Origin of the sequence: Bacillus mexicanus (genome assembly GCF_050445615.1) — a bacterium.
GTDB lineage: Bacteria > Bacillota > Bacilli > Bacillales > Bacillaceae > Bacillus > Bacillus mexicanus.
Window position 1 is genome coordinate 230,687 of the sequence record NZ_JBCEYV010000002.1, and the last position, 115,343, is coordinate 346,029.

General features: G+C 43.9%; 105 protein-coding genes, 1 other RNA gene, 4 pseudogenes, 1 riboswitch and 1 other annotated feature (2 of these 112 running past the window's edge). Of the genes and pseudogenes, 26 read left to right on the plus strand and 84 right to left on the minus strand.

The window, feature by feature from the left end:
* Nucleotides 1-747, minus strand: partial view of a FecCD family ABC transporter permease gene (locus AAGG74_RS10875; RefSeq protein ID WP_429675409.1) — the 5' portion only. Its footprint begins 264 nt before the window's first position; 747 of the gene's 1,011 nt are visible here — the first part of the coding sequence; the start codon lies at nucleotides 745-747; the stop codon falls past the left edge of the window.
* The gene (locus tag AAGG74_RS10880; protein WP_429675410.1) at nucleotides 747-1,793 is read right to left on the minus strand and encodes a FecCD family ABC transporter permease; all 1,047 of its coding nucleotides are present in this window, start codon (nucleotides 1,791-1,793) and stop codon (nucleotides 747-749) included. Before AAGG74_RS10880 ends, AAGG74_RS10875 begins: the two co-directional genes overlap by 1 nt.
* Before the next feature lie 206 nt (nucleotides 1,794-1,999).
* On the opposite strand from AAGG74_RS10880, the gene AAGG74_RS10885 reads away from it, so the two are divergent.
* On the plus strand, nucleotides 2,000-2,944 hold the full coding sequence (locus tag AAGG74_RS10885; RefSeq protein ID WP_429675411.1) for an iron-hydroxamate ABC transporter substrate-binding protein: 945 nt from the start codon (nucleotides 2,000-2,002) through the stop codon (nucleotides 2,942-2,944).
* Nucleotides 2,945-3,068: 124 nt separating this feature from the next.
* On the opposite strand, the gene AAGG74_RS10890 is transcribed toward AAGG74_RS10885, so the two are convergent.
* Complete coding sequence (locus tag AAGG74_RS10890) at nucleotides 3,069-4,472, minus strand: amino acid permease (RefSeq protein WP_162103545.1); 1,404 nt, start codon at nucleotides 4,470-4,472, stop codon at nucleotides 3,069-3,071.
* 103 nt (nucleotides 4,473-4,575) lie between these two features.
* Nucleotides 4,576-4,755, minus strand: a riboswitch (Lysine riboswitch).
* A 118-nt stretch (nucleotides 4,756-4,873) separates the two neighbouring features.
* A complete protein-coding gene (sspJ, locus tag AAGG74_RS10895; protein WP_162103546.1) occupies nucleotides 4,874-5,014 on the minus strand; it encodes a small acid-soluble spore protein SspJ in 141 nt (46 codons plus the stop codon).
* A 166-nt stretch (nucleotides 5,015-5,180) separates the two neighbouring features.
* On the opposite strand from sspJ, the gene AAGG74_RS10900 reads away from it, so the two are divergent.
* Both AAGG74_RS10900 and AAGG74_RS10905 read left to right on the plus strand, forming a co-directional pair.
* Nucleotides 5,181-5,663 (plus strand): metal-dependent hydrolase, encoded by a 483-nt coding sequence (locus AAGG74_RS10900; protein ID WP_162103547.1) that lies wholly within the window; start codon nucleotides 5,181-5,183, stop codon nucleotides 5,661-5,663.
* Nucleotides 5,664-5,762: 99 nt separating this feature from the next.
* The gene (locus AAGG74_RS10905) at nucleotides 5,763-7,616 is read left to right on the plus strand and encodes an LTA synthase family protein (protein WP_429675412.1); all 1,854 of its coding nucleotides are present in this window, start codon (nucleotides 5,763-5,765) and stop codon (nucleotides 7,614-7,616) included.
* 26 nt (nucleotides 7,617-7,642) lie between these two features.
* Here the strand turns inward: AAGG74_RS10905 and AAGG74_RS10910 are convergent, their stop codons facing one another.
* Nucleotides 7,643-8,569 (minus strand): substrate-binding domain-containing protein, encoded by a 927-nt coding sequence (locus AAGG74_RS10910; RefSeq protein ID WP_162103549.1) that lies wholly within the window; start codon nucleotides 8,567-8,569, stop codon nucleotides 7,643-7,645.
* Nucleotides 8,570-8,678: 109 nt separating this feature from the next.
* On the opposite strand from AAGG74_RS10910, the gene modA reads away from it, so the two are divergent.
* Nucleotides 8,679-9,461, plus strand: coding sequence for a molybdate ABC transporter substrate-binding protein (modA, locus tag AAGG74_RS10915; protein ID WP_429675413.1), 783 nt, complete (start codon nucleotides 8,679-8,681; stop codon nucleotides 9,459-9,461).
* Nucleotides 9,433-10,125, plus strand: coding sequence for a molybdate ABC transporter permease subunit (gene modB, locus AAGG74_RS10920; RefSeq protein ID WP_429675415.1), 693 nt, complete (start codon nucleotides 9,433-9,435; stop codon nucleotides 10,123-10,125). The genes modA and modB overlap by 29 nt, the downstream gene beginning before the upstream one ends.
* A gap of 29 nt (nucleotides 10,126-10,154) precedes the next feature.
* Here modB and pgoN read toward each other — a convergent pair whose 3' ends face one another.
* Entirely contained in the window at nucleotides 10,155-10,985 is an 831-nt protein-coding gene (pgoN, locus tag AAGG74_RS10925) for a glyoxal/methylglyoxal reductase (RefSeq protein WP_429675416.1), read from the minus strand.
* Between the two features lie 222 nt (nucleotides 10,986-11,207).
* Between pgoN and yvgO the strand changes: the two genes are divergently transcribed.
* The gene (yvgO, locus tag AAGG74_RS10930) at nucleotides 11,208-11,693 is read left to right on the plus strand and encodes a stress response protein YvgO (RefSeq protein ID WP_429675417.1); all 486 of its coding nucleotides are present in this window, start codon (nucleotides 11,208-11,210) and stop codon (nucleotides 11,691-11,693) included.
* Between the two features lie 46 nt (nucleotides 11,694-11,739).
* Here yvgO and AAGG74_RS10935 read toward each other — a convergent pair whose 3' ends face one another.
* From AAGG74_RS10935 to csoR, 11 genes are all read right to left on the minus strand, one after another.
* Entirely contained in the window at nucleotides 11,740-13,752 is a 2,013-nt protein-coding gene (locus AAGG74_RS10935; protein ID WP_162103554.1) for a Na+/H+ antiporter, read from the minus strand.
* Nucleotides 13,753-13,989: 237 nt separating this feature from the next.
* The gene (gene cysI, locus AAGG74_RS10940) at nucleotides 13,990-15,702 is read right to left on the minus strand and encodes an assimilatory sulfite reductase (NADPH) hemoprotein subunit (RefSeq protein WP_429675418.1); all 1,713 of its coding nucleotides are present in this window, start codon (nucleotides 15,700-15,702) and stop codon (nucleotides 13,990-13,992) included.
* A 25-nt stretch (nucleotides 15,703-15,727) separates the two neighbouring features.
* Complete coding sequence (locus AAGG74_RS10945) at nucleotides 15,728-17,548, minus strand: assimilatory sulfite reductase (NADPH) flavoprotein subunit (RefSeq protein ID WP_429675905.1); 1,821 nt, start codon at nucleotides 17,546-17,548, stop codon at nucleotides 15,728-15,730.
* A 167-nt stretch (nucleotides 17,549-17,715) separates the two neighbouring features.
* Nucleotides 17,716-20,040, minus strand: coding sequence for an RNA polymerase recycling motor HelD (gene helD, locus AAGG74_RS10950; protein WP_429675419.1), 2,325 nt, complete (start codon nucleotides 20,038-20,040; stop codon nucleotides 17,716-17,718).
* Nucleotides 20,041-20,225: 185 nt separating this feature from the next.
* Nucleotides 20,226-20,834 (minus strand): trimeric intracellular cation channel family protein, encoded by a 609-nt coding sequence (locus AAGG74_RS10955; protein ID WP_162103558.1) that lies wholly within the window; start codon nucleotides 20,832-20,834, stop codon nucleotides 20,226-20,228.
* Between the two features lie 173 nt (nucleotides 20,835-21,007).
* Nucleotides 21,008-21,424: a disulfide oxidoreductase gene (locus tag AAGG74_RS10960; RefSeq protein WP_162103559.1), complete on the minus strand. Its 417-nt coding sequence runs from the start codon at nucleotides 21,422-21,424 to the stop codon at nucleotides 21,008-21,010.
* 4 nt (nucleotides 21,425-21,428) lie between these two features.
* Nucleotides 21,429-22,097 (minus strand): disulfide bond formation protein BdbD, encoded by a 669-nt coding sequence (gene bdbD, locus AAGG74_RS10965; protein WP_162103560.1) that lies wholly within the window; start codon nucleotides 22,095-22,097, stop codon nucleotides 21,429-21,431.
* A gap of 119 nt (nucleotides 22,098-22,216) precedes the next feature.
* The gene (locus tag AAGG74_RS10970) at nucleotides 22,217-24,325 is read right to left on the minus strand and encodes a heavy metal translocating P-type ATPase (RefSeq protein ID WP_429675420.1); all 2,109 of its coding nucleotides are present in this window, start codon (nucleotides 24,323-24,325) and stop codon (nucleotides 22,217-22,219) included.
* Between the two features lie 156 nt (nucleotides 24,326-24,481).
* Nucleotides 24,482-26,893 (minus strand): copper-exporting P-type ATPase CopA, encoded by a 2,412-nt coding sequence (gene copA / locus AAGG74_RS10975; RefSeq protein ID WP_429675421.1) that lies wholly within the window; start codon nucleotides 26,891-26,893, stop codon nucleotides 24,482-24,484.
* Nucleotides 26,894-26,975: 82 nt separating this feature from the next.
* Nucleotides 26,976-27,185, minus strand: a complete 210-nt coding sequence (gene copZ / locus AAGG74_RS10980; protein ID WP_429675422.1) for a copper chaperone CopZ — start codon at nucleotides 27,183-27,185, stop codon at nucleotides 26,976-26,978.
* 73 nt (nucleotides 27,186-27,258) lie between these two features.
* Nucleotides 27,259-27,564: a copper-sensing transcriptional repressor CsoR gene (gene csoR, locus AAGG74_RS10985; protein ID WP_162103564.1), complete on the minus strand. Its 306-nt coding sequence runs from the start codon at nucleotides 27,562-27,564 to the stop codon at nucleotides 27,259-27,261.
* A 117-nt stretch (nucleotides 27,565-27,681) separates the two neighbouring features.
* Here csoR and AAGG74_RS10990 point away from each other — a divergent pair, with 117 nt between their 5' ends.
* The gene (locus AAGG74_RS10990; protein ID WP_429675906.1) at nucleotides 27,682-28,767 is read left to right on the plus strand and encodes an oxidoreductase; all 1,086 of its coding nucleotides are present in this window, start codon (nucleotides 27,682-27,684) and stop codon (nucleotides 28,765-28,767) included.
* A 35-nt stretch (nucleotides 28,768-28,802) separates the two neighbouring features.
* Here AAGG74_RS10990 and azoRB read toward each other — a convergent pair whose 3' ends face one another.
* The 7 genes from azoRB to secG form a co-directional block, all read right to left on the minus strand.
* Nucleotides 28,803-29,438, minus strand: a complete 636-nt coding sequence (azoRB, locus tag AAGG74_RS10995; RefSeq protein WP_162103565.1) for an FMN-dependent NADH-azoreductase AzoRB — start codon at nucleotides 29,436-29,438, stop codon at nucleotides 28,803-28,805.
* Nucleotides 29,439-29,884: 446 nt separating this feature from the next.
* The gene (locus tag AAGG74_RS11000) at nucleotides 29,885-30,679 is read right to left on the minus strand and encodes an SDR family NAD(P)-dependent oxidoreductase (RefSeq protein ID WP_429675423.1); all 795 of its coding nucleotides are present in this window, start codon (nucleotides 30,677-30,679) and stop codon (nucleotides 29,885-29,887) included.
* A gap of 298 nt (nucleotides 30,680-30,977) precedes the next feature.
* Nucleotides 30,978-31,339: a transfer-messenger RNA gene (gene ssrA / locus AAGG74_RS11005) on the minus strand.
* 176 nt (nucleotides 31,340-31,515) lie between these two features.
* The gene (gene smpB / locus AAGG74_RS11010; RefSeq protein ID WP_225493335.1) at nucleotides 31,516-31,986 is read right to left on the minus strand and encodes an SsrA-binding protein; all 471 of its coding nucleotides are present in this window, start codon (nucleotides 31,984-31,986) and stop codon (nucleotides 31,516-31,518) included.
* 142 nt (nucleotides 31,987-32,128) lie between these two features.
* The gene (gene rnr, locus AAGG74_RS11015; RefSeq protein ID WP_162103568.1) at nucleotides 32,129-34,474 is read right to left on the minus strand and encodes a ribonuclease R; all 2,346 of its coding nucleotides are present in this window, start codon (nucleotides 34,472-34,474) and stop codon (nucleotides 32,129-32,131) included.
* Nucleotides 34,475-34,492: 18 nt separating this feature from the next.
* Entirely contained in the window at nucleotides 34,493-35,233 is a 741-nt protein-coding gene (locus AAGG74_RS11020) for an alpha/beta hydrolase (RefSeq protein ID WP_429675424.1), read from the minus strand.
* A 131-nt stretch (nucleotides 35,234-35,364) separates the two neighbouring features.
* Nucleotides 35,365-35,595, minus strand: coding sequence for a preprotein translocase subunit SecG (gene secG, locus AAGG74_RS11025; RefSeq protein ID WP_003220028.1), 231 nt, complete (start codon nucleotides 35,593-35,595; stop codon nucleotides 35,365-35,367).
* A 141-nt stretch (nucleotides 35,596-35,736) separates the two neighbouring features.
* On the opposite strand from secG, the gene AAGG74_RS11030 reads away from it, so the two are divergent.
* A complete protein-coding gene (locus tag AAGG74_RS11030; RefSeq protein WP_429675425.1) occupies nucleotides 35,737-36,513 on the plus strand; it encodes an alpha/beta fold hydrolase in 777 nt (258 codons plus the stop codon).
* Nucleotides 36,514-36,547: 34 nt separating this feature from the next.
* Here AAGG74_RS11030 and AAGG74_RS11035 read toward each other — a convergent pair whose 3' ends face one another.
* Nucleotides 36,548-36,781: a helix-turn-helix domain-containing protein gene (locus AAGG74_RS11035; RefSeq protein ID WP_162103570.1), complete on the minus strand. Its 234-nt coding sequence runs from the start codon at nucleotides 36,779-36,781 to the stop codon at nucleotides 36,548-36,550.
* 152 nt (nucleotides 36,782-36,933) lie between these two features.
* On the opposite strand from AAGG74_RS11035, the gene rghR reads away from it, so the two are divergent.
* The 4 genes from rghR (at nucleotide 36,934) to AAGG74_RS11055 (ending at nucleotide 40,033) form a co-directional block, all read left to right on the plus strand.
* Nucleotides 36,934-37,341: a transcriptional repressor RghR gene (rghR, locus tag AAGG74_RS11040; protein WP_162103571.1), complete on the plus strand. Its 408-nt coding sequence runs from the start codon at nucleotides 36,934-36,936 to the stop codon at nucleotides 37,339-37,341.
* 28 nt (nucleotides 37,342-37,369) lie between these two features.
* Nucleotides 37,370-37,789, plus strand: coding sequence for a helix-turn-helix domain-containing protein (locus tag AAGG74_RS11045; RefSeq protein WP_162103572.1), 420 nt, complete (start codon nucleotides 37,370-37,372; stop codon nucleotides 37,787-37,789).
* Nucleotides 37,790-37,880: 91 nt separating this feature from the next.
* Nucleotides 37,881-38,207 (plus strand): catDE operon transcriptional regulator CatR, encoded by a 327-nt coding sequence (gene catR / locus AAGG74_RS11050; RefSeq protein ID WP_084993400.1) that lies wholly within the window; start codon nucleotides 37,881-37,883, stop codon nucleotides 38,205-38,207.
* A gap of 125 nt (nucleotides 38,208-38,332) precedes the next feature.
* A complete protein-coding gene (locus tag AAGG74_RS11055) occupies nucleotides 38,333-40,033 on the plus strand; it encodes a methyl-accepting chemotaxis protein (RefSeq protein ID WP_429675427.1) in 1,701 nt (566 codons plus the stop codon).
* A gap of 30 nt (nucleotides 40,034-40,063) precedes the next feature.
* Here AAGG74_RS11055 and AAGG74_RS11060 read toward each other — a convergent pair whose 3' ends face one another.
* From AAGG74_RS11060 to opuBA, 14 genes are all read right to left on the minus strand, one after another.
* Nucleotides 40,064-41,443 carry a HAMP domain-containing histidine kinase gene (locus tag AAGG74_RS11060; protein WP_429675428.1) on the minus strand — a complete coding sequence of 460 codons (1,380 nt, stop codon included), beginning with the start codon at nucleotides 41,441-41,443 and terminating at the stop codon, nucleotides 40,064-40,066.
* Entirely contained in the window at nucleotides 41,434-42,096 is a 663-nt protein-coding gene (locus tag AAGG74_RS11065; RefSeq protein WP_225493332.1) for a response regulator transcription factor, read from the minus strand. The genes AAGG74_RS11060 and AAGG74_RS11065 overlap by 10 nt, the downstream gene beginning before the upstream one ends.
* Nucleotides 42,097-42,113: 17 nt before the next feature.
* Nucleotides 42,114-42,884: a lantibiotic immunity ABC transporter MutG family permease subunit gene (locus tag AAGG74_RS11070; RefSeq protein WP_429675429.1), complete on the minus strand. Its 771-nt coding sequence runs from the start codon at nucleotides 42,882-42,884 to the stop codon at nucleotides 42,114-42,116.
* A gap of 1 nt (nucleotide 42,885) precedes the next feature.
* Nucleotides 42,886-43,641 carry a lantibiotic immunity ABC transporter MutE/EpiE family permease subunit gene (locus AAGG74_RS11075; RefSeq protein ID WP_429675431.1) on the minus strand — a complete coding sequence of 252 codons (756 nt, stop codon included), beginning with the start codon at nucleotides 43,639-43,641 and terminating at the stop codon, nucleotides 42,886-42,888.
* The gene (locus AAGG74_RS11080; protein WP_429675432.1) at nucleotides 43,638-44,354 is read right to left on the minus strand and encodes a lantibiotic protection ABC transporter ATP-binding protein; all 717 of its coding nucleotides are present in this window, start codon (nucleotides 44,352-44,354) and stop codon (nucleotides 43,638-43,640) included. Before AAGG74_RS11080 ends, AAGG74_RS11075 begins: the two co-directional genes overlap by 4 nt.
* 13 nt (nucleotides 44,355-44,367) lie before the next feature.
* Nucleotides 44,368-44,865 (minus strand): NisI/SpaI family lantibiotic immunity lipoprotein, encoded by a 498-nt coding sequence (locus AAGG74_RS11085; protein WP_429675433.1) that lies wholly within the window; start codon nucleotides 44,863-44,865, stop codon nucleotides 44,368-44,370.
* A 474-nt stretch (nucleotides 44,866-45,339) separates the two neighbouring features.
* Entirely contained in the window at nucleotides 45,340-45,510 is a 171-nt protein-coding gene (locus AAGG74_RS11090; protein ID WP_003220055.1) for a gallidermin/nisin family lantibiotic, read from the minus strand.
* Between the two features lie 73 nt (nucleotides 45,511-45,583).
* A complete protein-coding gene (locus AAGG74_RS11095; RefSeq protein WP_429675434.1) occupies nucleotides 45,584-46,912 on the minus strand; it encodes a lanthionine synthetase C family protein in 1,329 nt (442 codons plus the stop codon).
* On the minus strand, nucleotides 46,885-48,729 hold the full coding sequence (locus tag AAGG74_RS11100; RefSeq protein WP_429675435.1) for an ABC transporter ATP-binding protein: 1,845 nt from the start codon (nucleotides 48,727-48,729) through the stop codon (nucleotides 46,885-46,887). The genes AAGG74_RS11095 and AAGG74_RS11100 overlap by 28 nt, the downstream gene beginning before the upstream one ends.
* Complete coding sequence (locus tag AAGG74_RS11105) at nucleotides 48,720-51,812, minus strand: lantibiotic dehydratase (RefSeq protein WP_429675436.1); 3,093 nt, start codon at nucleotides 51,810-51,812, stop codon at nucleotides 48,720-48,722. The genes AAGG74_RS11100 and AAGG74_RS11105 overlap by 10 nt, the downstream gene beginning before the upstream one ends.
* Before the next feature lie 230 nt (nucleotides 51,813-52,042).
* A complete protein-coding gene (gene opuBD, locus AAGG74_RS11110) occupies nucleotides 52,043-52,702 on the minus strand; it encodes a choline ABC transporter permease OpuBD (RefSeq protein WP_429675437.1) in 660 nt (219 codons plus the stop codon).
* 16 nt (nucleotides 52,703-52,718) lie between these two features.
* On the minus strand, nucleotides 52,719-53,639 hold the full coding sequence (gene opuBC / locus AAGG74_RS11115) for a choline ABC transporter substrate-binding lipoprotein OpuBC (RefSeq protein ID WP_429675438.1): 921 nt from the start codon (nucleotides 53,637-53,639) through the stop codon (nucleotides 52,719-52,721).
* Nucleotides 53,640-53,650: 11 nt separating this feature from the next.
* Nucleotides 53,651-54,304: a choline ABC transporter permease OpuBB gene (gene opuBB / locus AAGG74_RS11120; protein WP_429675439.1), complete on the minus strand. Its 654-nt coding sequence runs from the start codon at nucleotides 54,302-54,304 to the stop codon at nucleotides 53,651-53,653.
* Nucleotides 54,305-54,318: 14 nt separating this feature from the next.
* On the minus strand, nucleotides 54,319-55,464 hold the full coding sequence (gene opuBA / locus AAGG74_RS11125; protein WP_429675440.1) for a choline ABC transporter ATP-binding protein OpuBA: 1,146 nt from the start codon (nucleotides 55,462-55,464) through the stop codon (nucleotides 54,319-54,321).
* A 285-nt stretch (nucleotides 55,465-55,749) separates the two neighbouring features.
* On the opposite strand from opuBA, the gene AAGG74_RS11130 reads away from it, so the two are divergent.
* Entirely contained in the window at nucleotides 55,750-56,304 is a 555-nt protein-coding gene (locus AAGG74_RS11130; RefSeq protein ID WP_429675441.1) for a GbsR/MarR family transcriptional regulator, read from the plus strand.
* Nucleotides 56,305-56,323: 19 nt separating this feature from the next.
* Here AAGG74_RS11130 and AAGG74_RS11135 read toward each other — a convergent pair whose 3' ends face one another.
* Complete coding sequence (locus tag AAGG74_RS11135; protein WP_429675442.1) at nucleotides 56,324-56,956, minus strand: NAAT family transporter; 633 nt, start codon at nucleotides 56,954-56,956, stop codon at nucleotides 56,324-56,326.
* Nucleotides 56,957-57,297: 341 nt separating this feature from the next.
* On the opposite strand from AAGG74_RS11135, the gene AAGG74_RS11140 reads away from it, so the two are divergent.
* Nucleotides 57,298-57,996, plus strand: coding sequence for a zinc ribbon domain-containing protein (locus tag AAGG74_RS11140; protein WP_429675444.1), 699 nt, complete (start codon nucleotides 57,298-57,300; stop codon nucleotides 57,994-57,996).
* Nucleotides 57,997-58,035: 39 nt separating this feature from the next.
* On the opposite strand, the gene AAGG74_RS11145 is transcribed toward AAGG74_RS11140, so the two are convergent.
* Nucleotides 58,036-59,850, minus strand: a complete 1,815-nt coding sequence (locus AAGG74_RS11145) for a zinc ribbon domain-containing protein (protein ID WP_429675445.1) — start codon at nucleotides 59,848-59,850, stop codon at nucleotides 58,036-58,038.
* A gap of 126 nt (nucleotides 59,851-59,976) precedes the next feature.
* Between AAGG74_RS11145 and AAGG74_RS11150 the strand changes: the two genes are divergently transcribed.
* Nucleotides 59,977-60,444, plus strand: coding sequence for a GNAT family N-acetyltransferase (locus AAGG74_RS11150; RefSeq protein WP_429675446.1), 468 nt, complete (start codon nucleotides 59,977-59,979; stop codon nucleotides 60,442-60,444).
* Between the two features lie 43 nt (nucleotides 60,445-60,487).
* Here the strand turns inward: AAGG74_RS11150 and eno are convergent, their stop codons facing one another.
* The 4 genes from eno to AAGG74_RS11170 are packed head-to-tail and all read right to left on the minus strand — an operon-like array spanning nucleotide 60,488 to nucleotide 65,313.
* Complete coding sequence (gene eno / locus AAGG74_RS11155) at nucleotides 60,488-61,780, minus strand: phosphopyruvate hydratase (protein WP_162103584.1); 1,293 nt, start codon at nucleotides 61,778-61,780, stop codon at nucleotides 60,488-60,490.
* Between the two features lie 28 nt (nucleotides 61,781-61,808).
* Entirely contained in the window at nucleotides 61,809-63,344 is a 1,536-nt protein-coding gene (gpmI, locus tag AAGG74_RS11160) for a 2,3-bisphosphoglycerate-independent phosphoglycerate mutase (protein ID WP_429675447.1), read from the minus strand.
* On the minus strand, nucleotides 63,337-64,098 hold the full coding sequence (gene tpiA / locus AAGG74_RS11165; protein WP_225493311.1) for a triose-phosphate isomerase: 762 nt from the start codon (nucleotides 64,096-64,098) through the stop codon (nucleotides 63,337-63,339). The genes gpmI and tpiA overlap by 8 nt, the downstream gene beginning before the upstream one ends.
* 30 nt (nucleotides 64,099-64,128) lie before the next feature.
* A complete protein-coding gene (locus AAGG74_RS11170; protein ID WP_225493310.1) occupies nucleotides 64,129-65,313 on the minus strand; it encodes a phosphoglycerate kinase in 1,185 nt (394 codons plus the stop codon).
* Between AAGG74_RS11170 and AAGG74_RS11175 the strand changes: the two genes are divergently transcribed.
* Nucleotides 65,312-65,434, plus strand: coding sequence for a hypothetical protein (locus AAGG74_RS11175; RefSeq protein ID WP_258894766.1), 123 nt, complete (start codon nucleotides 65,312-65,314; stop codon nucleotides 65,432-65,434). The two genes, AAGG74_RS11170 and AAGG74_RS11175, sit on opposite strands and share 2 nt — an antisense overlap.
* Nucleotides 65,435-65,628: 194 nt before the next feature.
* Here AAGG74_RS11175 and gap read toward each other — a convergent pair whose 3' ends face one another.
* From gap to araE, 3 genes are all read right to left on the minus strand, one after another.
* Nucleotides 65,629-66,636, minus strand: coding sequence for a type I glyceraldehyde-3-phosphate dehydrogenase (gap, locus tag AAGG74_RS11180; protein WP_162103588.1), 1,008 nt, complete (start codon nucleotides 66,634-66,636; stop codon nucleotides 65,629-65,631).
* A gap of 46 nt (nucleotides 66,637-66,682) precedes the next feature.
* Nucleotides 66,683-67,705 (minus strand): gapA transcriptional regulator CggR, encoded by a 1,023-nt coding sequence (gene cggR, locus AAGG74_RS11185; protein ID WP_429675449.1) that lies wholly within the window; start codon nucleotides 67,703-67,705, stop codon nucleotides 66,683-66,685.
* A 296-nt stretch (nucleotides 67,706-68,001) separates the two neighbouring features.
* The gene (gene araE / locus AAGG74_RS11190; protein WP_429675451.1) at nucleotides 68,002-69,396 is read right to left on the minus strand and encodes an arabinose-proton symporter AraE; all 1,395 of its coding nucleotides are present in this window, start codon (nucleotides 69,394-69,396) and stop codon (nucleotides 68,002-68,004) included.
* A 203-nt stretch (nucleotides 69,397-69,599) separates the two neighbouring features.
* Between araE and araR the strand changes: the two genes are divergently transcribed.
* Entirely contained in the window at nucleotides 69,600-70,688 is a 1,089-nt protein-coding gene (araR, locus tag AAGG74_RS11195; protein ID WP_429675453.1) for an arabinose utilization transcriptional regulator AraR, read from the plus strand.
* A gap of 48 nt (nucleotides 70,689-70,736) precedes the next feature.
* Here the strand turns inward: araR and AAGG74_RS11200 are convergent, their stop codons facing one another.
* Nucleotides 70,737-71,747, minus strand: coding sequence for an LLM class flavin-dependent oxidoreductase (locus AAGG74_RS11200; protein ID WP_162103592.1), 1,011 nt, complete (start codon nucleotides 71,745-71,747; stop codon nucleotides 70,737-70,739).
* Nucleotides 71,748-72,064: 317 nt separating this feature from the next.
* On the opposite strand from AAGG74_RS11200, the gene AAGG74_RS11205 reads away from it, so the two are divergent.
* On the plus strand, nucleotides 72,065-72,475 hold the full coding sequence (locus AAGG74_RS11205) for a hypothetical protein (RefSeq protein ID WP_429675454.1): 411 nt from the start codon (nucleotides 72,065-72,067) through the stop codon (nucleotides 72,473-72,475).
* A 61-nt stretch (nucleotides 72,476-72,536) separates the two neighbouring features.
* Here AAGG74_RS11205 and AAGG74_RS11210 read toward each other — a convergent pair.
* From AAGG74_RS11210 to AAGG74_RS11265, 12 genes and pseudogenes are all read right to left on the minus strand, one after another.
* Nucleotides 72,537-72,878, minus strand: a pseudogene (locus AAGG74_RS11210) (LysR family transcriptional regulator substrate-binding protein); the annotation flags it as partial.
* 113 nt (nucleotides 72,879-72,991) lie between these two features.
* On the minus strand, nucleotides 72,992-74,332 hold the full coding sequence (locus tag AAGG74_RS11215) for an amino acid permease (RefSeq protein WP_429675456.1): 1,341 nt from the start codon (nucleotides 74,330-74,332) through the stop codon (nucleotides 72,992-72,994).
* Nucleotides 74,333-74,401: 69 nt separating this feature from the next.
* Nucleotides 74,402-74,637 (minus strand) — a binding site (T-box leader).
* 99 nt (nucleotides 74,638-74,736) lie between these two features.
* On the minus strand, nucleotides 74,737-75,771 hold the full coding sequence (locus AAGG74_RS11220; RefSeq protein ID WP_429675457.1) for a glycosyl hydrolase family 18 protein: 1,035 nt from the start codon (nucleotides 75,769-75,771) through the stop codon (nucleotides 74,737-74,739).
* Nucleotides 75,772-75,877: 106 nt separating this feature from the next.
* The gene (gene lutC / locus AAGG74_RS11225; RefSeq protein WP_429675459.1) at nucleotides 75,878-76,600 is read right to left on the minus strand and encodes a lactate utilization protein LutC; all 723 of its coding nucleotides are present in this window, start codon (nucleotides 76,598-76,600) and stop codon (nucleotides 75,878-75,880) included.
* A complete protein-coding gene (gene lutB, locus AAGG74_RS11230; RefSeq protein WP_429675461.1) occupies nucleotides 76,600-78,039 on the minus strand; it encodes a lactate utilization iron-sulfur protein LutB in 1,440 nt (479 codons plus the stop codon). The genes lutC and lutB overlap by 1 nt, the downstream gene beginning before the upstream one ends.
* Nucleotides 78,040-78,065: 26 nt before the next feature.
* A complete protein-coding gene (lutA, locus tag AAGG74_RS11235) occupies nucleotides 78,066-78,782 on the minus strand; it encodes a lactate utilization iron-sulfur protein LutA (RefSeq protein WP_162103598.1) in 717 nt (238 codons plus the stop codon).
* A 175-nt stretch (nucleotides 78,783-78,957) separates the two neighbouring features.
* Nucleotides 78,958-79,575, minus strand: a complete 618-nt coding sequence (locus AAGG74_RS11240) for a DUF2812 domain-containing protein (RefSeq protein ID WP_162103599.1) — start codon at nucleotides 79,573-79,575, stop codon at nucleotides 78,958-78,960.
* The gene (locus AAGG74_RS11245) at nucleotides 79,572-79,901 is read right to left on the minus strand and encodes a PadR family transcriptional regulator (protein ID WP_429675463.1); all 330 of its coding nucleotides are present in this window, start codon (nucleotides 79,899-79,901) and stop codon (nucleotides 79,572-79,574) included. The genes AAGG74_RS11240 and AAGG74_RS11245 overlap by 4 nt, the downstream gene beginning before the upstream one ends.
* Nucleotides 79,902-80,023: 122 nt before the next feature.
* Nucleotides 80,024-80,626, minus strand: a complete 603-nt coding sequence (gene yvfU, locus AAGG74_RS11250) for a two-component system response regulator YvfU (RefSeq protein WP_162101797.1) — start codon at nucleotides 80,624-80,626, stop codon at nucleotides 80,024-80,026.
* Nucleotides 80,627-80,639: 13 nt separating this feature from the next.
* Nucleotides 80,640-81,758, minus strand: a complete 1,119-nt coding sequence (locus tag AAGG74_RS11255; RefSeq protein WP_429675465.1) for a sensor histidine kinase — start codon at nucleotides 81,756-81,758, stop codon at nucleotides 80,640-80,642.
* A gap of 3 nt (nucleotides 81,759-81,761) precedes the next feature.
* Nucleotides 81,762-82,499, minus strand: coding sequence for an ABC transporter permease (locus AAGG74_RS11260; RefSeq protein ID WP_429675467.1), 738 nt, complete (start codon nucleotides 82,497-82,499; stop codon nucleotides 81,762-81,764).
* On the minus strand, nucleotides 82,500-83,405 hold the full coding sequence (locus tag AAGG74_RS11265; protein ID WP_429675468.1) for an ABC transporter ATP-binding protein: 906 nt from the start codon (nucleotides 83,403-83,405) through the stop codon (nucleotides 82,500-82,502).
* 205 nt (nucleotides 83,406-83,610) lie between these two features.
* On the opposite strand from AAGG74_RS11265, the gene AAGG74_RS11270 reads away from it, so the two are divergent.
* A complete protein-coding gene (locus tag AAGG74_RS11270) occupies nucleotides 83,611-84,420 on the plus strand; it encodes an alpha/beta fold hydrolase (protein WP_429675470.1) in 810 nt (269 codons plus the stop codon).
* 34 nt (nucleotides 84,421-84,454) lie between these two features.
* The gene (gene rsbP, locus AAGG74_RS11275; protein ID WP_429675471.1) at nucleotides 84,455-85,666 is read left to right on the plus strand and encodes a phosphoserine phosphatase RsbP; all 1,212 of its coding nucleotides are present in this window, start codon (nucleotides 84,455-84,457) and stop codon (nucleotides 85,664-85,666) included.
* On the opposite strand, the gene AAGG74_RS11280 is transcribed toward rsbP, so the two are convergent.
* Together AAGG74_RS11280 and lutR are read right to left on the minus strand one after the other, a co-directional pair.
* A complete protein-coding gene (locus AAGG74_RS11280) occupies nucleotides 85,649-85,861 on the minus strand; it encodes a hypothetical protein (RefSeq protein WP_429675472.1) in 213 nt (70 codons plus the stop codon). The genes rsbP and AAGG74_RS11280 overlap by 18 nt on opposite strands.
* A 108-nt stretch (nucleotides 85,862-85,969) precedes the next feature.
* A complete protein-coding gene (lutR, locus tag AAGG74_RS11285) occupies nucleotides 85,970-86,692 on the minus strand; it encodes an L-lactate utilization/bacilysin biosynthesis transcriptional regulator LutR (RefSeq protein ID WP_162101804.1) in 723 nt (240 codons plus the stop codon).
* Nucleotides 86,693-86,920: 228 nt separating this feature from the next.
* On the opposite strand from lutR, the gene lutP reads away from it, so the two are divergent.
* Nucleotides 86,921-88,612, plus strand: coding sequence for an L-lactate permease LutP (gene lutP, locus AAGG74_RS11290; protein WP_429675473.1), 1,692 nt, complete (start codon nucleotides 86,921-86,923; stop codon nucleotides 88,610-88,612).
* A 41-nt stretch (nucleotides 88,613-88,653) separates the two neighbouring features.
* Here the strand turns inward: lutP and AAGG74_RS11295 are convergent.
* Together AAGG74_RS11295 and rpoN are read right to left on the minus strand one after the other, a co-directional pair.
* A pseudogene (locus AAGG74_RS11295) lies at nucleotides 88,654-89,795 on the minus strand (DUF4885 family protein).
* Between the two features lie 107 nt (nucleotides 89,796-89,902).
* Nucleotides 89,903-91,213, minus strand: coding sequence for an RNA polymerase factor sigma-54 (gene rpoN / locus AAGG74_RS11300; protein WP_429675475.1), 1,311 nt, complete (start codon nucleotides 91,211-91,213; stop codon nucleotides 89,903-89,905).
* 78 nt (nucleotides 91,214-91,291) lie between these two features.
* Here rpoN and yvfG point away from each other — a divergent pair, with 78 nt between their 5' ends.
* Nucleotides 91,292-91,510 (plus strand): protein YvfG, encoded by a 219-nt coding sequence (yvfG, locus tag AAGG74_RS11305; protein ID WP_162101808.1) that lies wholly within the window; start codon nucleotides 91,292-91,294, stop codon nucleotides 91,508-91,510.
* Nucleotides 91,511-91,519: 9 nt separating this feature from the next.
* On the opposite strand, the gene AAGG74_RS11310 is transcribed toward yvfG, so the two are convergent.
* The 15 genes and pseudogenes from AAGG74_RS11310 to AAGG74_RS11380 all read right to left on the minus strand — a co-directional run bounded on the left by AAGG74_RS11310 (nucleotide 91,520) and on the right by AAGG74_RS11380 (nucleotide 107,261).
* Nucleotides 91,520-92,488, minus strand: coding sequence for a polysaccharide pyruvyl transferase family protein (locus AAGG74_RS11310; protein WP_429675476.1), 969 nt, complete (start codon nucleotides 92,486-92,488; stop codon nucleotides 91,520-91,522).
* Entirely contained in the window at nucleotides 92,467-93,633 is a 1,167-nt protein-coding gene (locus tag AAGG74_RS11315) for a DegT/DnrJ/EryC1/StrS family aminotransferase (RefSeq protein WP_429675477.1), read from the minus strand. The genes AAGG74_RS11310 and AAGG74_RS11315 overlap by 22 nt, the downstream gene beginning before the upstream one ends.
* A 17-nt stretch (nucleotides 93,634-93,650) precedes the next feature.
* Nucleotides 93,651-94,289, minus strand: a complete 639-nt coding sequence (locus AAGG74_RS11320; protein WP_429675478.1) for an acetyltransferase — start codon at nucleotides 94,287-94,289, stop codon at nucleotides 93,651-93,653.
* A complete protein-coding gene (locus tag AAGG74_RS11325) occupies nucleotides 94,286-94,894 on the minus strand; it encodes a sugar transferase (RefSeq protein WP_429675479.1) in 609 nt (202 codons plus the stop codon). The genes AAGG74_RS11320 and AAGG74_RS11325 overlap by 4 nt, the downstream gene beginning before the upstream one ends.
* A complete protein-coding gene (locus AAGG74_RS11330) occupies nucleotides 94,891-96,408 on the minus strand; it encodes an MATE family efflux transporter (protein WP_429675480.1) in 1,518 nt (505 codons plus the stop codon). Before AAGG74_RS11330 ends, AAGG74_RS11325 begins: the two co-directional genes overlap by 4 nt.
* Entirely contained in the window at nucleotides 96,405-97,439 is a 1,035-nt protein-coding gene (locus AAGG74_RS11335; RefSeq protein WP_429675481.1) for a glycosyltransferase, read from the minus strand. The genes AAGG74_RS11330 and AAGG74_RS11335 overlap by 4 nt, the downstream gene beginning before the upstream one ends.
* A complete protein-coding gene (locus tag AAGG74_RS11340; RefSeq protein ID WP_429675482.1) occupies nucleotides 97,436-98,512 on the minus strand; it encodes a polysaccharide pyruvyl transferase family protein in 1,077 nt (358 codons plus the stop codon). The genes AAGG74_RS11335 and AAGG74_RS11340 overlap by 4 nt, the downstream gene beginning before the upstream one ends.
* Before the next feature lie 4 nt (nucleotides 98,513-98,516).
* The gene (locus AAGG74_RS11345) at nucleotides 98,517-99,551 is read right to left on the minus strand and encodes a glycosyltransferase family 2 protein (RefSeq protein ID WP_162101816.1); all 1,035 of its coding nucleotides are present in this window, start codon (nucleotides 99,549-99,551) and stop codon (nucleotides 98,517-98,519) included.
* A gap of 24 nt (nucleotides 99,552-99,575) precedes the next feature.
* Nucleotides 99,576-100,679, minus strand: coding sequence for a biofilm exopolysaccharide biosynthesis protein EpsG (epsG, locus tag AAGG74_RS11350; protein ID WP_162101817.1), 1,104 nt, complete (start codon nucleotides 100,677-100,679; stop codon nucleotides 99,576-99,578).
* Nucleotides 100,676-101,831: pseudogene (locus AAGG74_RS11355) on the minus strand (glycosyltransferase family 1 protein). Before AAGG74_RS11355 ends, epsG begins: the two are co-directional and overlap by 4 nt.
* Complete coding sequence (gene epsE, locus AAGG74_RS11360; RefSeq protein ID WP_429675483.1) at nucleotides 101,824-102,660, minus strand: glycosyltransferase EpsE; 837 nt, start codon at nucleotides 102,658-102,660, stop codon at nucleotides 101,824-101,826. Before epsE ends, AAGG74_RS11355 begins: the two are co-directional and overlap by 8 nt.
* The gene (locus AAGG74_RS11365) at nucleotides 102,657-103,802 is read right to left on the minus strand and encodes a glycosyltransferase family 4 protein (RefSeq protein ID WP_429675485.1); all 1,146 of its coding nucleotides are present in this window, start codon (nucleotides 103,800-103,802) and stop codon (nucleotides 102,657-102,659) included. Before AAGG74_RS11365 ends, epsE begins: the two co-directional genes overlap by 4 nt.
* An 11-nt stretch (nucleotides 103,803-103,813) precedes the next feature.
* Complete coding sequence (locus tag AAGG74_RS11370; protein ID WP_429675486.1) at nucleotides 103,814-105,634, minus strand: polysaccharide biosynthesis protein; 1,821 nt, start codon at nucleotides 105,632-105,634, stop codon at nucleotides 103,814-103,816.
* A 233-nt stretch (nucleotides 105,635-105,867) separates the two neighbouring features.
* Nucleotides 105,868-106,551 carry a protein tyrosine kinase EpsB gene (epsB, locus tag AAGG74_RS11375; RefSeq protein WP_429675487.1) on the minus strand — a complete coding sequence of 228 codons (684 nt, stop codon included), beginning with the start codon at nucleotides 106,549-106,551 and terminating at the stop codon, nucleotides 105,868-105,870.
* 5 nt (nucleotides 106,552-106,556) lie between these two features.
* Nucleotides 106,557-107,261: a YveK family protein gene (locus AAGG74_RS11380; protein WP_429675488.1), complete on the minus strand. Its 705-nt coding sequence runs from the start codon at nucleotides 107,259-107,261 to the stop codon at nucleotides 106,557-106,559.
* 231 nt (nucleotides 107,262-107,492) lie between these two features.
* On the opposite strand from AAGG74_RS11380, the gene slrR reads away from it, so the two are divergent.
* Nucleotides 107,493-107,951 (plus strand): HTH-type transcriptional regulator SlrR, encoded by a 459-nt coding sequence (gene slrR / locus AAGG74_RS11385; RefSeq protein WP_429675489.1) that lies wholly within the window; start codon nucleotides 107,493-107,495, stop codon nucleotides 107,949-107,951.
* 74 nt (nucleotides 107,952-108,025) lie between these two features.
* Nucleotides 108,026-109,495 (plus strand): para-nitrobenzyl esterase, encoded by a 1,470-nt coding sequence (pnbA, locus tag AAGG74_RS11390; RefSeq protein WP_429675490.1) that lies wholly within the window; start codon nucleotides 108,026-108,028, stop codon nucleotides 109,493-109,495.
* A gap of 213 nt (nucleotides 109,496-109,708) precedes the next feature.
* On the opposite strand, the gene padC is transcribed toward pnbA, so the two are convergent.
* The 4 genes and pseudogenes from padC to AAGG74_RS11410 all read right to left on the minus strand — a co-directional run bounded on the left by padC (nucleotide 109,709) and on the right by AAGG74_RS11410 (nucleotide 112,750).
* Nucleotides 109,709-110,194 (minus strand): phenolic acid decarboxylase, encoded by a 486-nt coding sequence (gene padC, locus AAGG74_RS11395; RefSeq protein WP_429675491.1) that lies wholly within the window; start codon nucleotides 110,192-110,194, stop codon nucleotides 109,709-109,711.
* A pseudogene (locus tag AAGG74_RS11400) lies at nucleotides 110,154-110,580 on the minus strand (DUF3237 domain-containing protein). The gene padC and the pseudogene AAGG74_RS11400 overlap by 41 nt, the downstream one beginning before the upstream one ends.
* 115 nt (nucleotides 110,581-110,695) lie before the next feature.
* Nucleotides 110,696-111,379: an aspartate/glutamate racemase family protein gene (locus AAGG74_RS11405; protein ID WP_429675492.1), complete on the minus strand. Its 684-nt coding sequence runs from the start codon at nucleotides 111,377-111,379 to the stop codon at nucleotides 110,696-110,698.
* Between the two features lie 15 nt (nucleotides 111,380-111,394).
* Nucleotides 111,395-112,750 carry a serine hydrolase gene (locus tag AAGG74_RS11410; RefSeq protein WP_429675493.1) on the minus strand — a complete coding sequence of 452 codons (1,356 nt, stop codon included), beginning with the start codon at nucleotides 112,748-112,750 and terminating at the stop codon, nucleotides 111,395-111,397.
* Nucleotides 112,751-113,265: 515 nt separating this feature from the next.
* Between AAGG74_RS11410 and AAGG74_RS11415 the strand changes: the two genes are divergently transcribed.
* Together AAGG74_RS11415 and AAGG74_RS11420 are read left to right on the plus strand one after the other, a co-directional pair.
* A complete protein-coding gene (locus AAGG74_RS11415) occupies nucleotides 113,266-114,690 on the plus strand; it encodes a glycoside hydrolase family 68 protein (protein WP_429675494.1) in 1,425 nt (474 codons plus the stop codon).
* 76 nt (nucleotides 114,691-114,766) lie between these two features.
* Nucleotides 114,767-115,343, plus strand: partial view of a glycoside hydrolase family 32 protein gene (locus tag AAGG74_RS11420; protein WP_429675495.1) — the beginning only. 974 nt of this gene lie beyond the right edge of the window; 577 of the gene's 1,551 nt are visible here — the first part of the coding sequence; its start codon is at nucleotides 114,767-114,769; its stop codon lies beyond the right edge, outside the window.

The window sequence follows — 115,343 nt, forward strand, 5'->3', positions numbered from 1 at the left end:
TGCCAGCAGAAGAATCCGTCTTTCCCTTTCAACAGCAGTGCCCAGCCCAGTCGCTAATTGGTCTCCAAGCTGTAAAATATTCAAATAACGCGCTTTATATAAAGTAAACGGAAGCAAGATCACAATCCAAGGGAGTATCGCCCAAATCATATTCCAGTTCGCTCCCCATATGGAGCCGGATATCCAAACCGCGGCTTGCATAAAATCATGGGGATCCATCTTGAGCTGAAAAATCAGCAGCAGAGCATTAAACCCTGCATTCACGCCAATACCGACTAAAATCAGCCGAATCGGGGTCACACCTTTCTTCCAAGCCAGAAGATAAATGAGAAATGCAGCGAGAATTGCTCCCGCCAAAGCACTGAACGGCAGCATAAATGTACCGAAAAAGCTGAGGTCTGAAGCTGACCCTTGAACAAAGTAAATAAAAAGCACAACAGCGAGTGAGCCGCCGGCATTAATACCAAGAATACCGGGCTCAGCCAGATCATTTTGAGATACGCTTTGCAAAATGGCGCCGGCAACTGCGATTCCTGCCCCAACGAGCAAGGAAAGGATAATCCTAGGAATCCTGAATTCAAATAAAACAAGCTCGTCACGAGCCGTTCCTTGGCCCAAAAAGACCTGAAGCGTTTTAAGCGGCGCCATCTTGATGACACCCAAATTCAGACTGATAAAAAAGACCATCACGATAAGCAGAAAGGTCACAGCCATTACTGCAAGCGGTGTTTTTGCTTTTGTTTTCATTACAGCCCTCTCCTTTCACGACGTGCCAAATAAAAGAAAAAGGGAACGCCGATAAGAGAAGTCAGCGCGCCGACAGGTGTTTCAAAGGGCGCGTTTACGAGCCTTGCCGCAATGTCAGCAAACACAAGCAAAACAGCACCGAGAACCGCCGAGCAGGGTATGATCCACCGATAATCCACACCGACTAAAAACCGGGTAATATGCGGAATGATCATCCCGATAAATGCGATGGTGCCGGCGACAGAAACCGCAGCTCCCGTCAAGATTACAACGACAAGCATGCCGGCCGCTTTCACCGCTGATGTATATTGACCAAGACCTTTTGCCAGCTCGTCACCAAGACTTAACAATGTCACCGACCGGGCGATGATGAATGCCAGTGCTAAGCCGACAGCCCCTGCGATCAGCAAAAGCTGGACACCTGACCATTTCACACCCGCTACTCCGCCTGCATACCAAAAACTGATATCCTGTGCGACATCAAAGCGGATTGCAATGGCGGTTGAAATGCCCGTAAAGAAATAAGTAACAGCCGTTCCCGCGAGAGCAAGCTTTACAGGCGAAAGTCCGCCTCTGGAAAACATGCCGATGCCCATTACCGTCGATGCCCCCAGCCCCGCTCCCGCAAAGGACCATAAAACAAGCCCCATTGCAGAAAGTCCGGGAAAAAAGGCAAATGCTATCGAAACGGCAAATGCCGATCCCGAAGTAACCCCCATAATCGAAGGCTCTGCCAAAGGATTTCTCGTCATCCCCTGCATAATGGCACCGGACACTGCTAACAATGCGCCGACAAGTGCGGCTGCAGCCGTTCTCGGCAGCCGAAGATCGTGTATAATTTGATGAGACGTCTCTGCCGGCTGAAAATGAAAGATGGCGTCCCATACAGTGCGTAAATGGATATCTGCTGCACCGAGTGATATGGATAGAAACACGCCAAGACAAAGTGAGCAGATCCCCGCCATAAGAACGATAACCGCACTATATGACCTTGACGTCCATTGGATTTTTTCTGATGCGGTCTGTCTATTTTTATGTTGACTCAACAGTCGTACTTCCTTTCTATTACTGATAATGATTATCAATTATAATTCCAGTATATCACCTTTTTCCGCAGATGTAATAGAGCGTTTTATAGAAAAAATGAGAATATAATTGTTAAAAAAATCGTGTCAGCAGACATTTGTAATGGTATAATCTCATTGATAATGATTCTCTTTTTCACCCATTTTTCTGAAAGAAGGTATGAGATATGCCCCGTATATATAAGAAATTCGGAACCGCATTTATTACATTGCTATTGATCACCGTGCTGGCCGCCTGCGGCAACTCAGAAAACAAAGGTTCCTCTTCTGATTCAAAAAGCGATGAAACCTTTACATACAAAGCTGAAAACGGAAAGATAGACATCCCTAAACATCCTCAACGAGTGGTTGTCATGGCTGACGGCTACTACGGCTACTTCAAAACACTGGGCGTCAACATTGTCGGGGCGCCTGAAAACGTCTTTAAAAACCCTTACTATAAAGGAAAAACCGATGGTGTCACAAACATCGGGGACGGCACATCCGTTGAAAAAGTGATTGATTTGAATCCTGACCTGATTATCGTCTGGACAACACAAGGCGCTGATATTAAAAAGCTTGAAAAAATCGCGCCAACTGTTGCGGTAACATACGATAAGCTCGACAACATTGAACAGTTAAAAGAATTCGCAAAAATGACTGGGACTGAAGATAAAGCGGAAAAGTGGCTGACTGAGTGGGATAAAAAAGTTACGGCGGCTAAAGCAAACATCAAAAAAGCTATCGGTAACAAAACCATTTCCATTATGCAATCCAATGGAAAAGACATTTACGTATTCGGCAAAGATTTCGGACGAGGCGGAAGCATCATTTACAAAGATCTCGACCTGCAAGCTACAAAGCTGACAAAAGAAAAAGCCATTGATCAGGGTCCCGGCTATACGAGCATTTCATTAGAGAAGCTCCCTGACTTCGCCGGGGATTATATTTTCGCGGGGCCATGGCAATCAGGCGGTGACGATGGCGGCGTATTTGATAGTTCCATTTGGAAGAACCTAAGCGCTGTTAAAAATGACCATGTCTTTCAGATCGATCCGATTGGCTTCTATTTCACAGACCCGATTTCGCTAGAGGGCCAGCTGGAGTTTATAACGGAAAGCTTAACAAAATAATAAAAGATAATATTCATATTGAGCTGTACCATCAGCGGATTATTATGCGTTTTCGATATTCTGTTCGGGAAATTGCATTTCATAAAAAAGACACCTGAAAAATCAGGTGTCTTTTGTTTTATGCTTATTTTTCTTTCTGAAACTTTTTGGCCATAAATGGATAAACGATCAAGCCGACAAAGAATAAACCGATACCGAGAATGAATGTCGTTAAATCGGCTGTGCCTGTTATGATGACAAACACCGAGTATACGCACGCTAATATCGCAATCACTCCGTCTTTTACACGGGAGCCTTTTAGCTGGTCATATGTTTCACCTTTGATGACAATCTTCAAGCTGTAAATCGCTGATACCAAATACGGTATTAAATACGCAAGCGTTGCTGCTGTCGTTAAAAATGTAAATGCGTCACTTATTGTCCGGGAAATAACCGAGAAAATGAAGACTTGTGACATCACATTTGTGATAATAAGTGCGATAACCGGGCTTCCTTTTTTATTCGTTTTCGCAAATATTGCCGGAAAATCGCCTGCTTTCGCGGCTTGATATGGTACCTCAGAGCCAAGCAAAATCCAGCCGAGCATTGTTCCGAATAAGCAAAGGATAGCCAAAAGCGCCATAATGACGCTTCCCGCGTTACCAACAATCGTATACAGGACATCGACGAACGGTTTTTCAGAGCCGACAAGTTTATCGTGCGGCAGCACACCCATCGTAATGAAAGTCACAATAATATAAATGCTCAAAGCAATCAGCAAACCGGTGATTGTGGCACGTTTCACATCACGCTGAGAACGCGCACGGCCGGACAGGATGACCGCTGACTCAATTCCGACAAACGCCCACAATGTAGAAATCGCGGCGTTATGCACCTGGCCGCCAATTCCAATGCTTGTGCCGTTTTCTCCTTGAATCGGAAAATAAAAATGATCGAATAATGCCGTTTGAAACACAAACAATCCGGCAACGATAAAGAAAACAAAGCCTAATACTTTTGAAAGTGTTGTGACAAAGTTCAATTTACTTGCACCGTTAATGCTTGTAACAAGAATCGTGTGCGTTCCCCATAACAAGATCGTACAGACAGCAAATGTCAGCAATTGGCCGAGTGTCACCTCTTGCCCGCCGATCGTAAACATTTCACGTTTATCAACCAAGATCGGAAAGAACGAAGTCAAGTAACCGGCGAGACTTGTAATGATCGCCACGTTACTGATCCAGCTCGCCACCCAGTAGCCCCACACCATTGTGAAACCAGCAGCGTTCCCTTTTTTCTTATCAGAGAACAGCGCCCTCGCATAACTTTGCGGTCCCGCTGTCAGCTCAGGCTTGCGAATGGACAAGTGCCCGAAAACAAGCGCGATCATCAGCACACCGGCCCCTGTCAAAAGCCAGGCAGACGTAGCGCCAAACGGACTCGCGATTGAAGCAAGCGAGCTCGGCAAGGAGAAAATTCCTGATCCAACCATATTTCCAACGACAAACGCCGTTAATAACCAAAAACCCCATTTTTTTGTCTGTTCCATTCCAGTACCTCCATGATTCTTTGTACGGACCAGACCCCGAGATCATGTAAACGCAAAAAAAGCCTGAACAAAAGTCCATGCTTAAAGAAACACACACCCTTGATCTCCGGATAGCCCTCCGCGAAAAAGCACGCGGCAGTCCTGCACTTATTCAGATACAGTCCCAGCATAGAGAAGGATCGGCTTTCTCCACACTTCGGCGCTGATGCCTTTTACACATGGTTAACAGCTCCTGTCAGCCTGGCATGTGTGACTTATCATCCGCGCAACCTCTACCTCACTGAGAAAGAGTGAGGATTTGAAAATATTCAGTTACTCCCAGAAGGTTATCAAAGAAAGGATGATCTGTCAAAGGGAACAGATGGAAAATACGGATAGGGCCAAACCCTATCCGCATGTAACTAGCGATTATTTTTCTTTTTTTGCACAGCTTCTTGAAGCGGATCGTCTTTGAGAGCTGAACCGGCATCTTCAAGAGCTCCCTGGATGACGTTTTTTTCTTTTCCAGAGCGTTTTTCTTTATCTTTATTAAAGAAACCCATTCGTATCACCTCTTTATAGAAAATAGGTACATGTTTAAGATGCCTTTTTCTTTGAGAAATTATACAGGACATTTTTTTCACTCAAAGTCCTGTTGATCAAACATACATTCTCTTGATATATTTGTAATTCAGAGATTTTTTGCAAAAGATAAAGGAGAAGCGACAAATGACAGGAAAAACACACATCATGGGAGGCATCGCTTCTTGTACAGCAGCGGCTTATTATTATGGTTTTGATCCAGTGCTTATGGCAGCGTCAGGCGCAATTGGGGCATTAATACCCGATATCTGCCACACGCAAAGCAAAATTGGGAGAAGGTTTCCTTTTATATCGAAAGTGGTCAGTTCCGTTTTTGGCCATCGAACCTTTACGCACAGCCTGCTGTTTCTGCTCATTATGTTTTTTATCACATCCACATATATTCCAGATATAAACATATCGACCGGGCTGATGATCGGAATGGCAAGCCACTTGGTTCTTGACGCTTGGACGGTGAACGGGATCAAATTATTATTCCCTTCAACGATCCGTGTGCGGCTCCCATTATATATGAAGACAGGCAGTTTTTCTGAGCAGCTCGTGTTAGCCGGTCTGACCATTGCTTCATGTTACTACTTTTATATGCTGTTTCATGGCCAAACGATTTAAACGTGAGTGCTGGCACTTGTCTGAACGGGCTGTTTTTAGTAGGTTTTACATAAGAAGGATGTCATGAAAATGATCAAGTAAACGTGAGGGGTCATATTAATGAAAGGAACCTTTTTTCACAATCAGCGGTTTTTATGGATTTCGATCGTATTTGTGTGGATCAAAACATATGCGATCTATAAACTCGGCTTTGACTTACCGATTGATTCTCTGTTGGAAGAGCTCATATTGCTAATCAATCCGCTCAGTTTTATTCTTCCTGTATTCGGAATCAGCCTGTTTCTGAAACGAAACAAGCAGCGGGCCTTTTTGCTGATTGCTAATTTGGTTCTGACTGTCATTTTGATATCCAACACGATTTTTTATGGTTTTTATATTGATTTTATTACCATCCCGGTTTTATTTCAGGCCAGTAACATGAGCGATATGGGCAGCAGTATTAAAGAGCTGTTCAATCCTCTGTTTATCGCCTTGTTTGCGGATTTCGTTTTTCTTTTGCTGCTTTCCAGAAAAGAAAAGCCCCCGCAGACAAAAGCCTCATCCCGTACGATCAAACGGTACTATGCAGCTTCCTTAGGAATGATCTTATGCACGCTGGCACTTGCAGAAATACAGCAGCCAAAGCTTTTGGCGCATTCCTTTGACCGGGAAATGCTCGTCAAAAATATCGGACTGTTTCAGTTTCATATCTATGATACGATTTCTCAGACGGTTCATATAAGCGCAAAAGCGTTTGCAGATGAAGACAGCATGACTGTCATTAAAAATTATACAGAAGCTGATTACAGCAAGCCTGACCAAAGCAAATTCGGTCTGGCAAAAGGGCGCAATGTCATCTTTGTAACGCTTGAATCAACCCAAAGCTTTGTTTTGAATGAAAAGGTAAATGGAAAAGAAATAACCCCGTTTATGAATGACTTCATCAAAAAAAGCTATTTCTTTGATCATTTCTACCAGCAAACCGAACAAGGCAAAACGTCTGATTCAGAATTCATCGTCGCAAACTCGCTGTATCCTTCCCTTAGCGGAGCTGTCTTTTTCACGAAAAGCGACCATCAATTTCATACAATGTACAAATCGCTGAAAAAACATGAATATTATTCAGCCGTCTTTCACGCCAACCATAAAACATTTTGGAACCGAGATGTGATGTACGATACATTTGGGGTTGACCGCTTTTTTGATGTTGATGATTTTCATGTAACGCCCAGAACATCGACAAGCTGGGGTTTAAAGGACAAGGAGTTTTTAGAACAGTCCGCAGGCAAACTGAAAAGCCTGCCGCAGCCGTTTTACAGCAGTCTCATCACGTTAACGAATCATTTTCCGTTTGAAATTGACGAAAAGGATCAGATGATCGATGAGTTCGATTCAAGCAGCGACCTGTTAAACCGCTATGTGACGACAGTGCGATATGAAGATGAGGCATTGAAGCATTTTATCAAAAAGTTGAAAAATGAAGGCTTATACGACAACTCGATGATCGTCTTTATGGGGGATCATTACGGGATTTCAGAAGCCCATAATGAGGCGATGGCTGAGTTTTTAGGGAAAAATGAAATCACACCGTATGACAATGTTCAGCTCCAGAGGGTGCCGTTTCTTATACATATCCCGGGAATCACTGATCAAAAGCCGGAAACCATCTCTGATGCCGGAGGGCAGGTCGACGTCAGGCCGACACTGATGCACCTTCTTGGCATTGAGACAAAAGGCGAAATTCAATTCGGCAATGATTTGCTGTCAGATGACCGTACTCCATTTGCCGTGCTGAGAAACGGCAGCTTTATTACGAATAACTATGTATACACGAAAAACACGTGCTACAGCCAAAAAACAGGTGAAGTGCTGGAAGACCTGGACGCATGTCTCCCTTATAAAGAGAAAGCAAATGAAGAACTGTCTTTCTCTGATAAAATCTTAAACGGTGACCTGCTCCGTTTTTACGAATAAAAAATCCCTCCTTTCCAGAGGGATTTTTATGTTTCCAACATCACTTTGCCGGTCAGCTTCGTCTCATAGCCGTTTAATTGAGCCAGATTTGCTTTGTATTCCTCAGATTGTAAGATCTCCTTCACAGCTTTCAGCAGCTGCTCATGTTTTTTCAAAACGATGATGTCATATTGCTCGTCGATGAGCGGAATAAAATCCACACTGCCCATGTGCGCCGCGTGCTGCGCTCCGATTCCCGCGTCTGCCTGTCCGCTTGAGACTTGGGAAGCGACAGCATAATGATCGGTCACGATCTCCTCGTATCCCTTTACATCAGCCGGATTCACATGAAGCAATCCAAGCTGTTCATCAAGGAGCACCCTTGCGCCAGAACCCTTTTCCCTGTTGATGATCCGGATATCGGCTCTTTTCAAGTCTTCCCAGCCTTGAATGTTTTTCGGATTCCCTTTTTGAACATACAGTCCGGCTTTGCGGAGAACAACATTGATCAAACAAAACGGCTCGCCTGACAAAATCCGTTTTGCATAAGGTGTGTTATATTGGCCTGTTTCTGCATCGTACAAATGCAGGCTGACAATATCACATTTACCTTGATACATATCAATCAGGCTGTTCAAACTTCCTTTGTATTTGCGGAGCGGCGTCTCCTGAATAGCATTTTCCAATTGCTTGCTAAGGAGATCCATCGAAATATCCTGGCCGCTGATCATAACATTCGATCTGCCCTCCACCTCCGTCTCGTGCATCTTTTTCGGCTCTTCGACAGCAGCCAGAGGCTGAGACATTCTCATATTTGACTTATATTGCTTCAAATCTTCTTCGTCTACACGCATCTGCCTGCCAACACGGTAAGCAGAGATCATGCCTTTTTTGATCAAATCATAAACGGTCAGCTTCGATACCTTCAGCAGGCCTGCCACTTCTTCTATCGTATAGGAAGAGGTTTCATTCATTATCATCACTCTCCTATTTTATTATACCTTTTCATCAAATTTAAAAATACCACACAAACGAAACCTAATTAGTTATAATTAGATATATCTAATTATAAGGGGTGCGATCATGCTTAAAAAGTATTCCATTCTAACAGCAGCCTTAGCCGTTTTTCTGCTTGCAGCAGGCTGCTCTTCAAACCAGTCTTCAGCAGACAGCGAGAAAAAGGTGACGCTAACCATCTCAGCTGCCGCCAGCACAAAGGATGCACTTGAAGAAATCCAAAAAAATTACGAAAAAAAACATCAATCTATTACCATCCAAGATAACTATGGCTCATCCGGCGCCTTGCAAAAACAGATTTCTCAAGGAGCAGGAGCAGATCTGTTTTTCTCAGCTGCCGAGGATAAATTTCAAAAGCTGGTGGATGATGGCGATATTGCAAAAAAAGACAGCACTGACTTAGTTGGTAATGAAATTGTGCTGATCGTGCCGAAAAACGGGGATTCGCCTGTGACAAGCTTCAGCAATTTGGCTGATTCAGAAAAAATCGCCCTCGGCACGCCGGAATCGGTTCCCGCAGGCGCTTACGCGAAAGAAGCCCTGACAAAGCTGTCTCTATGGAACAAACTAAAGGGTAAGATCGTTTACGGCAAAGACGTTCGCCAAGTTCTTTCTTATGCAGAAACCGGCAATGTGGACGCCGGCATTGTTTATAAAACAGACGCTCTGATCTCTAAAAAGGTCAGCATCATTGACGAGGCAAAAGCAGATACACACAGCCCAATTGTCTATCCATTAGGGATTGTAAAAGATACAAAACACCGGAAAGAAGCAAAGGCATTTTACGATTACCTGCAATCTGAAGAAGCAATGAAAGTATTTGAGAAATATGGCTTTACTGCCAAATAGCATAAGTGCTTCAGAATTTTTCACACCTGTTTTGCTTTCCTTTCAGGTGGCAGCAATTGCCGGAATCGTTGTGATCATTCTTGGAACACTGGCTGGTGCATGGATGTCACGGGCATCATTTTTCGGAAAAATGGCACTCGAAACCTTTTTTCTGCTTCCGCTCGTTCTTCCGCCTACCGTTGTCGGTTTTATCTTGATTGTTATATTCGGAAAGCACAGTTTCATCGGACAAGCGATTGAGTGGATTTTTCAGCAGCCTGTCATTTTCACTTGGTGGGCCGCTGTGATCGCTTCAGCGGTTGTGGCCTTTCCGCTTATGTATCAATCCGCCAAAACCGGGTTTGCTGACATTGATCCCGATATACAGGGTGCGGCAATGGTAGACGGCGCAAGCAGGTGGCAGGTATTTATCTATATTTCCGTCCCGCTCGCCTATCCTTCATTGCTGACCGGAAGCATCCTCAGCCTCGCGCGGGCGCTCGGAGAATTTGGCGCAACACTGATGTTTGCAGGGAACATCCCCGGTGTTACGCAAACGCTGCCGACGGCCATTTACGTCGCATTGGATTCCGGCAACAACACCCTTGCCTGGGCGTGGGTCGTCTGTATCGTTGTCATATCCTTTTTGATGCTGTTTTTTATTCAACAGAAAAAAACATACTAAAAAACTCCCCTGTGACGGGGAGTTTTTGATTAAAACAAGAGTTCGTCCGGATCTGGACCGACACGCTCATCTTTGTTTAACGCGTCGATTTTGTCCATGTCTTCCTGAGACAATTCGAAATCAAAAATATCAGCGTTTTCGATAATGCGGTGTTCTTTAATAGATTTTGGAATTGTGATCACTTCGTGCTGAAGATCCCAACGCAAGATGACTTGAGCCACAGATTTATTGTGTTTTTCTGCAATCTGTGCAATCACTTCGTTATCCAAAAGCTGCCCCTGCATAAGCGGAGACCATGCTTCCATCTGGATACCGTTCGCTTTGCAGTAATCTCTTACTTCTTTTTGCGTGAGACGAGGGTGAAATTCCACTTGGTTCACCATCGGTTTGATTTCAGCATCCTTCAACAGCTCTTCTAAATGATGAACCTGGAAGTTGCTGACACCGATTGCACGGATTTTGCCGTCTTTGTACAGCTTTTCTAGCGCGCGCCATGTATCTTTATATTTATCCTTGCCAGGCCAGTGGATTAAATAGAGATCTAAGTAATCAAGCTGAAGTCGTTCAAGGCTTTTTTCGAAGGCAGCAAGCGTTTTTTCGTAGCCTTGATCTTCATTCCATACTTTTGATGTAATGAACAGCTCTTCTCTTGCCACACCGGATTCTTTAATCCCGATGCCCACGCCTTCTTCATTTTGGTAGACAGCCGCTGTATCGATGCTGCGGTAACCGTTTTTAATCGCCGCTTTTACAGATTCAGTCGCTTCACTTCCGTTTTCTACTTTAAAAACACCAAGACCGAACCAAGGCATTTCCACTCCGTTATGTAACTTTACAGTATCCTTTAAACTTGTTGGCACTTGAACATACACCCTTTCAAAGAAATAGAAGTGTTTATATTATCTCACACTCCTCTCGGCAGATACCAACAATAAGCTTAAGAGCCTATTTCTGCTTCTTTTTTCACGTCACAGCCAATCTCAATACACTATTTTATTCCTATTTTAGAAAAAATGAGATTATGAAAAACTGAGCAGGGTATTTGAATAGTGCAACCACCAAAAAACAAAGGAGGAAACATTTTGAAACGCATTCGTATCCCAATGACACTTGCGCTTGGTGCCGCTTTGACCATTACCCCTTTGTCTTTTGCTTCCGCTGAAGAAAAACCAACTCCAAAGATCTCGCAGACCAAAACAGCCCGAGCATCTGCGTCTGAGGTCGGTCTCAATGTAAACCTTGATGTGCTTGGCATTGCCAATCAGATTTCCGACGCCATTAAATCCGCACAGAACCGGGATGGATTTGTGAAAAATCTTATGGAGTCTTCCTTCTACGCTTCCGGTCAAAAATACAACGTCATGGTATTTAATTTAAGTAAGGAATATGAAGATCACTTACATGGTGTGCAATTTTACGGCTCAGCCGTTTACGATGGCATTACGTATGGCATATGGGTATTTGAAGACGGAACCTTTACAAACAAAGGAGATGGCGGCTGGATCAACTGGGCCTTCAGAGGCTGGTTCGACCGGGATGGCAGCACCGTCGAATTTCATCGCCCTTAATATATAGAAAAAAGCTGGCGCTCTGGCGCCAGCTTTTTTCCGTTATCTATTCGCCGCCTTCAAGCATGGCGGCTTCCACATCATTAATGTATTGGCGAAGCTCATGGGAGAGGTCCCGAGAAATTTCCCGCTCCTCGAAAAGCGTTTGAATTTCGTTTCTGATCGCCTGAACGGCTTTCAGCTTCACTTCCAGCTTCTGATTTTCAAATTGGGCGCTTGATCTTAGCTCATGATGGCTGTGCTCCAGCCTGAAAATTAACTGTTTATAAAATGAAATGACAGATAAAACCACTTCTTTATGTTCGTCCGCCTTATATTTTTCCAAGTATTCTATCGCTGCTTTTGCTGTTTTTACTCTCGTTGCCCGTATCAATCCCGCTTCATTTAAAATCGACATCTCCGGTTTTTTATGTTCACCGAAGAAAATCCAATACATCAGCCGCTTGAGCCTTGTTTTTGACAATCCGACTTTAAATGGATTGCCATACAAAATCTCTAATTCATTAAACCGTTCTTGCAGCACATTTGCCGTTTCTTCCGGGATGTCTCCCCGCTCCAGCATTTTCATCAGTGCCTCTTGCTCAGCCTTAACCCCTTGGGCACGAACCTTTCGCTCATGTTTTTTGATCCGATTAGACGATGTATACTGCTGAAAACGAAGATTTTTCATTTTCTCATTGTATTCAGCTATCACCGCAAGAGAGGCCGTTTTGTTCGTCTCATTCATGTCCTCTTTAATCGTTTGGAGAGCTGTTTTAATCAATTTACGTCTCGCCGTCAGGAGCTTCTTATTGCGTTCCTCGTCCTCTTCTTCTTTTTCAGTCAGAATCGGCAGGACAACAGTGGCAAGGACAAGCGTACATAAAATGACGCCCGCTGCTAAAAAGAGAATCAGGTTTCTTTCGGGGAACGGTGTGCCATCCTCAAGAAAATACGGAATGGAGAAAGATCCTGCAAGCGTGACAGCTCCGCGCACACCGGAAACCGAAAGTAACAGCGTCGAACGCAGACCCGGTTTATAGATGTTCTGATCTTTATTAAAGAACCACTTGCCATTCCAGAAGAACAGCACCCACAGAAATCTGAGCAGCATCAGCGTAAATGTGATCACAAGGATATAGCTGATCACCTTCAAGTTGCTGATAGCGGTGTCGTTAAAGATGACAGAAATGACGTCTGGAATTTGCGTCCCCAGAATCACGAAAACCAAACCGTTCAAAATAAATAAAATGATGTTCCACGTACTCGAGGATACGATTTGCAGCTTGATCATTGTTGATTCCAAACGGTCCTGTTCAACCGCATGGGTGATTCCTCCCGCCACAACGGCCAAAATGCCGGAAACGCCGATTTCTTCCGCTGCCAAATAAATCACAAACGGCGTCAAAATCTGAATCAGCATATGCATCGTGACATCCTGCATACCGAGCCGGCGAAGAAATAGGCGAAAGCGGATAATCAAGAACGAAATGACTACCCCGCACAGCAAGCCTCCGAGAGAAATAATAACAAAGCTGAAAGCCGCTTGCGCTAATGAAAATGCACCGGTCACTGCTGCCGCAATCGCAAACTTAAAGGCCACCAGACCTGATGCATCATTCATCAGCCCTTCACCTTCAAGGAGGCGGAGAATCCCTTTGGGCATTTTCACTCTTCCTGATAATGCGCTGACAGCGACAACATCAGTCGGTGAAAGAATGGCCGCAAGCCCAAAAGCCGCTGCCAGCGGAATATCAGGAATCATCCAGTGTATCGTGTAGCCTCCTACAATCACAGTCGCAAATACAAGGCCGAGTGCAAGCAATAAAATCGGAGCCCGTAAATTCCAAAGCTCCGCCCGTGGCGTTCTCTTTCCATCATTAAATAGAAGAGGCGCAATAAACAGAACAAAAAACAATTCGGTATTTAATTCAAAATGTAGCCCCTGTGGAAACGAGGCAGCGATAATTCCGAGCGCCACCTGAATCAAAGGCACAGGAATAAACGGAATAAATCGGTTTATGATATTTGATATTGCAATAATCGTTAATAAAACGAGAACGACTAAAAATATGTCCAAATACATGACCTCCTTCGTTTGTTGTGTTCATGCTTGATGTGCTAGCAGAGGCTTTAGGCTTATTTAGATGGCTTTGTATTAATACGTGATTTCTCAGGAGTTCTCTCCGCACTTGTCTTCTTTTATAGTACCCTTTTTAGGGTATTTTTTCTCATGATATGCTCACTGTGAACTTTTTTGCACCAGAGCAAATTCAAAAAAAGAGACAAGGAATGATCCCTGCCTCTCATCTCTTTATCAATGATGAAAATTCGTGCCGTCAGTCGTTGCTTTAATGATTCCTGCGCGGATGACAAAGTCACCGAAGTGTTCGCCTTCTTCACGTTCTTTCGCATAGCGGGAAAGAAGGACGCGCAGCTCGCTTAAAATATCTTCTTCACCGATGTTTTCACGGTACATTTTGCTTAAACGGCTTCCGTCAAATGCAGCGCCAAGATACATATTATATTTGCCCGGCGCCTTTCCGATAAATCCAATCTCACCAAGTGCATGGCGTGCACACCCATTCGGGCATCCTGTCATGCGTATGGTGATTTCCTGATCACGAAGGCCGTTTTCGTCAATAATCTCTTCGACTTTATCTAAAAAGGTCGGTAAATAACGCTCTGCTTCAGCCATTGCCAATCCGCAGGTCGGGAGAGCGACACACGCCATAGAACTGCGGCGGAGCGCTGAATGATGCTTGCCGTCAGTGAGTCCGTATTGCTCGATTAACGCGCTGATTTCAGCTTTTTTCTCACTTGAGACGTTGGCGATAATCAAGTTCTGATTGGCTGTCAGACGGAACTCGCCTGTATGAACTTTAGCGATTTCCCGCAAGCCAGTCATCAGCTTATAATCATCGTAATCCGTTATACGGCCGCCTTCGACAAACAGCGTGAAATGCCATTTATCCTCAATGCCTTCCACCCAGCCATAGCGGTCACTGTTATGGTCGAAATGATACGGCTTCGCTTCTTTCAGGCTCCAGCCGAGGCGGTTTTCCAATTCTTCTTTTACGTTTTCTAAACCAAGGCGGTCAACCGTGTACTTGAACCGTGCATTTTTGCGGACAGAACGGTTTCCGTAGTCACGCTGAATCGTAATCGTTTTTTCAGCAACGTCATACATTTGCTCAGGACGGCAGAACCCAATTATCTTAGCTAATTGCGGATATGTCGCTGTGTCGCCGTGTGTCATTCCCATGCCGCCGCCGATGGCCACGTTAAAACCAATCAGTTTGCCATCTTCAACGATTGCAATGAACCCGAGATCTTGTGAGAAAACGTCAATATCATTAGACGGCGGAACGGCAATACCGATTTTAAACTTCCGGGGCAGATAGAGCGGTCCGTACATCGGCTCGACTTCTTCTGGCGTGCCAGCCACTCTTTCCTCATCAAGCCAAATTTCATGATATGCTCTCGTTCGCGGCAGCAGATCATCACTTAATTTTTTAGACCATTCGTAAACCTCTGAATGGATGTCAGACTGATAAGGATTCGAAGCGCACATAACATTGCGGTTTACGTCTCCGCAGGCTGCGATTGTATCCAAAAGTGCTGAATGGATCGTCTGAATGGTTTTCTTCATATTCCATTTTAAAATTCCGTGCATTTGGAATGTTTCACGGGTTGTCAGCTTTAATGTGCCGTTCCCATATTTCTGAGAAAGGTCATCCATGACAAGCCATTGCTCAGCCGTTGAAACGCCTCCTGGCATGCGCACACGCAGCATGAACTGATAGGCCGGTTCAAGCTTTTGCTTTTGGCGTTCATTGCGGAGGTCGCGGTCATCCTGCAAATAACTGCCGTGGTGTTTCATCAGGCGGTTGTCATCATCCGGAATTCCGGAACTGATCCGATCAAGCATCACTTCTTTCAGTGTGCCGCGCAAATAGTCACTTTCTCTTTTAATGCGTTCAACATCGCTTGGAGAGCCGTCCGGTGCTTTTAAATTTTTGGTCACCATGTTGAAAAACTCCTTTCAAGTCAAATCAGTATACATCACGCTGGTAGCGTTTTTGCTGCTGCAAATCGGCAAGATAAGCTTCCGCTTCATCACGGCCCATATTGCCTTCTTTTTCGATAATATCAAGCAATGTGTGATGGACGTCATGCGCCATATGCTTTTCATCGCCGCAAACGTAAACAGCCGCACCTTCTTGAAGCCATTCGAACAATTCTGCGCTCTGTTCAAGCATGCGATGCTGCACATAGACTTTTTCTTCCGTATCGCGTGAGAACGCCACATCCATTTTTGTCAGCACACCGTCTTTAAGCCAATTCTGCCACTCTGTCTGGTAAAGGAAATCTGTCACAAAGTGCTGATCGCCAAAGAACATCCATGCTTTTCCTTCCGCACCCGTTTCTTCACGCTCCTGCATAAAGGAACGGAACGGCGCAACGCCTGTCCCAGGGCCGACCATGATAATCGGCGTTTCAGGATCTTTCGGAAGCTTAAAGTTTTGATTATGCTGGACATAAACCGGCAGTGTGTCGCCCGGCTGTAGACGCTCTGCACATAAAATCGAGCAGACACCTTTTCGTTCACGGCCGTGCGAATCGTAGCGGACTGCGCCGATCGTTAAATGCACTTCATCCGGATTTGCTGATAAACTGCTCGCAATCGAATAGAGACGGGCCGGCAGTTTCCGAAGAATCGAAACAAACTCCTGCGCTGATACGCTGAATGGGCCATAATCCCGAACGAGATCAAGCAAATCTCGCCCTTCAAGATATGCTTTTACGTTCTCTTCATTCCCCGGAGCTAAAAGCTCTCTAAGCTCATCGCTCCCAGACAGCTGGGCCGCCTGTTCAAGAAGCGGTTTTGTGAGAATGGTAATCTCGTAGTGAGAAATCAGCGCTTCTTTCAGCGGACGAACATCACCTTGCTTATTGATCGTCACAATTTCCTCAGGGTCCCAATTCATTTCTTTAAGCAGCAGATCCACAAGCTCAGGATCGTTTTCCGGATAGACGCCGAGGCTGTCACCAGGCTCGTATGTCAGGCCAGATCCCTCAAGAGACAGCTCCACATGGCGTGTTTCTTTATTCGATCCTCTGCCGTTCAAATTTATATTTTCTAACACTTCAGCCCGAAACGGGTTTGTTCTGGAATATGAAGACTCACCGGTTTGAGGCGCAGCAGTTGCCGGCGCCGGTGCACCACTTCCGCCCCCGGCTTCACTTAATCCCTCAAATACGCTCTCAAGCCATTCTGCTGCCGGCTCATCATAGTCAAGGTCGCAATCAACGCGCGGAGAAATCCGAGTTCCCCCGAGTTCTTCTAAGCGCTGGTCAAACTCTTTCCCTGTCTGGCAGAAAAATTCGTACGAGCTGTCACCAAGCGCCAAAACGGAAAAACGAAGGTCTTCAAGCTTAGGCGCCCGTCTTCCATGCAGAAATTCATGAAACGATAGCGCGTTATCGGGAGGGTCACCTTCACCGTGCGTACTGACAACGATCAAAAGATTGTTTACTTTCTTCAGCTGATTCGGCTTGAAATCGCTCATAGATGAAACGTTCACTTGAAAACCGCGCTGTTCAAGCTGCTTGCCGGCGTTCTCCGCAAGCTCCTGTGCGTTTCCTGTCTGTGAACCGTAAAGAACGGTTACTTCTTTGGAAACAGCCGGTGCCGGCGCTTCTGCAGACACAGCTGCTACTGGCGTCCCCGCCGTTACTTGAACGGAAACAGATTGAGCAGATAAATATCCGCTCAGCCAAATTTTTTGAGATTCGGTTAAGGTTGGCAGAAGGCGGTTAAGGAGCTCTGCCTGCTCCTGATTAAACGGACTGTTCATTACCTGAAGTTGCAACATATCCACCTCACAAAGTTATAAACTGATCGAAAATTGCATCTAATTAAACTTTACCGGAATACTAGGCTTAAGTAAAATATATTTACATGATGATAACTATTAAGAATCCTAATGATAAAACCGCTTTGTTTCATTAAATAAAAAAGAGAAGGATCTCCTTCTCTTCATTCAGCATTCTGATATAAATGAGGCGGCACAGCCGTTACAAACGGACTGGCATTCCCTGTATAAAACACCGAAAGCACATGCATGGCTCGGGTGCAGGCAGTGTATAACAGCCTGCGATCATGCTCAGTTCGGAATTGTTCTTCTGATGCATCGTAAACGAGGACTGCGTCAAACTCAATCCCCTTCGCTAAATAAATCGGAATGATACAAACTCCTTTTTGAAATGTTTGATTTTCTTTATGGATCAATCGAACATCTATATATTCACTCATGTGCGCGTGTGCTTGTATGCTTTGCTGCGCAGTCTTGCAAATGACGGCTATCGTTTCATGACCTTGCGTTTTGAGCCGTTCAATTTCTTTCGTAAGCTTTTGACAAAGGTCCTCACGTTCTTTCGTTTTGAAGACAAGAGGCATTTCCCCGTCTCTGTTAAAAGGCTCAATGTCCGCTCCGTCCTGAAGCATTGTTTTTGTCAGCTCGACAATCTGCCTTGTTGATCTATACGTTCTCTTTAAACGAACATATTCAGCCGGCTCACCTTCAAAGTACGCATCCATTCGTTTTGCGCCATGTATGGCATGGGAATAGATAGACTGGTTGACATCGCCGAGCACCGTCATGCTGGCGGCTGGAAAAATGCTTCTCATGTACGCCATTTGAAACGGCGAATAATCTTGAGCTTCGTCAATAAAAAGGTGTTTGATCTTCGTATTTTTCTTTCGGCCTTCAATGAGATCCTGCATATAAAGAAACGGCGCCGCATCCTCATAAAGCAATTGATTTTCCGCAAATGCCGATCGGGTCAACTCTCCTATTTCTGCCATTTTCTCAAGCTGAGACTTCGTTTCGCAGCTAGAAAACAATTGCAGATACAGCTGTTTTACATCAAGAAACGCGAAGCGTTTGACCGCTTGCTTAAGCGGCTTGAAAGCCTTTCTCACAATGATGGCGGCAAGCAGCTGTTGCTCTCTTTGATAATCGTTAAATGTATTCTCATTAAACTGCTTTCTTTCCTGCAGTTTTTTGTACACGTCCAAGTAATCCTCTTTGTCCAGAAGCTCAGCTGCCTGAACGACCCAATCTTTACGCCGTTCTTTTTTCTCAAGCTTGTTTAGCTCAACCAGCAGCCGCTTCGCCGTTTGCTCCATGCGGTTCGGAATGGACTGGCTTTGGTCAAGTGAGTAAAAATAGGATTGAATCTGTTCCTTTGTGATTAATTTTTGTCCGCGGAAGACGATGTTTTTAAAAATCATTCCTTCAGAGGACAGCCGTTTGACGTATTCATCAATGAATCGCTGAAAAGATAAGCCAGCTTTCCAATTGATTGCCGAAACCCTAAAAGGAAAAGTGCCATCTGTTTTTTCTGTCAGGCAATATTCGAGCTGCTCAAAAGGGCTTTCACATTGAAATTTGCGGCCAAGCCGATGCTCAATATATTCCTGAAACGTCGCCTGCTCCATATTCTCTTCTCCTAACTCAGGCAAAACAGAGGAGACATAGCTGTTAAATAAAAAGTTAGGAGAAAATAAAACGATTTGTCCGGCATCAATAACACCGCGATGTCTGTATAACAAATAAGCAACACGCTGAAGCGCGGCCGATGTTTTTCCGCTTCCAGCCGCTCCCTGCACGATCAGAAATTTGCTTTTTTCATTACGGATAATCTGATTTTGTTCTTTCTGAATCGTTGACACGATGTTTTTCATTTGGGTGTTAGAGTGATGGCTTAATACCTCTTGCAGCATCTCATCGCCAATCGTCATCTCTGTATTAAACATCGCCTTAAGAGCGCCATTTTTGATGATAAACTGGCGTTTCAGCAACATTTCGCCTTCTATCGTTTCACCGGGCACTTCGTACTCCGCTTTTCCTGGGGAATAATTGTAGTACATACTTGATATCGGCGCTCTCCAGTCATAGATCAGAAATTGTTCCTCCTTCTCATCCATAAAAGAAGCCAAACCAATATAAATTCGCTCCGCCATCCCCTCTCCCTTTTCAACAAAATCAATCCGGCCAAAATAAGGCGACGCTTTTAATTGGTGAATTCGTTTGAGCTGCTGATCTATACGCCGATGATTCCGCTCCCGATCAGACAGCAGCTCGGCCTGCTGCTTCATGCTCGCCATCGTTTCAACCGCTTCATGGGCATCATCAAGATTAACCTTAACATCCTCCCAAAAGTTTTTTCTTAACCCGATAATATCTTGCTTTAACCCGCCCGCAGACGTTTCCAGAAACCGCTCTTTTTTGTCCAGCTCCTGCAGCACCTCGTCTATTCTTGACTGTTCTTCCTTCCATTCCTTTTCCTGCTGATTCATGAACGGCACCTCCAGAAAATAGTTGACAAACATAGATGAAATACTGTATAATATAATTGGATACATATATAGATATATATAAATGAGAAAATACAATTTATCTTACCACATCACCCAATATCAATCAAGGTTTGGGTTATTTATATGCAAAAAACCGATTTCAATGCGAAATCGGTTTTTTGATGCTAGTTATCTAAACGAAAAGAACGGTTTGGCAGCTTCCACTTAAACATATAGGAACAAATGCGGCACACAACGAGCACGAAAAACAGAACATACAAGCCGAATGAGTTTCCCAGCCAGCCTAAGCCGACGATTAATCCGCCTAGAGCCGCCCATACTGCATAAATTTCTGCTTTCAGCACAAGCGGCTTGCGTCCGGCAAGAAGATCGCGAATTATACCGCCGCCGCTCCCGGTCAGCACCGCAGCCACAATGACGGCACTGAGCGGATGGCCCATTTTGACGGCATACAGCGCGCCTTGGATGGCGAAAGCTGCGAGGCCGATCGCATCTGATAAATTGCCCCATTTGTTCCAATGCTTCAGCAACAGCTTCGGAAATAGAAACACAATGGTAATAGCCACGAGAGCGATCTGAAAATATGCGCCTTGCTCCCATAATGCTGACACCGGAACTCCGATCAGCAAATTACGGATCGCTCCTCCTCCAAAGGCAGTGACGATTCCTAATATATAAACTCCTAAAATATCATATTCCTCTTCCATCGCAACGATTGCACCACTGACTGCAAACGCAATGATGCCAATTACACTGAGAAGCTCCCAAGCCATTCTGATGACTCCCTTTATGTTTGTTAATTTTTCTGACGACCTCTAGATTTTATAATCGCTCGAGCGTAAAATCAACAACATTTTTACGATAAAAAAGATAAATGTTGAGAGAATATATCAAACGGGTTTTCGAGATTCAAAAAAAGCACCCGGCATACGCGGACGCTTTATCGTTACTCAGATTTTTCACCTTTCAGCAGGCACATAAAAACAATAATCAGGATAAAAGCAATCAGGGCCAGGAATGGAATGGTTATAAAGCCGAACCAGTTTATATATTGGCCTGAGCACGGCACGCCGCTTATACACGGCTTAATACCGGCAAAGCCGGGCACTTTTTGCTCTAAATAGTGCATTGTCGAAACGAATGCTCCGATAATCGCCATCGGAAGCACATATTTTTTCACGCGTGTGTCCCCTTGAAAGGTCGCGATTCCTAAAATCAGCACGAGCGGATACATGAGGATACGCTGGTACCAGCACAGCTCACACGGGACGAATTTTCTGATTTCACTGAAATACAGGCTGCCGAGCATAGCGACAAGAGCGACAACCCAGGAAGCATATAAAAATACGATTCTTTTTTTCATATGACTACTTCCCTTTCAGCTCTTTTTCTATCGTTTCTTTGATTTCCTTATAATCCGCAAAATGTTTGATCACTTTATCATTCACGTAAATCGTCGGTGTTTCTTTTATGTTCATCTTCTGATTAAGGTTAGAATCTTTTTCCACTTGAGAAGCGAATGTTTCCTTATCAAGGTTGTCCTTGAGCGCCTCAGGTTTTATCTTTGTGGTGCTTTTGGCAAGATCACCAAGGACGGCTGGTGTTACCCATTCCTGTTCTGTGTCCGGCTGTTTCTCGAACAGCTTTTCATGGAATGCCCAGAAAGAGTCAGGGTCTTCTTTCCATACTTCCTCTGATGCAAGAGCCGCTAATCTAGAGCCTTTTCCATGAAACATCACATTCACGAATGAAAATTTCACATCGCCCTTATCAATAAAGTCTTTTTGTATCTTTGGGAAGATGTCACTGTTAAACATCTTACAAGACGGACATTTGTAATCTCCGAATTCAACTACAGTTACCGGTGCATCATCCTTGCCGAGCACAGGCTGGCCTTTAATAGACGGCTGTGCGGAAACCGCTTCATTGTCTTGTTCCATTTTGTTATTAATGATAACAATGGCTGCTAATAAGACAACAACCACAACCGTAAGGATAACCGCAAATTTCGCAGAAGACTGCTGTTTCTTTTTCACTCCGACACCTCATCGTTTTAAAATTAAAAAAGAAGCGGATCACATCTGACCCACTTCTTTATTTTAACAAGACAAGCGCCGGTAAGAAAACCCCGAAAAATTGAATTCTCTCCGACAATTTATCTGTTTTTGACACGCATAACGCGCATGGCGTTTGCCACAGCGAGCAGTGTAACGCCGACATCTGAGAAAACCGCTTCCCACATCGTCGCAATTCCAAATGCTCCAAGAATGAGAAAGACCGCTTTTACACCTAAAGCAAAGCCGATGTTTTGCCACACGATTCGCCGCGTCCGTTTCGCAATCCGAATCGCTTCCGCTATTTTGGACGGCTGATCTGTCATCAGCACAACGTCTGCAGCTTCGACCGCGGCGTCTGAACCAAGTCCGCCCATGGCTGCTCCGATATCTGCACGCGCAAGCACCGGCGTATCATTGATACCGTCACCGACAAAAATGAGTTTTTCATTTTGTGAAAGCTCGGCTTCTAACGCTTCGACCCGCGACACTTTATCCTGCGGCAGCAGCTCCGCATACACCTCGTCGATGCCTAGCTGTTTTCCGACAGCTTCTCCTGTTTGTTTCGAATCACCTGTCAGCATAATTGTCTGTTTAATTCCGAATGATTTCAAATCGGCAATCGCCTGTGCTGCATCTTCTTTTACTTCATCCGCTATAATGATGGCTCCGGCATAGCGTTGATCAACAGCAATGTGTACGATCGTCCCGGCATGCTCATCTGAGACGCCCTCAATCTGTTCTCTTTCCATGAGTTTTTTATTCCCGGCAAGAATCTTAGTTCCGTTTACATTTGCAACAATGCCGTGGCCCGCTATTTCCTCATAGGATTCTATCGCGTCAGAGGAAATTGCTTTTCCGTAGGCTTTACGAACAGATTCAGCAATCGGATGCTGTGAATGAAGCTCAGCATATGCGGCCGCTTCAAGCAAACGATCCTTTGTGAATCCTTCTGCAGGTTTGATTTCTGTTACTTCAAAGCTGCCTTTTGTTAGTGTCCCTGTTTTATCAAACACAGCGTATTTGACTTGATTCAAGGCTTCTAAATAATTGCTTCCCTTCACAAGCACTCCAGCCTTTGAGGCTGCGCCAATCCCGCCGAAAAAACCGAGCGGTATAGAAACAACGAGCGCACATGGGCAAGAAATCACTAAGAAAATAAGCGCGCGGTACACCCAATCGGAAAGTGCGGCGTCAGAAAGAACCAGCGGAGGGACAAAGGCCAGCAATGCCGCGATGATCACCACGGCAGGTGTATAATACTTGGCAAATTTCGTGATAAAGTTTTCCGTCCGGGCTTTACGGCTGCTCGCATTCTGAACCAAATCTAATATTTTCGATACTGCAGATTCCTGATAGCCCTTTGTGACTTCAATATGGAGAACGCCGTTTTGGTTGATAAAGCCTGACATGACCTCTTGCCCTTCTGCGGCTTTTCTCGGTACAGATTCACCGGTCAAAGCGGATGTATCAACCATTGCTGATCCCAGCACAACCTTACCGTCAAGCGGGATGCTTTCTCCCGGGTTGACCACAATAATATTACCTGTCTGAACATCTTCCGGAGAAACCTGTTCAATGCCGTTCTCTGTTTTCACATTGGCATAATCAGGCCGTATGTCCATTAGTGCACTGATCGATTTTCTAGACCGGCTGACCGCTGCTCCTTGAAAAAGCTCGCCAATTTGATAAAACAGCATAACGGCGACGCCTTCTGGGTATTGCTGAATCAAAAAAGCGCCGATTGTGGCAAGAGCCATCAAGAAATGCTCATCAAACACCTGACCGCGGCTGATGTTTTTGACTGCCCGAATGATAATGTCACCGCCAATAATCAAATAGGCGGCGAGGAAAAGCAAAAATTCGATTGTTCGGGAATGAACGAAATAAGCCGCTGCTCCAAATATGACAGCCGCTGACATTCTAACCAGCATCTTAATCATTCGATGACGATACCCGTCATCAGCCGGCTTCTTTTTATGCTTTTGACGAACCATTACATGCGGATCGATTGATTTCACCTTTTTCTCCACCTTATCGGTGACCCATCGCTCTTCTTTTCCATCAGCTGAGACAATTAAGGTGCTTGCCGCAAAATTAACCGCACATTCGTCAATGCCATTTATGCCTTTGATGCCATTTTCAATTTTTTGAGCACAGTTGCTGCAATCCAAACCGTCCAGAACATATTCCTGTTTCACTAGTCTCACCTTACCTTCCGATTTAAGGTTCCCTCTTTAAAGCGCATCAATGAGTATTCGTGAATTTATATATATGAACATATACTCATATATTAATTACATCTATTATATGTTCAATTCCCTGAAAGTGTCAATATAAAACAAAAACCGGCATATAGCCGATTTTTATTTTACTCTCTGCAGACGCAACGCATTCAGAACAACAGAAACAGAGCTGAAAGCCATTGCTGCTCCCGCGATCCACGGAGCTAAAAATCCGAGCGCCGCGATTGGGATGCCGAGGCTGTTATAGCCAAGCGCCCAGAATAAGTTTTGTTTAATATTTTTCATTGTCAGTCTGCTCATGCGGATTGCGTCGGCAATGCTGTTCAAGTCGCCGCGAATCAGCGTAATATCTGCTGATTCCATGGCAATGTCCGTCCCTGTTCCAATTGCCATGCCAATATCGGCTGTGGCAAGCGCCGGCGCATCGTTAATTCCGTCGCCCACCATGGCCGTCTGACGACCTTCTTTTTGCAGGCGGGAAATTTCCGCAGCCTTTTGTTCAGGCAGGACTTCCGCAATAACACTCGTAATTCCAGCTTCCTTCGCGATGGCTTCTGCGGTCCTGCGGTTGTCACCTGTCATCATGATGACATCGAGCCCCAACTCTTTCAGACGCGCCACTGCCGCCCGTGACGTGTCTTTTATCGTATCGGCAACAGCTACAAGCCCTGCGGCTTCACCTTCAATGGAAACTAGCATAACCGTTTTTCCTTCCGCTTCAAGTTCTTCCATTTGGGCAAGAAGTGATCTATGCTCAACCTGTTCACTCTCCATTAACTTTCTTGTGCCGACAAGAATGGTTTTGCCTCCGGCTTCAGCCAAAATGCCTGCGCCGATTTTTGCTTCAAAGCGGGTCAGCTTCGGTATCTCAAGCCCTTTGTCTTTCACCCCGGCAACAATTGCTTCACCGAGCGGGTGCTCCGATCCCGTTTCGGCTGCCGCTGCAAATTGAAGCAGGTCGGTTTCTTCAAAGCGGCCGACCGGAATAGCATCTGTCAGTTGCGGCTTCCCGTTTGTGACAGTTCCGGTTTTATCGAGAACAATCGTATCAAGACGATATGTTTTCTCTAAATGCTCGCCGCCTTTAAAAAGAATCCCGAATTCAGCAGCGCGCCCAGATCCAGCCATAATACTCGTCGGAGTGGCAAGGCCGAGGGCGCAAGGACAAGCAATGACAAGAACCGCAATGAACTTGCTGATCGCTTCAGAAAAATCGCCGGGAGCGGCCCAAAGATACCAAATGAGGAACGTGAGAACCGCAATCCCTAATACGATAGGCACAAAAATGCCGGAAATCTGATCAGCGAGACGCTGGATTGGTGCTTTTGATCCTTGTGCTTCCTCGACGATTTTGATGATATGAGAAAGCGCCGTATCCTTTCCGACATTGACTGCTTTGATTTTCAGGAAACCGTTTGAGTTCACGGTTGCGCCTGTCACGCTGTCACCTGGTTTTTTGTCAACAGGAAGACTTTCTCCGGTAATCATCGATTCATCAACTGCCGAGAGGCCTTCAATTACTTCTCCGTCGACAGGAATTCGTTCGCCCGGTTTGACGTAAACAACGTCATCGACAAGCACTTCGTCTATCGGGATGATTTGTTCCTGTCCATCTCTTACGACAGTCGCTGTTTTCGCTTGAAGCTTCATCAGCTTTTTAATGGCATCTGATGAACGGCCCTTTGCTTTTGTTTCAAACAGCTTACCCAATAAGATCAGTGTCAGCAAAATCGCGCTTGTTTCATAGTAAAGACCGTCTGTATGCCCGTGGGAACCGAAGCTTTGAATTGTAAGATAAAGACTGTAAGCGTAAGCAGCCGTCGTCCCGAGCGCGACCAACACATCCATATTGGCGCTTTTATTTTTGAGCGCCTTATACGCACTAACATAAAATGGCCAGCCGATCAGAAACTGCACTGGCGTCGCCAGCGCAAACTGCATCCATGGATTAAGGAATATATCCGGCACCCAAATGAACGATGTGAACGTAAAATGACTCACCATCGCCCAGAGCAATGGAAACGACAGAACTGCTGAAAAGATCAATCTCGCCATTTGTTTCCGTTCATCTTTCTTTTTAGATGCAGCCGCCTCACCGTCCTCGTCGCCCTTTGGTTTAAGCTTATATCCCAGTTTATCAACGATTTCTTTCAAATCGCCGACAGATGCTTCTTTTGGATTGTACTCGACCATAACTGTTTCTAAAGCGAAATTTACGGGAGCGTTTGTGACGCCTTCCATTTTATTGAGCCGCTTTTCAATCCGATTGGCGCAGGCCGCACAGGTCATGCCCTCAATATCGAATTCAGCTTTTTCTGTTACGACATGATAACCCAACTTTTCGATTTTCCCTTGAATCGCTTCAGCCCCTGTTTCAGCAGGATCGTAGGTGACATTTGACGTTTCCATTGCCAGATTGACGTTGGCGTCTGTGACACCCGGCAACCGCTTGAGGCCTTTTTCAATTCTAGTGGCACAGGCCGCACAGGTCATCCCAGATATCTGCATGGCAATTTCCTTTTGTTCACTCAACATACTCACTCCTTTATATACACCCCGGGGGTATATAAGAATTTAAGAAATATCGCGCCCCATAAAGGCGCGATACTTTGCATCACTCAGCTACATCATAGCCCTGATCTTCTATTGCATCTGAAATGTCCTTAACTGATACTTTGTCAGCATCAAACGAAACATCGACTTTTCCCGCTTCCAGATCGACTTGCACAGCATTGACGCCGTTCAATTCTCCTACACTCGTTTCAACTGCTTTGACGCAGTGCTGACAAGACATTCCTTCCACTTGCAATGTTTTTTGTTCCATCTGAATTCCTCCTGTTTATCTTTCTGACTTTATCCTACCATACCCCCGTAGGGTATTACAACTGAAAAAGACTTTATGACTTTGTGAACTTCTTAAATATGTCTAATAGCTCAGAAATCGCCTGTTCTCCGTCTCCGCTTTTGATAGCATCTGCCACACAATGATGGGCATGATCCTCAAGCAAATGAAGCGCCACATTTTTCATTGCCGCCTGAACAGCTGAAATCTGTACAAGTATGTCCACACAATATCGATCGTTTTCTACCATATTTTGAATTCCTCTGACCTGGCCTTCAATCCGCTTCAAGCGGTTTGTGATTTGATCCTTTTCCTTTGAGCTTTTATGATTTAATGCTTTATGTTCGTTATGGTTCTCCATCCGTACACCTCTGTTTCTTATATTAATTCCCATTATACTGATTGTACAAACTGTTGTCTAAGCTTGCCGCAAAAAAGTGCACCAGTTAGGTTTTACCATTTTCACCAGAGGGTATATATCTCATGTGAAAACGCTTTTAAAGGGGAGAAAAAAGTGGATACGATACAGGTTGGGATATTAGGATACGGACTGTCGGGTTCTGTTTTTCACGCGCCGCTGCTTGCCGTTCTCAATGAGTACCACATCAGCAAAGTCATGACATCACGGACAGAAGAAGTAAAACGAGATTTTCCGGATGCTGAAGTTGTGCATGAGCTTAAGGCCATCACAAATGATCCGGGCATTGAGCTTGTTATTGTCACTACCCCGAGCGCCCTTCATTATGAGCACGCTATGGCATGTATTGAGGCCGGTAAACATGTTGTCATTGAAAAACCGATGACTGCGACAGCCGAAGAGGGACAGAAATTAAAGAAGGCTGCCGATGAAAAAGGTGTATTGCTAAGTGTCTATCATAACCGGCGCTGGGATAATGACTTTCTAACGATTAAAAAACTGATTGCTGACGGGTCTCTTGAAGATATCAATACATATCAAGTCTCCTATGACCGCTACAGACCTGAGGTTCAAGCAACGCGCTGGCGGGATAAAGAAGGCGTCGCCACCGGTACGCTGTATGACCTTGGCTCCCATATCATAGACCAAACCCTCCATTTGTTTGGAATGCCTAAAGCCGTCACTGCAAATGTGATGACCCAGCGGGAAAATGCCAAAACCGTTGATTATTTTCATTTGATAATGGATTACGGCAAGCTCCAAGCCATTTTATACGGCGGGTCGGTCGTTCCGGCGAATGGCCCGCGTTATCAAATTCACGGACAGCATTCCAGCTTTATCAAATACGGAATTGATGGACAGGAAGCCGCACTCAGGGCGGGTAAAAAACCGGAGGATGACAGCTGGGGAGCAGATGATCCGACGTTTTACGGAGAGCTGACAACCGTTCACGGCACAGACAAAAAAACAGAAACCATTCCATCGGTAAATGGCTCTTACCTTACTTATTACCGCGAAATAGCCAAAAGCATGCGGAAAGGCGACACGCTGCCTATTACCGCTGAAGAAGGAATCAATGTTATCCGCATCATTGAAGCGGCGATGAAAAGCAGTGAAGAGAAACGAACCATTATGCTTGAAGAATAAACAAAAGCCTCCCCGCGAAAAGGGAGGCTTTTTCATTAAAATGTTTTTCCTGCTTCTTTCGCACGCGCAATCGCGTCTTCTTTGATTTGCTGTGCTTTATCAGGCTCTGCATTTTGCCCTTCTACGAAAATGCCATCGAAGGATGGGACGCCGAAGAAGTTCATCATGATGCCGATATAACGGTGGCCCATTTCCATTTCAGCCGCAGGGCCTTCTGAATAGTAGCCGCCGCGCGCTTGGATATGAATTGCTTTTTTGTCTGTCAACAAGCCGACAGGACCTTGTTCAGTGTATTTGAATGATTTTCCTGCAACTGCAACAGAATCAAGATACGCTTTCATTACTGGCGGGAATGAGAAGTTCCATAAAGGAGTCACGAATACATACTTATCAGCAGAAGCAAATTGATCGCTAAGCTCTCCCAGACGGCTCACTTTCGCTTTTTCGCTTTCAGAAAGCTCGTCAAATCCTGTGCCTGACTGAAGCTTGCCCCAGCCGCTGAAGACATCTGCGTCAATGTGCGGGATGTTTTCAGTGTACAAATCAATATGTACAACCTCATCATTTGGATTCGCTTCTTTGTAAGATTCGATGAATGCTTTACCTGTTGCCATACTGTAAGAAGTTGCTTCATCATGCGGGTGAGCAGTGATATACAATACTTTTGCCATTTTTACCAGCCCTTTCGTTTTTAAAAATCACACATCAATTATTATCATCCAGATGCGCTGTCATTATTCTTTCTCTCTTAGGGTTTATTATAGAGACAATAAAAATTACTTTCAAGCAAAACATCTTGAATTAAAGATTATTTCACTTCTCAATAGTTATTCGCAACTTCGCACACATCGCGCTGAGCTCTTTCATAAGAGACATATAACTTGAAAGTTATGGTTCTTTCATTGTCCTCAGCAATTTTAACTATATGACCTTTAAATGTGTAAATGTGTAAAACCCTTCTCATTTAGTCGCTTTTAAGAAATTCAACACACGATTACTTTGTTGCATGATTTTCCTTTAAGAGAACATAAATATTCATTAAACAGCCATCAAATAAGACCAAATCGAATTTTTGAAAATCCACTGCAAATAAAAAACCTCTCCTTTTGAGAGAGGTTTAAAAGACACTGCGTACCAAACCGCCGTCCGCTCGAAGCGCGGCGCCATTGATCGCAGATGATAGCGGGCTGCTTAAAAATGTCACGAAGTGAGCGATTTCTTCCGGCCGGATCAGTCTTTGAATAATGGATGTCGGCCGGTTTTCTTTCATAAAACGAGCCTCAGCTTCTTGAACAGTCAAGTTTTCACCCGGATACAGCGAATTCAGCATGGTTTCCACACCTTCTGTTAAGGTAGAACCCGGCATAACAGTGTTGACTGTGACATTCGTGCCGGTTGCCAGCTCCGCCAAACTGCGGGAAATGGACAACTGCATCGTTTTTGTCGCACTGTAATGGGCCATTTCCTGAGACGGCATAATCGCCGCTTCACTGGCAATGAAAATGACACGCCCTTCTTTTTTCTCGATCATATTGTGCAAATACTTACGTGTCAGCCTTACTCCGCTCATAATGTTCACTTCAAAAAAACGAAACCATTCATCATCGGGAATATCAAAGTACTCCGCCGGTTCAAAAATCCCTAAATTGTTAACCAAAATATCAACGTGCGGATATGCCTGAAACAGCTCGTTGCAGCCTTCTTCTGTTCCCAAGTCAAACGCAGCCGGATACAGGACCATTTCTGAATGTTGCGTTTTCAATTCTTCTATCGTCTGATTCACTTTCTCTTCTCGGCGCCCATTGATGATCACTGCCGCGCCTTCTTCAGCTAACGAAGAAGCAATGGCTTTGCCAATCCCCGATGTCGAACCTGTCACCAGGGCAGTTTTTCCTTGTAAATTCAGCTTCATGCTTCATCCCTCCGTTTTACGTTCCTCTTATTTATTGACAGAAATGCGTTTAGTGAAACAGCTGCTCTGCAATCAGTATGAAACAGCTGGGATTGAAATAGAAGTACGTACTTTTTAGTGCCTGTGATCCGAAAAAAAATAAAGCAGAACCTCATCAGAGGTTCTGCTTTATTTTCATTAAGTGATGCCATCCTTTGGTCATTGCTCAAAGGATTGGACATAAAAATGTTGCCAAAATGTTACCGCAGTGCTATCGAAGGCTTTGAAAGCCTTGATAACACTGCGGTTTCGGCGTTATGTATGGAGACGGTGGGAGTCGAACCCACGTCCAGAGACACCGATTACTTAAGCGTCTACGAGCGTAGCCTGCATATTAGGGTTTCACTCATCTTCTTGCCTGCGGGCTGGCCTTCCGAGAGCTAGTCTGTTCGTCTCTTCTTACGTTCTCAGACGGGAACGCAAGCGTAGCCTACTTGGATGTGCTCTTCACAGACACATAGGCAATGTCAGGAAGAGCTCGCTGCGCTTATTAGGCAGCTAGTGCTACGTTTGAGTTAAAACTGTTAGTTTTGCCAGTTATATTTAGGTGCGTGTTTACGAGATCGCCTCTCGGCTCGCAGCTCAAGCTCGATCCATCCCTGTCGAATCCGTAACGTCCCCTTGTTATAAGGGAAATACGGGAGAAAATTATCAAGCTTTCACTCAACTGGCTATAGTCTTATTATAACACGATTCTGGCGCTTTTCAATTGTCAAATCCTTCAAATGAATCACGCTGTGATCCGATCGTGAACACAGTATAGCACAGGCCTGATTTTTGGATCAAGCACTATGCCTTTAGAAGCCTTTTTGACTGTCTCTAAACGCTCTCTCGATTTCCCGCTTCGCGTCCTTGCGCTTCAGATCATCTCGTTTGTCATAGTTCTTCTTCCCTTTTCCAAGGCCGAGAAGCACTTTAGCAAAGCCATTTTTTAAATATAGCTTCAGCGGTACGAGAGAATAGCCTTTTTCCTTTGTTAACCCGATCAGCTTGTTAATCTCCTTGCGGTGCATTAATAGCTTTCTCGTCCGGAGCGGATCGTGGTTATAGCGGTTACCTTGCTCATATGGGCTGACGTGCATATTGTGGAGAAACACTTCTCCCCCCTCAATTTTGGCGAAGGAATCCTTTAGGTTTACACGGCCTGCACGAATCGCTTTGATTTCGGTTCCTTGCAAGACGATGCCTGTTTCATAGGTTTCTTCTATAAAATAATCGTGATTGGCTTTTTTATTTTGAGATAATACTTTTCCTGACCCTTTTGGCATGCCAGAACCTCCTCTCTAAGGAAAAACTGTCCACCTTTTGCGATACGCTCTATTTTACCAAATGTCACGTACCGCTACAATGAAAAGCTGTTTCCGAAAGAAAGCAAATAGAGCGCCGCGGCCCTATTTGCTGGTTGTGCTGTTATTTCTTCTTTTTCCGTTTTTGTTTCGGCGCGTTTTGAAAACCGCGTTTTTTCTTTTTCGGCTTCGACTTCGGCTTCGTGAACCATTCCCCTTTTTCCTCAGTCGGTGCTGGTGAAACAGGCGTATTAGTGGTTTGGACGCGCTTTCTGGCAGGCTTTCCGCGTTTTCTGCTCCGATTGCTGTCAAGTTCTCTCGGACGTCGCGGAGAACCCTTCATACCGACGATTTCAAAGTCGATATTGCGCTCGTCTTTATTGACATCGACAACCTTGATTGTGATTTCATCCCCAATGCGGAAGACGTTGCCCGTCCGCTCGCCGATCATCGCAAAATGCTGTTCATCAAAGCGATAGTAGTCATCCGTCATAAAGCTGACGTGAACAAGTCCTTCAATTGTATTCGGCAGCTCGACAAACATTCCGAAGTTTGTTACAGAGCTGATCATGCCGTCAAACTCTTCACCGATTTTATCAAGCATGTATTCCGCTTTTTTCAAATCATCCGTTTCACGCTCGGCGTCAACTGCACGGCGTTCCATCGTTGATGTATGCTCAGCGATATCCGGCAGGCGTTCTGCCCACTTTTCCTGTGTCGCTTCATCGACTTTGCCGTTGATTAAATACGTTCTGATCAAACGGTGGACGATTAAGTCTGGATAACGGCGGATCGGAGATGTAAAATGCGTATAGAATTCCGTCGACAGGCCAAAGTGCCCTAAGCTTTGCGGGTCGTATTTCGCTTGTTTCATCGAACGAAGCATGACAGTAGATATAACAGTCTCTTCAGGCCTGTCACGCACAGCGTCCAGTATGCTTTGTAGCGCACGCGGATGAATATTCCCCGCCGTTCCTTTCACCACATAGCCAAATGTCGTCACGAACTCTAAAAACTTTTGCAGCTTTTCAGCGTTCGGCTCTTCGTGAATCCGATATATAAACGGCACGTTCATCCAATGGAAATGCTCCGCTACCGTTTCGTTCGCCACAAGCATAAATTCTTCAATCAGCTTCTCGGCGACAGAACGTTCTCTGATCACAACGTCTTTCACCGCGCCTTCATCATCAACAAGCACTTTTGCTTCCTTGAAATCAAAATCAACGGCACCGCGGTTCATCCGCTTGTCGCGCAAAATTTGGGCTAAGCGCTCCATATCTTTAAACATCGGGACAAGAGGCTCGTATTTTTGTTTCATCTCTTCGTCATCGTCAACCAAAATTTTATTCACATCTGAATATGTCATTCTTTCCGTTGTTTTGATGACACTTTGGAAGATTTGATGCTCTGTCACCTGTCCCTGACTATTAATCGTCATTTCACAGGAAAGTGTCAGGCGGTCAACCTTTGGATTTAAAGAACAAATGCCGTTTGACAGTCTGTGCGGAATCATCGGGATGACCCGGTCAACCAAATACACACTCGTTCCTCTTTCAAGCGCTTCTTTATCAATCGGAGAGTTTTCGGTTACGTAATGGCTGACATCAGCAATGTGAACGCCAAGCTTGTAGCTTCCGTCATCAAGCTTGGTTACGGTAACCGCATCATCCAAGTCCTTCGCGTCCGCGCCATCAATGGTGACAATCACTTGATCACGAAGATCACGGCGGTCTTTCAAGTCTTTTTCATCAATGGTGTCAGGCGTATTTGATGCCTGTTCCATTGCATCTGCAGGAAATTCGCCCGGCAGGCCGTGCTTATGAATGACCGATAAAATATCAATGCCCGGATCATTTTTATGGCCTAGAATGGTTTCAATCTCGCCCTCGGCGTTCATGCGGCCTTCAGGATAACTCGTCAGCTTGACAACAACCTTATGCCCTTCCGCAGCTCCGTTTTTCCCATTTTTCGGGATGAAGATGTCACTCGTGATTTTTTTGTCGTCCGGAATGACAAAGCCGAAGTTTCTCGTTTCTGTATACGTACCGACAACCTTCTGAATCGCTCTTTCTAAAATGCGGATGACGGTCCCTTCCTGTCTGGAGCCGCTTGACTGTGAATTCAGCCGAACCATGACGATATCGCCATTCATTGCTGTATTCAACTCATTTGGCGGAATAAACACATCGCTTAATGACGTATCCTCAGGCAGCAAAAAGGCAAATCCTTTTGCGTGCGCTGAAATCTTACCTTTTATTAAATTCATCTTCTCTGGAATGCCGTAACGGTCGCTTCTCGTCCGGACGATCTGCCCTTTTTCTTCCAAGGCGACTAACGCTTTGACGAGCTCTTTAAACTCCTCGGCTTCCGTAATATTCAGCATCTCCTCAAGTTCCTGAACGGTTAGAGGTTTGTACGCCTCTTCCTTCATAAACGAGAGAAGCTTTTCCATAAATGCTTCTTTTTCCATTATCCAACCTCCTGTTGATTACCAATCGAGCTTCTCTAAAAATTCATACACATCTTGATGGACGAGATCACGTTCTTTGTCTAACGTAATGACATGGCCTGATTCCTCGTACCATTTCAGCTGCTTATCGTCAGTTTCCACTTCGTTGTAAATGATATTGGCGCTTTCGGTATTAATCATGTGATCATGCCGGGCCTGCACCACAAATGTCGGTGAATAAATCATATCGACATTATTCCGCACATCAGCAATTAAGTCTTGCAGCGCCTTGAGCGTGTTCATCGGCGTTTTTTCGAATTCCTTCATTTCCTCTTCAATCTGCTCCGGGTTTTTCCCCTCGAATTTTTTATAATTGCGAGCGTATGAAAGGACGCCCTGATACATGACCTCTTCACTCTTAATATGCATCGGCGCACACATTGGGACAATTCCCTTTATGGGTACAGTGTAACCCAATTTCAGCGAAAAAACCCCGCCAAGCGACAGTCCGCAGGCGGCAATGTTCTCATAGCCTTCAGATTTTAAGGATTCATAGCCATCCATCACGTTTTTCCACCAGTCTTCAGGCCCTGTATGTACAAGTTCTTCAGGAGGCACGCCATGTCCTTCATATTGAGGCGCGCGGCATGTATAGCCCCGTTCATTCAAGTAACGCCCCAGCATTCTTACATCCGCTGTATTTCCTGTAAAGCCATGCAGCAAAAGCACCGCTTTGTCTCCGCCTTTAAATGTAAATGGTTTTGGTGTCACAACTTTCATGCTCATGTCTCCCTTTCTATCTGCACGGTCAATTTAGTTTTCCACAGTTTGATCAGAAAAAAACGCTCTGAATATCAGCCTGAAACGTGAAAAAGGCCTGACTTCACATCAGACCTTATACAAACATTGCCCTATAAAATATAAGCAAGCGCAATCGTTAACACGAAAAACAAGACTGCCAGCACAACCGTGATGCGGTGCAAAATCAAATCAAGACCTCTTGCTTTTTGTTTCCCGAAGAGCTGCTCCGCTCCGCCTGAAATCGCACCAGATAATCCGGCGCTTTTACTGGATTGAAGCAAAACGACAATAATAAGTGCAATGCTGACGATAACCAATAAGGTAATCAAAACTGCGTGCATCCCTTACACCTCCAGACTCACTGGCCTACATTACTTCTATTTTACATGAAAAGGGATGGCATGTCACGCTGTATCAGACGCGGGATAAGGGCGTTTTATCTTGGTTACCCTATTCATACGAAAATCAAAAGGAGAAAAACAATGCCTCTTATCAGCATGGCCAGCAGAAAACATCTTTATTATGAGGAATATGGACAGGGAATTCCGATCATTTTCATCCATCCGCCGGGCATGGGGCGCAAGGTTTTTTATTATCAGCGCTTTCTTTCCGAGCATTTCAGGGTGATTTTTCCCGATTTAAGCGGCCACGGTGACAGCGATCATGCGGATCAGCCAGCCTCTATTTCTTATTACGCAGACGAAATCGTGAAATTCATGGACGCTCTGCACATTGATAAGGCTGTGCTATTCGGGTATTCCGCCGGCGGCTTAATCGCGCAGCACATCGGCTTCACCCGCCCGGACAAAGTGTCGCATCTTGTTCTGTCCGGCGCTTACCCCGCTGTTCATAACATAATTGGAGAGAAGATTCACAAGTCGGGGATGTATCTGCTTGAGAAAAACGCCTGGCTGCTCATAAAAATCCTTGCTGTCAGCCACACAAATAACAAAGAACTTCGGAACTTATTAACATATCATATGAAAAAAGCAAACCTTGCCCATTGGCATCAGTATTATCAGGATTCACTTAGCTACAACTGCATTGAACAGCTGCCCCACCTAAACATGCCGATGCTGTTCATGTATGGCGGCCTGCGGGACTGGACCTTCCCAGCCTCAAACTATTACCGCAAAGCATGCAGCCATGCCGAATTTTTCAGATTGGAATATCAGGGGCATCAGCTGCCGACAAAACAATGGAAAACATGCAACGAACTGGTGACAGGGTTTGTGCTGACACATCATTCACAGGGATAAAAAACGCTTGGTTTCCTTGCGTTTTTATAGTCCTTTATTGACTTTTGTCAATAAAATCATAGTAAAAAAGGTCCTCAAATTTCAAATTAAAATAGTGAAGCATTTTACCGATTACAAGCTGCCCCGGCCGTCTTTCTCCATTCAGCACACGGCTGAGTGTGGCGGGTGAGACTCCGATTTCCAGCGCAAGCTGATTAAGAGAATAATCATTATTGACCATATACTGCAAGACATAATCACGTTTAATCTGTATCTTTTCTACCGGCACTTTCCTCACCTTCCGTTTCTGGAAAAACTTTTTTCTATACTTTTACATTACGGCTTATGTTAACTTTTGTCAATACATTTCCAACCTACCTATTCCCTTTAGTCAATAAACATACTAGAATATGAGTAACAGCGAGGAACGGGGTGAGACATATGGAAAGCTTTGGCGAACAATTGCGGGCATTACGTGAAGAGAGAAAATTAACAGTCAACCAGCTTGCGACTTATTCAGGTGTAAGCGCAGCCGGCATCTCGAGAATCGAAAACGGCAAACGAGGTGTCCCCAAACCTGCAACCATCAAAAAACTGGCGGCAGCCTTAAAAATTCCTTATGAAGGGCTTATGTATAAGGCTGGTTACATCGAAGAAGTGCATGAAGCCAGGGCCTCTTATGAAACAAAGTGCAAGCTGCTTGAAAAAGCGGAGGTCTACGACTTGAAAAACCTTGCTCTTCTTGAGACCGAAAAGTGGCAATATCTCAATAAAGAAGATTTACTCATGCTGGATCATTATTTTGCGTTTATTTCAGATGAAGCCAAAAAACGGTCTGATGATGACTAACTCTTGATAGAAATGTGAGGCGATCACCATGTCACCGTTCGGACAGCAATTACGGGAGCTGCGCCGCGCCCGCAAGCTGACAGTGAATCAGCTTGCGGTGTATTCAGGCATCAGCTCGGCCACCATTTCAAAGATTGAAAACGGCAAACGAGGCACACCAAAACCTTCCACCATTAAAAAACTGGCGTCTGTACTGAAAGTGCCCTACGAAAACCTGATGGCTGCCGCAGGCCATATTCAGACCTTTCCAGAAGCAATCCGCGAAGCATCAGAAAACTATCAATCCATTTATGACATTTACCAGACGGCTGTCACTCGCGGAGCTGAACACCTCCCGATTTTCAATAGCCAAAAGTGGGAGCACCTTTCAAAGCAGGATATTGAAAATCTCAGCAAATACTTCGATTTTTTAGCTTCTGAAGCGAAAAAACGCGCCTCCTCATCCTAATCCCCTGTTTCTCTTTCTGCATGTGACAAATCACGCCTGCATACCTTCCCTCGTTATTTGCGTTATAATAGTGACAGACGAGGTGAAAAGAATGAACCAATCAGAAATGTGTCCTAGATTTGAAAAAGCAGTCGACATCTTGAGTAAACGCTGGGTCGCCTTGATCGTATTTCAGCTCTTGAATGGGTCGCAGCGATTCAGTGAAATTGAAGCAGCACTTCCAAATCTAAGCGGCAGAGTTCTGTCAGAAAGGCTGAAAGAACTTGAGCTTGAAGGAGTGGTAAAGCGGGATGTCATCCCGGAAACTCCGGTTCGCATCGAATATTCATTAACTGATAAAGGAAAGGCGCTCGCCCCCATTTTAGGAGAGATTTCCAAATGGGCGACCGATTGGATTGACCCTTCCTTTCTTAGCTAATTGCTAAAACGGCTCTGATCTCAGAAATGAGAAAAGGAGCTGTTTTTATTTTCCACATAAAAAAGTGATTTCTCCGCCGATATATAGTGCATCTACACATTACGTTTCTTAAAGGAGAACACTGTATGCGACTGACGATTTCCCGCAAATTCAGTCTGGTATTTTTGACACTGATCCTGATCAATTTACTTATAGGCGGAATAGGCGCTTTTAATATGCAGCATATCATTCAAAAGACAGATGAAATCGACACAAAATGGATTGACGGCATTAAAGATATTACATCGATTAATTATTTAACCGAGCACCTGTCTTCTAAAGAAAAAGATTTTCTAATTCTCACAGATAAAAACAAAATGAATACGCTTGATCAAGAAATGAATCAGGTCATGGAAGACATCAATCAAAAGCTTGATAGCTACCAAAAAACGATTTCAAATGATAAAGAACAGAAATTGTTTGAGCAGCTTCAAACGGAAGTAAGTACCTATACTCATATTCATAAGCAAATTATAGAAAGCGGCCGTACGAATGACATGGACAAAGCAAGGGGTTTATTAGCGCAGACTGAAGCCAGCTTTGAAAATATGAAAAAATCTGTCACTCAGCTCGTTGACCTTAATAAAGAAGGCAGCAGCACAGCGGTAAAAGAAACGAAGAATGTATACCATAAGGGGATTATTTACACGGCTTTGCTTTTGGCAGCTTCGATCATAATCAGCATTTTCATCTGGCTTTATATCACGCGAAATATTGTAAAACCTATTATTCGAATGAAGAAATCCGCCAATCAAATTGCCGAGGGAGATCTATCAAATGACATGGAGCCGCTCAATTCAAAAGACGAACTGGGCGATCTGAATGAAGCGTTGCAAAAAATGGTAGGCAGTCTGAGAGATATTGTCGGATACTCCAAAGAAATATCAAGCCGAGTTCTTTCATCTTCTCAGGTGTTGGCAACCGCAATGAATGAAACAAGCTCTGGCAGCAAATATATTACCGAAACGATGAATGAAATGGCTGAAGGCTCTGAACAGCAGGCCCAAGACGCCGTGACAATTGCCGAATCAATGAATGAATTTACAGAAAGTATTGATAAAGCCTATAATCACGGGATCACCATCAGCGGTACGTCTCAACGCGTTCTCGAACTCGCGGTAAACGGAAACGAAAATATGAATACATCATTACAGCAAATGAAAACCATCCATGACATCGTTCAAGAAGCTGTGCATAAAGTAAGGGCGCTGGAGCAGCATTCTCAGGATATCAACAAGCTCGTTCGAGTTATCAACGGAATTGCCGAGCAAACAAATTTGCTGTCACTTAACGCTGCAATCGAAGCTGCCCGCGCCGGAGAAAGCGGCAAAGGCTTCGCCGTTGTGGCTGAGGAAGTCAGAAAGCTGGCTGACGGTGTTTCTGATTCCGTGCAGGATATTACCCAGATTGTAAGCGGCACACAGCAGGAAATCCACACCGTTATTAAGTACTTGGAAAGCAGTTTTACAGAAGTAGAAAAAGGAACGGATAATCTGACAGACACCGGACAGGCTATGCAGCATATTAAACAATCCGTCACCAATGTGACAGACCGCATTAAGGAAGTAACGGATGGACTGAAGCAGTTAACAAACCAATCGATTACCATCAACCAGTCGATTGAAAACATCGCTTCTGTATCTGAAGAGTCTGCCGCCGGCATTGAAGAAACATTTTCGATTACCGAGCAATCCGCCCACTCGTTGGATCAAGTGCTTGAGAATGCCGAAGAGCTTGAACAGCTGGCGAAAAAGCTGAATGAGAGAATGGATCAGTTTACCATTTAAAAATAACCCACGCCCCGTTAGGGCTTGGGTTTATTCCTTATTTAAGGGGATTTTTACTCGAACCTCTCCTCCACCAGCTTTAGTATTTCCAAGAGCAAGTTCTCCGCTGTGAAGGTTCACTGCATTTTTAGCAAACGTCAATCCCATTCCATAATGTCCTTTAGAATGGCGGCTCTTATCATCCATGTAAAATAGTTCTGTTGCTTTTTTTAGTGCTATTTCCGAAAATCCGCTTCCTGTATCTCTCACAAAAAAATAAAAAGACTTAGAATCACATTTTGCATGTACTGAGACGGTTCCGCCTTCCGGTGTATAGTCAACTGCATTTGTTAAGATATTCAATAATGCCCTATGTAACAATTGCCGGTCTAATTGCGCTTCTTTCAATAGATGTTCTTTTTTGAACACAATGTTTATCTTTTTATTTCCTTTATAGGCGGATATATCTTTCTGTAACGTTTCTGTCAACTTCTCTACAGATGCTTTTTCAAAATGAATCGTTAAGGAATCCTCCGTTCTCGACAGGTGAATGAGCTGATAAATATATTGTTCAATTTGATTTCCTGCTCCAAGAATATATTTTGTATACTCAGCTTGTTCTTCGTTTTGTTTTGACAAGCTGAGTAATTCAGCATTTCCCTTAATAATCGTAATCGGAATCTTGATGTCATGCGCCAAAGCGCCTATTTGTTCTTTTTTGTTTTTTTCCAAACGCCACTGTGCCTCAAGTGAGGACTGAAGTGCATCTCTCATTTCAATCAAAGAGTCAATCACATCATCGAATTCCTTAATATGTGTAAATTCGGGAGTGAATTGTAAATTTTGCTCTTTTATATATCGGGTGATTACGTTCAATGTCTCAAAATGCTTTCTTAACCGATTCGCAAAGTAGGTTGTTATAATAGAGATCACTATAATGAGCAAGATAATCAAAATACAAATACTCGTTAATTCATAATTAGGAAGGTATTTTCTTAGTAAAGGCGAACCGAAATCGGCCCGTAGTGAATATTGCAAAACACAATATTCATTACCTCTATCAATCACCAAATATCCTTTTTGCTTATAATTGACATACGGTTTTTTTTCAATCTTCTTTTTGACCAGCTGCAGATCTTTTTCTTGAATAGTCCCAGCCGTTTTTTGTTTTGTTTCTTTGTTGAGGATGGCATATGACATTGTATCAGGAATCATATCGGCAGTTACTTTTTCGACGGTTTCCAGCTTCGGCGCAAGTTTTTCCGCTTCTCGTTCATTATAATTCGCTGGATGTGAGAAACCTGTGTTCATCGCGATCGTATTCACAAAAATATATAGCAGTGCAAGTACGACTAAACTCACACATAGGGTCACCATATACTTTACCAGTTCCCTAAGAAGCGTTTTCCGGCCCTTCACACCTATTCCCATTTGTACCCAACGCCCCATACCGTTTTGATGGGGTCTGCGTGATGCTCTTTACATTTTTTTCGGATCGTTCTGATAAATTCAGTAATGGTTGAATACAAGGCATTCCCCTCTAATCCATAAATCTCCTCGTAAATTTGTTCTCTCGAAAATGTTCTCCCTTTATGTTGAGCTAAAAATTCACAGATTTTATATTCATTTTTTGTTAGGTTAAGTTTGTTGTTATTGATACATACCTCTTTACTATCAAAATCAAATAAAAAACCGGAGATCACTCTCTTCGATTGATGTTTATCTCTCTGTTCCCTTCTTAAATGAGCATTCACTCGGGCACTAAGCTCTTTAACGCCGAACGGCTTTGTAATATAATCATCTCCGCCGGTCATAAGCCCTTTTACTATCGCTTCCTCTTCCGTTTTAGCCGTGAGGAATAAAATGGGACAATCAACCAAAGGCCGTATCTGTTCACATAACTCAAATCCGTCAATATCCGGCATCATTACATCTAGCAAAATTAAATCATATCCTTGAAATACATCGGGCGGCTGTCCATGAACATGATCTAACATGTCAACTTGATGCTGGTCACGGCGCAGAATATTTTGTATCAGGACAAGAATATCTTTTTCATCATCGACAGCAAGGATTTTTGCCATTTCCCGGCCCCCTCATACTATTCAAATGTTTTTCTGCCTTCCCATTTACTAAACCAAATAAGACTGGCAATAATTGTACATATTATACCAAAAACCATTATCAATACACCTGAATGTATTTCATGCATCAACAAAGGGTGATCCCCTTGATTTACTTCTTTAAAGTGGAGTAACCCATGTAAATCTGACAATCTAACCCCCCAAGCCCACGGGTTATATTTCCATATCGCATCGCCCAGTCCAGTGTTCATTAGAGCTGTCATGAGCAGGCCGGCTCCTCCTATCAGGACAGAAGCTCCCATTCCAAACATACAGCTGATAAAAAAGTAAATACAATACAAGACTACACTGCCCGCAACTAGCCAGGCACCACCCATGATAAAAATATCGTAAGACAAATCCGGCACGTTTAAAATAAACTTTAGCCCTATGAAATAGATCAATAGCGCTAAACCAATAGAGAAAACCTCCATGATAAGCAGCATGAACAATTTACTGACATAAGCAATCACTTTCGGAGCTGTACTCCCTAGTAACACATGAAATTTCCCCGCCTGTTCTTCTAAGGTTGCAGTCATTCCGCACAGCACCCCGATGAGCAGCGGCAATGCTACTCCAATAGCTTCCATAAAAGACTTATACAAGTGAAATTGGCTTTGATCTCTCCCATAAAAATAGAGGATCAATACGCATGAACAAACGATAGGAATAATAAAATGCAACCAAATAAAGGAGGTGTGCTTGGTTTTCTGGAAATCAGCTTGTAAACACCTCAAAAGCAATCTCACCTTACATCGCCCCCTGCTTTTTTGTTCTGTAATCGATGGAAGGAGCAAATGAACGGCTAGTGAAAAATGCCAGTATCAAAAAGAACAGAATAGAAATCACTATAGCAGGAGGGACGACCAGCCAACTCAATAAAGGATCATTATTCTCAAGCAGCAGGCCATTAGGGTGAATACCGATAGTTGGAGACATCATTCGAATTGGCCAGCTCCACGGAATGAACCACCAAAAGGAACGAGAGGCCGGCATAATACCAAGAACGAAGGTTCCTACCAGATTTAACATTACCGCTATTGTCAACCCCCATTTTTTGGCCGCAAATAAACAGAGTGGTATCTGCCAAAGACTTGTTAACCAAAGCAACAAGCTTGCAGCGATTGTAGAAAGCGTAATAATGGCAAAATCAGCGATAACGCATCCCATGAGTAACATAAAAATCAAAAATACAATCTGAGATAATAGTGAATAAATGACAATAATAATAATTTTAGCATACCATACTTTCCCCAGATTTATAGGCAATGAATACGTCCCATTATAATCGGAGGCCTTTTTTTCTTTTTGATGAGATAAAGAACAAAATAAAGCAATCATTACCGGCATAAACAAAATAGACCACCAGTTATAAGTACCTGATACAAAAAACTGAACGTTCATTAAAAAAGAAAAACCTATATTAAGAAGAGGTACAAAGATAATCATTTTTCTAGAAAACGTCCTCTTAAACTTTAGGTTTTCGGCTTTTATATAATTTATCATCTTTTTACACCTTCTTTTTCACGGCTTGCCTTTACCACTTCCATAAATAAGTGTTCCAAATCATCCGCCTCGTTTATTTTTCCCTCATACCCGAGATGACCGCCGACGATAATACCGATATGGTCTGCAATTTGCTCTACTTCTGAAAGAATGTGACTAGATAAAATAACCGTGATTCCCTCCTGAGGAAATGAGCGAATAAGGTCTCTAAGTTCCTGTATTCCTATTGGATCTAACCCGTTCGTAGGTTCATCAAGAATTAATAATGTAGGGTGATTTAATAGGGCGATTGCAATTCCAAGCCGCTGCCTCATTCCCATCGAAAACTGCCCTGCTCTTTTCTTCCCAGCATGCAGCATATCCACAGTCTTTAGCACACTGTGTATGCGATCTTCGGAAAGGCCGAGCAGCGTGGCATGTACTTTCACATTTTCAAATGCTGTTAAATTATCGTAAAGAGGCGGAGATTCTATTAACGATCCGATATTTTGCAGATCAGATCGTTTCCATTTATGTCCGTCAAAGAAAACCTCACCTGACGTTTTCTGTAAAATTCCCGTTAAAATTTTTAGGGTTGTCGATTTTCCAGCTCCATTTGGTCCCAGCAGACCGTAAATGCTGTTTTTTTGAACAGTTAATGAAACATCTGAAACAGCTGTTTCTTTGCCAAACCTTTTTGTAAGACTTTTGGTTTCTAATAAGACTGTACTCATGTCACTCTCTCCCTTATTCCGTTTCATTCTTTATGAAAACCGCTCGATAATACTCACGATTAAACTCAACAATGATTTCCTCGTTGTCATCAGTTTCCTCGTTTGTCCTGTAAACCTTCCCATAGCGTAATGGTTTTTTCTCTCTGATTTCATCCGGATCATTAGTGATATATGGTTCTTTTAGTTCTTCTTCCGACCATCTCTTTCCATCACCATCTACAAAGAAGGTCTGGCCTATAGCCCCAATGACTTTTCCTTTTTTGTCTTCATCAACTTTATCTTTCAGCTGATAAAGTTTATCGTCGTAGACCACTTGATCGAGTTTCCCTTTATCAATCAAGCTCTCCATTGTTTCAGATGTCTCGTTTTCATTATCAACAGAAAAATGCATTGTTTTTTTCGTTTCTTCAACAACCTTATCTTTAAACTTTGTGAATGATTGACACGCTGATAACGTACATAAAACAATGAAACAGCCTAACAGGTTTACACATCTTTTCAAAAACAACATACACCACCTCAATCTTATGAAATTCCCCAAACGCTGTTAATTGTCGATTTTATTTCGCCCTATGAAGATGCCTTTTTACCGGATGCAGACCATTCTAGAATACTTTTATCAAAATTTAATCAAAAAACATTTCAAAGTGGGAACTTTAGTCATTTGGGCGGCCAGATCCACGATCACATGCCAAATAAAAAAAGTGTGATCAAGTCACACTCCTTACTCTAGACGGATATTCATCTCCAGATAATAATGATTGCCTTACAAATATTCTTACCAACAAAACCTGTTAAGAACCCTTGATTCATTCATCTCTTGTCAATGGCCCCTTTATCCCCCATGAAGCTGAATATAAAAAACGGGTGTGAAATATATACTCTTTCACACCCGTTGCTTTTCACATGTCTCAACTCTAAAAAGATAAGTATGTATGACGCTCAGAAGTGCAAGGAGTCGAGGCAAGGTGATTAGTGGTTTTACTTATTTAGAGATTTTGCAGTTACAAGTAAGTGTTTGTAGGAAGCAAGTTTGCAATGCACCCGTTACACATCCTGGTGTACAAAGTGATTCACTTTTCCATTGAGGAGTGATTTTAGAGTCTTGTTTAGAGACTTTTACAACATCCAAATCGAAATCATCGAACTTTGACATATTGGTCACCTCCTTTCAATACCTATATAGTAATAGAAAAATATCAAGATTTTATCATTTTTTCCTTTTTTTATTAAATTAATAATGCTTTTGTCCAATCTGTTTTTGATCCTAATTCCATATTTAACACCCATAACCCTACACCTACAGCGCCATCCAACAGACCAACGTACTGCAAAGGCACCACTTCGTCCCCTTCCATTGATTCATAATTATGGAATCCGAAGATATAATCCTTGTCATAGAAGCTCATAATCTTTTGTTTGATTTCTTGAAGCTCTTCCTTAAAATACTCTTGTCCGGTGAGTTGATTGACGGCAAGCATAATCTGACCGATACCGCTATAACCATGGCATACAGTAGGAGAATAAATTCCCTTTATATCAGATATTGTGTATCTTAAATTCCTTACTCCGATATTTAAAAGTTCAGTATTTTGAAGTGCTTTTCCAGCTTTAACAATTGCTAGACATACACCAGGTCTCCCATAACACCAAGCATCTCTTCTAAAATTGACTGCGTTAGGCGGAGATCCGTTTTGATATTCCTCAAAGCTAATGATTCCCTTCCAAAACAAGCGGTCTTGCTCTTCTTTTTCAGAAAATCGCAGTAGGAAGTCCACCATTTTTTCAATCGCGCTTTCTTGCCCCTTTACCTCAATTCCCTGCATGAGTGCTGAAGACAGAACACAAATAGGACCAGGTATTCCATGTGCTAATCCCATATTAAAATTGCCGTTAGGATAAGCTTTTTTTTCAATATCAGTAAACTGATGTTGAGAAGGAATATGCCACCCAGGAACTGTTTCTCCATCTAAGGTAATGTCTTCGGTTAACTTAACCAGGTAGGTTAAAATATCAAGTAACAAATCTCCCATAGTCTCATCTTCTTGAAATAACAGCAGATAGCTTGCAATTCCGCTAACTCCTTCTATCACATCGTAGTCACTCATATACACTTGCCGCTGTTCAAAATCAGATAGCAATTGAGGTACGGTTTCAGCCAAATACTCGTTAATACTAGAAATCAAACCATTGTAATAGGTGAAATGTTGCGATAAACAGACTGCTGCCAGCCCAATGCCCGCTGCTCCAGAAAACATTGAAGGAGTATGCAGCCCTTTTTCTTTTATTTCATTTACTAAAATCGATAAATATTGATGTCCTAGGTCGTCCCATCCTTCCTCAGGAAAATGGGCGTGCAATTCGGCATATAGCATGCAAATACCAGGTATCCCATGACTCAAAGCAGTTGACTTCCAAGGGATCAGTGGAACTTCACCGATGCTGCGAAAATTATCTTTTTGATTCACGATTTCAAGCACTTTATCGTAATTAGAAATTTGACGAGCCATTTCTTTCACAATTTCAACTTCTATCCTTGATACAGTGTCTCTTTCCATGTGGTGCCTTCCTCCTCTAATGGATTCATATAGTTCTCGGATTCATCCATTTTTTTATATAACGGACATGTTTTTAATAGCTCTTCATGTGATCCTATTCCTACAATTTCTCCTTCATCCATTACAATGATTCGATCTGCAAGTTTGGCAGCAACTAATCGATGGGAAATAAATATACCTATTTTATCCTTTGACAAGCTGAAAAAAGTATCGAAGGTTTCTTTTTCTGCAATTGGATCCAGCGCAGAACTGGGCTCATCCAAAATATACAAAGAAGCCTCCCTAAAATAAGCTCTTGCCAAAGCAATCTTTTGCCATTGTCCACCGGATAACTGTCTTCCTTCATCAAACCATAGTCCGAGCTGTGTATCGAATTGATAGGAAGATTGGCTTTTTAAGAAATCAGCCTTTACAACATCGAGAACTTCATGCATTTTGTTTGTTTGATGTAGTTTATCGATTTGTCCGAACCCTATATTTTCTTTTAATGTCATTTCGTATTTCATAAAGTCTTGAAATAGCGCTGCAATTTGGTTCATATAACTTTCCATATCCAGTTCTTTAATATTTGTTCCATTAATCAAAATGTCGCCCTGCTGAACTTCATATAGGCCGGTAAGGAGCTTAATGAATGTACTTTTCCCTGATCCGTTTGGCCCGACAATGGCTACACGTTCTCCTTTATGCAAGGAAACGTTAATATGTTTCATTGTCTGTTCTCCTTGATTGGGATAGATAAAGCTGACATTTTGAAATACAACAGAATGAATTGGCTCAACAATTGGCTTCTTGTGACCTTTACTTTTCTCTTCTTTTAATTCCAGAAATTCATACAATTGATTCATATAGAGATTGCTGTTATAGATCGAATAAATGCTTGTCATGATAGATTGTGAGTGATTTTGTACCAGCGAAACCGATCTGATATAGCTCATTACATTACCGACCATTATTTTTCCCGCAAAAGCAGACATGATGGCAATAAAAATAATGACAGCTCCAACTAATTGCACTGCAATCTCATATATGAGGTTCAAATACGTTTTCTTTCTTAATATCTTTGTATCTTGTTCTATAAATGATTTTTTGATATCCCAGTACTTATTTAATAAATAATCCTTAAGGTTATATAATTTTAATTCTTTAAAAGAAAAGTCATGTGTGAGTATATAGCTGATATACCAAGACTTTCTTTCCTTTCCCGCTCTTTTCCAGTGTATGAAAAATTCTTCCTGCCCAATTTTCAAGAAATAGAAAAGAGAAATGACCGGAATAACCAACAACAGGAGAGAGACTTTAGGATTCCACGACATCAAAAACGCAATTGATGAGAGCAGCGTCACAAATGATGTAATCATTGTAATGATGGCTTGAATAATCTGATAGGGCTTATAACTGATCTCTTTCGTTACCCTCTCTAACTTGTCGTATATTTCTGGATTTTCAAAATCCTTGAGAGCTAAATTACTGCTCTTTTTCATGACTTTATAGTTGAGCTTATAACCAATATTTAACTGAAATTTACCATTATAAAATTCGGAAACCTGCGAAATGATCTCCGAAAAAAAAGATACCCCTAGATATGTCAAGAAAATGGTGATAACAATTGAAACATCTTTCCGGAGCGTCACAAGGGAATTGATCAGTTCTTGTGAAATATATAGTGAAACAATTGGCAGAATACCGGTAATAATACTGAATACAATCAACTTTAAAAACAGTGATCTTTCTAAGGTGAAAATCAACTTGAACGTCTTAGGCATTTGTTTCATGATAAACAGCAGCTCTTTTAGCTTCAGTTGTTCCTTTACTTCCATGCTAAACTACCATTCATCTTTTGATATCGTTGCGCATATAAAGAATGTCTGCATAGAGTAAGAATTTTATTTTCTAGTTCTCTGTCAGTTCCGAATAAACGATTGCAATGCAGATGGATGACACTTCCTATGCGTGAATAAACCTCATCTTTACTATCAAATGCCTTTTTGATGAAACTTGCATAATGAGCTGTAGCCATTTTTCTTGCTTTCAACGTTTCATATAGTATACTGCCATCACTTGTTTTCTTAAGATGATCCCAATCTCGATCAGAATTGCACATCTCAATATACAGTTCTCTATCCTTTTTAAATTCAGTACGATACTCATTTTGCAAGGAATTTCTCTCTAAAAATGTTAACTGTTCTTCAAACGTTAGCTCGAACTGTTCTAAAAACTGTATCACCGAAACCATGCCTGCAATTTCCTTGCTTATCGTAATATCTTTCATCCGGTGCATTCTAATCATCGTTTCAACAACTTTACTATCTTCACAGAAAAGCTGTTCTGCAGCCTCCATAAGGCTTAGCCCGCCATATCGTTCTATCTCCCGCTCGTATTGAGTGATAACAGACTCTGAAACCAGCCCTTTTTCTCTTAAGCTTTTCAGCCAATTCAATAGTTGAGGAAACAAGCTGTACAGCACTTCGGCTTTTCCATTCAATCTAAATCTTATATGAGGTTTTGGATCCCGATACCTCATAAAGAAATGTCTGACTGGATATTGATCAGAAATCTGGTTATAAAAATCCGCTATTTCAAAAGCAATTAACTCTTCTTCCCTTGTTTGATTACAATAAAGCTTAATAAACAGCCAATCTTCAAATGGCATTTTTATTCTGTCGGAACCACTTTCTTCTATTGCGTTAAAAACCGGTAAATCCAATGGTTTTTCTGGCTGTTTTCTGAGCAGCGGAACGACGATTTCTCCAGAATAGACATGTTGGACTCTATCCATCAATGTATCTACATCACGCTCAGCAGCCACAAGTTGCAATGGCTGGTTATGGTCCGTTTTTTTCAGTTCCCAGAAAAAAACCTCCAAAGTACGATCATCCTCTATATCAATCAATAAACGATTGTCTGCATTAACGATATAAAATGTTTGCGGCAGTTCATAAGTACGATGAAATTCAAAAAAAGCAGATTTCACCTCTTTTAGTGATGAATTCGAGTGTATGCTTACATCACTTTTGTATATCAGCCATTGTTCGCATGATACGGTTATTTCTTTATATTTGATTTCAGGAATATACTTGAAATCACTATAGATGCCAACCCAAGGGAAGTCACTCCATTTTCTTTTTCCATCCCTTGAAATTTCTAATAAGAATCGTAAAGCGTTTGTCATTAACAACGGATTAAACATATGATTTGATTCAAAAGACAGAATTTCGCCAGTTGTTTTATGTCTAGCATAAAAAATATCATTCTTATTGATTCCAATTAAAATATCTTCTGCTTTGACGGAATCATTAAGATGCAGAGCGCTATTCGTAAAAAGAGACATTTCTTTTTCTCGGTAGCTTACATTTCTTGTTACATTTCCAGACCTGACCTGATTAGGTACAAGGCTCAACTCGCAAACTTTCGAATGTTTCTCTGTTAACTCTTTCTCTTTGTTATGTAAGGTCTCTATAACTCCACTGATTGAATCAGACATATAGGAAAACCTACCAAATGTTTTCCCTGCGCGGGTTGATCCCACGTTAGGACCTAAATAAAGCATGACTTTCCCATTTCGTGATTTAACAAAGAAATTGAGTTCAAGTGATAAAGGGATCTCTTCATCAGAAACGGTAGCATTGCATATGTTATGAAATGTTTCGTCATTTAATTGAATAGGAGCTTTTTTTCTAACTGATTCAAAATACTTTTTCATAAAAAATTGTTTCATTTCAGGTGAAAATTGATCCGGAAATGATATTTCTTCAAAGAATTCATTAGCAGGATTCGTATAGGTAGCAGGCGCACCGATGCCAGCGTTTGAACAAAGCATTTCTAAAAGCGGAACTTCTCTTTCATATCCATAGCGCTCCAAAAAAACATGTTTGTACTTTTCTAAGTGGTCTGCGTTCTTCGCGGAGGGAGAAGCCATATAAGTAAACATACTGGCCAATTCACTTATGGCAAGAGATGTTTCGTGATCTAGTTGTATAGAGGAATCTGCTAATCCAGCGTCTACTTGCAGAGGAGATGATGTCTTTATGAGTTTATCCATTGTTTCAATCACATTTACATACTGATGCTCCCCCTCTCCGATCGTGATTCGATTATATGTATCTATCTGAACTTGAATGTTCTTACAAGCCTGAATGAGATCATTCGGAATATGGCTGTTTTCTGCTTGAACAATTACATACTGAAATTGATCTGAAACAGTCATCGGCGGACGTAAATTTGATATCAAGAACTCTTTGTCAATAAGGTCTGTTACATACTGATTAATTTTATTGATTGGAGTATTTGGATAGTTATCTACCAAACAACGGATCACATCTTGATAAGCAGTAGATTCACCGCAAAGTTCTTTTACCAAATGGAAAACCGAAGTCGCCCGAACACTAACTTCTTCAGATGTTCCATCTGTGCTGTACAACAAGTAAGCCCGGTCACCTTTCATATAGCAAGCGGAATTTAATACGAAAGAAAGTCGGTCGGTGTATTCGTTTTCCAGTTTTCTCATGAATTGATAGAGCCAATTAAAATCAACCCGGGCCTTTTTGTAAAATGAGTTTTCATTAAAAGACAATTGATTTTTATTGGAGAAAGACCCTATTCCTACCGAAGAAAAAAGGCCAAAAGGTGTGGTTCTCGTTGCTCTTCTTGTTGCATACTTCAAAATGGCCTGCTGAAAGTTGCGCTTTTTTTTCCCTTTTAATTTATTCGGCGATTGCAGGAAAGTATTCATTGTTTCGTATAGCGTCCTGCTGGATACCAGTATTTGTTCACGAAACAATGAATCGTTGCAAAGGTCATGTAAAAACTGATCGATATCGTGAGAATTCTCATTTTTTAAGTCTTGATGTACTAAAGGAATCCGAATCATATAATGATCTATAGGTGTATATAAGGATTTCATATTAGTCTATAGCCCCCCATATTTATCCACGTCATATAATAACAACAATTCTACATCTCCCTGCAAAATCCTCCAATTTATTCTATTTAAACCATAATTATCACAATACTCTTTTTATACTTTACATTCTAAAAATCAAAAAAATAACAAGATTCACCCAATAAATACCATAAAAAAGGACTCTTTTCCCTCTCAGAAAAGAATCCTTTTTGCTTATCTCTATACATTTATTACCTTTCTTCTGTTTTTTGTTTCACTGGATTCAACACCCTTTCGATCCAAGCCATAAGCAAATCAGCTCCTACCGCCATCACCGCAGTCGGGATCGCGCCGGCCAGAATAATGGCTGTTCCGTTTGTCGCATTTGAGCCGCGGACGATCATGTCCCCAAGTCCGCCGGCGCCGACAAATGTGCCGATCGCTGTAATCCCGATGGCGATGACAAGTGCCGTGCGCAAGCCTGCCATGATGACAGAAAGCGCGAGCGGGATCTCAACCATCCGAAGCACTTGGAATTTCGTCATGCCCATCGCTTTTCCTGATTCTAAGTAAGCATGTTCAATGCTGACAATCCCTGTGTACGTGTTTCGGATAATCGGCAGGAGGGAATACAAAAATAATGCTACAATCACAGTGTTTGCCCCTAGCCCCATCACAAGCATTAAAACCGCCAGCATGGCGAGCGCGGGGATTGTCTGGATGACATTTGTTACGGCGAACACCCAGGCAGACAATCGGCGATAATGCGCAATGAGGATTCCGACTGGAACCCCGACGACAGCGGCAAACAAGACGCCGTAAGCCGACATGAGAAAGTGACGGCCGAATTCATCCATTACGTAGCCGCCGTTCTGTGCGTAATACGTCATTAACTGTTCAAACACGTTCATTGGCTTTGTCCCCCTTTCACGATTCGAAATAGTGGTGCTTTTCTAAATAATCCTTAGCAACGACAGACGGTTCTTTTAGATGGCCGTCAACTTCATAGTTAAGCTCCTGCATGGTGGCTGTGTCGATTTTCCCGATCATTTTCTGGATAATGCTTTCAAGCTCAGGATGTTCTTTAAGCACTTGTTCGGGAACAACCGGAGAGCAGTCGTATGGCGGGAAAAATTGCTTATCATCCTTTAGCATTTGGAGGTCATAGGACTTGATTCTTCCATCCGTCGAATACGCGAGGACAATGTCCATCTTTCCGCTTTTCACCGCGTCATACACAAGTCCGATCTGCATGGGGTACGTACCGTCGAATGCCATTCCGTAGGTCTTCGTAAAATCCTGATAGCCGTTTCCTTTGAGCTTCATCCAATAGTTATCGACGCCCAGCTTTAATTGCGGGGCCCATTTTTGAACGTCTGATACGTTTTCTAAATGATAGTGATCGGCCAGCTCCTTGCTGACCGTAAAGGCATATGTATTATCAAACCCGTAGGAATCATACCATTTTAAATTGTATCTTTTTTTAAACTCCCGCTGTGTCAGCGCCAGCGCTTTGTCCGGATTTTTTTCAGGATTCATTCTCAATGTTCCAGTCAGCGCGTCTCCTGTATATCTTGTGGCCGCAATATCGATTTCCTGGTTCAATAAGGCCTGTTGCTGCACCGCGTTGGAGCCGAGGTTTTTAATGGTTGTTGTTTTTAAATCAGTGTGGTGTTCGATCAGCTGGCCGAGCATGCTGGCGATAATTTCTGATTCGCTCATGCTTTGTGCGCCGATTTTAATGGTCTGGTCTGAAGCGGCGCTGAGACCCGGAAGCGAACACCCGCTCAACGTCAACATTGCTGCAAGCGTTAACCCGATCATCCATTTGAGATATGTTCTTTTCATGAGCCGCCTCCTTACGAAACTTCCTTTAATCTCTGCATGCCGGCAGGTGTCAGTTTTCGTTCCGTCACCGCCAGCACATAATCAATCACAATCGCCAATACGGTGACAGGCACCGCGCCGCCGATGATATATTCCGGCTGATATAAATTCAATCCGATAAAAATGTAATCACCCAATCCGCCGCCGCCAATAAAAGAAGCAAGCGTAGCCCAGCCGATTAAATAAATCGTCGATGTTCTAACTCCTGCCATAATGACAGGTGCAGCAAGCGGCAGTTCCACCAGGCGCACTTGTTCAGCCGGCGTCATCCCGATGCCTTTGCCAGACTCGAGCAGATTTTGATTGACTCCGCGAATGCCTGTGTAGGTGTTGCGGAGAATCGGCAGAACGGAATAGAAAAACAATGCCACAATGGCTGGAACCTTTCCAACACCGAGGAGCGGAATAAAGAAAGCGAGAATCGCCAGACTCGGCAGTGTTTGAATGATATTGACAATGCCGATAATGGTGCCTGCTCCCTTTTTTATTCTGGTAAGCACAACCCCAAGGGGGACGGCGACGAGCACGCCTAAGATGACAGCAATGAGCGATATGGTGATATGCTCATATGTTTTATAAAGGAGCTCGACTCCATTTGTTTGCAAAAATTGTACAATTTGATGCATGATTTTCCACCTCCCTATGACAATACCGCGAGTTGGTTTTCTTCTCCCCAAAGGGAGTCATACACAATGTCAACAAGACTCGCTCTTGTCACAATTCCGATTAAGCACCGATTTTCATCCACAACAGGAACATATTTGACACCCCGTTTTAAAATTTTACGGACCGTATCGCGCAGCAATGTGCCGCCCAATACTGTGTAAAGTTCTTCATGCAGCACCTCTCCTACGAAATTCGCTTTTTTCCGGGATTGGTCAATGATTTCAACATCCACATAGCCTTGGAGAACGTGCTCGTCATCGACGATAAGCAATGAATCGACACGCTCCTGCCTCATCAGCTGGATCGCTTCAGAAAGCGTTTTATCCGCGGTAATTGTTACTGGCCGCGTATTCATGATCTGGTCAACACGTTCCACATCTGGGCTGGATGACTGAATCAGCCGCTCCTTGCCGATAAATTCCTCAACAAATTCGTCAGCCGGATTTCTCAAAATATCATCGGGGGTTCCAACTTGAACGATTTCTCCCCCTTTTAAAATCACAATCCGGTCTGCCAGTTTAATCGCTTCATCCATATCGTGGGTAACAAATACGATGGTTTTATGTAAGGTTTTTTGCAGTTTTTTAAATTCTTCCTGAAGGGAATCACGCGTAATCGGGTCGAGCGCCCCAAACGGTTCATCCATTAAGATAAGCGGCGGCTCTGCGGCAAGTGCCCGTAATACACCTATTCGCTGCTGCTGTCCCCCGCTTAATTCATGAGGATAACGGTCCAAATATTCCGGCCCCATATCGACCAATTTCAGAAGTTCACGCGCCCGCTCTTTCCGCTGCTGCTCCGGCCATTTCAATAGTTTTGGGACAAGTGAAATGTTCTGCTGAATGGTCATATGGGGAAACAGGCCAATTTGCTGAATAACATAGCCAATCTTACGCCTAAGCTCTACAGGGTCCTGTTCCATAATGTTTTCGCCGCCAATAAAAATCTTGCCGGCGGAAGGCTCAATTAATCGGTTAATCATTTTCATGGTTGTCGTTTTTCCACAGCCGCTCGGACCGATAAAACAGATAAACTCACCTTTTTGAATCTCAAGATTCACGTTATTCACGGCTTTTTTGCCGCCCTTGTATGTTTTCGAGACATTTTCTAATGTCAGCAAACATCGCACCTCCAAAATTAAGTTTATTCAATTCATTCAGTTCATATTTAATTTTTCAGACAATTGAATGCTTCTCATTATAGAATAAAGTTAATAAAATAAAAAGTTTACAATTTGTTCATATTTTTTTATAAAGTATGTGTAAAAGCTGGTTTATCCGCATTGACCTGTATTGATCTCCTTATTGCTCCAATTCCCTTCCAAATTCTCTTTTTACAGCATTTTCGCCGTCTCAAAAATGTGTATATTGGCAATCAGAATTGTTAGCTGAAAGGATTGAAACCGATGGAGAAAGATCCGTTAACGATCATTGATCAAGCTGAGGACCATTTAATAGAAAGAATCGCGGAAAATATGCATGCATTCGGAATGCCCTCAACCGTCGGACGCGTGCTGGGCATTATTTATATGAATCGAAAACCGATGACACTCGCCGAATTGTCTGAAGCAACCGGCATAAGCAAAACACGCATGAGCCAGGTTGTGCGGGAAATGCTTGATGCCAATATCGCCGAGAAAGTATTCGAAAAAGGCGTGCGAAAAGATTTGTATGAGGTTGAGCAGGACTACTACCAAACGTTTATCACGCTGTTTACAGCCACTTGGAGCAAGGTCGTCAGCAAAAACAAAATGATGCATAAAAAACTCAGCCGAGAGCTGCTCTGCATATTGGATGAAGAGCTTACCCCTGAAGCGGAAGAGAAAGTCAATCAGCTGCTATATGAACTGAAAGAATGGCTCCATTACTATGACTGGCTAAGCAGGCTGATTGAGTTTTTTGAGAGTGAGGAAGTCTTTCAATATGTTCCGAAAACAAAAGAAAGCAGCACCCTCAAGTAAGGGAACTGCTTTTTTTGCATTATGAGGTTAAGATCGGAAACATGCCTTTCAGCCCGGCACCAATCATTCCGACCGCAACCACGGCTAAGATTAATCCCATCAGTCTGGTAATGACGTTCATCTCGGTTTTCCCGAGTTTGCTGCTAATAAAAGAAGAATAGTGGAAAAAGAGGCAGGTCAGGGCAATAACTGCGGCGACGCCGATCAAAACAGCCGCATAATGGCCAATGCCGCCATGCCCGGCGGAGAGGCTCATCACCGTTGCAATCGTTCCGGGCCCAGCGATGATGGGAATGGATAACGGGGTGACTGAAATGTCCGCTTTTTCCTTGCTTTCCCTATGTTCATCATGATGAAGAGACTGCACGTGTGACTCTTTCGCATTTAATAAATGATAGGCAATTCCGAAAATGAATATGCCGTCCGCCACTCGGAGCGCATGAATGTTAATATCAAACAGTTGAAAGATAAGATGGCCAAAAACCAAAAAAGCCGTCAAAATAAAAAAGGATAAAATCGCTGCCTTCCGGGCAATCGCTTTTCTTTCCGCAGCTGAATAGCCTTCTGTCAGCGTTAGAAATATCGGTACGTTTCCGATCGGGTTTGATACGGCGAATAAAGAAATGAAGACATGAACGATGAATGAAAACATCTTAAACCTCCTTGTTGTTATTGTTTGCACAGGAAAAAGAAATATTCTCCTCCCTTTACCCGGTAGCGATTTCTCTATAAACGCATCAAAAACACTCCATACCCCAATGAAGTGACAAGTTGAACAGGAAATACATATACGAAGTTTTAAAAATTTGCAGCAGGTGCAAGGGGCTTAGCTGATATCGGATAAATATGAGCATGATAAAAGACACAGCTAAAATGGGGCTTGTGTCTTTTTTTGTGGTATTTTTGTATAAACATTGGTTACTTTACAACATTTTTCTTTTATAATAAAGCTAGTAGTCTATTTTACCTATATGATAAAAAAGGAGTTATTTTATGTATTGTCCTCAATGCGGCCATCAAATAGATGGCGGAAAGTTTTGTGAGAAATGCGGCTCGCCGCTCCCTGCTCAATCAGGCCAGCAGCAGGCAGCTCAAACCGGGGCCGCTGCAAAACAAGCAGCAAAACAGTTCGGTTCATTTGTGTTGGCCGTTCTAAAACGTCCTTATCAGGAATGTAAAACAACAGGCGGAGAACAGCTGATTAGCGGGATCATTACACTGGTTCTATTTAGTTTGCTGACCCCTTTAATGTTTTATATTCTTTTTTCTGACGGCCCGGTAAGCGTAAGCTTTACAGCAGTCTTTTTAGAGCCAACCATTTACTTTGCCCTGTTTCTTTTCGGTTTACATGCATTGGTCTTTTTCGCCTTGAAAATCGCGGGAAACCAAGTATCTTTTAAAGATTCGTTCTCCAGATTCGGAGCGTTTCTTATTCCGTTTACGGCTATTTTGATTATTGCCCTTTTATTCTTTTTATTGCATTCAGACATTTGCTTCATTATATTAGCCGTTGGTTTAATCGGTGCATTCTTTGCCATTCCTCCTGCAATGCTGAGCAGTTACCAGCATTCATATAAAGGAAAGATAGATGTGATTTACTCTACGATTGTCATTTATCTCATTACCTGCGTTACATTCCGGCTTATTATCGGACATTATATCAAAGAAATTTTCCGTTATATGCTCTTTTAAAAAAACAACCCCATCACCTGCAGGTGATGGGGTTTGTTTTTATTGAATAGATGTTAGATAAATTCTTCCGTCCTTCACTGTGCCTGTGTAGGTCCAGTTATATGTTCTAAGCTTTGGGCTGCCTCCGGATTTTGTGATATAGAACTCTTCATACGTCTTAATCGTGATAGCCGATCCATTTTGGCTCCAGCTTTTCACTTCATAGTTATTAAAATCTTCTGTTGTCCCCTCTTTATTTAATTTCGCCACAAGGTGTTGCTGGTCGGAATAAAGAGAACTGCCTTTTTTAAGACTGTCTTCCATCAATGAGAAACGATTTTGATTTATGGCATCTGCCTGACTTTGCAGATAACTGCCCATAAATAATGTCACTTGTTCATCTGTAACATTACCGCTTGGAGAGCTTTCACTGTTTTTATTTTTCGAGCCTTCCCAGTCAGACGTGTACGTTTCCGGCTTATCATTTTTGATTTTCTTTATATTTGTTCCGGCCGATTCGAATGTTGATTCAGCTTCTTCAAAAATCCACTTTTTCTGTTTTTTATCATAGGAAAGGAGATATTTGTAACTCGGACTGTCATCAGTCATTTCAGATTTTGTATAGTCGTTATACGAAGACGACTGGTGAAGTTCTTTTCCTGTTACCGATACCTGCCATGTCCCGTCGTTTTTCTGAGAGAGAGCGAATGTATCCAGATCAAAATCAGTTTCTAAATATTTATCTTTTAAGTAAGAGTTCGTATATTTCATAGAATCGACGGTATCCTTCGCCTGTGCCTTCCATTTGGCGCTAGCCTCTGTCATCTGGGCTGTATTCCCATCCGAAAGCGCTTTTGAATACTGCTTAGTTGTTTTGACAATCGTTTTCATAATCGCTTCCTGTGTGTCTTGGTCAGGAATTAACGTTAACTCCATTTCTTTATTGTCGATTGGCACACCCGCTGTTTTTGTTTTTCCCCACGGAAACTCCGCTTCGACTGCGGCCGTCATGGACCCGTCTGTCAGAAGAGGGCCATATGTGACGGATTTGAACGGATCTTTATGAATCGACTTGCCATTAATCAGCAACTCTCCCTTCCCGCTCTTAATGTCATCCGCTAAGCTGAATGTGACATCGTCCGCTTCCAATGAGAGATCAACACGAAAGCTGTTATCGCCAACCGCTTGAATGTCTTCCTTTTTCACAAGATCGACGACATCGTTTTTCAGTTTGGCTGAGACTGTATATTCACCGGGAATGTACGGTCCGAGAGTTTGTGCTTGATCCGCTTTCTTTATAGATCCGGCATCCTCTTTATTCACATATAGATCGGCATTTTTATAATTGCTGGTTACTTCAAAATAAACTGGTGTGATCTTTAAATTATAATGATCAAATATGAGCAAGCTTTTCCCGTCTTTCTCCGCATTTACAATATCCTTTTGGTCTGTTTCAGAACGCAAAGATGCAAAAAGCTCCTCTTTTTTATCAGGGTGATCCTTTAAATAAGAGATGAATGGTTTTACATTATTTTTTGTCAGTTTAAGCTTGTCGCTTTGCGGCGTAAGCAGAGATGCGATTTTGTCTTTATCCTCATTATTTACAGCCTCTTCAAACTTGTCGACTAGCCTCTCCTTTGACGTAAAATACGCTCCTGTTTTATATGCGGCGAATAATATAACGCACGCTGCGGCGATGCTGCTCCATAAAATGATCGTCTTCTTAGGGATTGGTTTTCGGGGAGCCTGCTTCGTTTCAGCAGTGCTTGCTGTTTCTTGATTCACTTGCCTGCTGAGCCCTCCCATCGGGGTGCCGCATTCTTTACAAAACTGGGCGCCTTTATTATTTTTTTGACCGCATTCCTTACAAAACATGTGACTTTCCTCCTATTTGTTATCCGCTATTTTGTACAGATTTCCTATATTTCATATTTTATAATAGAATGGTATGAAATTGGAGGAAATCATAAAAATATCTCTATTAACATGTGAAAAGGTGGAATGAATGTGCATAAGCTTAGGATTCAAATAGAAGAAAAAACAAATGACGACTTATATGACCTATTGCTGCTTGCCGATCCGTCGAAGGACATTGTCAATGAATATCTTGAGAGAGGAACATGTTACACAGCTTGGACGGGTAATGAGCTTGCCGGTGTTTATGTATTGCTAAAAACAAGGCCTCAAACAGTTGAAATTGTAAATATTGCCGTAAAAGAGTCTCTTCAAAAGAAGGGCTTTGGCAAACAGCTTGTACATGACGCTATCGAAAAGGCAAAGGAGCTGGGTGCGGACACGTTAGAAATAGGCACGGGGAACTCCAGTATCCATCAGCTTTCACTTTATCAAAAGTGCGGTTTTCGCCTACAGGCGATCGATCATGACTTTTTTATTAGACATTATGATGAGGATATCTTTGAAAACGGCATTCAATGCCGTGATATGGTGAGGTTATATTTGGATCTCTGAAAGCGCAAAAAGACCGCCGAGAAAAATCCCGGCGGTCTTTTTATTACTTATTCAAGTTGTAGAAAGAGTTGATACCGTGGTATTGAGCAGTTTCAGCCAACTGATCTTCGATGCGAAGAAGCTGGTTGTATTTCGCAACACGGTCCGTACGAGACGGAGCACCTGTTTTGATTTGTCCTGCGTTTGTTGCCACAGCGATGTCAGCGATAGTGCTGTCTTCAGTTTCACCAGAACGGTGAGAGATAACAGCAGTGTAGCCTGCGCGTTTCGCCATTTCGATCGCATCGAATGTTTCAGTCAATGTACCGATTTGGTTTACTTTGATCAGGATAGAGTTGCCTACGCCGTTTTTGATACCTTCAGCAAGTTTTTTCGTGTTTGTAACGAAGAGGTCATCACCGACAAGCTGAACTTTTTTGCCAAGACGCTCAGTAAGAAGCTTGTGGCCTTCCCAGTCGTTTTCATCAAGTCCGTCTTCGATAGAGATGATTGGGTATTTAGAAACCATTTCTTCGTACCAGTCAACCATTTCGGCAGATGTTTTCACAACGCCTTCGCCAGACAGATGGTATTTACCGTCTTCTTTGTTGTAGAACTCAGAAGATGCAGCATCCATTGCAAGTTTTACTTCTTCGCCAGGTTTGAAGCCGGCTTTTTCGATTGCTTCAACAATTGTTTGAAGCGCTTCTTCGTTAGAACCAAGGTTTGGAGCGAATCCGCCTTCATCACCTACAGCTGTGTTCATTCCTTTAGCAGAAAGAACTGATTTTAGGCTGTGGAAGATTTGAGCGCCCATGCGAAGTGCTTCACGGAAGTTAGGAGCACCTACAGGCATAATCATGAATTCTTGAATATCTACGTTGTTATCAGCATGCTCTCCGCCGTTTACGATGTTCATCATCGGTACAGGAAGCGTTTTTGAGTTGAATCCTCCAAGGTATTGGTAAAGAGGAATCTGTAAGAAATCAGCAGCAGCGCGCGCACAAGCCATAGATACGCCAAGGATTGCGTTTGCACCAAGTTTGCCTTTGTTGTCAGTACCATCAAGCTCGATTAAAAGCTGATCGATTGCGTTTTGTTCAGTTACATCAAAGCCAAGAAGCTCTGGAGAAATGATTTCGTTTACGTTGTTAACAGCTGTTAACACGCCTTTTCCAAGGTAACGGTCTTTGTCGCCGTCACGAAGCTCAACTGCTTCGTATTCGCCTGTAGAAGCTCCGCTTGGCACTAATGCGCGGCCGAAAGCTCCTGTTTCTGTATATACTTCAACTTCAACTGTTGGATTGCCGCGGGAGTCTAATACTTCGCGTGCATAAACATCAACAATGTATGGCATGAGTTATGTCTCTCCTTTTGATTTCAGCTTATTTTTGAATTAAAGATGTTCCAGTCATTTCTTGCGGTTTTTCAACATCGAGAAGGTCTAATAACGTTGGTGCAAGGTCGCCTAGGATTCCGCCCTCACGCAGCGTGATGCCTTCTTTCGTCACAATAACAGGAACTGGGTTTGTCGTATGCGCAGTGTGCGGGTCGCCTGATTCTGTAATCAGAATGTCAGCATTACCGTGATCAGCGGTAATGATCGCGTGACCGCCTTTAGCGAGGATCGCGTCAACGACTTCGCCTAAGCATTCGTCCACTGCTTCAATTGCTTTCACTGTTGGTTCAACCATTCCGGAATGGCCGACCATATCAGGGTTTGCGAAGTTAAGAATAATCGCGTCATGCTTGTCAGCTTCAATTTCTTTAACAAGCGCGTCCTTCACTTCGTACGCACTCATTTCAGGCTTCAAGTCATACGTCGCGACTTTCGGCGAGTTGATGAGAATACGCTCTTCACCCGAGAATTCAGCTTCACGGCCGCCGCTCATAAAGAACGTGACGTGCGGATACTTTTCAGTTTCTGCAATTCGAAGCTGTTTTAATCCATGCTGAGCTAATACTTCTCCGACTGTGTTGTCAAGATTTATCGGTTTAAACGCCACATAGCCGTCAACTGATTCACTGAAGTGCGTCAGGCAGACGAAATGCAGGTTCTTCGGATAATTCTCCCCGCGGTCGAAATCGCGGAAGTCTTTGTTTGTGAACGTGTTGGAAATCTGGATGGCGCGGTCCGGTCTGAAATTATAGAAAATCACAGAATCCCCGTCTTCGATTTTCGCAACAGGCTCACCGTTTTCTTTAGTGATGACAGACGGAATCACGAATTCATCATAGATTCCATTCGCATAAGAATCATCAACAACATCCATTGCGCTGCGGTATGTCGGGCCTTCGCCGTAAGCCATTGCGCGGTACGCTTTTTCTACACGGTCCCAGCGTTTGTCGCGGTCCATTGAGTAGTAGCGTCCGGAAATGCTGGCGATTTCCCCAATACCGATTTCCTCGATTTGTTCGTTCAGCTGCTTGATATAAGTTTTCGCTGTTTGCGGACCTACATCGCGGCCGTCAAGGAAACCATGAATGTAAACCTTTGTCAGCCCTTCATTTTTCGCAAGCTTTAACAAAGCGAACAAATGATTGATGTGGCTGTGTACACCGCCGTCTGATAAAAGGCCGAACAGGTGCAGGGCTTTGTTATTTTCTTTCGCGCTGTTCATTGCGTCAAGGAATGTTTGATTGCGTTCAAACTCTCCATCGCGAATGGCAACATTTACGCGTGTTAAGCTTTGGTACACAATACGTCCCGCACCGATATTTAAGTGACCCACTTCGGAGTTCCCCATCTGTCCGTCAGGAAGGCCTACAGCCTCGCCTGAAGCAGTCAATGTTTGATGTGGATACTGATTCCAGTAGCGGTCAAAATTCGGTTTTTTCGCTAAAGCGACTGCGTTTCCTACTGTTTCGTTGCGTAATCCAAACCCATCAAGAATGATGAGTGCAGCTGGTTTTTTACTCATATTGACCTTCCTCCAATAATTGAACGAACGACTGTGGCTCAAGGCTCGCGCCGCCAACCAAAGCACCGTCAATATCGGACTCTGCCATATATTCTTTAATGTTTGCAGGCTTTACGCTTCCGCCATATTGAATGCGAAGCTTGTCTGCAATTTCTTGGCTGAAGCTTTCAGCGACGGTTTTACGGATATGCGCACACACGTCATTCGCATCTTTTGCTGTAGAAGATTTGCCTGTTCCGATAGCCCAGATTGGCTCATATGCAATAACAGAAGCAGCAACTTGTTCTTCAGAAAGACCAGCAAGGCCTTTTTTCACTTGGTCTGCAACAAGATCATTTGTTTTGCCGGCTTCGCGCTCTTCAAGCGTTTCACCCACACAGATGATCGGCACAATGCCGTGTTTGAAAGCAGCATGTGCTTTTTTGTTAACTGTTTCATCAGTTTCAGCGAACATTTCACGGCGCTCAGAGTGGCCGATGACACAGTAGTCAACGCCAATGTCTTTTAGAGCAACCGGGCTGATTTCACCTGTGAACGCGCCGCTTTCTTCAAAGTGCATGTTTTGAGCGCCGACTTTAAGGTCAGTGCCTTTCACAGCAGAAGTAAGCTTTTCTAGGAAAAGCGCTGGCGCGCAAACAACAGCTTCCGCTTTGTCTGCTGCTGGAATGGAAGATTTCACTTCTTCAACGAAGCTGACAGCTTCGCCGAGTGTTTTGTTCATTTTCCAGTTACCGGCTATAATTGGTTTTCTCATCTGTTCCACTTCCTTATAGCAGTTTTGAGATTATTTGTCGTTAAGTGCAGTTACCCCTGGAAGCTCTTTGCCTTCCATAAACTCAAGGGATGCGCCGCCGCCTGTTGAGATGTGGCTCATTTTGTCAGCAAGGCCGAATTTTTCAACCGCTGCCGCAGAGTCTCCTCCGCCGATGACAGAGTATGTATCTTTCGCCTCTGCCAATGCTTCTGCAACCGCTTTTGTTCCTTGAGCGAACAAGTCGATTTCGAACACACCCATCGGTCCGTTCCACACAACAAGTTTGCTGTTTTTGATAACGTCAGCATATGTTTCGCGTGTTTTCGTACCAATGTCGATTGCTTCTAAATCACTAGGGATTTCAGAAACCGGCACCATTTTTACGTTTGCATCGTTAGAGAAATCGTCTGCAACGAGTACATCTTCAGGCATATAGAAGTTAACGCCTTTTTCTTTCGCACGGTCCATAAATGATTTTGCAAGCTCGACTTTATCTTCTTCAAGAAGAGAATTACCGACTTCATAGCCAAGCGCTTTAACGAATGTATAAGCAAGACCTCCGCCGATGATCAAGTTGTCTACTTTATCAAGAAGACTTTCGATTACACCGATTTTGTCTTTTACTTTCGCTCCGCCGATGATTGCTGTGAACGGGCGGTCAGGGTTAGAAACCGCTTTTCCGAGTACATCAAGCTCTTTTTCCATTAAGAAACCTGCAACTGCTGGCAGATGCTCAGCAATTCCAGCTGTAGATGCGTGGGCACGGTGGGCAGCACCGAATGCGTCATTCACATATACATCTGCAAGCTCAGCAAATGCTTTTGCAAGCTCAGCGTCATTTTTCTCTTCACCAGGATAGAAACGTACGTTTTCTAATACAAGAATGTCTCCATCTTTCATATCAGAAATTTGTGATTTTACAGCATCACCGTAAGCTTCGTCTGCTTTTTTCACTTCTTTGCCAAGCAGTTCGCCGAGACGTGCAGCGACAGGAGTTAAACGAAGCTCCTCAACCACTTCGCCTTTCGGGCGGCCTAAGTGACTCGCGAGAAGAACTTTCGCGCCTTGGTCTGCAAGGTGTTTGATTGTTGGAAGCGCAGCACGGATACGTGTATCGTCTGTTACTTCCCCGTCTTTCATTGGAACGTTAAAGTCAACGCGGCAAAATACTACTTTTCCTTTTACGTCGATGTCTTTGAGAGTTTTTTTATTCATGCCAGGAGATCCTCCTTCAAAATGGTTTGCATACAGCACGAAAAACGTGAAACCGTCTGATCAAGCGATAACTCCGCCAGGGCAGTTCGCAGTCTTTTTCGGCACAGGGCAGTTCGTCTAAAAGCCAGGGCAGCGGCTTCGTCGAAAGCACCGGCAAAGCTGCTGAAAAAGCGGCCGTTTCTCTATCACAGAACGTTTTCTGAAAGCCGGTCTTCATGGAAAAAGGGAAAGGGAGTCCGTCCCCTTCCCTTGTCCGCTTTCATTATAGCGCTTCTATTCAAAAGAACCAAGTTTGGTCCTTTTTTCAGCTATAAATTAAAGACCTTTTTTTGCAATGTAAGCTGCAAGGTCAACAACGCGGTTAGAGTAGCCGCTTTCGTTATCGTACCAAGAGATTACTTTTACCATGCTGCCTTCCATAACCATTGTAGAAAGAGCATCGATTGTAGAAGAGTTTTTGTTTCCGTTGTAGTCGCCAGAAACTAATGGCTCTTCGCTGTAGCCAAGAACTCCTTTAAGATCGCCTTCAGCTGCTTCTTTAAGAGCTGCGTTTACTTCTTCAACTGTTACTTCTTTGTTCAGTTCAGCAACCAAGTCAACTAGAGAAACGTTTGGAGTTGGAACACGCATTGCTCCACCGTTTAGTTTGCCTTTTAGTTCAGGAAGAACTAGAGAAACTGCTTTAGCAGCACCAGTTGATGTTGGGATGATGTTTTCAGCTGCTGCACGCGCACGACGGTAGTCTTTGTGCGGAAGATCAAGGATTTGCTGATCATTTGTGTAAGAGTGAACAGTTGTCATCATACCGCGTTTGATGCCGAATTTGTCGTTAAGTACTTTCGCAAACGGCGCAAGGCAGTTTGTTGTGCAAGATGCGTTAGAGATAACATCGTGGTTAGCTGCATCGTATTTATCTTCGTTAACACCCATAACGATTGTGATATCTTCTTCGTTAGCAGGAGCAGAGATGATTACTTTTTTCGCGCCAGCTTCTAAGTGTTTCGCAGCGTCTGCGCGTTTTGTGAAGAAACCAGTAGATTCAACTACGATTTCAACGCCTTGTTTGCCCCAGCTAAGTTTAGCAGGATCGCGTTCTGCAGAAACTTCAATTGTTTTTCCGTTAACAACAAGGTTGTTACCGTCAACTGAAACTTCAGCGTCTAATTTTCCGTGTACGGAATCATATTGTAAAAGGTGAGCAAGCATGTTAGCATCTGTTAAATCATTAACCGCTACTACCTCAACTTCAGGATTGTTTAATGCTGCGCGGAATACGTTACGTCCAATACGACCAAAACCGTTAATACCGACTTTTACTGCCATGATTATTTCCTCCTTTAAGTAAGTGAGAGATATTTATATTGAGGGATTATTCATCCCTTAATAACTTCTTTGCGGCTCCTTCGTCTGTGACGAGAACCGTGTTGCGGGGCTTTTTAAAGTAAGCCTCGATCGCCTCGGCTTTTGATGCTCCGCCCGCTACCGCAATAATATCGGGAATGGCGTCTATATCATCCAGCTGCATTCCGACAGAATGCACCTTGTGGACCACTTCGCCGTCCACATTAAAATAGTAGCCAAACGCTTCTGTCACCGCGTCGTTGTCATCTATTTTCTTTAAGTCTTCTAAAGGTGTGTTTCTCCGTTCAGCCATAGTTTTAGCTTCACCGATTCCATGAACCAGCATACTCGCTGATTTAATGGTGTTCAGCACCTCTTTGACAGAAGGTTCTTCAATAATAGATGAATAGGCGCCTTGTGACAGCTGTCCTGGAACAAACAAAAGCCGATAAGTGCCTGAAGCCTTTTCCGCCATATGTGCGCATATGGTGTTCGCCTGGTTTTTCACGTCTTCGCCTAAACCGCCTCTTGCAGGCACAAACACAAGTCCGCGGTTTTTAGAATCCGGCGTCATCATTTCGGCGACAGCCTCAATTGTCGTACCGCCAGTTACAGCGACGATATTTTTTCCTGAAAATCTTTTTTTCATACATGCGACAGCCGCTCTTCCCATTTCTTTTTTAACCCATGGGGATTGGTCGCTGTCTCCAGACACAATAATGGCATCCTTTAGATTTAAGCGTTCTTTTAATGTCTTTTCCAAAAGAGTTAAACCTAAAACATCTTTCATCGTGTCTTCCAAAATGGAAAGCAGTTCGTAACCCTCTTCTGTCAATGTCATGCCGTTTGTTTTGATATCGACCAGATTCTGTTCCTTTAAAAACAGGACCTCACTTCTCAGCACTCGTTCGCTGATTCCGAGACTGGCAGACAGGCTTCTTCGCCCGATGGGTTCTGTCAGCCTGATATACTGTAAGATTTCAAACCTCTTTTGCATAACAAGCAGAAGATCAGGCAATAATTTTTTTTGAGCTTGTATTAACTGGTTCATGACTCAAACGTTCCTTCCTTTTTTGCTGGACATTATATGTCCCGCTATGACAAAAAACGTCCCATCATAGCCAAAAAAAATTATTTCTGCTTTCTTTAATTATTTTAACAGGCTGGAATTATTTATTCAACTGTTAAAGCCAATTCGTCGACAATATTCACAGAGTTTTCATGCCTCAGCATTTTATCCAGCACTATTTCCCTCTGCATATCTTTATCTTATACAGAAAACGCCAAAAGGTGCCTCCAATAAAAGCAACCCTTTCGATCGAAAGGGTTCATTCACTTAAAGCGCTTTCATTTAATCCAAAGCTTCTCAATCTCTTCAAGTGATTTGTTCTTTGTTTCCGGACAGATCGTAACAACAAACAAGAAACAAAGTATATTAATCACTGCAAAAATCCAAAATGTATAGGCGAGTCCGAATGAGTCGATCATCATGGGCACAAACTGTCCGATCGCCCAGTTTGCTCCCCATAAAAAGATGGTCGCAATGCCGGCAGCCCGCGCACGCAGGTGATTCGGGAAGATTTCAGAAATCATAATCCATGTAATCGGGCCTACAGACACACAAAATGCTGCCACAAAACCTAAAATAAAAAAGATCAGCATAAGTCCGCTTGTTAACTGAAAGTAGAACGAGGTCCCAATTAAGATCATAAAAACAGCCATAAACGCTGATCCGATGGACATCAGTTTTTTTCGTCCGACTTTATCAATCAACAACACTGCAATAACTGTAAAAATAACTTCCACAACCCCAACGATACAGGTTGTCACAAATCCGGCATTTTGTCCGAATCCCATCATTTTGAAAATTTCCGGCCCATAGTAAGTAATCGCGTTCATGCCGATGACTTGGTTAAACAGCGCCAGCAGAATTCCAATGATAAGCGCCTTTCTGAGACCTGGTTTAAAAAGCTGGGAGAGCGACCCCATTTGTTCTATTTTTAAAGAGTTCTCAATATTCTTTAATTCTGCTTTGGCGACAGTTTCTCCATTAATGCGCGTCAGTATTTTTAGCGCTTCTTTTGTTTTGCCCGCTTTCGCCAGCCACCTCGGACTCTCCGGCACGACGAGCAATACGAGGAAAAAGATTACAGCGGGCACCATTCCATAAGCGAGCATCCATCTCCAGCCGGTATGCACGCCCCATTCATATGTTCCGGATCGCTGCACTGCGAGATTAATAAAGTACGTTGCTGAAATACCTAATATCGTGAAGAGCTGATATAAGGAAGAAAGGCTTCCGCGGATGGCAGGGGGTGCGGCTTCCGTAATATACGTAACAGAAAGTGAAGAGCCCATCCCAATCCCGAGACCTCCGACAATCCTTGCAATAATTAAGGTAGACACATCTTGAGACAGCGCTGAAACGATGGCTGATATCGCAAATAACAAAGCGGCTGTCATTAAAATTTTTCTCCGACCGAACTTGTCACTTAAAAATCCGGAGATCCCGACGCCAGCCACCCCTCCGATCATAATGCTCGAAATCACAAGACCTTCCATAAATGGACTCAGCCTGTATAAATCCTTCAGAAAGCCGATCGCCCCTGAAATGACTGCCGTGTCATAGCCATACAATAAACCGCCAAGTCCCGCCGCACATGAGATCAAAATGACAAATCCCATTGAATGGCTTCTTGTTACAGGAGCATTTGGTTCTAATTGAGTTGGAGTATTCTTCATATCCCTGCCCTCCCGAATGTTTAATAAAGCGTTTACATTGAACGATATAATTGTACGTACTTATATAAAAATTTAACGAAAATTACATTTGATTAGTACGTACAAATATAGAATAAAGCTGTTTGCATTTTCTGTCAATGTTTTCTCACAAAAGTCGCTATGCTATACTGGAATTTGTCCGTATACATTTTGGAGGAATGGATATGTTACCTAAATACGCTCAAGTAAAAGAAGAAATCAGTTCATGGATTAATCAAGGCAAAATACTGCCCGAGCAAAAGATACCTACCGAAAATGAATTAATGCAGCAATTCGGCGTCAGCCGGCATACCATTCGCAAAGCGATCGGAGACCTCGTATCACAAGGCCTGCTGTACAGCGTACAAGGCGGCGGAACTTTTGTCGCTTCACGTTCTGCTAAGTCAGCGCTGCATTCCAATAAAACGATCGGTGTTCTGACAACCTACATATCAGACTATATTTTTCCGAGCATCATTAGAGGAATTGAATCCTATTTAAGCGAGCATGGATATTCCATGCTGCTAACCAGTACAAACAACAACCCAGACAACGAAAGAAGAGGATTAGAAAATCTTCTGTCCCAGCAAATTGACGGGCTGATCGTAGAACCGACAAAAAGCGCCCTGCAAACCCCAAATATTGGCTACTATTTGAATTTGGAGAAAAACGGCATTCCTTTTGCGATGATTAACGCGTCATACGCCGAGCTTGCCGCACCGAGCTTTATCTTGGATGATGTGAAGGGCGGAATGATGGCGGCAGAGCACTTGCTTTCTCTCGGCCACACGCACATCATGGGTATTTTCAAAGCTGATGATACACAAGGCGTAAAGCGGATGAATGGATTTATCCAAACTCACCGGGAGCATGATTTATTTCCTTCTCCAGATATGATCGTGACATTTACGACCGAGGAAAAAGATTCGAAGCTGCTTGAGAAAGTAAAGGCCATACTGGAGGAAAACAACAAAGCTATGCCGACAGCCATTTTATGTTATAACGATGAAATTGCATTGAAGGTAATTGATGTGCTGCGGGAGATGGATATCAAGGTGCCGGAGGATATGTCTATCGTCGGGTATGACGATTCGCATTTTGCCCAAATCTCCGAAGTAAAACTAACCTCAGTCAAGCATCCGAAATCCGCACTTGGTGAATCAGCTGCCAAATATGTCATTGACTGCTTAGAACATAAAAAGCCGAAGCAAGAGGATGTTATATTTGAGCCTGAGTTGATCATCCGTCAGTCCGCACGAAAACGAAACAAATAAAAAAAGCAATGCATGGGTCTCCCCGCTGCATTGCTTTTTTTATAGCTGTTATCTGTTGTTCCACACGTCCGCGACAATTTCAAACGAACGCATTCTGTCTGCGTGTTCATAGGTTTCGGAGTTAACCATGATTTCATCAGCCTGTGTCGTTTTAACAAAGTCTTCGAGCTTCGCTTTCACTTCTTCCGGACCGCCGACAATCGTAGAGCTCAGCTGCTCATTGACCATCGCTTTTTCATATGGGCTCCAGATTTGATCCATATCCTCAACAGGCGGCTTAAGCTGGTTCGGCGTGCCGCGGACAAGATCAAGAAATCTTTGATAGTGCGAAGTTGCAAGGTGCTGCGCTTTCTCGTTAGTGTCTGCTGCGATGATGGTGACGCCGACCATTGCATACGGTTCGTCAAGCACTCCTGAAGGCTTAAATGAATTGCGGTACAGCTCTAAAGCGGGAACCGTATTTGCCGGCGAGAAATGAGCCGCGAATGCAAATGGAAGGCCTAGTTCGCCCGCCAGACGGGCACTGAAGCCGCTGGAACCCAGCAGCCAAATCGGCACATCTATGCCTTCACCCGGAATGGCGCGGACTTGATTGCGTACATTCCCCGATGGTTTAAAATAATTGCGCAGTTCCTCTAATTGTTCCGGAAAATCTTCACCGCTGTTAATGTTTCTGCGGAGCGCTCTTGCTGTCAATTGGTCTGTTCCCGGCGCGCGGCCGAGCCCCAGATCAATTCGTCCGGGATACAGCGTTTCCAGTGTGCCGAATTGTTCAGCAATCACAAGAGAAGAGTGGTTTGGAAGCATAATGCCGCCGGAGCCGACGCGGATTTTTTTTGTGCCGCCGGCAATGTGGCCAATCAGAACTGCAGTGGCAGAGCTTGCGACACCTTCTATATTATGATGCTCAGCAAGCCAGTAACGGTGATAGCCCCATTCCTCGGCACGGCGCGCCAAGTCCATGCTGTTTCGGAATGATTCCGCGATCGTTCCTCCCTGAACAACCGGAGATAAATTTAAGACAGAAAGCAAGGTATCTTTGCGTTGGTTGTTAGACATATTGTTCTCCTTTGCAAATGTGTTATCAGTAAACAGCCTCAAGCTGTCAAATATGATTGAAAGGACTTCTCTCACACCATAACATACCTGCATTCGGGAATAAAAGAATTTGATTCGATGGAATTCGAACAATTTCCAACTAACATAAAAAATTATTATAAATATAAGATATATAGTTTAGTTTTTATAAATACTAGGGCAACATCCCGAATGCCCTTTTAACATAAGTGAAATTCCCTAAATTAATATAACCATTCTTGATAAACAAATGTTAAAATTGTTAATATAAGTAATGTTATAAAAGGAAGGAAGTTTCTATGTTAAAAAAAATCTTACTGACAGGGTTCACCACAATCTTATTAGCAACTTTAATTTTAGGCGGCAACACTAATAAAGCCTTAGCAGCTGATTTTTGGTCTGGTAATCAACGCTACTTAAATGTAAATGGATTTACTGATGCATCCTACTACACTAAAAAAGCAACAACCGTTGATTTTACTCTTGCATCACCGTATCCAGGAGCTAGTACATTTAAAGGAAACCTCTACTTACAACGAAAGACCGGAAGTAAATGGAATACATGCAAAAAAACGACTTTTTCTTTTATGTACCGGGTAACTAAATCCTTTTCTCTAAAAGGTTGTAAAACAGGCTATTATCGTGTTAAAGCTACCTTTAAAGGTTCTAAATCAACAAACACTACCAATACTTTTAAGATAAACCGATAATAATTAAGATATATATCTATTAGCAAAGGAGCTCAAAAAATGAGCTCCTTTATTAGCATTCTTATTTTCCCTCAAATAAACAGCCCTGCGCCACCTCAATAAAGAGCTTAGCCGCTAGAGAAGCTTCCTTCAGCGACGGAACAGCAAGCTGCACATCACGGTATACCTGCGGGTCCAGAACCCGAGTGACCACATGCTCCGGCAGCGGCATGCCCGACATGGACATTTCTGATAAAATCGCCATACCAAGCCCTTCTCTGATCATACTGATCGAGGTCTTCATTTATAGACTTAGAAAGCGTGTTCAATGTAGCGCAGCGCCAGCCTGCCTGAACATGTCGTGAAAAGGTAATCTATTGCAGCCGTCACAGACGATCATCGGTTCATGATCGAGATCTTTCACGTAATGGCTAAACGGCTGCAAAGCGCAATAAGCCGCGGCGATCGATGTAAAGGAGAAGGCCGCACAATCATAAAAACCCTCTTGTCAGATGTAACAAGAGGGGTTCTAATTTACTAATATTTGCGTCCTTTGACCAAATATGCAACTGTAATCAAAAGGTAGATCGCCGCGGTGATAAGCGTAATAACTATTGACGTTGTCATGATGACCCCGATTAGAATAGCAAGTAATGCAAGTACCGCAAACCATGTCGTGTATGGGAACCATTTCACATAATAGGCTGGTGTTTCTGTTTGATCTTTTCTCGATTTCAAATGAGCGAATCCGATGATCAGCCAAATGAATAAAACGGTATAACCTAATGACCCCATTAAGTAGTCAAATGTTTCGCTTCCTGCGAACAGAGAAATCAATACGCCAATATAGAGAAAAGAAGTACACATCAGAATCGCCAACATTGGTACGTTTTTCGATGAAAGCTTCGAAAAGATCTTCGGAAGCCTTCCATCGCTTGCCTGTGTAAATAAAATGCGTGATGATCCGTATAAACCTGAGTTCATCGATGAAATGATCGCCAGCAGAATGACTGCGTTCATGATATGATCCGCACCCGGAATGCCAACCATTTTAAAGACCATAACGAAAGGACTTTCCGGAACGGAATTGACTTGATTCCATGGAATCAGGCTGACGATGATAAAAAACGGCAGCAGGTAGAACGCGACAATCCGTGTCAGTGTGCTGCGGACAGCTTTCGGAACAACCTTTTCCGGATTCTTTGTTTCAGCAAGCGTTACACCGATAATTTCTGTACCGCCATATGAGTAGATTACGACAAGCATCGCCGTAATCAGCCCTGTGCCGCCGTTCGGGAAAAATCCGCCGTGTTCTGTCAGGTTTGAGAACCCAACAGCAGTATGATCGCCGAATGACACAAATAAGAGCAATAATCCTAAAATAATGAAGATAATAATAACGGTAATCTTGATCATTGCCAGCCAATATTCAGTTTCGGCGAAAATTTTCACAGAAAGCAAATTCACAATTGTGACGACAAGAGAAATTCCCAATGCCAGCATCCAAATCGGGCAGCCAGGCAGCCAATATTGAATAAAAATCGCAGCGACAACAGCCTCAGCCGCAATGTTAAGCACCCACATTTTCCAATATATCCAATCCAAGAAATAAGCAGCGTAATTTCCTAATACCTGTTGGACAAGATCCCGAAAGGTTCTGGCGTTACGGTTGCGCACAGCCATTTCCGCGAGCCCCTGCATAATAAACAGCAAAATAATGCCGCCGAGCAGGTAAGCGATTATGACAGATGGTCCTGCCACATCGATTGCTGAGCTGCTCCCTTTAAATAACCCTGCGCCGATTGCTCCGCCCAGCGCCATCATCATAATATGGCGGGACGTCATCGTGCGTTTTAACGTTTGATCGTTCTTTTTCATCCTCTTTTACCTCTCCTTTTCGTTTTTCAAAAACAAAAAAGGCCCGCCGTCTCTATCTAATCTAATAGATAAAGAGACGACGAGCCTTTGGCTGACCGCGGTACCACTCTTATTGATTCTTCATGAAGAATCCAGCTTTTGACCTGTAACGAAGGCTAGTCGTTAAAACATGGGGAATATTCAATCTATTCCGTTACGTCCTACCACTCCCGGGCGAGTTCAAAGAAGAACCAGGCTGCGTCGCACCACCCCGCAGTTCTCTGTTCTGATCACTTTCTTTTACTGCTCCCAATCTATGTGTTTTTAGTTTTCTGAAAAAATCAAATTTTAAGATCTGAATATATTAACATAATATACGTGCTTCTCATTTCCCTGTCAATAACTTCAGAGAAAAAAAGAATCTGTTATTTTGTCCCTTTTTGAATGGCTTTCCAAAAGGACTCTGACTCGTTTCCTAATGCATAGACTGAGACACCTGCTATTTTATATTGCTTTGCCAGATGGCTTTTCGTTTGAACGGTTTTTTCGTTTTCATACCACACGACATGTTTATGCTTCTTTTTGTCAACGTAGGAAAATGTCATCGAACCTGATTTTTTGTGGAATGCCGGCTTTGCTTTCTGCTTTTCGATGAGAGATTTGAGTTCATTCCATTCTCTCGCTGTGCTGCCGCTTCCGTCTTTGACATCCCAGTCATAGCCGTATGCGGGAATTCCCATAATGACTTTATTGGCTTTGATCTTTTTGACTGAAAACTGCAGGGAGCTTTTGATCCAGCTCGTGCTCGCCACTGATCCTGGATCGCCCCAAATGCCGTGTTCATCGTAAGTCATGACTTGTACGCAATCCGCATATTTACCGATTTTCGCATAATCATACGGCCAACTCCAGTCATCTTTTTGATCATCTGCACTTTTGGCGGGAACCGAAACCATTGTTTTGATCTGTTTCTTTTTCAAAGCCTGTGAGACATCTTGAATGAAGCGTGAATATTTGGATCTGTCTTCTGGATTCACTGCTTCAAAATCGATATTGATACCGTAGTATGAGTGCTTTTTGGCCAGTGCTATCAGCTGATCTGTGAAACGTTTTTCCGCTGTTTTATTACTCATGACTCGACTCGCTAAATCTCCGTCAAAATCGGAAATGGCATCATTATAGTTTGAAATGACGGCCCATGTCTTGATTTTTATCTTCTTCGCATATGTCAGCTGCTTAGTTGGGGCATCGCCAATGATATGTCCGTTTTTTTCAAACGCAAACGTATCTGTGGCGATGGAATTCATGTATGTATGATATTTCGCAAGAGAATTGTATGAGGCCGTATCACCAGTTGTGTAGCCTAATGTCATGCCGGCTGCCTTCGCTTCTGCGTTTGAATACATAAACAGAACAATCGCAATCGCCAGTGAAATCGCTGCGATCAGCCATTTTTTCATCGCATTTCCTCCTTTTTCAAACCATACTCTTCTCATCGGCGGAAATATCAGAAATTAAAGTTTTTTCAAGCAAAAAACCCGGCATATGCTGCCGGGTTTTCTAAGATCAGCGGTCAGAGACGAGAATGTATGCGGCTTTTACAGGTCCGTGCACCCCGACAACCAAGTCCATTTCAATGTCGGCTGAGTTGCTTGGTCCGGTAACATAGTTGATGCACGAGGGGACAGTGACGCCGTTCGCAATGTTTTGGCGGATGATATCGCTGGCTTGCGTCATTCTCGGCACGATGCTTGATTTCGGGACAATCGCAATATAGGTCGTTGGCAGAAGGCTGACAGACCGTCCAATGTCTTTTGAGGAAAAGAGGACAACTGTCCCCGACTCTGCCAGTGTGATTTCACTGAATGTGATTCCTACATTAGCTTGCTCCGCTTTTTTGATATTTTCTTCGCCTTTGGCGGCATCCCACTCCCAGACTGGGGTTCCATCGCTCGGCCAGTCTTTAGCGAGCAGGCTTTTTAGTCCGTATTCTTCAAAGCGGGGGTCCTTCGGAATGATGACAGGGCCTCCTGAAAACCGGCTTACTTGCTCGCGGAGGGCATCGTAAAGACCGGTTGAATCTGTTTCAATCAGCTCTGTATGGATTTTGACGCAATGGTTTTTGAGAACTGCGACTAAATCATCCGCTGAATAGCCTTCAAGTGTTCGATATTGCGGCTGGTGCGCCCACTCAGGGACTGCCACGCCTCCTGTTCTTCTTTCACGGCCCAGGCGTGATGCGATTCTGTTTAAAAAGCTCTCCTGATTCTGAACGGTTCCTTTCATCATCACTGCTCCTCCTTCGTAGGTTCACTTGTTTCCCTGTCAGTAAACCAGTCTCTGAATCGCGATTTGTGCGGTGCCGGGAAGTCGCGGATCTGTGTCCAGCTTTTGAGCGGGCCCGGCCCTTTCGAAATTTTTTCATCCTCTGTAAAAGGCGTCATGGCAGCCGGCGCCCATTTTGAGCCCATGTTATATAGCGACAAGGAGGATGTGCCAAGTCCGAACGCTTTCATGGCAAGCTTTTCACTGATCGGTGCTCTGCCTTCTTTTTCGACAATGTTCTGGCGATGCTTCAGAAGCAGCTCATGAAGCGGAATTTTGACCGGGCAGGCTTCAGAGCAAGCCGCGCACAATGAAGACGCGTACGGCAGTTCCTTATAATCGTCATAACCGCCGAGCAGGGGCGATAAAACCGCTCCTATCGGTCCCGAATAGATAGAGCCGTATGAGTGTCCTCCGACATGGCGGTACACAGGACAGACATTGATACAGGCGGCACAGCGGATGCATTGCAGCACAGACTGGAATTCCGTTCCGAGAATATTGGATCGGCCATTGTCAACAATGACAAGATGGAATTCCTCCGGTCCGTCCGCTTCCTCTTCCAGCTTTGGACCTGTCAATGCCGTAATATAACTTGTCAGCCGCTGCCCGACCGCACTCCTTGTCAGCATGCTGACAAGCACTTCAAATTCAGAAAATGACGGGACAATCCGCTCCATTCCCATGACGGTAATTTGTGTTTTTGACAAAGTGCTGACAAGCCGTCCATTTCCTTCATTGGTCACAAGGCTGACAGAGCCCGTGTCAGCGATAGCAAAGTTACAGCCAGTTATGCCGATATCCGCTTCCAGAAACTTTTCCCGCAGGATGGCGCGCGCGTGCATGACGAGCTCTTCCGGTTTTTCTGTATGCTGATAAGCGAGCCTTTCTTTAAATACATCACGTATTTGCTCTTTATTTTTATGAAGGGCAGGCGCTACGATATGGGACGGCGGGTCATGGTCATCAATCTGCAAAATATACTCGCCGAGGTCGGTTTCGACGACTTCGCAGCCTTCCTGTTCCAGCACCTCATTCAGATTGATTTCCTCTGTCACCATTGATTTTGATTTGACGATTTTCTTCCCGTTCTTCTTTTGGATGACATCGCGAATATAAGAAGACGCCTCTTCTGATGTTTTCGCAAAATAGACATGCCCGCCTCTTTTCGCCACATTTTCGGCAAGCTGGCCGAGATAGAAATCGAGGTTGTCAAGAACATGCTGCCTGATTTCCTCGGATAGCGAGCGCCACTCTTCCCAGTTTCCCAGTTCTTCGGCTGCTTCAAGACGCCGTGTCCGCAGACGCTCCTGCGCCCCTAAAACAGCACCTCTCATAAATGCATTATCAATCCCCTGTGATACTCGCTCTTTAAAAGCGTCAGTACCGATTTTCATCGCCATGATCCTTTCCCCCTCTGTATCTAGTTTTATCTGCTGTTAAGCACTTCGGCGATGTGCATCACTTTGACATTCTTGTCTTTTCGGTCAAGCCGGCCTCCGATATTCATCAAACAGCCGCAGTCAGCGCCAATCAGCACCTCTGCTTCCGTTTCCTCGATGCATGCGACTTTTTCATCGACCATCTGCTCAGAAATCTGCGCCATTTTGACGGAAAACGTTCCTCCGAAACCGCAGCAGTTATGTTTGCCAGGAAGCGTTGTGACTTCCAGGCCTTTCACATGGCTCAGGAGCTTCATCGGCTCCTCCCGAACCCCAAGAAGCCTTGTCATATGGCACGACGTATGTAAGGTTGCTTTTGTATGAAGGGACGCGCCGACATCCTCGACACCAAGGACATTTACGATAAAATCCGTCAGTTCATACGTTTTATCGGCAAGCTTTTGCGCTTTGTCTGCCCATTTCGGGTCATTCGCAAATAAGTGCGGGTACTCCCTGAACATTGTCGTGCAGGAACCTGAAGGGCTGACGACATATTCCGAATCCTCAAACGCTTCGATCATCCGTTTCATTGCTTTTTTGGCGTCATGCACATAGCCGCTGTTGTAAGCCGGCTGCCCGCAGCAGATTTGCCCTTCTGGAAAATCAACCTCACACCCAAGCCGCTCCAGCAGCTCAACCGTTGCTTTTCCGACATTTGTTTGAAACATATCAACAAGACAAGTGACAAAAAGTGAGACTTTCATGATGAACCCCTCTCTCATCCCCAATATATAATCAGGTCATCTGATGACCTGATTTAAGATAACTCTATAAATATCGTACACTATTCTGACAATGAAAGGAAAGGTTTTTCTGAATATCCCGACAATAAAAAACGCCTGCTTCACTTGACAGACGTTCAGAGCATTACACACTATTTTAATGATCATACAGACACTTTCTGTACTTTTTATATGTTTTCATAAATAAATAAAAGAAGCTAAGAGTGCTAAAGAGAACTAGCCAGCCTGCTCCGCCTCTCATCAGTGCAATAGGTGTTTCAAATAAAAAGGCTCTAATAAATGCAGACCCGGTCTTGTCCCACAGACCCGGCGTATAATACAAACGCTGAGGATGGATAAATAAATCAATAGTCAAGGCATTGGTAGTATATAGAGTCAATATGAAGGATAAAAATATAAACGAAAGGATAAAGTACGATTGCAATAGGCGTTTATATCGTCCAGCCCTGGATTCTGTATCAGAAAAAATATCATCTGATGCATGGGCATTCTCTTTTCTAAAATAATGCAGACCTTGTAAACTGAACAGATGTTTCCATCCGCTGTCTTCAAAAAGAGTCCGATACTCAGTAAAATCCTCCGGGTATGTAAAGGTGCGATAGTCGATTTTAACGGTAGAGTTGTCAGATGATGCTTCATCTGCAAAATGATAGGATAACAACCCTTTCCCTTTTAATTCGCATCCCTTATCTGCCATCTCATTGAGCCATTGCTCCTCTCTGTCTATGTCCATGAAATATCTGTATTTCTTCACAGAATCTCCCCTTTTTTATGTAATTCCTGCCTCGTTATGACAACCAGCCGCTCCATCCTCTCCATGTCCTTCCTTAACACATTTCTTCCAAGTTCAGTGATAATATATGTTTTTCTGCGGCGATCTTCACTTGGATAAGGCTCGATCAATTGATGCTTCAATACATTTTCGATTGCTCCATAAAGAGTTCCGGGGGCCATTTTCACTCTTCCGCCGCTAAGATTTTCAATATTTTTCATAATGATATAGCCGTGAGCTGGATGTAACAAAGATAAAAGCACATAGTAAACAGTCTCAGTCAGCGGCAAATAATTCTTTTCACTCATATAACGACCTCCACTATTCAGTATTACTGTATAACACTATCATATACAGTAATACTGAATAGTTCAACCATAAATAACCAAATAAACATAAAAAAACCTGGCTGTACAACACCAGGTTTCCATTAAATCCAGCCCTTTTCCTCAGCAATGCTGGCTGCTTCTGTCCGATTTTTCGCATCGAGCTTTTGGATGATGTCTGAGATATAATTTCGAACGGTGCCTTGAGATAGGTAGAGTTCCAGCGTAATATCTTTTGTTGTCTTGCCTAAAGCTGCCAGCCGCAGAATTTCTTGCTCTCTTACAGTAAGCGGATTTTCATCACGCATCATGTTAAACGTCAGCTCAGGGCTGAACACTCGTTTCCCCTTAACACATTTCCGAATGGCGTCGGCCAGATCGTCGATTTCGCCGTCTTTCAGCAGATAGCCATGTACACCTGCTTTGACGGCGCGTTCAAAATAGCCGGGGCGGGCAAAGGTTGTTAAAATAATAACCTTGCTGCCGCAGCCTATTTGCATTAATTCCTCTGCCACATCCAGCCCGCTTCGAATCGGCATTTCAATGTCCATGATGCATACATCGGGCTCCAGCTTCAAAATCGCTTTTCGTGCTTCTTCCCCGTTTAATGCTTGTCCGATGACTGTCATATCCTCTTCTAAATCAAGCAGAGCTCCCAAAGCGCCTAGCAGCATTCGCTGGTCCTCAGCAATAAACAGACGAATCATTTCTTTCGCCCTCCTATCCTTCTGCTTTTTTAATAAGGGGAACGGTCAGTGTCACAACCGTTCCGTTATGAGCTGAAAGCGTTAATCCGCCTTCAATGAACATGAGCCGCTCTTCCATGCCCCGCAGGCCATTCCCAAACGTTTTCTCCTTCGCTGCTGCCTTTCCGTCATCTCGTATCATAATCTTCATTTTGTCAGCGAACTTGGTAATGGTGATGGCGCAGTGGGTGGCATTGCTGTGTTTGATGATATTGGTTACAGCTTCCCGCATGCACATGCTGATAATATTTTGCGTGACCGGGGATATTGCTGAAAAGTCTTCGTCCCCCTCGTATTGAAAGGTAATGTTCCCCGTTCTTAATATGTGCTGAATATTGGCAAGCTCCTCCGTCATCGTGACTGTTCTCATATCAGAAACAAGCTCACGAACCTGCTTTAGCGCAGCTCTTGAACTGGTTTCCATTTCTTTGGCCTCAAGCCGGGTCCGTTCTGGATCAGTTGTTGCCAGCCGCTGAACGAGCTGACTTTTTAATGTGAGCAGTGACAGCGTATGGCCGAGAGTATCGTGAAGATCACGGGCAATTCGGACACGTTCCTCCCTTTTAGAGAGTTCCATTATCTGTTCATTGGCTTTCGCAAGCTTAGTTTCGAGTTCAATTCTCCGAAACATAGAACGGATTCCGAATGGAGAAATGAGCATGATGACGAGAAACGGGAAAACAGAAAGAAGCTCTCGAAACGAAACCGAATTGGCGAGAAATTGATAAAAACATGGAAAAAGCAGCATAAAGATTAAACCGCAGAACGCACGGTGAAATTTTGTTTTTTCTTTGTAATAACCAACAAAGTTTGCCGGGAAAAAACCTAAGTAGATATAGGTGATATTGTAAAACACGCTATAGATAAAAATAACCGCCATTTGTACGATAAGCCAATATGTAAACGAAGCTCTTCCTACACTGCAGAATAACTGGCGATATGCCATAGCAAAAAAGAGCAGCATGCCATACCCAATCGCCTGTTTGATGCCTGATTCTTTCAATAAAGTAAGAAACGGCATGATCAAATACACTAGAAAGATATAAGGGAAAAAACCAAATTGCTTTGGGAAAATGGATAATGCCTTTTTCATAGATTACACCGCTTCTTGTTTTCTTCGTATATATTTAGATAGTAGCATGAAGAGCATCAAATAAGCGATTAATGTCAGGATATTTTTCCAGCTCGGACTACCGCCTCGAACAAGTTCCCACGCTCCGCTCCCGAAATGATAAGATGGCAACCAGCGGCCAATGTTCTGCATAATATCAGGCATGACCTCCAATGGCATCCACAGGCCACCGCCTAACGCCAGCAGCATATAAAGCACGTTACTGATTCCAGCTGCTGTCTCTACTTTTCTCATGAGACCGATTAGCGTGCCTAACGCCAAAAACGGCAATGCGCCAAATAAAATCCACAGGCCGCTTAAGATCCATTCTAATGGTGACAAGGCAATGTCATTGATGATGGCGCCGAAAAGAAAAATGATAGTAATGGATAAAACATGAATCACACTTTGACCGATCATCTGAGCTGATAAATAGATATGATCCGGAAGAGGCGTAATGCGGATAAAAGCTGTCCAGCCCTGTGAACGTTCTTGAACCATACGGATTCCAAGCGTCATGATAGAGGAGCCCATCACACTGAAGACAGTCATCGATATTAAATAATGGGCATCCCACGCGCGTTCATCAGGAACATTAGTATGCACGACATTGGTAAAGAGATAATAAAAGGCAAGCGGCATGATCAGCGACCAAAACACAAAGTACTTATTCCGAAGCATCCTTTTCATTTCAGCTATGCTTTGCTTCTTCAGCATGTTCACTCACATCATCTCCTTGTTTTTAGCAGCCAGATGGCGAAATACCTCATCAAGCGTTCCTTGCTCAATCCGGATATCGCGTGCATGTATTTTTTCTTGAAAGATCAACTCTAACACTTTGTCTGTATTTGATGTGTGGATGATGGTTCTTTGATGCTTTTGGGTCACCCGCTCCACTTCCGGGTGGCGGGACAGCTTGCCCAATGATTCATCTGTATGGAGTGTAAAGGAAACAGACTGTTTTTGGATCCTTGAGCGAATCTGCATTGGCGTGTCGTCTGCCACAAGCTGTCCTTTAGCAAAAAATAAAATTCGCTGTGCGGCATCATCTGCTTCCTGTAAATAATGAGTTGTGAAAATAATGGTTTTTCCTTGTCCCGCCAGGCCATGAACCGTCTGCCAAAATCGTTGTCTTGATGATGTATCCATTCCGACTGTCGGTTCATCAAAGATAAGAAGCTCCGGATTTCCGGCAAGAGCCAAAGCAAAGCTCAAACGGCGTTTTTGCCCGCCAGATAATTTTTCTGCCTTTGTTTTTAAATCTTCTTTTGTGAGCGCTGTTAACGAAACGAGTTCTTTCATGGACAATGGATTCGGATAATAGCTTCGGAAGAGTTCGAGAATTTCATTTACCTTCAAGCCTGGCATGACACTCACTTCCTGGAGCATTACGCCTATTTTTTCGCGAACCTCTTGATCATCGGGAGCCCGGTTAAATAGCTTGATTTCTCCCTTACTCGGTTTCAGCAACCCCAGTATCATAGAAATGACAGTCGTCTTCCCTGCCCCATTCGGTCCGAGAATGGCCGCAACTTCTCCTTTTTTGATGTTGAAGCTAACATTGTCTACAGCTGTTTTTTGCTGGAATTGTTTTGTCACATAGCTTATTGATACTGCCTCATTCATCACATGAGCACCTCCTAATGGCTTATATTAATTGTAAAGTGCTAGAGAAGCCGTTAGTAGTATGGGGTGTCATAATGACAGGTGACAAATGTCATGTTTTTCCTCAATACATGCGACTGCTATTTACTTTCATAGAAAAGCACACACTTGAAACGGTGAGTGTTATGATATAGTTATTGAATGACTTTCCGGCTGAAAGGAGCCAATCATGAACGAAGCGATTTTGTCTCGAAACAATGTGAGCGTGAAGGGCAGCGGCGAAACATCTATCATTTTCGCACCTGGTTTTGGCTGTGACCAAAGCGTCTGGAACGCCGTGGTGCCAGCCTTCGAAGAAGATCATCAAGTCATTTTATTTGATTATGTCGGGTCGGGCCATTCAGATTTGCGCGCATATGACCTGAATCGGTATCGGACACTTGACGGCTATGCCCAAGATGTTATTGATGTTTGCGAAGCTTTAGATTTGGAAGAAACCGTGTTTGTGGGGCACTCTGTCGGAGCTGTGATCGGGATGCTTGCTTCCATCCGCCGTCCGGATCTTTTTTCCCATCTAGTGATGGTCGGACCTTCTCCTTGCTATTTGAATGATCCGCCTGAGTATTACGGAGGATTTGAAGAAGAGCAGCTCCTTGGTTTGCTTGAAATGATGGAGAAAAATTACATAGGCTGGGCAACTGTATTTGCGGGAACTGTCGTGAATCAGCCAGATCGGCCTGAGATCAAGGAAGAACTTGAAAGCCGATTTTGTTCTACTGACCCTGTGATTGCCCAACAATTTGCGAAAGCGGCGTTTTTTTCAGATCATCGGACGGATCTTTCGAAGGTGACCGTTCCCTCTCTTATTCTCCAATGCGCCGATGATATGATCGCATCAGCGGCAGTGGGCGAGTATATGCATAAGCATCTTCCTTATAGTACACTGATACATATGGAAGCTCGCGGGCATTGCCCCCACATGAGCCATCCAAATGAAACGATACATCTAATCGGCGACTATTTAAAAGCATACGTGTGATATCGGAACGAAAGGGATAGAGGTGACCCTCTTAATGGACAAACAATTGATTGATGCACCATGCGGTTTCCTCACCTTGTCAGAAGAGGGTGCGATTCTAGCTGCCAATCGCACCCTTTTCAAGATTTTGGATTATGGACCGGAGCAGGTTATCGGCGAGCATCTGAATACGATGTTGACCGTTCCCGCACAGCTTTTCTGCCAGCTTTATTTTTTTCCGCTTTTGAAACTGGAGCATCATATCGAAGAAATATATATTTCTTTGAAAGCAAGAGACGGCGAAGAAATCCCCGTCCTTGTCAATGCTATTGCGAGAACCGATAGCGGAGTTTCTGTCTTCGATTGTGTGCTCATTCCGATGCAGAAGCGAAATGAATATGAAAATGAGCTCCTGATAGCGAGAAATGCGGCTCAGGAGGCTTTGCTCGCCAAACAGAAAGCCAATGCGGAGTTAGAGATTGCCTTGGAAACGCTTAAGGCCAAACAAGAAGAACTGCTTGAGACCAACAAACAAAATCAACAATTTAAATCAAATACGAAACGAGAGCTTGAACTCGCCAGAAAGATCCAGAAAAACTCATTGACTGAACCGATTGTAAACGATCAGGTTCAGATTGACGCTTATTACAAAGCATCGAGTGAATTGTCGGGTGATCTATACGGGTTTTATCAAATCGATGATCATCGTTATGGCATTATTATTCTTGATGTAATGGGGCACGGGATTTCCTCTGCTTTAATTACGATGTCTCTTCACCCTTTGTTTCAGCGCCAGATCACGCAAGGCGCCAGTCCTGTCATAGTCATGAAGGAGTTGGATCGTCACCTCCACAGCTTGTTTCAAAATGATGAGGAGGCAAGACATTATTGCACTGCCATTTATCTCGAGATTGATACAGTCCGGCAAAAAATTGATTATGTCAATGCAGGGCATCCGCCGGCGTTGTGGCAGGACGGTGACGGAACTCAGCTTCCGCTGTACGCTACCTCGCCGCCGATTGGCATGTTTGAAGACACTGTGTTTCAATCAAACAGCCTTTCATACGAGGAAGGCGGAAGGCTCCTTCTGTATACGGATGGCGTGATGGACCCTACTGCTTCATGTTATTTATTTGATTTAGTAAAAGCTCATCCCGATTTGTCTATTGCTGGCCTGAAAGAGAAAATCCTCACATCACTGAACCATCATAAGGAAGCTCATCATCAAAGTGATGATGAATGTTTTATATTAGTTGATTTGAAATAAAATGATCCATGAGATGTGATGCGTCTCATGGATTTTTGGTTTTAGCATTTCTTCCCTACCACTTACAGACATCTTATGGTCATATTCAGCATCCCAAAGCCAACTTATTGCGTTTGCCTGCTTTTGAGCAGAAAGCGGATACGCCCTGAACTGAAGGAAATCAACACAATAACCGCTGCAAACAACAATTTTCATGATTCCCTCCTCACTGTTTAGTAAAAATTATAGAAAAAAGACTGAACCATTTGCGGCTCAGTCTCAGTTATTCTATTCTGCGGCGAAATTGCCCGGGAAATGAGTTGGTTATTGCACATTTTCCTCGAAATATCTCGAAAGCACATCTTCCACATTTGTTAAATGCGCCAGCATGGCGGCTTCTGCCTGTGCTCCATCCCTTGCTGCCACTGCCTTGTAAATCCGTTCATGCTCATCGTACAACCGCTGAATGGAGGTCTTCTTGGAAAACAGCCAGATTTTCCGTGTTTCTCTCATCGTTTCCAGCAGTAATGATGATACGTGGTTCATCAAGTGTTTAAGAAGCTCATTTTGAGAAGCGTCAGCCAGTGCCAGATGAAATGCGAAGTCTGCTTTCTCGCCCAGCTCCCCGTCCGCATCAATGCTGCCCATTTCCTTTAACGCAGCATGAATTCTTTCGAGATTTTCTTCTGTTCTTTTTTCAGCAGCTAATGACGCCACACCGATTTCAAGCAGTTTTCTGACCTCGAGCAACTGTTTAACGTCCTCTTTTTTCATGAGAAGGGCGGCTGAGAGCGGCTGAGAAATTTGATCAAGCTCAAATTCCTTCAGGTATGTGCCTTCTCCCTGTTTCATTTCGACAAGCCCCATCGCTTTTAGTGCAGAAAGTGCTTCACGAACTGCTGAGCGGCTGACTTGAAAGCTTTCGGAAAGCGCCTGAACTGAGTCCAGTTTATCTCCCGGCTTCAAATCGCCGTTTTTGATCATATCTAATAGCGCATCCGCCACTTCTTCATATATTTTCTTTGTTTTAATCTGTTTGTATTTCAATGCAATTCACCCCGTCACTTGTAGGTCTAGCTGTTTACGATCTATTATACTCCGTTTTTGGTGACGCCAAAAGATTTTGACAATTTTGTCAAAAAGTCTTGTACTTTGATTTTTTTCAAAATATAATGCTAGGTAACTGGTCTTATTACCTAATCATCAGATGATCAAACCACCTTAAGAAACCGCTTACTTAAAAACGCCAGTTTACGTTTCAAGGAGGGGTTTGGGATGCAATGGACACAGGCATATACGCCTATAGGGGGAAATTTGCTTTTATCAGCGCTTGCCGCACTTGTACCGATTATTTTCTTTTTTTTGGCGCTTGCGGTGAAACGGATGAAGGGGTATACAGCGGGTTTGTCCACATTGGGAATCGCCCTTATCATTGCTGTATTGGTTTATCGGATGCCGGCGGAAAAAGCGCTGATGTCCGCCACACAGGGAGCCGTATACGGGATTTTGCCGATTGGATGGATTATTGTGACATCTGTTTTTTTGTATAAAATCACTGTGAAAACGAGACAGTTTGATATTATTCGCAGTTCTGTTCTCTCCATTACAGATGACCGCCGGCTACAGGCGCTGCTGATCGCTTTCTCATTCGGGGCTTTTTTAGAGGGAGCAGCCGGCTTCGGAGCGCCGGTCGCCATTTCTGCCGCGCTGCTGGTCGGTCTCGGCTTTAACCCTCTTTATGCAGCGGGCATTTGTTTGATCGCCAATACGGCACCGGTCGCCTTTGGTGCGATTGGGATTCCGATTACAGCCGTAGAAGGGCCGACAGGGATTCCGGCGATGGAGATTTCGCAAATGGTCGGACGCCAGCTGCCATTCTTATCTGTATTTATTCCTCTTTATCTGCTTATCATTATGAGCGGGTTCAAGAAAGCCTTTGAGGTCTGGCCGGCGATTCTCGTTTCCGGCGTTTCCTTTGCTGTTGTGCAATATCTCAGTTCCAATTTCTTAGGGCCTGAGCTGCCGGATGTTTTGTCAGCGCTGGTTTCAATGGCTGCGCTAGCTGTTTTTTTGAAATGGTGGAAGCCGAAAACAACATTTAAGTTTGCAGGTGAACAGGAATCAGCTGCCGCGATTGAAACAGCAAAAACGAATGCACCGGTGCCTGCGTACAGTGGCGGAAAGATTTTTAAAGCTTGGTCGCCATTTCTGCTGCTGACGGTGATCATTTCTATATGGGGCATTCCCTCTGTCAAATCCGCGCTGATTGGACATTATGACGGCTCTGCTGTTTTTTTGAAGTGGCTGAATGCTGTTGGCGAAAAGCTGACTTTCGCGCCTGGTGTGCCTTTTTTGAACAATCAAATTGTCAATGCTGACGGCGCGCCGATTGAAGCGGTTTATAAGCTTGAGCTGCTTGGCTCGGCCGGTACCGCGATATTGATTGCCGCGGTGCTGTCAAAATTCGTCACGGGCATTTCGTGGAAAGATTGGGGAGCCGTTTTTACAGATACGATCCAAGAGTTGAAGTTTCCGATTTTGACCATTGCTTCTGTCGTCGGTTTTGCCTATGTCACCAACTCCTCGGGAATGAGCGCGACACTCGGGATGACGCTCGCGCTGACAGGTTCGATGTTCACCTTCTTTTCGCCTGTCCTCGGCTGGCTCGGCGTCTTTATTACCGGCTCGGATACTTCTGCCAACCTGCTGTTCGGCAATCTGCAGAAAGTCACCGCGTTATCAGTCGGCATGGACCCTGTTCTGTCTGTTGCCGCCAACTCATCAGGCGGTGTGACAGGAAAAATGATTTCGCCGCAGTCCATTGCGGTGGCATGCGCTGCGGTAGGACTCGCCGGAAAGGAGTCAGACCTTTTCCGCTTTACGATGAAACACAGCCTGTTTTTGCTGCTGCTCGTTTGTATCATCACCTTTTTGCAGCATCATGTGTTTAGCTGGATGATTCCTTAAAAAAACCCTCCCGGCTCTGGGAGGGAATCATGATGTTTGTTTTAACGATTCGAAAGCTGCAATGACGGAAGCCAAGCGCGGTTATTCGCACTATAATTTTTGCTCTGGCCCATATCCTCAAGGTCCCCGTTTTGATAATGAATCGACAAAACCAAGTCGGGAACCGTATCATAACCAACTGATGCCAGATGCTTTACTTCAGATCCGTAATGAGATAATACTACTGAGGTGAAATCTTTCATTAATGGATCTTTTTCTAATGCTTCACGATACACATCTAAAATGTCACGTCCGTCCTCTGTCATGAATGTTCCATTTTGTGCATGAAGATCACCAAGATGATAACCGGTTTTTTCATATATTTCTCGAACGGCTTGATACTTTTCGTATGATTCTTTCTCAAATTGTACAGAATCATCTGTTCTGCTTCCCATGATATGTTGAAATAAATCTTTGCTGTAAAAGGGCTTCAATTGTGTCAATTACCTTTGGATCATCTGTTCCAGTTACTGTTGCAGCATAATCAAATGGGGTAATGGTAAATGTTAATTTTGTATTCTTAGGAATCGTCAGGTTTTGGCGATCAAAGAGAAGGCCAATTTGTTGATTCACAACATCTCGCTGAAATGCTTTTGCTCGATCATCCTCATTTGGTGCAGACATATCAACATGACGAAATGCCGCATCTCGCATATTGTAACACTGCGCTTTTCCTTTATATAGCCACTCTGTCTCATTGTCATATGCTGCTTGTCTCTCTTCATTTGTTAAATCATGACGAAAATATGGTGAATTGACATTTTTGTATTTGTCGCGTATATATCCAATCGGATTCTCTTTTGATAAATTGATTTTATTGATTCGGCTATATTTTTCATTAAGTATTTGAATTTCAATGTCACTTTCGGGAAACATATGGATTTCTGCTATGGATTAACGTTTCCTCACCTGTATCCACAACTGTTTTCTCGTTCGCTAGTTGATATCGATTTGCGACATCATTCTTCTCACTCATTACCGATTCTCTAGAATAATTGATTTGTTGCAGACTTCTGCTCTGTACGGGCGATGATTTTTTGTAAGCATGGAACTGATTCTCCTGTTTTGCGACTGTATTTTCTTTGCGGATAGATGAATAACTTTGTTTATTGATTTGTTGTGCTAAGTATTTCAGAACGTTCATGATAAAAAAGTTGATAGAGATCTGAGAAATGAACTGGACATTCCACATCTGTCTTTCTTTACATTTTTGTGAGTAGCAAAGTAAAATCCTCCCGCCACGGGAGGATTTTATTTATATCGTTTTCTTGCCGCAGATGAGGGAATGTTCATTTGATCTCGGTATTTTGCGACTGTGCGTCTGGAAATTTGGATGCTGCGCTGTTCATATAAGAGGTTGGCAATCTTTTGATCTGAGAGCGGTTTTTTTTTGTCTTCTTGATTGATCAGGTCTTGAAGATGCATTTTGACTGCATAGTTAGACGTATCTCCATCTCCTGAAGCTTCAGCTTTTGCTGTGAAAAAGACTTTCATCTCAAGAAGGCCGTACGGCGTTTGTATCGTTTTTCCTTTGATTGCCCGGCTTATCGTTGATTCATGAAGGCTTAAGCATTCCGCTATCTCTCTGAGTGTCAGCGGCTTCATTGCGCTTCGCCCTTTTAGAAAAAAATCTCTTTGTCGTGTGGTCAGTTCGTTGACAATTCTCGTAATCGTCTGTTTTCGCTGTCGCAGCGCGCGGCTCAGCCAGCTCCATTCCTGGTATTTCGCTGATAAATAAGAGGCGGTGTCCTGGCAGGAGGCGGATGATAAAAGCGGGCTGTACTGCGGGTGCAGGTCTATCTCAGGAAACGAGCGGGTATTCAGCTCCGCTGCGATGTGCCCATTTTTCACAGTGATAAAAATATCAGGCTCAATATACACGTCTTGCTCTGGCTGGGCAAACAGAAGGCCCGGTCTTGGATGAAGAGCCGCAATGTCATCTGAAATATCTTGAATGGTATGAAGCGGAATTCCTGATTCCAACGAAAGCGCTTTCCAGTTTTTTTGCGCAAAAGCATCAAAATGAGCGGAAACAAGCTTTTCCGCTTGCTCATTTCTGTTCGGCAGCCGTTGTAATTGAAGAAGGATACATTCCCGCAGAGATCGCGCGCCGATCCCAGCCGGCTCTAATGACTGGAGTTTGGCCAAAACAGCTTCCGTTTCCCGAGTTGAAACAGCTAGGCGCTGTGCCGCCTCCTCCACTGCTTCTTCCAAATACCCATTTGAATCAAGTGAATGAATCAGATAATTGAAAATCTTTTTTTCAGAGTATGTCAGATTCATATCGAGTGACTGTTGTGTTAACACATCCTGCAATGTTTTTTGCGGATCACGTAATGGAAGGCCGGCTTCCTGTGCGTTCACCCTGTTTTTCCTTATTTTATGGTAAGATAGTGGCGGTGTGTCTGTTTCCTTTCGTTCAATAAGAGGGTTTTCCAGTGAGAGCTCATCAATGTATTCAGCGAGTTCTGCCGAATGATAGCCAAGCAGCGTGATGGCCTGCCTGAGCTCCTGTGTCAGTTGAGGCTTTAATACTTGTACTTGCTGAAGTTTCATATCCATCTTGCTCACTCCTCTTTCTTCATTGTACATGATTGAGATCACACCGTATATATTTATGAAAAAGGAGCTGCCAAAGAAATGTCTGAACTTTTTTCTGTCCCTTATTTTATCGAGAATTTCAAACAGCATATTGAAATGAACCGGTCTGAGGATAAAATCCATGCGATGAATAGCTACTACCGTTCCGTCGTCTCAACGCTTGTGCAGGACCAGCTGACCAAAAACGCAGTCGTCTTAAAACGGATTCAGCATTTAGATGAAGCTTACAACAAAGTCAAACGGGGAGAATCAAAATAAACCTTCCGCTCACATGTGAGCAGGAAGGTTTTCCTTCTTCGAGGCGTTCTGGATGAGCCGTGTGCGCGGCACGCCCTCCATCCAGGTATGAAAATAATTAGCGTTTTTCCCGTAGGAATTATCAATGACCGTGTTTTCTTTTTGGAGAAGAGAAGACAGAATGTGCCCGTGCAGCCTTGACGTTTCTACTGATTCGTATTGACTGAAGAACCGAATCGCTTTTGTGACAATATAATCCGAGTATTTTCCCCATATATATGCGATAGGGAGAGGATTTCCCGCTTTTTTGTTTAAGACATTCAATGTTTGCAGAAAAGCGATCGTCCGGCGGTCTGAAGCTGACAGCACCGTGCGCCAGTCGTAGCTTTCCGCTTTTGCGTGCTCCTGAAGCTCCTTATTTGCTTCATGATCTGTCCTGATAAATCTCAGCTTTTGATTGAGCGGCTGCGCCGTAGGAACAATGGGAAACAGCTGATGAGCCATGTCAGGCAGAAGCTTAATGTGATTGCTTGTAAAATGAGCCTGCGCTATTGCAAAGGAGGCATTTTCCCTTGTGATGATATGGAGATTCGCATGCTTAGAAAATATCTCCGCCGTCCGTCTGAGATTGTTTTCATGTTGAAAATAAATTGATTGCGGCAGAATCACGATTTTATGATTCGGATAGGCTTGGACAATTTTCTCTCTAAAGCTTTGATAATACGGATACAAATCCCCAAAGTTGCCGCCTCCCTGGCAGACTATGATGAGATTCGAATCCAGCTTTCGACCGACTGGAAAATTGTCGGGATTCCAACGTTTTCTGACACGAATTCCATGTTCTTTAAAGAAGGCTTCTGTTCCCTTCATAATAAATAAATCCCCTACATTTCCGTATAGAGGATAGTCGGCATAGATAATCTCCGAATGTTTCGGAATGATGTCGAGCAGCCCGGACAGTTTCTGTTTCAGGCTGATCATTGAATGCGTGCTGTCCATTTTTTCACCTCGGCTGTTTGGAATAAGTGTACGAGAACATCGATAACCCGGTCTTGCTCTTCTTTCGTCAGATTTGACCCTGATGGGAGACAGATTCCTCGCTTGAAAAGGTTTTCGCATATGCTTTCTGTATCTTCATGTGAATAAAATAAAGACGATTTAAACAGCGGCTGGGTATGGAGCGGTTTCCACAGCGGACGCGCTTCAATGTTTTCTTCCGCCAGACGCTGAACTGCGTCATATGGACTGAATCCATTATCAAGTGTGAGCGCGGTGAGCCAGCGGTTGGATACACCTGCTTCATGCTCTGGCATAAAGCGGACGCCGTTTATGTGACCGAGTTCGTTTTTGTATCTCGTGAAAATAGCTCTTCTTTTCTCCACCCGCTCATCCAGCATCTCAAGCTGGGCAACGCCCACGCCTGCTAAAATATTGCTCAGCCTGTAATTGTGTCCGATTTCGCAATGCTCATAATGAACAGCCGGCTCTCGTGCCTGTGAAGCGAGAAATCGTGCTTTTTCAATAGCTGCTTCATCGTCTGAAACAAGCATCCCGCCGCCTGATGTAGTAATGATCTTGTTCCCGTTAAAGGAAAAAATGCCGAAGCGACCGAATGTCCCGCTTTGCTTCCCTTTATAAACGGTGCCAAGAGATTCAGCTGCGTCCTCAATGACAGGAACTCCGTACGTATCACACAGACTGACGATTTCATCCATTTTCGCGCTTTGACCATATAGATTGACAGCAATGACCGCTTTGGGCGGCTTTCCGTTTCTCTTCGCATCCTCCAGCGCCCTTTCAAGAGCTTTCGGTGACATATTCCATGTATCCGGCTCAGAATCAATAAAGACGGGCACTGCTTTTTCATATAAAATCGGGTTGGCAGTTGCTACGAAGGTGAAGGACTGGCAAAACACGCTGTCTCCTTCTTTGACCTCAAGCAAACGCAGTGCCAGATGAATCGCTGCCGTTCCTGAGCTGACCGCAGCCGCCCCTTTTACGCCGACACGTTCGGCCAGTTGTTCTTCAAATATATTCACGAGCGGTCCAAGCGGCGCAATCCAGTTTGAACGAAAGGCTTCTGAAATAAAGCGCTCCTCTCTGCCGCTCATATGAGGGGGAGATAAATAGATTTTTTTATGCATATAATCATCCTTTGTGTTTATGTTTGAATGGAAGAAATCGTGCGCGCCGGGGCACCGACCGCCGTTGCCCAGTCCGGTATGGAACGGATCACCGCGGAGCCTGCGCCGACAGTGCTCCAAGCCCCGATTGTGAGCTGCGGAATGACAGAAGCGCCGGTTCCGAGGTGGGCGCCTTCCTGAACGGCAACCGCTCCTGACAGCGTGACACGCGGGGAAAGATGTACGTAATCACTGATTAGATTGTCATGCTCTGCTACTGCCCCCGTATTAATGATGCAGTGGGCCCCAATCCGCGCATCCGCCTGAATGATCGCGCCCGCCATAATGACGGTTCCTTCTTCGATGACAGCCGACTTGCTGACGATGGCAGATGGGTGAATTAATGTAATGAAGTCTTCTTTCTTCAGTCCCAGCCGCTCCGCCAGCTTTTTTCTGACTCTGTTGTTTCCGATGGCGATCAGGAACATCACATCGGGAATGAGCCTTCGCAATTCACTAACAGCTTCGATCGGACCTGTGTACCACTCTTTTCTAGCTTCAAGCATTTGGAATTTATCATCCAGCACTGCGGCTAAGCGCGTGTCCGTCCGGGCATTGATCAGCTCTCTAATCACCTTTCCGTGTCCGCCATCACCTACAATGGCCACGTTTTTCATGAGGACACATCTCCGCTTCCTGTAAACCGTTCTGCCGTCACATGATTGGTTTGCTGAATCCCTTCTGAAACAAGCACTTTTCGCACTGTCACACATAAAATTTTCAAATCCAGAAAAAATGAACGGCTGTCAACGTACCAAACATCTAATTCAAATTTTTGTTCCCAGGAAATCGCGTTTCTGCCGTTGATTTGCGCCCAGCCTGTGATCCCTGGCTTCACTTCATGGCGCCGCGCCTGCTGTTCTGTATAAAGCGGCAGATAGTCCATCAAAAGCGGGCGCGGACCGACAAGGCTCAGATCGCCTTTTAGGACATTCAGCAGCTGCGGAAGCTCATCGATGCTCAGCTTCCTGATCAGCCTGCCCGTTTTCGTCAGACGGACTTCATCCGGCAATAGGTTTCCTTCACTGTCCCGTTCATCCGTCATCGTTCGGAATTTATAAAGGGTAAACGGCTTGCCATTCAGGCCCGGCCTTACTTGCTTAAAGAATACAGGTGATCCTATTTTCAGCCTGACAACGGCGATGGTAATCAGAATAATGACACTCGTACAGCACAATAAAAAGATGGCGGCCGCCAGATCAAAAAGTCGTTTCAGGATCAAAGATTCACAGCTCCTTTCGTTTTTCGAAATCGTTTTAGTACAAGGTGTCTCTCCTCTTTCGTGCAAACGAATATAAAAGCGAAAACCGTGTAGCCAAAGCTGACTGTCAGTCCCGCTGCTATCAGTGATGGCCAGCCGTCAATCTTCACAACGAACTGCATCGCCTTACAGACCATCCAGGCAAACACAGCGGCTGAAAGAGGCCCGATGATGCCTTTAAAAAACACATGCTTTTTGTAGCCTGTCATACGGGATACGTAAAGCGGCGTGAAGATGGCATTTTTCAAAATAAGGGAGATCGCCCCGGCCAATGTGATGCCGTACAAGCCGAGATGAGCCGGCCCGCTCAGTGTGACGGCCAGCACCACATTAACCGCACCCAACAGCAGGGTTACAACCGCCGGTGTTTTTTGTTTATTAAAGGCGGTCCAGATATAAAACAGCGGCATAAAGGCCAGGCTGACCACCAAGTATCCGGCATGAATATATAAAAGCGGCGCTAAAGACGAAAAGGACGTTCCAAGCCAGATCGTCAAAAAAGGCCCCCCCAGCCCGCCTAATAAGGCAGCAGGAAGCGCGAGCAGAAGACCGTTCAGCCTCACTGCATTGTTGGCGTAATTCACCAATCCGTCCATGTCGCCTTTTGAATAATACGAAGTGATAAGCGGCGCAAACAGGGATGCGACCGTTCCAGCCAAGCTGCGCAAAAGCAACGGAAACTGGATAATCGCCGCGTATTTCCCAGCTGCCGATGCCCCCAAAACCAAATTGGCGGTTAATAGATCAATCTGCAAAAAAAGCAGGACGCCGATTTGATTGACAGAGCTCCATGCGCCCGCTTGAAACAGCTCCTTGCTTGTTTGGAATGACAGATCCTTCATCCGAAACGAAAACCACGGAATCAGCTTTTTGAAAAAATAGAAAGACAGCAGAAATGCGATGACAGCACCAGCTAAAGCAGCAAGCTGAATCTGCCAGATTTTCGGCGCAAAACATGTAAACAAGAGCAGCACTGACAGCACGCGGACGAGCATTTGCACCGCCTGAATGGAGCTGGTGATATAGAGACGATTGGCATAAAATGGCGCAGAGCCAAACCCCGCCATTAAAAACGTTAAAATAAACAGCAAACTGCCGATCAAAATCGACAAACGCACATCTGCCAAAAGCGCTGGCGGCACGTTCATAACGCGATCAATCAAAAAAGCAGAGCCCACAAGAGGCAGTAAAAGAAGTAACGAAATGAAAACAGATGCTGCCATATAATTGCTGATATACGCATTTGCTTTTTCCCGCTCTCCCCTGTGGGCGGCAACAGAAAAGAAGCGCACGACAACCGAGCTGAGCGCTACGGTGATAATCGAAAAGTAATTGATCACATTTTGTGTCAGATGAACAAAACCGAATGCTTCCACACCAAGTGTTTTAACAATAAAAGGCGTCATCCAGACCGACAGAAAAACAGACAAGAGAAATGCTGTGAGATTAGCGCTTAAGTTGATGGTGAATTTCATGCCTGCTTCGCACTGCCTTTCACCATTCCCCGCTGCTCAAAAAACAGCTTAATGAGAAATATAAGCCGCCATTTGCACAGTCCTAATACCAGACGCTCGCCTCTTAATAATTTCTCATGCTGAACCGGTGTATGTCTGACAGCCAGCCGCACCATGTCATAGGATAAAATGTGTTTGATCTGCTGTTTAATGTCTTTTGAAGGGTTCGGAGAAGCACAGGCGTTTGCCAGAAGCATCGGAAGCTGGTGCTTGCAAATGTATACATTCAAGTCTTCTTGACACGCACGTTCCAATCCGTAATGCTGGTAAAATGCGATTTTTGCCTCGTATTGCTTTTGAATCTGCTCGTCCATTGCCGGCTTATAAGGAATTTCTGTCAGGCTGTTCGGATTTTCACGATAGATGTACAAGCCTTCATCAAGCATTTTCACCCGCTTCGCTTCGCAAAAAGCGGACAAATTAAAGGGAGAATCTTCGGCAAAACGGATGTCTTCATCGAACATCAGATTGGTTCGCTCCAAAAGCTCTCGGCGATAAACATAACGCCATACGAACCAAATAAATCTCATTTCGTGCGCCTGTTTGAGCCGTTCAGCGATTTCCGGTTTTGTCAGCACACGATTTTTGTCAAGCTGCGGCGGCACATAAGTCCGCCTGTCCGCTGACTGTTTGTAAAAACCGCAGCCAGCGATATCAAGCCGGTGCTCTTCCGCTTCTTCAATCAGCCTCTGAAACATGGCCGATGATACATAATCATCGCCGTCAACAAAGCCGATGTACGTGCCCCGCGCCGCCTTTATTCCCGCATTTCGTGCTGAGCTCAGCCCGCCGTTTGTCTGATGAATGACCCGGATTCTCGCATCCCGTTTTGCATAGTTCACTGCAATTTCGCCTGAACGATCGGGCGAGCCGTCATTCACGAGGATGATTTCAATATCAGAAAGCGTTTGACAAAGCAAAGAATTGATACATTCCTCTATATATGGTTCAACGTTATACATCGGGACAATAATACTGGCGAGCGGGCTCATTTCGCTTCACCGCTGATTTTGCGCCGCAGTCCTTTAAAGTACACATCTCTCGGAAAGCCGGCGCCGGGTATTTCTTTTGTTAACAGCTCTTTTACTGCGGCTGTCACATGCTCTGGCTGCGGATGTTCAATCAGCTTCATGGATGGGATGTCCTTGAGCCATTGATAGCCTTCCATCACCTTATGGTCAAAGGAACGGATGACAACACACGGCGTTCCTGTCAGCGCACAAAAAATCATGCCGTGAAGCCTGTCAGTAACAACAGCTTCTGCGCTTTTCAGCTTAGACCACAGCGCTTCAAGCTCCTGCTCTCTGGAATGGCGGTTGACCCGCCGCCCAATCGTCGTCGTAAAGGATTGAATTTCGCCGAATTCTTCAAAAAGAGCAGCCTTGACCCGGTTTCTCTCATCCTTCTGAAGCACACTTTCCTGATCCTCGCGCAAACACATATAAATCCCTTCGCGCTCTGACGCAGCCTTGCTTCTATCTAAATACAGCACCATGTCCGGCTGCTTCAAAATCTTTTTTTCTTGAAAATGACGTTTCATAAACTGATAGGTTGTTTCATCCCGGGCCATCAGCAATAATCCGGGATGCGCGTTATAAATTTTCCGAGCCCGTTTCAGCTCTTTGCGACCTTTTTTCGTATCAGAAAAATGCGCCGTTGCCGGCAGCTGGACAACTCGATAGTCATGAAATGTTTTTATGATAAAGCGGCGCGTCCACTCCTCATAACGGTATAGATCTCCCATATTTCCCCCGCCGATGATAAAGACCATATCCTCCGGATGACGCGAGCGAAGCAGCGCCTTTGCTGATTTGTACATATCCTTCATATCGACTTCGACGATGTTAAAATCGGGGTATTCCTGCTCAAGAAACGCCTTGCTGGCATAAGCAATCGCGTGGTCCCCCAAATTGTCATGGGACGGCAGCAGGGTCAGTATGATTTTTTTCTGATGTGTTTGGGCTTTTACCTGCTGGCCGGTCGCACCCAGCCAATATTGGGATGGGTATTTGACCTTAAGCAGCAGCCATTCTGCTAGATTGATTTTCAACGATTGTAACGACATGTCCTCACCCTCTGTTTCTCATTTTGTACTCGATCACCCGCTGATACACAGCCGATGCTATAGCGACGAACGGAATCATTCTGTATTTCGCCATCAGCAGCAGGCATGACCGTTTTGCGTCAAAAGGCGCGGTACCTGTTTTTGAGAGGCTCTGCTGAAACACCGGGTCCGCGCAAATGACGCTGACATTTTTAACCTTGTCAAACAGCCGGCCGCTGCCGCTTGTTTTCCATTCATTCAGCATACAGATGCTGCTGTGAAGCACGATGAAGGTATCAAGCTCCTTACTGTACTCATCTAGTTTGTTGTTCTCCTGTAAAAATGCCGCGTTCGCCTCATACAGCGCAAGCCCTGATTCAAACAGTTTTTTCTGATAGCGCTGCACGATGGACGAAAGGTGGATTCGGTAATGATAGAGCGGCACCTTTACATAGGATACCGAGCGGGCGAAAAAATGAGCCCGGAAGCTGAAAAACTGATCCTCGACATGCTCCAGCTCGCCTCGGAGCGGAAACGCCAGTCCACGAGCTTTAACCATGCTTCTTCTGTACAGCTTGTTCCATGAAAATCCTCTGACCTTCCCTTCAAATAATGCCTTTATATAATAAGCCTTCGGCTGATCCTGATAGGTTTCCGCCATGTCAGAGACCATCATTTTTCCAGTGTCCTCAAACTCTGCGGCGTAATTGCAAATGACCAGATCAGTTTCATCGCCTGCTGCCCGAAGCATCTGCTCGCAGTAATCGGGCTCGATCCAATCGTCTGAATCGATAAACGCGATAAACTCACCTCGCGCCGCTTCAATGCCTTTATTTCGAACCGCGCCGAGACCCTGGTTCTCCTGATGAATCACTTTGAATCTGTGATCCTTTTTGGCGTATTCCTCCGCGATATCCGGGCTGGCATCTTGAGAACCGTCATTAACGATGATAATTTCAATATTGTCCACGGTCTGGTTCCGCAATGATTCGAGACATGTTCTGATATATGTTTCTGTGTTATAAACAGCGACTAACAGACTAACCGCAGGTATTTCCATAATGACCGGCTCCTCTTGCATAAATTACCGGGAAAAAATCGTTCTGTAAGGCAGAACGGATGAATCAACCGGCATAAGCAAATAACTGTAAAGAAAATAACAAACAACGATCGCGATATAGATAAGGGCGTTTGATTTTTCATCAAACAGCCTGACGAAATATGGGACTAAGATGATTTGATACAGCCCGAAATAAATATTGAATCTGGCAAAGATCACATCCTTTGTAGCCAAAAGCCCGAACAAAAAACCAAGCAGGCACAAATTAACGGCGATATCGATTTGCGGCCACAGCTTCCGAAGACGCGCCCTGTAGCAGAAGGCGAGCAATAGCGGCAAAATCAAGACAACGATTTTGATCACATTCATTCCATTTGTGTTTGTCGTAAGCCATTTTTCATAATGGCTGTATGAGCTGTTTTCAAGCACAACGACAAATACTGAAATGAATTTTTGATATAAAAATGTCATGCCCAGAAATAAAGCGGATAAGATGAATATCGCAGGTGACCAGGCTTTTCTTCTGACAACAAAGTACACTGGAATCATAATGAACGCTGAGGAATGAAAGAGCGAACTGATCAGTACGATCAGAAAATATCGCTTCCATTTCCCGCTGATGATATAACGAATGGCCCAAAACAAAACGGCTGCCACCATGTATTGCCTGATGCCATTAAAAGACGCGTAATAATGAAAAGTTCCCAAAAATAAAAAGACACTCAATTCAAACGGCCTTCCATAGTCGATGAGTGTCTTCATAATAAAGCTGTAGGTCACAGCAGCCACCGTGATATACATGATTTGCGGATCTTCCGTTATGAAATTCAACAGCCAAAGCAGTGCTGTAAAGCCCGGATCTGTCGCCGTTTTTGCTGTGCCAAAGCCAAATATCTGCCACACGTTTTGATATTGGCCCGCTAATTCGTACAGGAGCGTGTACGTCTGAAAATCTGTGCCTACTCTATAGCGGAGACCCGATACGAGCACAAGAGAAGCAAGCGGAATCCAAATCAGAAGCGTATTCGGCCGATGCCTCGTGGCGAGTGAATCGTCTCGCCCGCCGTACATTTTGGCAAACCAGGACCAAATATATACAATGCCCATATTGACGGCATATACAATCATCGTTTATTGTCCTTTTCCGCCGCTGAGGTTATATACATTCAGCAGCGCTCCTACGTTTTGCTGTGCATCGTAGCCGAGTTTTGCGAGAGTTTCTTTGATGAGTTCCGGCTTCGGCCTGCCTGCGGCGGCCGATCTCGCAATGGTTTCAGCCCAGATACTGATCGGCTCAGAAAGGCTCAATCTCGTCACAAGCCCGAGTCCGGCGTCGACTTTATCTGTAATGTGATCTGAAATAATGCATGGAAGCCCCGACGCCTGCGCTTCCACAAGCACAACCGGCAAGCCTTCATATAAAGACGGCATAACAAACACATCAAATGTGCGCATTAATTCATGAATGCGGTCTTCAGTGCCTAAAAAAAGGACATCTGAAAGCAGATCCTGCCGCCGTGCCTCCTCTTCCATCTCCTCTCGCAGCGGCCCGTCTCCTGCGAGCACAAGCTGAAAGCGGACCCCTCGTTCCTTCAGATGAGCGGCAAGCTTGAGCAGAAACGCGTGGTTTTTCACTTCATGAAACCGGGCTACATGGCCGATGATAAGACGGTCAGCTGCTATGCCGCGTGCTGTTTTTTCTTCATCAGCCCGCTGCCCGTCTGGAGCGAATAAAGCAAGATCAATTCCATTCGGGAGGAGATGGACACGATCTTCTTCCATGCTGGCTTGCCCGAATAAAAACCTGCCCGCATCCTCTCCGCAGGCACACAGTGCTGTCGCATTCGACAAAATCAGCCGCCTGAACATCATTAGCTGCAAGCGATCCTTCCAGTTGAATCCAGTCTTCCATGACGTATTGTGAGAATGACATACCCTGACCGGCACCCCGGCAAGCCTTGCTGCAAGAGCGATAAAACCCGTTTGAAAATCTGTATGCGCATGAATCGCGCTGAACGGCCCGTTTTCTTTTATCGTGTTTTTCACATTCCTTATAAATGTAAGAGGATTGCTTTGCCCGATGCTTGGGACATAAAAAAGCCGTCCGCCTAAAGATAAAATCTCTTCATCATAAGCGCACGGATCATTTCGATACGTCAAAAAATCAAATTGTACTTTGTGTCTGTCCATTTTCCGATATAAATTCATCACCATCGTTTCCGCGCCGCCCCTATTCATGCCGCTAAGAACATGGAGCACGCGTTTTTGACTGCTATTCATGTTTGACAAGCCCTTCCTTTTGATTCGTTATCCTTTTTTTATGATATCGATTCATTACGGCGGCAGGCATAAACGCGCGAATGAGCGGTTTTGCGACATATATGTAGTCAGATATAGGAAGCTTTAAGCGTCTGCATGCCTGATAAACAAGGATGGCATTGTCAATAGAATACGTAAATGACCGCCGTTTGAATGCATCGCTGTCTTCCCTTACTTTATACAAGGTTTCCTGAAGATTGTAGCCTCTGAAGCCCTCTTCAAAAAAGCGAAGCCACAAATCAATATCCTCCATCCGTCTCGTCCGCCGTACCGAACGGTAGCCTTTCAGCGTGCGGTAGGCGCTGGCTCTCATCATAATCGTCCCGTGGCAAAACGGAGTTCCTTTTGCCATAATACCCGGCTCCGGAGCGGAAGGCAGGGTGCGTGTGCCTCTCACGCCGTTTTCATCAAATACAAGCATGCCTGTGCCAACCACCTGATAGTGGCGGTGCTTTTCTAAAAACGCGACCTGCTTTTCCAAACGGCGCGGGAAGGAAAGGTCGTCTCCATCCTGGCGTGCGATATACTCGCCTGTCACATGTGTAAGACAATGATTTAACGAAGCGGCCAGCCGCCTATTTGTTTTGTTTTGAATCAGCTTGATGCGGTCGCTGTAATGAGCGGCGTACTGCTTCGCGATGCGGAGCGTGCCGTCTGTTGAGGCATCATCGCACATAATCAGCTCCCAATTTTTATAGGATTGGCTGAGTATGGATTCAATGCTTTCCGCCAAAGTGCGTTCACAATTATAAATGCCCATAATGACAGAAACTTTCGGTCCTGAGTTCATACGCTTTTCTCCTTTGTATCCATATCCATGTACGCGGAATAAATATCCGCCATTTCTTCCACCGTTCGCGCCTCTGAAAAACGCAAGGCTGTTTTTCGGCCTTCCTGTCCAAGCTTTCTGCAAAGTTCGGGCTGGTGATAAAGCTGTTCAATCCGGTCGGCAAAAGCAGCACTGTCACCGATTTTAATCAAAAAACCGTTTTCTCCGTCCCGAATGATTTCCCTGTGTCCCCGGTTATCCGTGGCAATCGCCGGTTTTTCCGCTGCCATCCCTTCCAGCACATTCATGCCGAGGCCTTCTCTGATGCTGGATGCGACAGAGACATCTGCGAGCTGGATCAGTTCGTGAATGTCGCCGCAAAAGCCGTAAAAGCGGACATTGTCAGAAGCACTAAGCTTGTCAGCTAACGTCCGATACGCTTGCTCCATCGCTCCTTCTCCGGCAAAAACAAGGCGGAGCGACGGAATTTTATCTTTCAGCAAGGCTGCGGCTTCGATTAGCATCTTCTGATTTTTGTTTTGATTGAGCTCAGCCGGATAAATCAATATAAAATCGTCTTCATGAAAGCCATGTTTTTCTTTTAGTTTATGCTGCTCGTCCAGACTGACAGGCCGAAACCGTTCAGTATTGACGCCGATGCCATGTATTTTTCGCGTGTTTTCTTCACATCTTTGAAGTCCTTTCGCCCGTATGTAATCCTCTTCATTGATGGTAATCAGGCAGTCTGTATAAGACGAAAGCCATTTCTCAATCGGATAGTAAAGCAGCCAATTTTTCATCGGCGCTCCGCTGCAAAAATGGAATCCATGCGCTGTGTACAGCACCTTTGTTCCATGCCGCCTTGCCTGCCTCGCCGCAAGTCTGGCAAGCACGCCGCCAACCGGCGTATGGCAATGGACAATGTCGTATTGATTGGCGTCGATCACTTCCTTCAGCTGTCTGTAAACGGACAGATTGTGAGGATGAAAGGGTGATCTGCGAATCGGGATAGAGAATTTCTCATCCACATGCGGCAGATTGGTTTGACCGCTTGCGGCGACATGAACCTCCCAGCCCATTCGTTTAAACCAGATAAAGTAAGGGAGATGAAACGCTTTAAAGTGATAGTCAACAGTCGCGCAAAACAAGATTTTTTTCGTCATCTTCGCTCCCCCTAACGAACCGTGGCGGCCGTCATTTTGTCAGAAGTATCAATGGCCGCAAACAGCCTCGCTCTCAGATCGGCTTCCGGAAGCTCATGATAGTCCTCGATAAAGCGCATCAGCACGGTCCAATCGCCGTCCACCGCTTTGCCGATATGTATTTTCGGAAAGATTTGCTCCGTGTGCACTTCATTTTTATTCAGCAATTCCTCATACATTTTTTCACCGGGGCGAATACCCGTAAATTCAATTGGAATTTGCTCAGTCGTGTAGCCGGAGAGATGAATAAGATTTTTGGCCAGATCCACAATCTTAACGGGCTCTCCCATATCGAGAACGAAAATCTGACGCCCTCTTGCCAGTGCCCCTGCCTGAATGACAAGCCTTGAGGCCTCTGGAATTGTCATAAAATAGCGGGTCATCGCTGGATGTGTTACCGTCACCGGTCCGCCTTTTTCAATCTGTTTTTTGAAAATCGGAATGACGCTGCCGCGGCTTCCGAGCACATTGCCGAAGCGGACAGCGACAAATTTGGTTCTGCTGACTTTCCCGAGATTCATAATCATCATCTCTGCAAATCGTTTTGTCGCCCCCATTATATTGGCCGGGTTTACCGCTTTGTCTGATGAAATCAGCACGAACGTCTCTGTGCCCGACAGATCGGCTGCTTCCGCGACATTTTTCGTTCCGATAATATTGTTTTTGACAGCCTCTTCAGGATTATGTTCCATTAAAGGCACATGTTTATGGGCAGCTGCATGGTAAACAACATGCGGCTCGTACTTTTTCATCAAGGTAAACATTTTATCACGGTCCTGCACATCCGCAATTTCCGTATGGAATACAATGTGTTTGCCGAATCGTCCGTTCAGCTCTGTATAAATTGAATGAATGCTGTTTTCTCCATGGCCGAGCAGAATGATTTTCTTAGGCTGAAACGCGCTGATCTGCCGGCAAATTTCCGAGCCGATTGATCCGCCCGCTCCTGTCACGAGAACTGTTTTTCCTTTGATGCGGTTCGAAATTTCACTGATGTCGAGGGTTACCGGCTTTCTGCCTAGCAAATCCTCAGCTTTTACATCTCTGATTTGTCCGGCAGTTCGTGTGCCGAGCAGCATTTCATCAACATGAGGCATAATCTTAATGGTTGCTCCTGTTCGCACACATTCTTTATATAATGCCTGAAGCTCATGAGTGCGGAGGGAAGGAACGGCAATAATAATATAGTTAATTTTGAGCTTTTGCACTGCAGGCATGATCCTTTCTTTTCCGCCAATCACAGGCAGCCCCATAATTTCTAATTTATGCTTCGTTTGGTCGTCATCAATAAAAGCGACTGGCAGGATGTCGGGATCATCTTTTGAAAGCAGCTGCCTGACCATCAAAGTCCCGCCTGAACCCGCTCCGATAATCAGCGCACGGGATGAAGCGCTGCGTTTTTTTCTGATGCTTTCTTTAAACACTCTGGATAACACACGGGTTCCCCCGATAGACAAAAGCTGAAGCACCCAGCATGCAGTGAGCAGACGAAAAAACATCGTATGATACACAGCATACTGAATGATGCCTGTCACAGCAGCTGAAAGTGTAATACCCTTAAGCAGGATGATCAGCTCGCCGAGTCCGGTATATGTCCATACCTGTTTATACTGATGAAACAGAAAAGCGCATACATGATAGCTGAGGAGCAAGCTGACAGCTGTAAGCAATAATGCTCCGGAGTCATCAAACTGATAAGAATCTTCTAAAAATTGATATCCTGCAATAACTGAATGTAAAACGAGATACGTATCCAATGCAATAATCATTGACAGTCTTCTCCGGTAACTCAACCTTTTCCCCCCTAATCTTTATCGGTTTAGCTGCGGCGGTTTTTTGCTTTCAAAACATCGTCAACAGCTAAACCGACAACATGTCTTATGTATATATCAGATAAGTGGGCATTTAACCCGTCCTCACACCCCGCCAGCGATGACCAGCATCTAAGGCAGCAACTTCAGCTGCCCACAGCAGAGCCGAGTGCCTCCATTGATACAGGTCAGGAGACATCACCTTTTCTATCTATTTAGTAGGAATAGTGTTCTGATTTTTTCATTTTCTTTTGGTTTAAAAGAACGCCTAACAGCTTCGCATTGGATTGCTCCAGTGCATCCTTCGCTTTCAGGACGGTATCGATTTTCGTCTTTCCGCTTAAAACGACGAGCACACTGCCGTCTGTCTGATTTGCTAGAATCTGAGCATCCGCAACCGCCAAAAGCGGAGAGGAATCAAAAATAACGAGACTGAATTGTTCATAGATGTCAGAGATGAAATCTCCCATCGCTTGTGAAGACAGCAGCTCAGCCGGATTCGGCGGAGTCGGTCCGCTTGTCAGCACATACAAGTTATCGATCGGCGTCTTTTGCACCGTCTCACAGAGCGAAGCATTCCCCACCAGCACATTTGTCAGCCCTGTTCCATTCTCCACCTGAAACGTCTGATTGATGGTCGGCTTTCTGAGATCAGCATCCACCAACAGCACTTTCTTTTCCTGCTGCTGCGCAAAGACAGCCGCAAGATTCGCTGCACTGAACGATTTACCTTCACCAGGCAAAGAGGAGGTGACAAGGATAGACCGCAAGTTGGTCTGAACGGATGAAAATTCAATATTTGTCCGAATGGTGCGATATTGTTCCGCAACAATTGATTTATTGTGCAAAACACATATTTGGTCCAAACCTCTCCTTGCTTTCTTTTTTCTAAAGACCATCAGCTTCACTCCCCGAAATGTTGTTTCCCGCAATTCCGCCCTTTTCGGACATCAGGGACGGAGCCTAAGCATGGCATTCTGGTTCTCTCGCTGATCTGCCGTGCGCTTTTGCACGTATCATCGAGAAAATGCAGAAAAAATGCCAGTGTAATGCCGCCGATGACAGCAGCGCCAAAAGCCATAATCACATTTCGCACCTTGGCCGGCTTGATCATCGGACTTTCAGAAGCCTTTGCCTCCGATAATATATGTATGCCTCGCACATTCATTCTTTCATCTACTTCTTTTTCAAACTTGTCCACTAATGTGTTTGCAATCTCGGCCGCTTTCTCCGGGTCGTGATCTCGGACGGCAACGGTGATAATTTCTGAATCATTTTCATTGCTGGTCACTACTTTTCCTTTCAGCGTGGAAGCCGATTCAGAAAGATGCAACTCTGCCTTGATCTCTTTCATCAAAGCCGTGCTTTTCATAATCGATTGAAACGTGCTGCTGTATTGAAGATTTCGCTGGATGTCACTGAGATTCGAGTTTCCTCCACCGCCTGATTCATGAATTAGCACTTGTGTCGACGCTTGATAGGTCGGTGATATGACCTTAAATTGCACAAAACCCGAAATCAGGGTCACGCCGATTGTAAGGAGCAGAATCAGCACGAACCTCTGTCTGACAATCGCATATAACTCTTTAAAACTCATATTTTCATTCATGTATTCATAGCCTTCAGGCTTCCCGCGCCCCTTTCTGTTAATGATTGGATTATAAAAGAAAACTATTCTATTTAAAAATTGCAAAATAAGCCATTAAGTTCTCTTTAAAGAACAAAATCATGATTTTTCTCTAATTTACTACACTTCCCTTATGATTTCAAATTTTATAAAGAACAAATTATTCCTTATAATGAACAAAATAACGACAGGAATAGAGGAGAATTTCATATCATGATTGGAAGAATTATCCGTTTATACCGCAAAAGAAAAGGCTATTCTATTAATCAGCTGGCTATGGAATCAGGTGTATCTAAATCCTATTTAAGCAAGATTGAGAGAGGGGTTCACACGAATCCATCCGTTCAATTCTTAAAGAAAATTTCTGCCACACTAGAGGTTGAATTAACAGAATTATTCGACGCAGAAACCATGTTGTATGAAAAAATCAGCGGTGGAGAAAACGAATGGCGCGTGCATCTTGTGCAAGCCGTCCAAGCTGGAATGGAAAAAGAAGAGTTGTTCACTTTTACGAACATACTAAAGAAAGAACCGTCTAAAACTACTTCCTACCGCAAACGTAAACTGACTGAATCTAATATTGAAGAATGGAAAGCGCTGATGGCAGAAGCCAGGGAAATCGGCTTGACCGTCCAAGAAGTTAAATCCTTTTTCAAAACGATGGGAAGATGAATATCGGTCAAGGGCTGACGTTCGCATCCGCAGGGCAAACCTGTTTATAATGGGGGAAAAAGGGAGAGAATGCAATGACTCAAAAAACAGTAATAACTCAATATGGCAAAGTGAAAGGCACAACGGAAAATGGTGTACATAAATGGAAAGGCATCCCTTATGCCAAGCCGCCTGTCGGACCATTGCGTTTCAAAGCACCGGAACCTCCAGAAGCGTGGGAAAACGAACTTGACGCAACAGTGTACGGCCCGATTTGCCCGCAGCCGTCTGATTTACTGTCATTTTCCTATGCTGAGCCGCCCCGTCAGTCTGAAGACTGCCTGTCTCTCAATATATTTGCGCCGGACACTCCAAGTCAAAACCTGCCTGTCATGGTATGGATTCACGGCGGCGCTTTTTATCTTGGATCAGGCAGTGAGCCATTATACGATGGCTCAAAATTTGCGGCACAGGGAGAAGTTATTGTCGTTACGCTGAATTATCGACTGGGGCCATTTGGATTTTTACATTTGTCTTCGTTTGATGATGCATATTCCGATAACCTTGGGCTTTTAGACCAAGCCGCCGCACTGAAATGGGTGCGAGACAATATCTCAGCATTTGGCGGTGATCCGGATAACGTAACAGTATTTGGAGAATCGGCTGGAGGCATGAGTATTGCCGCGCTGCTTACTATGCCGGCAGCAAAAGGCCTGTTCCAGAAAGCGATCATGGAAAGCGGCGCTTCCAGAACGATGACAAAAGAAAAAGCGGCTAGTACAGCAGCCGCCTTTTTACAGGTTCTTGGGATTGACGAAAATCAATTGGACAGATTGCACACTGTATCTGCGGAAGATTTGCTGAAAGCTGCCGATCAGCTTCGAAAAGAAGAAGGTGAAAATATCTTTCAGCTGTTCTTCCAGCCCGCCATTGATCCGAAAACGCTGCCCGCTGAACCAGAAACAGCAATCGCAGAAGGTGCTGCTGACGGCATTCCGATTATTATTGGTACAAATCGAGATGAAGGCTATTTATTTTTCCCACCCGACTCAGCCGTTCTTCCGCAGGAAACGCTGGATGCCGCACTTGAGTATTTATTAGGGCAGCCGCTGGCCGAGAAAGTTGCCGACCTTTATCCCCGTTCGCTGGAAAGCCAAATTCATATGATGACTGATTTATTGTTTTGGCGTCCGTCGGTTGCCTATGCATCCGCCCAGTCCCATAACGCATCTGTCTGGATGTACCGCTTTGATTGGCACTCGGATCATCCGCCGTTTCATAAAGCGGTTCACGCCATAGAAATTCCTTTTGTTTTCGGAAATCTGGACGGGTTAGAACGCATGGCAAAAGCGGAGATTACCGAAGATGTAAAACAGCTGTCTCATACCATACAATCAGCATGGATCACGTTCGCAAAAACAGGAAACCCAAGCACTAAAGATGTAAATTGGCCATCGTATCATGAAGATACAAGGAAGACGCTGATTTTCGATTCTGAGCTTACAATTGAAAACGATCCTGACTCCGAAAAAAGACAAAGCCTATTCCCTTCACAAGGAAAATAAACATAAGGAAAAAGGATACGCTGTCATCATTGTAGCTGCTTGTATCATCAGCTTGTCAGCAGTCGTGGTTTTATGGGAACATCCATTTCAAGACCGTTTAATTGACTGGGAATCATCACGATTTTCGCGAGAACTGTGATCGTTCCCGTAAATTCGACAAAAAGAAAACCCGGGAAAAGAGAACTTACTCTCTTTTTCCCGGGTTTTTGTTTTTTACAATTTTCCCGCGCGAATATCGTCTGTCATGCCTTCATAAGGAGCTTTCGAAATTACTTTTTCATTGTCGGCTCCTTCATTTTTCAGAAAAGTAATTTCTGCAAATTCAGGTACAACATATTTTGGATATGTTTCGTATTTCTCACGGGATTCTTTCATTAGGTCAATGTGGTCATTTTGGTAACAGACCGTAATTTCTGGATGCTCATGCACCCATTTCGGGAAGAAAATAATGCCGTGCATACGTTTTTCATTCGGCATAAAGTTTAATGAAACATCTGTGCCTGTTGGCTCTGTCCAAGACACTTTATAAACGCCTTCTGTCAGTTTGACAATATTGACTTCCTGGTCCCGAACCCAGCGCCCGGCAACCATTCCGCTATGAATTCTATAATCAATAGTATGATCGTTTTTAATATAAATCTCGTATTCCCATCCGTTTTCATAAGTATAAATCATGTGGCTTCCGATAAAGTTTTCCATCTTTCACACTCTCCTTAGTCTTTACTGTACTTCGTCGAACGTAATCAGGGGTTCTTTCTGCGGAACCGATATCGGCTCACTGCCTGCTTCGGCACCTTACGGAAAAAACATGCTCCGGATCAATGATTTCTCCGGCCGCAGCTTGTCCTCGAAACGACTCGATGACTTGCCGTATTCTATTATTTTTCATGTAAATCAGTTCATGATCGGCTGTTTCTGAGATATGTGGCAGATAAATGTTTCACTGCCACGGTTATTGTTCCCGAACGAATAAAAATTCATCGTCTTAGTCCCAATTCTGCCCCACCAATGGCAATAGGCAGATCAACCTTAATTTCTAAAGAGGCGAATGGTTTTAAAATCGGATGATCCTTCACTAGCACCACTCAATCTCCAGAAAAAATCATGTAACTATTTACATGTTTAATTTAACATTATTTCATGCAACTGTCAAACAATAGGAGCATCAAAAAAACAAGGACGATTTGCAGACAGTCCTTGTTAGCTTCGATAGGAAAGATATGTGCTGACAGTGCTTTTTGCAAGACAGTCAGCGGAATCGATAATCGGAATCTCACTTTGAATATGATCTAACACCGCATTTAAATCTGTACAGGCTGAAATGATGATATCTGCATGCAGACTGATTTCTTCATATAGCGTCTGCCACAATACGTGTGTATGCTGCATATGGTTCGGCTGTTTAATTGCGGCGATAAGCTGATTCACAGCCTGCTGCCAATGATCCTTGTGAACAAATTCCTGTCCGTTTGCCCTCAGTCCTTTTTGGTAGATGCCGGATTGGATGGTTGAATCTGTCCCTAAAACCACCGCTTTTTTTGCAGATTGCGGAATTTCTTTTATTGTTTCCTCAATGATATGTAACAAAGGAACCGATAACGCCTGTTGAATCTCTTCATAGTACACATGCGCCGTATTACAAGGAAGAGCAATAAAATCAATGCCTGTCTTCTCGAGATTCACCGCTCCATCAATAATCGCTCTTTTCATCTCGTCATGGTCAATGGGACGATCTGCATAAAAGGGGGTCGGACAAGAATAGATCATCATGTGCGGGTAGTCCATATCATGTGAAGCTCCATACAGCTTCTGACAGTAATCAATTACCTTGTCAATAAACGGCGAGGTCGATTTCGGCCCCATTCCGGCTAATATTCCGATCATCACGTTCATTCCTTTCTAATTCTTACGGATCGCTTCTTCTTCGGAGCCATCTTCATAGAGGATAAAGCTTTTCGCAGCTTCTTCCCTTACTATAAATTCGACTTCAACAGACAATGATCGCAGAAAGAAACGGGTTTCCGAGGAAGGAAATAGTTCCAGTTTCGGCTGGCCGGTGATCTCCAAATAAAGATGTTCATTCTCGGCCGTCACCCGTACAGCTGTTCCATCCTGAAAGGAGTAGCTGCCAACATAGCGACTGTATATCGCCGTATCAATTGCTTGTTTCTTTTTATCAGCAGGACGTTCTGGAACTTCATATGGCCGGCCAAATAAAATATGTTCCGCCGCCTTCAGAATCGCTTGTTCATATTCAGCTTCCTCTTCCTTATTACTCAAATAGATCAGCGTTTTGCGATGATCAATATATCGGATCATCATCGTCGAATAGCCGGGCCACCCTCCGTCGTGACTGACAATTCGCCCTTTTTCAGTCGTGTTTTGCAGCCCCCAGCCGAAGCCGTAATTAATTGTTTCCCCATTGTTGAGACGCACAGGAGCAAATGCGGATTCCTTAGAAGCCCTGCTGATGAAATCATCCCGATATAAAGCCTGATCAAATCGGAACAAATCACTTGCGACAGCATTCACTGTCCCATCTCCCTGTATGCCATCGAGATACACAACATAGTTTGTTTCCTCCAGATCATCTGGAAGGACGTATGTTTCTGAATGTACATCATACACATATCCATATGCATAATGCTCCAATCGCTCAGGCCGAAGCCTCCTATTATACACTCTCGTTTCCTTCATGCCGGCTGGTGAAAATACACTTGTTTTCATAAAATCCGCATAGCTCATGCCAGATGCTTTTTCAATAATAACTGCCAGCAGCACATACCCCGTATTGCTGTACAGCCAGCCTTCATTTGGCTTGAAATAACGAGGCAGCCCCTCATTCATCAGCATATTAACAACATCCTGATTCACCGCAATCTTTTGGTGATCCCAATTGGCAATAAACCAGCCCATATAATCAGGAAGCCCTGACGTATGGTTTAATAGATGTCGAATGGTAACGCCCTGATATGGAAAACCGGGCAGCCACCGCTCCACTTTGTCTTCATATCCAAGAATCCCTTTCTCCTCCAGCAATATAATGCCCAAAGCTGTAAATGGTTTTGACAGGGATGCTAATTCAAATAAAGAATTGGTCTGCAAAGGGCGTTTTTCCTTCAGCTCTGCATAACCAAAAGAGTGATGATATAAAATATCGCCATCCTCCGCAGCCAAAACCGTCCCATTAAACTGATATTTTTCAGCTAAAACAGAAAATAACCTGCTAAGATGCTTGCTTTTTTCTTGTTTCATTTTTACACCTCCCTTATTGTCTACGATTATTATCCTTCTATGTTTCAATGATTTGAAAATATTCAGAAATATAATTGCAAATCTAAAGTCGAAATCGCACCGTCCACACAGCAGCTAAGCATTGTCTTTTAAAAGACCGATATATCAGGAAAGAAAACGGATTCACCACGCTTTTATGCAGAAAACATCACGCATTTTCCATACAACTTATTAGTCTAATAGAACTACATCAACAGAGGCCTTATTTCATTATCTATCAAACAAAAGGGGATAAAAGACCCGTTGCAATCGAAACAAGAGTCTAATAGAATGATGTCGAAAAGTAAATCACGCAGGTTTGTTACTGATAAAGCAGGCAAGACCTAAAATATGTAAAGGGCAAAGTGTATTCTTTGTACGACCCCTTACATGTTTTAGGTCTTTTTTATTGTGCGTAACGGACTTGCCATCTTCTAACAGGAGGGCTGGAAGAAGCGGATCACTTACACAGTACATAAAAAAAGGAGACATGAACGATGAACTTCAAAAAGTTTGCAAAACAAGCAACAGTATTAACCTTTACTACTGCACTGTTGGCAGGAGGCGCGACTCAAGCATTTGCGAAAGAAACATCTCAAAAACCGTATAAGAAATCTTACGGCGTTTCCCATATTACTCGCCATGATATGCTGCAAATCCCTGAACAGCAAAAAAATGAAAAATATCAGGTGCCTGAATTTGATTCATCCACAATTAAAAATATCCCTTCTGCAAAAGGCTTGGACGTTTGGGACAGCTGGCCACTGCAAAACGCTGACGGCACAGTCGCAAACTATCATGGCTACCACATTGTTTTCGCATTAGCTGGAAGCCCTAAAGATGCGGATGATACATCCATTTACATGTTCTATCAAAAAGCTGGCGAAACTTCTATTGACAGCTGGAAAAACGCTGGCCGCGTCTTCAAAGACAGCGACAAATTCGATACAAATGATTCAATCCTGAAAGATCAAACACAAGAATGGTCTGGTTCAGCAACATTCACATCTGACGGTCACATCCGTTTGTTCTACACGAACTTTTCTGGTAAACATTACGGTAAACAAACACTGACAACTGCACAGGTTAACGTAGACACATCTGACAGCTCTCTGAACATCAAGGGTGTAGAGGACTTCAAATCAATCTTTGACGGCGGTGACGGCAAAAAGTATCAAAATGTACAGCAGTTCATCGATGAAGGTAACTACACTTCCGGCGATAACCATACGTTGAGAGATCCGCACTACGTAGAAGATAAAGGCCGCAAATACTTAGTATTTGAAGCAAACACTGGTACTGAAAACGGCTACCAAGGTGAAGAATCTTTATTTAACAAAGCATACTACGGCAAGAGCACATCTTTCTTCCGTGAAGAGAGTAAAAAACTTTTGCAAAGTGATAAAAAACGCACAGCTGAATTAGCAAACGGCGCACTCGGTATGGTTGAGCTAAATGATGATTACACACTGAAAAAAGTCATGAAACCATTAATTACATCTAACACGGTCACAGATGAAATTGAACGTGCGAATGTCTTTAAAATGAACGGCAAATGGTATCTGTTCACTGACTCTCGCGGCTCAAAAATGACAATCGATGGCATTACATCTAATGACGTTTACATGCTTGGTTATGTATCTAATTCCTTAACTGGCCCATACAAGCCGCTGAACAAAACAGGTCTCGTGTTAAAAATGGATCTTGATCCTAACGATGTAACCTTTACTTATTCACACTTCGCTGTGCCTCAAGCTAAAGGAAACAACGTTGTCATTACAAGCTACATGACAAATAGAGGTTTCTTTGAAGACAAAAAAGCAACGTTTGCACCAAGCTTCCTCTTAAACATCAAAAACAATAAAACATCTGTTGTAAAAGACAGCATCCTTGAACAAGGGCAATTAACAGTTAACAAATAAAAAATGCGAAAGAAAATGCCGATATTCTATTGGCATTTTCTTTTATTTCTTATCAATATTTTAAAGGTGAATCCCAATGGACTTTATAAAAGCAGGCAAATGCCTAACCATATTCCTAATCTTTTTAGGAATATTACTGTTTATCAACCTATTTCCAAACAAAGAAACTGTCAAAAAAACAAAATCAGCACAGAAGCCGGACTACCGAGCAGCCTATCATTTTACAGTTCCAGATAAATGGAAAAACGATCCCCAAAAACCGGTTTATTTGGATGGACAGTATCATTATTTCTATCTGTATAACCGGGATTACCCAAATGGGAATGGCACAGAATGGCGCCATGCCGTATCAGAGGATTTGGTGCATTGGACTGATGAAGGCGTGGCGATCCCGAAATATACAAACCCAGCCGGTGACATTTGGACCGGTTCTGTGGTGATCGATAAAGAAAACACAGCCGGATTCGGGAAAAACGCGCTTGTTGCAATTGTGACACAGCCTTCAGACAAAGAAAAAAATCAAGAGCAATATTTGTGGTACAGCACAGACAAAGGAAAAACATTCAAGCCCTACAGTGATAATCCTGTTATGCCTAATCCGGGTACAGACGATTTCAGAGACCCGAAAGTCATTTGGAATGAAGAGGACAACA

Excerpts from the sequence above, each read along its gene's own strand:
- AAGG74_RS10885 (WP_429675411.1), top strand. The coding sequence starts at position 2,000 with ATGCCCCGTATATATAAGAAATTCGGAACCGCATTTATTACATTGCTA.
- lutP (WP_429675473.1), top strand. The coding sequence starts at position 86,921 with ATGCAATGGACACAGGCATATACGCCTATAGGGGGAAATTTGCTTTTA.
- AAGG74_RS11415 (WP_429675494.1), top strand. The coding sequence starts at position 113,266 with ATGAACTTCAAAAAGTTTGCAAAACAAGCAACAGTATTAACCTTTACT.
- AAGG74_RS11095 (WP_429675434.1), bottom strand. The coding sequence starts at position 46,912 with ATGGAAAGAGACACTGTATCAAGGATAGAAGTTGAAATTGTGAAAGAA.
- AAGG74_RS11335 (WP_429675481.1), bottom strand. The coding sequence starts at position 97,439 with ATGAGCCCGCTCGCCAGTATTATTGTCCCGATGTATAACGTTGAACCA.
- pnbA (WP_429675490.1), top strand. The coding sequence starts at position 108,026 with ATGACTCAAAAAACAGTAATAACTCAATATGGCAAAGTGAAAGGCACA.
- catR (WP_084993400.1), top strand. The coding sequence starts at position 37,881 with ATGAACCAATCAGAAATGTGTCCTAGATTTGAAAAAGCAGTCGACATC.
- AAGG74_RS11170 (WP_225493310.1), bottom strand. The coding sequence starts at position 65,313 with ATGAATAAAAAAACTCTCAAAGACATCGACGTAAAAGGAAAAGTAGTA.
- araR (WP_429675453.1), top strand. The coding sequence starts at position 69,600 with ATGTTACCTAAATACGCTCAAGTAAAAGAAGAAATCAGTTCATGGATT.
- rpoN (WP_429675475.1), bottom strand. The coding sequence starts at position 91,213 with ATGGATATGAAACTTCAGCAAGTACAAGTATTAAAGCCTCAACTGACA.
- AAGG74_RS11245 (WP_429675463.1), bottom strand. The coding sequence starts at position 79,901 with ATGAGTGAAAAGAATTATTTGCCGCTGACTGAGACTGTTTACTATGTG.
- opuBD (WP_429675437.1), bottom strand. The coding sequence starts at position 52,702 with ATGAACGTGTTTGAACAGTTAATGACGTATTACGCACAGAACGGCGGC.
- rghR (WP_162103571.1), top strand. The coding sequence starts at position 36,934 with ATGGAAAGCTTTGGCGAACAATTGCGGGCATTACGTGAAGAGAGAAAA.
- AAGG74_RS11220 (WP_429675457.1), bottom strand. The coding sequence starts at position 75,771 with ATGAAAAAATGGCTGATCGCAGCGATTTCACTGGCGATTGCGATTGTT.
- copZ (WP_429675422.1), bottom strand. The coding sequence starts at position 27,185 with ATGGAACAAAAAACATTGCAAGTGGAAGGAATGTCTTGTCAGCACTGC.
- yvfG (WP_162101808.1), top strand. The coding sequence starts at position 91,292 with ATGTCTGAACTTTTTTCTGTCCCTTATTTTATCGAGAATTTCAAACAG.
- AAGG74_RS11320 (WP_429675478.1), bottom strand. The coding sequence starts at position 94,289 with ATGAAAAACGTGGCCATTGTAGGTGATGGCGGACACGGAAAGGTGATT.
- epsB (WP_429675487.1), bottom strand. The coding sequence starts at position 106,551 with ATGGTCTTTAGAAAAAAGAAAGCAAGGAGAGGTTTGGACCAAATATGT.
- AAGG74_RS11330 (WP_429675480.1), bottom strand. The coding sequence starts at position 96,408 with ATGAAATTCACCATCAACTTAAGCGCTAATCTCACAGCATTTCTCTTG.
- AAGG74_RS11255 (WP_429675465.1), bottom strand. The coding sequence starts at position 81,758 with ATGAAAAAGGCATTATCCATTTTCCCAAAGCAATTTGGTTTTTTCCCT.
- AAGG74_RS11105 (WP_429675436.1), bottom strand. The coding sequence starts at position 51,812 with ATGAAATCCTTATATACACCTATAGATCATTATATGATTCGGATTCCT.
- AAGG74_RS11315 (WP_429675477.1), bottom strand. The coding sequence starts at position 93,633 with ATGCATAAAAAAATCTATTTATCTCCCCCTCATATGAGCGGCAGAGAG.
- tpiA (WP_225493311.1), bottom strand. The coding sequence starts at position 64,098 with ATGAGAAAACCAATTATAGCCGGTAACTGGAAAATGAACAAAACACTC.
- AAGG74_RS11270 (WP_429675470.1), top strand. The coding sequence starts at position 83,611 with ATGAACGAAGCGATTTTGTCTCGAAACAATGTGAGCGTGAAGGGCAGC.
- rnr (WP_162103568.1), bottom strand. The coding sequence starts at position 34,474 with ATGGAAAAAGAAGCATTTATGGAAAAGCTTCTCTCGTTTATGAAGGAA.
- AAGG74_RS11130 (WP_429675441.1), top strand. The coding sequence starts at position 55,750 with ATGGAGAAAGATCCGTTAACGATCATTGATCAAGCTGAGGACCATTTA.
- modA (WP_429675413.1), top strand. The coding sequence starts at position 8,679 with ATGCTTAAAAAGTATTCCATTCTAACAGCAGCCTTAGCCGTTTTTCTG.
- AAGG74_RS11215 (WP_429675456.1), bottom strand. The coding sequence starts at position 74,332 with ATGAAAAAGAACGATCAAACGTTAAAACGCACGATGACGTCCCGCCAT.
- helD (WP_429675419.1), bottom strand. The coding sequence starts at position 20,040 with ATGAATCAGCAGGAAAAGGAATGGAAGGAAGAACAGTCAAGAATAGAC.
- AAGG74_RS11205 (WP_429675454.1), top strand. The coding sequence starts at position 72,065 with ATGTTAAAAAAAATCTTACTGACAGGGTTCACCACAATCTTATTAGCA.
- AAGG74_RS11145 (WP_429675445.1), bottom strand. The coding sequence starts at position 59,850 with ATGTTTTGTAAGGAATGCGGTCAAAAAAATAATAAAGGCGCCCAGTTT.
- cggR (WP_429675449.1), bottom strand. The coding sequence starts at position 67,705 with ATGAACCAGTTAATACAAGCTCAAAAAAAATTATTGCCTGATCTTCTG.
- csoR (WP_162103564.1), bottom strand. The coding sequence starts at position 27,564 with ATGGAGAACCATAACGAACATAAAGCATTAAATCATAAAAGCTCAAAG.
- AAGG74_RS11135 (WP_429675442.1), bottom strand. The coding sequence starts at position 56,956 with ATGTTTTCATTCATCGTTCATGTCTTCATTTCTTTATTCGCCGTATCA.
- AAGG74_RS11405 (WP_429675492.1), bottom strand. The coding sequence starts at position 111,379 with ATGATCGGAATATTAGCCGGAATGGGGCCGAAATCGACCTCGCCGTTT.
- epsG (WP_162101817.1), bottom strand. The coding sequence starts at position 100,679 with ATGATTGTATATGCCGTCAATATGGGCATTGTATATATTTGGTCCTGG.
- AAGG74_RS11175 (WP_258894766.1), top strand. The coding sequence starts at position 65,312 with ATGCCAGGAGATCCTCCTTCAAAATGGTTTGCATACAGCACGAAAAAC.
- AAGG74_RS10905 (WP_429675412.1), top strand. The coding sequence starts at position 5,763 with ATGAAAGGAACCTTTTTTCACAATCAGCGGTTTTTATGGATTTCGATC.
- AAGG74_RS11310 (WP_429675476.1), bottom strand. The coding sequence starts at position 92,488 with ATGGACAGCACGCATTCAATGATCAGCCTGAAACAGAAACTGTCCGGG.
- AAGG74_RS10890 (WP_162103545.1), bottom strand. The coding sequence starts at position 4,472 with ATGGAACAGACAAAAAAATGGGGTTTTTGGTTATTAACGGCGTTTGTC.
- rsbP (WP_429675471.1), top strand. The coding sequence starts at position 84,455 with ATGGACAAACAATTGATTGATGCACCATGCGGTTTCCTCACCTTGTCA.
- AAGG74_RS11200 (WP_162103592.1), bottom strand. The coding sequence starts at position 71,747 with ATGTCTAACAACCAACGCAAAGATACCTTGCTTTCTGTCTTAAATTTA.
- AAGG74_RS11075 (WP_429675431.1), bottom strand. The coding sequence starts at position 43,641 with ATGATAAATTATATAAAAGCCGAAAACCTAAAGTTTAAGAGGACGTTT.
- AAGG74_RS11150 (WP_429675446.1), top strand. The coding sequence starts at position 59,977 with ATGAATGTGCATAAGCTTAGGATTCAAATAGAAGAAAAAACAAATGAC.
- AAGG74_RS10960 (WP_162103559.1), bottom strand. The coding sequence starts at position 21,424 with ATGAAAAAAAGAATCGTATTTTTATATGCTTCCTGGGTTGTCGCTCTT.
- AAGG74_RS11020 (WP_429675424.1), bottom strand. The coding sequence starts at position 35,233 with ATGAAAGTTGTGACACCAAAACCATTTACATTTAAAGGCGGAGACAAA.
- opuBC (WP_429675438.1), bottom strand. The coding sequence starts at position 53,639 with ATGAAAAGAACATATCTCAAATGGATGATCGGGTTAACGCTTGCAGCA.
- AAGG74_RS10955 (WP_162103558.1), bottom strand. The coding sequence starts at position 20,834 with ATGGCTTGGGAGCTTCTCAGTGTAATTGGCATCATTGCGTTTGCAGTC.
- AAGG74_RS11090 (WP_003220055.1), bottom strand. The coding sequence starts at position 45,510 with ATGTCAAAGTTCGATGATTTCGATTTGGATGTTGTAAAAGTCTCTAAA.
- cysI (WP_429675418.1), bottom strand. The coding sequence starts at position 15,702 with ATGGTGACCAAAAATTTAAAAGCACCGGACGGCTCTCCAAGCGATGTT.
- gap (WP_162103588.1), bottom strand. The coding sequence starts at position 66,636 with ATGGCAGTAAAAGTCGGTATTAACGGTTTTGGTCGTATTGGACGTAAC.
- AAGG74_RS11080 (WP_429675432.1), bottom strand. The coding sequence starts at position 44,354 with ATGAGTACAGTCTTATTAGAAACCAAAAGTCTTACAAAAAGGTTTGGC.
- AAGG74_RS11030 (WP_429675425.1), top strand. The coding sequence starts at position 35,737 with ATGCCTCTTATCAGCATGGCCAGCAGAAAACATCTTTATTATGAGGAA.
- epsE (WP_429675483.1), bottom strand. The coding sequence starts at position 102,660 with ATGAACTCAGGACCGAAAGTTTCTGTCATTATGGGCATTTATAATTGT.
- AAGG74_RS10910 (WP_162103549.1), bottom strand. The coding sequence starts at position 8,569 with ATGAATGAAACCTCTTCCTATACGATAGAAGAAGTGGCAGGCCTGCTG.
- AAGG74_RS10900 (WP_162103547.1), top strand. The coding sequence starts at position 5,181 with ATGACAGGAAAAACACACATCATGGGAGGCATCGCTTCTTGTACAGCA.
- gpmI (WP_429675447.1), bottom strand. The coding sequence starts at position 63,344 with ATGAGTAAAAAACCAGCTGCACTCATCATTCTTGATGGGTTTGGATTA.
- yvfU (WP_162101797.1), bottom strand. The coding sequence starts at position 80,626 with ATGATTCGTCTGTTTATTGCTGAGGACCAGCGAATGCTGCTAGGCGCT.
- AAGG74_RS11410 (WP_429675493.1), bottom strand. The coding sequence starts at position 112,750 with ATGAAACAAGAAAAAAGCAAGCATCTTAGCAGGTTATTTTCTGTTTTA.
- AAGG74_RS11000 (WP_429675423.1), bottom strand. The coding sequence starts at position 30,679 with ATGAAGCTGAATTTACAAGGAAAAACTGCCCTGGTGACAGGTTCGACA.
- AAGG74_RS11380 (WP_429675488.1), bottom strand. The coding sequence starts at position 107,261 with ATGAATGAAAATATGAGTTTTAAAGAGTTATATGCGATTGTCAGACAG.
- lutC (WP_429675459.1), bottom strand. The coding sequence starts at position 76,600 with ATGATGAAAGGAACCGTTCAGAATCAGGAGAGCTTTTTAAACAGAATC.
- AAGG74_RS11345 (WP_162101816.1), bottom strand. The coding sequence starts at position 99,551 with ATGGAAATACCTGCGGTTAGTCTGTTAGTCGCTGTTTATAACACAGAA.
- AAGG74_RS11365 (WP_429675485.1), bottom strand. The coding sequence starts at position 103,802 with ATGACGAAAAAAATCTTGTTTTGCGCGACTGTTGACTATCACTTTAAA.
- AAGG74_RS11340 (WP_429675482.1), bottom strand. The coding sequence starts at position 98,512 with ATGTCGTTACAATCGTTGAAAATCAATCTAGCAGAATGGCTGCTGCTT.
- eno (WP_162103584.1), bottom strand. The coding sequence starts at position 61,780 with ATGCCATACATTGTTGATGTTTATGCACGCGAAGTATTAGACTCCCGC.
- sspJ (WP_162103546.1), bottom strand. The coding sequence starts at position 5,014 with ATGGGTTTCTTTAATAAAGATAAAGAAAAACGCTCTGGAAAAGAAAAA.
- padC (WP_429675491.1), bottom strand. The coding sequence starts at position 110,194 with ATGGAAAACTTTATCGGAAGCCACATGATTTATACTTATGAAAACGGA.
- AAGG74_RS11100 (WP_429675435.1), bottom strand. The coding sequence starts at position 48,729 with ATGGAAGTAAAGGAACAACTGAAGCTAAAAGAGCTGCTGTTTATCATG.
- AAGG74_RS11045 (WP_162103572.1), top strand. The coding sequence starts at position 37,370 with ATGTCACCGTTCGGACAGCAATTACGGGAGCTGCGCCGCGCCCGCAAG.
- opuBB (WP_429675439.1), bottom strand. The coding sequence starts at position 54,304 with ATGCATCAAATTGTACAATTTTTGCAAACAAATGGAGTCGAGCTCCTT.
- lutB (WP_429675461.1), bottom strand. The coding sequence starts at position 78,039 with ATGGCGATGAAAATCGGTACTGACGCTTTTAAAGAGCGAGTATCACAG.
- araE (WP_429675451.1), bottom strand. The coding sequence starts at position 69,396 with ATGAAGAATACTCCAACTCAATTAGAACCAAATGCTCCTGTAACAAGA.
- smpB (WP_225493335.1), bottom strand. The coding sequence starts at position 31,986 with ATGCCAAAAGGGTCAGGAAAAGTATTATCTCAAAATAAAAAAGCCAAT.
- AAGG74_RS11140 (WP_429675444.1), top strand. The coding sequence starts at position 57,298 with ATGTATTGTCCTCAATGCGGCCATCAAATAGATGGCGGAAAGTTTTGT.
- AAGG74_RS11280 (WP_429675472.1), bottom strand. The coding sequence starts at position 85,861 with ATGAAAATTGTTGTTTGCAGCGGTTATTGTGTTGATTTCCTTCAGTTC.
- secG (WP_003220028.1), bottom strand. The coding sequence starts at position 35,595 with ATGCACGCAGTTTTGATTACCTTATTGGTTATCGTCAGCATTGCACTT.
- azoRB (WP_162103565.1), bottom strand. The coding sequence starts at position 29,438 with ATGGCAAAAGTATTGTATATCACTGCTCACCCGCATGATGAAGCAACT.
- AAGG74_RS11065 (WP_225493332.1), bottom strand. The coding sequence starts at position 42,096 with ATGGCAAAAATCCTTGCTGTCGATGATGAAAAAGATATTCTTGTCCTG.
- AAGG74_RS11085 (WP_429675433.1), bottom strand. The coding sequence starts at position 44,865 with ATGTTGTTTTTGAAAAGATGTGTAAACCTGTTAGGCTGTTTCATTGTT.
- AAGG74_RS11060 (WP_429675428.1), bottom strand. The coding sequence starts at position 41,443 with ATGGGAATAGGTGTGAAGGGCCGGAAAACGCTTCTTAGGGAACTGGTA.
- slrR (WP_429675489.1), top strand. The coding sequence starts at position 107,493 with ATGATTGGAAGAATTATCCGTTTATACCGCAAAAGAAAAGGCTATTCT.
- AAGG74_RS11055 (WP_429675427.1), top strand. The coding sequence starts at position 38,333 with ATGCGACTGACGATTTCCCGCAAATTCAGTCTGGTATTTTTGACACTG.
- lutA (WP_162103598.1), bottom strand. The coding sequence starts at position 78,782 with ATGAAAGTCTCACTTTTTGTCACTTGTCTTGTTGATATGTTTCAAACA.